The following is a 115,343-nucleotide window of genomic DNA, read 5'->3' as shown; positions in this document are numbered from 1 at the left end:
AACGCGCGTCTGCGTGAACTGCTCGGCTCGCCGCTGCGTCAGGACGAGCAGAAGATGGTTACCCAGGTGATCTCCACCGTGAACGACCCCTACAGCGATCAGGTTGTGATCGACAAAGGGAGCGTGAACGGGGTGTATGAAGGTCAGCCCGTCATCAGTGATAAGGGCGTAGTAGGCCAGGTTGTTGCCGTCGCCAAACTGACCAGCCGCGTGCTGCTGATTTGTGACGCCACGCACGCACTGCCGATCCAGGTCCTGCGTAACGATATCCGCGTGATTGCGGCCGGTAACGGCTGCACGGACGATCTGCAGCTGGAACACCTGCCGGCTAACACGGACATCCGTGTCGGCGACGTGCTGGTGACGTCCGGTCTGGGTGGACGCTTCCCTGAGGGCTACCCGGTTGCGGTGGTCTCTTCGGTTAAGCTGGATACTCAGCGTGCGTACACCGTGATTCAGGCCCGTCCAACCGCCGGTTTACAGCGTCTGCGCTACCTGCTGCTGCTCTGGGGTGCCGATCGTAACGGTGCTAATCCGATGACGCCTGAAGAGGTGCATCGCGTGGCGAACGAGCGCCTGATGCAGATGATGCCGCAAGTTCTCCCGCCAGCGGACTCTATGGGGCCGCCTGCGCCAGTGCCCGCGCCGGCAACCGGTTTAACGCAGCCGCTGCCGGACGCGCCGCCACCGCCTAAACTCTCTTCGGGAGGGCAGTAGTGGCAAGTTATCGTAGCCAGGGACGCTGGGTCATCTGGCTCTCGTTCCTCATCGCACTGTTGCTGCAGATTATGCCCTGGCCGGATAACATTCTCGTTTTCCGGCCAAACTGGGTCTTGCTCATTTTGCTTTACTGGATCCTTGCCCTGCCGCACCGCGTAAATGTCGGCACGGGTTTTGTGATGGGTGCCATACTGGATCTCATTAGTGGCTCTACGCTGGGCGTGCGCGCCCTGTCCATGAGCATTATTGCGTACCTCGTCGCACTGAAATTCCAGCTCTTTCGTAACCTCGCGCTCTGGCAACAGGCCCTGGTCGTGATGCTGTTGTCGCTTGCTGCGGATATCGTTGTTTTCTGGGCAGAGTTTTTAGTGATCAACGTCTCTTTCCGACCGGAAGTGTTCTGGAGTAGTGTAGTAAATGGTGTGCTCTGGCCGTGGCTATTCCTGCTGATGCGTAAGGTTCGCCAGCAGTTTGCTGTGCAATAAAAGGTTTCTATGACGTCTCTGTATCTTGCTTCCGGCTCCCCGCGCCGTCAGGAACTCCTGACGCAGTTAGGGGTCTCTTTTGAACGCATCGTGACCGGCATTGAAGAAAAACGTGCTGAGGGCGAAAGTGCTCAGCAGTACGTGTCTCGCCTGGCACGCGAGAAAGCGCAGGCGGGCGTGGCCTGCGTGCCGCGCGATCTGCCCGTGCTGGGAGCAGATACCATCGTTATCCTTAACGGTGAAGTCCTTGAGAAACCGCATGACGCAGCCGATGCGGCGCGCATGCTGCGCAAAATGTCCGGACAAACGCATCAGGTGATGACAGCCGTCGCGCTGGCGGACAGCCAGCACGTGCTGGATTGCCTGGTGGTTACGGATGTCACGTTCAGAGTGCTAACCGACGACGAGATCGCCGCTTATATCGCCAGCGGTGAACCGATGGATAAAGCAGGTGCATACGGTATTCAGGGGCTGGGTGGCTGTTTTGTCAGGAAGATTAATGGCAGCTATCACGCCGTAGTCGGCTTACCGCTGGTGGAAACGTATGAGTTGCTGAGTAATTTTAACTCACTGCGTGAGGGAAGGGATAATTATGACGGCTGAATTGTTGGTAAACGTAACGCCATCGGAAACCCGTGTGGCCTATATTGACGGTGGCATTCTTCAGGAAATTCATATTGAGCGTGAAGCGCGGCGCGGAATAGTAGGCAATATCTACAAAGGTCGTGTCAGTCGTGTACTGCCGGGTATGCAGGCGGCTTTTGTAGATATTGGACTGGATAAGGCGGCATTTTTACATGCCTCCGACATCATGCCGCACACCGAGTGCGTCGCGGGCGAAGAGCAAAAGCAGTTTGCCGTGCGCGATATTTCTGAACTGGTGCGTCAGGGACAGGATCTGATGGTGCAGGTGGTGAAAGATCCCCTCGGTACCAAAGGTGCCCGTCTGACCACCGACATCACCTTACCTTCCCGCTATCTGGTCTTTATGCCTGGCGCGTCGCACGTGGGTGTTTCGCAGCGTATTGAGAGCGAAAGCGAGCGCGAGCGTCTGAAGAAAGTGGTCAGCGCCTACTGCGATGAACAGGGCGGGTTTATTATCCGCACTGCCGCAGAAGGGATCAGCGAAGAAGACCTGGCGTCGGATGCGGCTTACCTGAAGCGCGTCTGGACCAAAGTGATGGAGCGTAAAAAACGCAACCAGACCCGCTACCAGCTCTATGGTGAACTGGCGCTTGCGCAGCGCGTGCTGCGTGACTTTGCCGATGCGCAGCTCGACCGCATCCGCGTGGACTCTCGCCTGACGTATGAAGCGCTGCTGGAGTTTACCGCTGAATACATCCCGGAAATGCCGGGCCTGCTGGAGCATTACACCGGGCGTCAGCCGATCTTCGATCTCTATGACGTCGAGAACGAGATCCAGCGCGCCCTGGAGCGAAAGGTCGAACTGAAGTCCGGCGGGTACCTGATCATCGATCAGACCGAAGCGATGACCACCGTTGATATCAACACCGGTGCGTTTGTCGGCCATCGCAATCTGGATGACACCATCTTCAACACCAACATCGAAGCCACGCAGGCAATTGCGCGCCAGCTTCGTCTGCGCAACCTCGGCGGCATTATCATCATCGACTTTATCGATATGAGTAATGAAGACCATCGCCGTCGCGTGCTGCACTCGCTGGAGCAGGCGCTGAGTAAAGATCGCGTTAAGACCAGCATCAACGGTTTCTCACAGCTGGGGCTGGTAGAAATGACGCGCAAGCGTACCCGTGAAAGCGTTGAGCATGTGCTGTGTAATGAATGCCCAACCTGCCATGGACGCGGAACGGTAAAGACGGTTGAGACCGTCTGCTACGAAATTATGCGTGAAATCGTCCGTGTGCATCATGCCTACGACTCCGATCGTTTTCTGGTCTATGCTTCCCCTGCGGTGGCTGAAGCGCTGAAAGGCGAAGAGTCGCACGCGCTGGCGGAAGTGGAAATCTTTGTCGGCAAACAGGTAAAAGTACAAATTGAACCGCTCTATAACCAGGAGCAGTTTGACGTCGTAATGATGTAAAACGCAGTTCGCTGCGTGACGAAAGCTGACAAGGAGAGATGCGTGAGGCGATTGCCGGGGATTTTATTGCTTACAGGGGCAACGCTGGTCGTGATTGTCGCGTTGCTCGTGAGCGGGCTACGCCTCGTTTTACCGCATCTGGACAGCTGGCGTCCGCAGCTGCTGGCGAAAATCGAATCCACCACCGGCGTGCCGGTGGACGTAAGCCAGGTCAGCGCCAGCTGGCAGAATTTTGGTCCGACGCTCGATGTCCGGGACATCAACGCAAGCCTGAAAGACGGCGGCTATCTGAAAATCAAACGCGTAACCCTGGCGCTGGACGTCTGGCAAAGCCTGCTGCATCTGCGCTGGCAGTTTCGCGATCTCACCTTTTATCAACTCCAGTTTCTGACCAATACGCCGCTGACGGGCGGTGATAACAATCAGGGCCTCGAAGCCAACCGCTTCAGCGATCTCTTTCTCCGCCAGTTCGATCATTTCGATCTCCGTGACAGCGAAGTGAGCTTTATTACACTTTCCGGCCAGCGCGCCGAGCTGGCGATCCCGCAGCTAACCTGGCTCAACGGTAAGGATCGGCACCGCGCCGAGGGGCAGGTTAATCTTTCCAGCCTGAACGGCCAGCACGGCGTCATGCAGGTGCGTATGGACCTGCGGGACGATGATGGCCTGCTAAACAACGGTAAAGTCTGGCTGCAGGCCGACGATGTGGACGTGAAGCCCTGGCTCGGCGACTGGTTACAGCAAAATATGCAGCTGGAAACCGCCCGTTTCAGCCTTGAGGGCTGGATGACCCTGACGAAAGGGAAATTTGCCAGCGGCGATATCTGGCTGAAGCAGGGGGGCGCGAGCTGGAAGGGCGAAAAACAGCAGCATCAGCTTTCCGTCGATAACCTCACCGCGCACGTGACGCAGGAGAAAGAGGGCTGGCAGTTTGCCATCCCCGATACGCGTATCACGATGGACGGCAAGCCGTGGCCGCGCGGTGCGCTGACGCTGGCCTGGATGCCAGAGCAGGACGTGGGCGGCGCGGTCAGCAAACGCAGCGATGAGCTGCGCATCCGCGCCAGTAACCTGGATCTGGCGGCCATTGAAGGCTTGCGCTCGATGGCCGCAAAACTCTCTCCGGACCTGGGCGAGATCTGGCTGGCGACGCAGCCGAGCGGAAATATTGATTCTCTGGCGCTGGATATCCCGCTCCAGGCGACGGAAAAAACCCGTTTCCAGGCATCCTGGAAAGACCTTGCCTGGAAGCAGTGGAAGATGCTACCGGGTGCGGAGCATTTCAGCGGCAAGCTGGAAGGCAGCGTGGATAACGGCAGGCTGACGGCCAATATGCACAACGCCAAAATGCCTTACGAGACGGTCTTCCGCGCGCCGCTGGAGATTGAACAGGGCAGCGCTGTGCTTAACTGGCTACGTAACGACAAAGGTTTCCAGCTTGATGGCCGCCATATCGATGTGAAAGCCAAAGCGGTTCACGCGCGCGGCGATTTCCGCTATCTGCAGCCTGCAGGTGATGAGCCGTGGCTGGGCATTCTGGCCGGGATCAGCACCGATGACGGCTCTCAGGCCTGGCGATACTTCCCGGAAAACCTGATGGGTAAGGCGCTGGTCGACTATCTGAGCGGCGCAATTCAGGGCGGTCAGGCGGACAATGCCACGCTGGTCTACGGCGGTAACCCGCATCTTTTCCCGTACAAACATAATGAAGGCCAGTTTCAGGTGCTGGTGCCGCTGCATAACGCGACCTTCGCGTTCCAGCCGGGCTGGCCCGCGCTGAAAAACCTGGATATCGAGCTTAACTTCCTCAACGACGGACTATGGATGAAGTCCGACAGCGTGGCGCTGGGCGGCGTGACGGCCAGCAACCTGACGGCCAACATCCCGGACTACTCAAAAGAGAAGCTGCTGATTGATGCCGACATCAACGGCCCGGGGAAAGCGGTGGGACCGTACTTTGAGGAGACGCCACTGAAAGAGTCGCTGGCGGCGACCCTTCAGCAGCTCCAGCTCGATGGCGATGTGAATGCTCGCTTACATCTTGATATCCCTCTGGACGGTGAGATGACCACCGCCAAAGGTGACGTCCGGCTGAAGAACAACAGCCTGTACATTAAACCGCTTGATAGCACCCTCAAAAACCTCAGCGGACAGTTCAGCTTTGTGAACGGTAATTTGAAAAGCGAGCCGCTTACCGCCAGCTGGTTTAATCAGCCCGTGAATATCGATTTCTCGACAGCCGAGGGGCAAAAGGCTTATCAGGTGGCCGTCAATCTGGACGGCAACTGGCAGCCGTCGCGTATGGAGGTCCTGCCGAAGCCGATTGAGGCGTCAGTGGCGGGCGCGGTCGCCTGGCAGGGCAAAGTGGCAATCGATCTGCCTTATCATGCGGGGGCACAGTATAAGGTCGACATTACGGGTGACCTGAAGAATATTCGAAGCCAGCTGCCTGCGCCGCTGGATAAACAGGCCGGACAGTCGCTGCCGGTGAAGCTTAACGTGGATGGCAATCTGGACAGCTTCGCGCTGACCGGAAGCGCGGGCGGAACAAACCACTTCAACAGCCGCTGGCTGCTTAACCGCAAGCTCACCCTCGACAAAGCCATCTGGACGACGGACAGCAAAACCACGCCGCCGTTGCCTGAGCATGCGGGTGTTGAGCTTAACCTCCCGCCGATGGACGGCGCGGAGTGGCTGGCGCTGTTCCAGAAAGGCGTTGGGCAAAACGTTGATGAGGCCGCCCAGTTCCCGCAGACCATTACCGTACGCACGCCGTCGCTGATGCTGGGCGGACAGCAATGGAACAACCTGAGCATTGTCTCTCAGCCAACCGCTAACGGCTCAAAAGTGGAGGCACAGGGCCGGGAGATCAACGGCACGCTGACCATGCGCAACAACGCGCCGTGGCAGGCAGCGATTCGCTATCTCTATTACAACCCGGCCGCCGCGGGTAAAGATAAACCGGCGAATGCCTCGCCGCTGAGTAATACTTCCCGCGTCGATTTTAGCGGCTGGCCCGATGTGCAGCTGCGCTGCGCGGAGTGCTGGCTGTGGGGGCAAAAGTACGGCCGTATCGACGGTGATTTTGCCATCCAGGGGAATACGCTCAAGCTCTCCGGTGGATTGATCGACACTGGCTTTGGCCGCATGACGGCGGGCGGGGAATGGGTGAATAACCCGGGCGAGCAGCGAACGTCCCTGAAGGGTGACATTAAAGGCAACAAGCTGGATGCGGCAGCCAACTTCTTTGGCATCAGCACGCCGCTGCGCGGTTCGTCATTTAACATCAATTACGATCTTCACTGGCGTGATGCCCCCTGGAAGCCGGACGAAGCGTCACTGAACGGCATTCTGAAAACACACTTTGGCAAAGGCGAAATCGCCGACGTGAGCACGGGGCGCGCCGGACAGATCCTGCGCCTGCTGAGTTTTGATGCGCTGCTGCGCAAGCTGCGCTTTGATTTTAGCGACACCTTCAGCGAAGGCTTCTACTACGATTCCATCAGAAGTACGGCGTGGATCAAGGACGGCGTTCTGCACACGGACGACACGCTGGTGGATGGCCTTGAAGCGGATATCGCCATGAAGGGCTCGGTCAACCTCGTGCGTCGCGAGCTGGATATGGAAGCCGTGGTGGCGCCGGAAATTTCCGCGAGCGTTGGCGTGGCGGCGGCCTTTGTGGTGAACCCGATTGTCGGTGCGGCGGTGTTTGCCGCCAGTAAAGTGCTGGGGCCGCTGTGGAGCAAGGTCTCCATTTTGCGCTACCGCATTACCGGTCCGGTCGATAAACCGCAGATTAACGAGGTGCTGCGCCAGCCGCGCAAAGATGCACAGCAATGATTTGACGTGGGCAGGTAATTGCCTCACTCTCAATAAATACGATCTTTATACCGCCACGGGCGGCAACGAACGAGTAGCAATACGATGAGTCTGAACCTGGTAAGTGAACATTTGCTCGCAGCGAACGGCCTGAGCCATCAGGACCTGTTCTCCATTCTTGGTCAACTGACCGAACGCCGTCTCGACTACGGCGACCTTTATTTCCAGTCGAGCTATCACGAATCCTGGGTTTTAGAAGACAGCATCATCAAAGATGGCTCTTACAACATCGACCAGGGCGTCGGCGTGCGTGCCGTGAGCGGCGAAAAAACCGGTTTTGCCTATGCCGACCAGATAAGCCTGGCCGCGCTTGAGCAGAGCGCGCAGGCCGCGCGTACCATTGTGCGCGATGCCGGCGATGGTCGCGTGAAAACTCTGGGTGAAGTGCAGCACTCTGCGCTCTATACCAGCATCGATCCGCTGCAGAGCATGAGCCGTGAAGAGAAGCTGGACATTCTGCGCCGCGTGGACAAAGTGGCGCGTGCCGCCGACAAACGCGTGCAGGAAGTCTCCGCCAGCCTGAGTGGTGTGTATGAACTGATTCTGGTGGCGGCAACGGACGGTACGCTGGCGGCCGATGTGCGTCCGCTGGTGCGTCTTTCAATCAGCGTGCAGGTCGATGACGACGGCAAACGCGAGCGCGGCTCAAGCGGCGGCGGCGGCCGTTTCGGCTATGACTGGTTCCTGGGCGACGTTGACGGCGAAGCGCGCGCTGACGCGTGGGCAAAAGAAGCCGTGCGCATGGCGCTGGTGAACTTGAATGCCGTCGCGGCGCCAGCCGGAACACTCCCGGTGGTGCTGGGCGCAGGCTGGCCGGGCGTGCTGCTGCACGAGGCGGTGGGCCACGGTCTGGAAGGCGATTTTAACCGTCGCGGAACGTCCGTGTTCAGCGGCCAGATCGGGCAGCTCGTCTCCTCTGAGCTTTGCACCGTGGTGGATGATGGTACCATGCGCGATCGTCGCGGCTCGGTGGCTATCGACGATGAAGGTACGCCAGGCCAGTACAACGTGCTGATCGAAAACGGCGTGCTGAAAGGCTATATGCAGGACAAACTCAACGCGCGCCTGATGGGCGTAGCGCCAACGGGTAACGGCCGTCGTGAATCCTACGCGCACCTGCCGATGCCGCGCATGACCAACACCTACATGTTACCGGGCAAATCCACACCGCAGGAGATTATCGAATCCGTGGACTACGGTATCTTTGCGCCAAACTTTGGCGGCGGCCAGGTGGACATCACTTCCGGTAAGTTTGTTTTCTCCACGTCAGAAGCGTATCTGATCGAGAAAGGAAAAGTGACCAAAGCGGTCAAAGGTGCGACGCTGATTGGCTCCGGTATTGAAGCCATGCAGCAGATCTCCATGGTCGGCAACGATCTGAAGCTGGATAACGGCGTGGGCGTCTGCGGTAAAGAGGGCCAGAGCCTGCCGGTTGGCGTGGGCCAGCCAACGCTGAAAGTGGACAACCTGACGGTGGGCGGCACGGCGTAATTTTCTCCCCCCTCACCCCGGCCCTCTCCCCAAAGGGGCGAGGGAGAAAAGACCGCACGGAGCAGTCCCCTCTCCCCGTTGGGGAGAGGGTTAGGGTGAGGGGAAAGACCTATTCTTTCCTTCTTCCCCGCATCCCCTGAAACAGCTCCGCCACGTCCACAAAATACTCGGTCAGATAGTTAATACACACCTGTACCTTGAGCGGGAGTTTGTCTTTTTCGGTATACAGGGCGTACACCGGACGCGGATCGGACTGGTAGCGCGGGAAGAGGATCTCCAGCACGCCACTGTTGATCTCGTTGATCACCCACATTAACGGCACGTAGGCGATCCCGGCACCGGCCACCAGCCAGCGCGAAATGGTCATCGGATCATTAGTAACAAACCGTCCTTCCGGCAGCAGTTTGGTAGAGATCCCTTCCGGTGCAATCAGCTCAAATTCATTATCGGGCCGCACGCTGTACTCCAGCCACGAGTGGTTGGTGAGATCGGCGGGTTTCTCCGGAACGCCGTACTGCGCCAGATAGCTTTTCGAGGCGCAGACGACCATCGGCATGCTGCCCAGCCTGCGCGAGAACAGGCTGGAATCCTGCAGAGCGCCGACGCGGATCACCACGTCCAGCCCGTCGGCAATCAGGTCCGGCGCGGGAATGCCCGTCACCAGATTTACCGTTAATCCTGGATACTCCTTCAGCATGTCTGCCGTCATGGCAGCAAGAACATTTTGTGCCATAGTTGAAGAACACCCGATGCGCAGCGTGCCGATGGGGGTGTTGTTGAAGGCATAGAGCTGCTCATGAACATCCTGCACTTCATGCATCATGCGTCGGCAACCCTGATAGTAAATTTTACCCGCTTCCGTCAGCCCAATGCTGCGGGTACTGCGGTTGAGCAGCTTAACCTGAAGCTCATCTTCCAGTTTGGACACCGTCTGGCTGATGGATGAGACGCTCATCTGAAGCTGGCGTGCTGCGGCGGTAAACGAGCCCAGTTCAACCACTTTGGCAAAGACCGACATGCGTTTTAAACGTTCCATTGTTCACTCTGGCTTAAAAGTGATTTAGATCACATATTATAGATAACAGCATAACAGTTACGTTAATATATTATTAATTACATAACGGCTGCGCCATTCTCGCCCGGCGTTTCTTGCTCTCCTGCGGTGGCGTGCGCTAAAAAATTCTGAAGCCTGCACTCTCTCTTATCAAGGTTAACATGAGTCTGTTTCCCGTTATCGTGGTGTTCGGTCTGTCGTTCCCACCGATATTTTTCGAGCTTCTTTTATCACTGGCGATCTTCTGGCTGGTGCGCAAGGTGCTGGTCCCTACCGGGATCTACGATTTTGTCTGGCACCCTGCATTGTTCAATACCGCGCTGTATTGCTGCCTGTTTTACCTGATATCGCGCATGTTTGTCTGAGGTTGATGTGAAAACGCTAACAAGAAAAATCTCCCGCACTGCCATCACAATGGCGCTGGTTATCCTCGCCTTCATCGCTATTTTCCGTGCCTGGGTCTACTACACCGAATCACCGTGGACGCGTGATGCACGCTTCAGCGCCGACGTGGTGGCAATAGCCCCTGACGTGGCCGGTCTTATCACGGCTGTCAACGTTCACGATAACCAGCTCGTGAAAAAAGATCAGGTCCTGTTCACCATCGACCAGCCTCGCTACCAGAAAGCGCTGGAGGAAGCGGAAGCCGACGTGGCCTATTACCAGGCGCTGGCCGCTGAGAAACGCCGCGAGGCGGGTCGTCGTAACCAGCTGGGCGTACAGGCCATGTCCCGCGAAGAGATAGACCAGTCCAACAACGTGCTGCAAACCGTGCTGCACCAACTGGCGAAAGCGCAGGCAACGCGCGATCTGGCGAAGCTCGACCTGGAGCGTACCGTGATCCGCGCGCCAGCCGATGGCTGGGTGACCAACCTCAACGTTTATGCCGGGGAGTTCATTACCCGCGGCTCAACCGCCGTGGCGCTGGTTAAGCAGAACTCCTTCTACGTGCTCGCCTATATGGAAGAGACCAAGCTGGAGGGGGTTCGTCCTGGTTACCGGGCTGAAGTCACGCCGCTTGGCAGCAACCGCGTCTTTAAGGGCACCGTCGACAGCGTTGCCGCAGGGGTAACCAACTCCAGCAGCTCTAACGATGCCAAAGGGATGGCGACGGTGGACTCCAACCTGGAGTGGGTGCGTCTGGCACAGCGCGTGCCGGTACGTATTCATCTGGATGAACAGCAGGGCAACTTGTGGCCAGCGGGCACTACCGCGACGGTGGTGATCACCGGCGAAAAAGATCGGGATGCCAGCCAGGATTCGCTCTTCCGTAAAATTGCCCACCGCCTGCGCGAGTTTGGTTAATCGCCATGGGTATCTTTTCCATCGCCAGCCAGCACATTCGCTTCGCCGTGAAGCTGGCGTGCGCCATTGTGCTGGCGCTGTTTGTCGGCTTCCATTTCCAGCTTGAAACCCCTCGCTGGGCGGTGCTCACCGCCGCGATTGTTGCGGCGGGCCCTGCCTTCGCCGCGGGCGGGGAGCCCTACTCTGGTGCGATCCGCTATCGCGGGATGCTGCGTATCATCGGAACCTTTATCGGCTGTTTCGCGGCGCTGACCATTATTATTCTGATGATCCGCACGCCGCTGCTGATGCTCATGGTGTGCTGTATCTGGGCGGGTTTCTGCACCTGGATTTCGTCTCTGGTAAAAGTGGAGAACTCCTACGCCTGGGGGCTGGCGGGCTATACGGCGCTAATTATTGTTATCACGATCCAGTCCGAACCCTTGCTCGCGCCGCAGTTTGCCGTGGAGCGCTGCAGCGAGATTGTGATTGGTATTGTCTGCGCGATCGTGGCTGACCTGCTTTTCTCCCCGCGCTCGATCAAGCAAGAGGTGGATCGCGAGCTGGACGCGCTGATCGTTGCCCAGTACCAGCTGATGCAGCTGTGCATTAAACACGGCGACAGCGAAGAGGTGGATAAAGCGTGGAGCGGGCTGGTACGCCGTACGCAGGCCCTGGAAGGGATGCGCAGCAACCTCAATATGGAGTCGTCGCGCTGGGCCCGGGCGAATCGTCGCCTTAAAGCCCTTAACACCGTCTCTCTGACGCTGATTACCCAGGCGTGCGAAACCTATCTCATCCAGAACACTCGACCGGAAGCGGTTACCGATACGTTCCGCGAACTGTTTGCCGAGCCGGTAGACACCGTACAGGACGTGCATAAGCAGCTTAAGCGCATGCGCCGTGTGATTGCCTGGACCGGGGAGCGTGACACGCCGGTGACCATCTACACCTGGGTCGGCGCCGCGACGCGCTATCTGCTGCTGAAACGCGGTGTAATCAGTAACACTAAAATCAGCGCGGCGGAAGAAGAGGTGCTCCAGGGCGAAGTGGTGATCAAGGCGGAATCTGCCGAGCGGCACCACGCGATGGTCAACTTCTGGCGTACCACGCTTGCCTGTATGCTCGGTACGCTTTTCTGGCTGTGGACGGGCTGGACGTCCGGCAGCGGCGCGATGGTGATGATTGCTGTCGTGACCGCGCTGGCGATGCGTCTGCCTAACCCGCGCATGGTCGCCATTGATTTCCTCTACGGCACCATTGCCGCTCTGCCGATAGGCGCGCTCTATTTCCTGGTCATCATTCCGTCGACGCAGCAGAGCATGCTGCTGCTCTGTATCAGCCTGGCGGTAATGGCGTTCTTTATCGGCATTGAGGTACAAAAGCGGCGACTGGGATCGCTGGGGGCGCTGGCGAGTACGATTAATATCATCGTGCTGGATAACCCGATGACCTTCCATTTCAGCCAGTTCCTCGACAGCGCTTTAGGTCAGCTTGTTGGGTGTTTCCTGGCGATGATGGTGATTCTGCTGGTACGGGATAACTCGCAGGCCCGGACGGGGCGCGTGCTGTTGAACCAGTTCGTGTCGGCTGCCGTGTCGTCGATGACCACCAATACCGCGCGCCGTAAAGAGAACCACCTGCCCGCGCTCTATCAGCAGCTTTTTTTACTGCTGAACAAGTTTCCGGGGGATATCGCGAAGTTCCGCCTGGCATTAACCATGATCATTGCGCACCAACGTCTGCGTAACGCGCCGGTGCCGATCAACGACGATCTCTCGGCCTTCCACCGTCAGCTGCGTCGTACCGCCGACCATGTGCTTTCCGCCAGCAGCGATGATAAACGCCGCCGTTACTTTACCCAACTGCTTGAAGAACTCGATATTTATCAGGAAAAGCTCAAACACTGGCAGGCGCCGCCACAGGTGACAGAGCCGGTAGGGCGGCTGGTGTTTATGCTGCATCGCTACCAGAATGCCCTAACTGATAACTGACCGACGTAAAAAACCGACGCCAAAAGCGTCGGTTTTTTTGTGGCTATACTTATTCCAGCACGTACTTACATTCAGGAAGGGAGGACACATGACGACCCAGGCGCTTCAGGACAACACCCTTTTTCAGACCGGCTATCTGGTTAACGGCCTCTGGAAAACGCTGGACACAACGTTTGATGTGCTGAACCCCGCGACCGGTGAGGTCATCGCTAAAGTTGCGAAAGCGGGTAAAGCGCAAACCGAAGAAGCGATTGCAGCGGCCACCAAAGCCTTCCCGGCATGGCGTGCCAAAACCGCGAAAGAGCGTTCGGCCATTCTTTACCGCTGGTACGAACTGATTATTGAGAATAAAAGTTGGCTCGGGCGGTTAATGACCACCGAGCAGGGTAAGCCCCTGAAAGAGGCGGAAGGGGAAGTGGAGTACGCCGCCAGCTTTATCCAGTGGTTTGCCGAAGAGGCCAAACGCGCGAACGGTGAAATTATTCCGCCGATCAAGCCCGGCTCGCGCATTCTTGCGACCCGTGAGCCCATCGGCGTCGTCGCGGCCATCACGCCCTGGAACTTCCCGATGGCGATGCTCACCCGCAAGTTAGGCCCGGCGCTGGCGGCCGGATGTACCGGCGTCATCAAACCGGCAAATAACACGCCGCTCAGCGCCTTTGCGCTGCTGACTCTGGCAAAACAGGCGGGCGTGCCGGATGGCGTGCTCAACGCGGTGGCCGGAAACACCCATGAGATCAGCGATGCGATCATGGCCAGCCACGACGTGCGTAAAATCTCCTTTACCGGTTCAACCTCCGTCGGCAAAACGCTGGTGCGTAACGCCGCGGAAACCATGAAAAAAGTCTCCATGGAGCTGGGGGGAAATGCCCCGTACATCGTTTTCGAGGATGCAGACATTGACGCAGCGGTTAAGGGCGCTATCGCCAACAAGTTCCGCAATGCGGGGCAGGTTTGCGTCAGCGTGAACCGCTTCTACATTCAGGAAACCGTCTACGACAAGTTTGTGAATAAGCTCGCTGATGCGGTTAATACCCTTAAGGTGGGGAATGGTCTTGAAGAGGGCGTGGTCGTTGGGCCGCTGATCGAACCTGCGGCGGTCAACAAGGTGCGCGAGCACGTTGAAGATGCTGTCGCACGGGGGGCGACCGTGCTGGCGGGTGGTAAACCCCATCCTCTGGGCGGCAATTTCTGGATGCCAACCGTGTTGGGCGACTGCCACGAAGGCATGAAGCTGGCAGAGGAAGAGACGTTTGGCCCGGTTGCGGCCTGTTTCCGCTTCACCTCGGAAGACGAAGTCATCCAGCGCGCCAACAACACGCCCTACGGGCTGGCGGCTTACTTCTACACCCAGAACCTCTCCCGGGTTTTCCGCGTTTCGCAGGCAATCGAGAGCGGGATGATTGGCATTAACGAGTGCGCCGTTTCTACCGAGCTGGGGCCTTTTGGCGGCGTGAAAGAATCCGGTCTTGGACGTGAGGGATCCGTGCTGGGGCTGGAAGAGTATCTGGAAGTTAAAACCCTGCATATCGGGGGATTATAATAGACAGGGCGGCATCTGCCGCCCGCCTGGACTGGGTGGCTGGCAATGAAAACTTATACGTTTGATTTTGACGAAATCGACAGTCAGGAAGACTTTTATCGGGAATTTATCCGGGCGTTTGATCTTGAACGGGAAAGCGTGACGAATCTGGATACGCTTTGGGATGTGGTCACCGGCAGTATGTTGCCGCTACCGCTGGAGATTGAGTTTATTCATCTTCCTGAAAAGCTGCGCAGACGTTTTGGCGCGCTGATATTGCTGTTCGATGAAGCAGAAGAAGAGCTTGAAGGGCAGTTGCGCTTTAACGCGCGGCATTGAATGAAAAAAAGCCCCTGACCACGAGGCCAGGGGCAAGTCGTATGATGAGATACGACGAGGGTTTATTTATACAGTTCAGCCGTGGCATGCCAGTGGTCACCCTGATTCAGTTCGGTGACGCGATAGCTGCTGGCGCCTGCTTTTTCAGCTTTGGCGGCAAGCTCCTGACGAATGTCCATCGGGGAGCCGGTGACTGACGTCACGGAGACGCTGCCCATTGGCTGCAGATTTTGTGCCTGATCGGCATTCACTTGCTGTACGGCTGCGCTTGCGCCGAAAGAGAGAACGGATGCCAGACCCAGGGTTGCGATGATCAATTTGGTTTTCATAGTCTTTACTCCTGAACAGGTTTTTTGCTCAACGGCGAGAAGGGTTGTACCGCTATTTTTATGCCTGGTGCCGTTGAGTGGAGAGTTACGTCTTCAGTGATTACTAAAACTTATTTGTACAGCTCGGCGGTGGCGTGCCAGTGGTCACCGGAACGCGCTTCGATGATGCGATAGGATGAGGCACCTTTTTCTTCCGCTTTTTTGTTCAGCATTTCATGCATGTCCATTGGAGACGTGCCAACAGCGCCGACAGAAACCGTACCGATTGCCTCACGGGACTGCGCCTGGTCAGCATTAATAGCGTCAGCCGCGAAAGCACCGAAGGACAGGACAGACAGGACGCTCAGCGCCGCTACAGTTGTTTTGATTTTCATGATTCTTACCTCGTCGAATTTTTTAGTGGGGTCTTGTTTCGTGACCCTCATCACAAAATCAAGTATACACTAATAACGCCAAAAATTAATACCAGACTAATGGTTTCCCTTGTTATTACGTGTTAAACACCCGTTTTTTTATAACCAAATTGCATATTATTGGGTGTTTTATGAGCAGTCTGTGCTGATATTTATAAGTAAATCATAGGGATATTGCATTTTGATTTTTTGTGCGATTTACGGGATTGTTATTCACTGGGTGAATGTTAATGAGTGGTAAAAAGCACTAATCGTCAAAGCAGGGGCAGTGAAATAAAGGGGAAAATGATATGAGAGCAGAATGATCCCCGCAGCGGCGCTACGGGGAGAGAGCATTACAGTTCCTGTTCGAACAGAACCAGAATCGCTTCGTGGAGATCCTTTACGGAGAAACCGCTAGCCGGAGTGGTAAAGATGGTGTCATCACCGGCAATGGTACCGAGGATACCCTCTGTTTTACCTAACGAGTCCAGCATGCGAGCAATCAGCTGCGCGGCGCCCGGGCTTGTGTGGATGACCACAACGGCGTCGTTATAGTCGATATCCAGAACCAAATTCTTGAGCGGGCTGGAGGTGGTCGGCACGCCAAGTTCTGCCGGCAGGCAATAGACCATCTCCATTTTGGCGTTGCGGGTACGCACTGCGCCAAACTTGGTTAACATGCGGGAGACTTTCGACTGGTTGATGTTATCGAAGCCTTGTTCCTGCAGCGCCTGAACAATTTCTCCCTGAGAACTGAATTTCTCTTCTTTAAGTAGCGCCTTAAACGCCTTTACTAATTCTTCTTGCTTAGACGAGCTTCGCATAAGTCACCCGGAATATGACGAAAGAAACAACATTATTATGCATGTGGATGAATTTTTATGCAAATTATCTGCTCAGCGGCAGGCTGAAATAATGTTATGAAAGGGAGAGATTTTATCAGATTTCGTTATCAGAAAACATGCCTGGGTCACGCCGCGCAAATAAGCTTAAAAGTAAATTAAATGTTATCAAAATGATGTTGTTTTGGTGGCGGGGCAGGGTGTATTGTAACCACCTCTTAATTCGTTGCCATCTGGCGTCAGATAGCTTTCTGGTGAGAGATAAAGTCGTGCGACCTCAAATTCTTTAGCTTCGAAAATTGTAATTAAAGACTTGCTGATTTAAGGTCGCGGCAACGGATTTACAGATACTTAAGTTAACCATAATAAGGAGTTTAGGATGAAAGTCGCAGTCCTCGGCGCTGCTGGTGGTATCGGCCAGGCGCTTGCCCTACTACTGAAAACCCAACTGCCTTCAGGCTCAGAACTCTCCCTGTACGATATTGCTCCGGTAACCCCAGGCGTGGCGGTTGACCTGAGCCACATCCCGACCGCTGTAAAAATCAAAGGCTTCTCCGGTGAAGATGCGCGTCCTGCGCTGCAGGGTGCTGATGTGGTCCTGATTTCTGCAGGCGTGGCGCGTAAGCCAGGCATGGATCGTTCAGACCTGTTCAACGTCAACGCGGGCATCGTGAAAAACCTGGTGCAGCAGATCGCTGAAGTGTGCCCGAAAGCGTGCATCGGTATCATCACTAACCCGGTGAACACCACCGTTGCTATCGCAGCCGAAGTGCTGAAGAAAGCGGGTGTTTACGACAAAAACAAACTGTTCGGCGTGACCACGCTGGATATCATCCGTTCCAACACCTTCGTTGCTGAGCTGAAAGGTAAACAGCCAACAGAAGTGGAAGTGCCGGTTATCGGCGGCCACTCTGGCGTGACCATTCTGCCTCTGCTGTCGCAGATCCCAGGCGTAAGCTTCACCGAGCAGGAAGTGGCTGACCTGACCAAACGTATCCAGAACGCGGGCACCGAAGTGGTGGAAGCGAAGGCGGGTGGCGGTTCTGCAACCCTGTCTATGGGCCAGGCGGCTGCCCGTTTCGGTCTGTCACTGGTTCGCGCCCTGCAGGGTGAGAAAGGCGTTGTTGAATGCGCTTACGTTGAAGGCGACGGCGAACATGCCCGCTTCTTCTCTCAGCCGCTGCTGCTGGGCAAAAACGGTATTGAAGAGCGTAAGTCTATCGGTACGCTGAGCGCGTTTGAGCAAAACGCGATGGAAGGCATGCTGGACACGCTGAAGAAAGATATCACCCTGGGTGAAGAGTTCGTTAACAAGTAAAACGCACGCCACCCGATAAAAAAACGGAGCTTATCGCTCCGTTTTTTTTATGCTTATCAGTTAGTGGCCGGGTATTCCTGAACCGTCACGTGCAGCGTCAGTTTCTTATCGTTACGCATGACTTCCACAGGGATGATAGAGCCAGGGCGAATTTCGGCCACCTGGTCCATCGTCTCCAGCGCAGAGACTGCCGGCGTGCCGTTGACCGAGACGATGACATCGTTAACCTGAATCCCCGCATTAGCCGCCGGGCCACCCGGTGCGACCTCGTTGACGACGATGCCCTGAATCTGATCGATACCGCCGCCCTGAGTATGCATCGGCGCAATTTCGCGCCCGCCGATACCGATATAGCCGCGTATCACGCGCCCGTCGCGGATCAGCTTATCCATAATCTTGGTCGCCAGCTGGAACGGAATAGCAAAGCCGATCCCTTCTGGCGTCTCGCCGTCGTTGCTTTTATCGAATGAGAGGGTGTTGATGCCCATCAGTTCGCCCAACGAGTTGACCAGAGCGCCGCCGGAATTACCGTGGTTGATTGACGCATCCGTCTGCAGGAAGTTCTGCCGTCCTGACGGGTTGAGGCCAATGCGGCCGGTTGCGCTGATGATCCCCTGGGTAATCGTCTGTCCGAGGTTATAAGGGTTACCGATAGCCAGAACGACGTCGCCAATGTGAGGCGTGCGTTTGCGGTTGATCGGAATGACCGGCAGGCCGCCCGTGGCGTTAATCTTCAGCACGGCCAGGTCGGTGAGGCTGTCTGAACCCACAAGCAACGCCTCAAACACGCGACCATCCTGCAGGGCGACGATGATCTGATCGGCATCGTTGATCACGTGTTTGTTCGTAATAATGTAGCCGCGCTCGTCCATAATCACCCCGGAGCCAAGGGTGCGGATCTCCAGCTGGTTATGTGCTGAGCTATTAAGGCCGCGGTTATAAACGTTAACCACGGCAGGGGCGGCACGGCGAACGGCCTGGTTATAGGTCGCCGGCGTTTCATCCGTGCTGTCAAACTGGGGAGCCGACAGCTTATTGAACTGACGCAAAGACGGCATCGCCAGCAGCAGCAGGCCAGCGACAATCAAACCGATGACAGTGGAACGTAAGAGCTTTAAAAGCATGATGCGCGTGTCGTGAAAAAAGGAACGGTTTGCAGCATAACATGAGTTATCCGGACATCACACGCAGCGGTGATGTCCGGAATCGCAAATGCTTAGCGCAACAGAATGTAGATAGACTCATTGCCACGCATGACCTGCAGGGCAATGACCGCCGGTTTACTCTCCAGCACCTTGCGCAGTTCGGCAATGGACTGCACGCGATTACGGTTCACGCCAATGATGACGTCTTCCTGGTGCAATCCGGCCTGCGCGGCAGGGCTGCTCTTCTCGACGGTGTCGAGGCGAATGCCTTTCGTACCGTCTTTCAGCTGCCCGTCGCTCAGCGTTGCCCCCTGCAGCGCCGGGGCGATAAGCTCCGCGCTGGCAGATGACGAGGTGCTCTTATCCAGCGTCACTTCGACGTTCAGCGGCTTACCGTCACGGATCAGGCCCAGCTTCACCTTGGCCCCCGGTTCGGTGGTGGCGATACGCGAACGCAGTTCAGCAAAGCTGCTCAGCGGCTTGTCGTTAAGGCTGACGATCACATCGCCCGATTTGATGCCTGCTTTTGCCGAGCCGGAGTTTGGCAGCACTTCACTGACAAACGCACCGCGTTGCACGTTAATATTGAACGCTTTCGCGATATCCGCGCTCATCTCCATACCTTTGATGCCCAGCAGCCCACGTTTGACTTCACCGAACTGAATAAGCTGCTGCGACAGCGTTTTAGCCATATTGCTCGGGATCGCAAAGCCAATCCCAATGCTGCCGCCGCCCGGGGCCAGAATCGCCGTGTTAATGCCAATCAACTCGCCGTTAAGGTTAAGCAGTGCTCCACCGGAGTTTCCACGGTTGATTGAGGCATCGGTCTGGATGAAGTTTTCCAGACCTTCCAGATTCAGGCCGCTACGTCCCAGCGCCGAGATAATGCCGGAGGTGGCGGTTTGCCCTAAACCAAAGGGGTTGCCGACGGCGACGGCAAAATCACCAACGCGCAGTTTGTCGGAATCCGCAATGGCAATCTGGGTCAGGTTGCTTGGGTTCTGCACCTGCAACAGCGCGATGTCGCTCTGGTCATCGCCGCCAATCAGTTTGGCGTCAAATTCACGACCATCGTTCAGCTGGACGCTGATTTTATCGGCCTGGCTGATGACATGATTGTTGGTCAGAATATAGCCTTTGGCCGCATCAATGATGACGCCAGAGCCCAGGCCTTCAAAAGGCTGAGCCTGCTGATTGGGGGACTCATCGCCAAAATATTTTTTCAGTTCATCCGGTACGCGCTGGCTTTGAACCGCCGTGCCTTCTACCTGAACGCTCACGACCGCGGGCAACACTTTTTCCAGCATCGGCGCGAGGCTGGGAATAGCTGCCTGTCCCGGCACCTGCGAAGGCAGCGCCGCACCGACAGGGAAGGACGCCGAGAGAGATAACCCGACACTTAACGCTAAAGCGCTCAACAGCTGGTTTTTTTTCTTCATTGATGCTGACTCTCGTATCCTGGAATGAAAGAAGAACGGCCCAAAATCATGATGATGTTATTGAATTTTATACCGCTGAACAATGAGGTGTTTGACTAAATAATAGCTGGGGACGGGAAGAAAGGACGGGCGCAAGAGATGCGCCCGTAAAATATATTTATGTTGTGCGGTTAATCGCGTTTTGCGCCACCGCGCAGCAGGCCGGACGCGCCGTCAGAGTAGTCGCGTGGCATCTGAACGGGCGCCTGATCGTTACCGGCTTCTGAGTCGGCCAGACGGTTGCGGAACGGATTAGTCTCCGCGGTCATTTCCGGCAGCAGGCTGCTGGAGCTTTTCGCCATATGCTGATACAGCTGGCGGTAGTCGGTCGCCATGTTGTCCAGCAGCTCGGCGCTACGGGCAAAGTGGCTGACCAGCTCTTCGCGATACTCTTCCAGCTCTGCTTTGTTCTTTTCCAGTTCGTACTGCAGTGACTGCTGCTGACGCAATTTGCGGTTACCGAAACGCATGGCCACAGCACCGATCACGATGCCGACGACTAAACCGATTAGCGCATATTCCCAGGTCATGAACTTCTCCCGTTGTCTTGTTGTTCCGTAGGGTGTTGGCTCGGCTCCTGCCTGTGCCTGATAATGCCACTATAACCGCTATTTCCGCAGAAGTGGAATCCTGACGTATCATCGCGTAGTGTAGAACGGCCTTTTTTTCATCAGTCACGCCTGCTGGTGAGCGTTAATTGAAGGAATAACAATAAGATTATGCAAAACCTGTCACCTGCATCGCGATATCAACTGGCCCTGAATAAGGGTACTCATCAGCCTGATGACGTTCAACGTGAGGCGGTAAACCGTCTGGAGATGATTTATCAGGCGCTCACGGCAAAACCTGCTGAAGTAGAACAGAGTGGTGGGCTCAAGGCCGCGTTTGGGCGGTTGCTCGGTAAAAAAACGCCGCAGGATCAGACTCCGGTGCGCGGTTTATACATGTGGGGCGGCGTCGGGCGCGGAAAAACCTGGCTGATGGATCTCTTTTATCTCAGCCTGCCGGGTGAGCGTAAACAGCGTCTGCACTTCCATCGCTTTATGCTGCGGGTGCATGAAGAGCTGACTGCGCTGCAGGGCAAAAGCGATCCGCTGGAGATTGTGGCCGACAGGTTCAAGGCTGAAACGGACGTGCTCTGCTTCGATGAGTTTTTCGTTTCTGACATCACCGATGCCATGCTGTTGGGCGGCCTGATGAAGGCGCTGTTTGCCCGCGGGATCACGCTCGTCGCCACGTCGAATATCCCGCCAGATGAACTTTACCGCAACGGCCTGCAGCGGGCGCGCTTCCTGCCCGCCATTGACGCCATCAAACAGCATTGTGACATTATGAATGTTGATGCTGGGGTAGATTACCGGTTACGTACGCTGACTCAGGCGCACCTGTGGCTCTCACCGTTAAATGCAGAGACCACCCGCGAGATGGATAAGCTCTGGCTGGCGCTGGCGGGTGCAACACGCGAAAACGCCCCGACGCTGGAGATTAACCATCGTCCGTTGCCAACCCTTGGCGTAGAAAACCAAACGATGGCGGTCTCCTTTGCGACGCTCTGCGTGGATGCCCGCAGCCAGCACGACTACATCGCGCTTTCGCGCCTGTTCCATACCGTGATGGTGCTGGATGTGCCGGTGATGACGCGGCTGATGGAGAGCGAAGCGCGGCGCTTCATTGCGCTGGTGGACGAGTTTTACGAGCGCCACGTCAAGCTGGTGGTCAGCGCCGAGGTACCTTTATATGAGATCTACCTGGGAGAGCGGCTGAAGTTTGAGTTCCAGCGCTGCCTGTCGCGCCTGCAGGAGATGCAGAGCGAGGAATACCTGAAGCTGGAGCATATGCCATAAATGCCACCCTCTCCCGTGGGAGAGGGGCTGGGGGTGAGGGCATCAGGCCTTAACAAACGCCACCCTCTCCCTGTGGGAGAGGGGCTGGGGGTGAGGGCACCAGACCGCACAATATCTAACCCCGAAAAACCCATTCCAAATCACATTTAAGGGTCGATCTTTGACCTCAACTTCTCTATAATCTTGCGACCCCACGTTACGAGAAGGTTTTTTTCCCGAAACTTTCTATGTGTCGGCATGTGCTATTCGAAGGGGTAGGTTTGCCGGACTTTGTCGTGTGAACCTCAACTGACTAAACGTTTGGGTGTTCACCAACGTGTAACTTATTATTTGGGTAAGCTTTTAATGAAAACTTTTACAGCTAAACCAGAAACCGTACAGCGCGACTGGTATGTTGTTGACGCGACCGGTAAAACTCTGGGCCGTCTGGCTACTGAACTGGCTCGTCGCCTGCGCGGTAAGCATAAAGCGGAATACACTCCGCACGTTGATACCGGTGATTACATCATCGTTCTGAACGCTGACAAAGTTGCTGTTACCGGCAACAAGCGTACTGACAAAATGTACTACCACCACACCGGCCACATCGGTGGTATCAAAGAAGCGACCTTTGAAGAGATGATTGCCCGCCGTCCTGAGCGTGTGATTGAAATCGCGGTTAAAGGCATGCTGCCAAAAGGCCCGCTGGGTCGTGCTATGTTCCGTAAACTGAAAGTTTACGCAGGCAACGAGCACAACCACGCGGCACAGCAACCGCAAGTTCTTGACATCTAATCGGGATTATAGGCAATGGCTGAAAATCAATACTACGGCACTGGTCGCCGCAAAAGTTCCGCAGCTCGCGTTTTCATCAAACCGGGCAGTGGTAAAATCGTAATCAACCAGCGTTCTCTGGAACAATACTTCGGTCGCGAAACTGCCCGCATGGTAGTTCGCCAGCCGCTGGAACTGGTTGATATGGTAGAAAAACTGGATCTGTACATCACCGTTAAAGGTGGTGGTATCTCCGGTCAGGCAGGTGCGATCCGTCACGGTATCACCCGCGCTCTGATGGAGTACGACGAATCCCTGCGTTCTGAACTGCGTAAAGCTGGCTTCGTTACTCGTGACGCTCGTCAGGTTGAACGTAAGAAAGTGGGTCTGCGTAAAGCACGTCGTCGTCCACAGTTCTCCAAACGTTAATCCATTCTGCTTACGCAGAACGATTGGCGAAAAACCCGCTTCGGCGGGTTTTTTTATGGATAATGCGCAGGTTATCCACAGTAACATTTCATATATCTTCTCTTTTTCCACATTTCCAGAATCCCCTCACCACAAAGCCATCAAAATCTGGTAAACTATCATCCAATTTTCTGCCCAAATATCGGTGAATACTCGATTTTTGTTCGATTCTTGAACAATGTGTTTTCTCTGGGATGGGCGATACAACATCTGGCTGGCCCCTGTTGGGCTGGTAGCAGTAAAAATTCTGAATATACCTGGAGGTTTTCATGGCTGTCGCTGCCAACAAACGTTCGGTAATGACGCTGTTTTCTGGTCCTACTGACATTTATAGCCATCAGGTTCGTATCGTACTGGCCGAGAAAGGTGTCAGTTTTGAGATCGAGCATGTGGAAAAGGATAACCCGCCTCAGGATCTGATCGATCTCAACCCGAGCCAAAGCGTACCGACGCTGGTGGATCGCGAGCTGACCCTGTGGGAATCCCGTATCATTATGGAATATCTGGATGAGCGTTTCCCGCATCCGCCGCTGATGCCTGTTTACCCTGTTGCGCGTGGTGAAAGCCGCCTGTACATGCAGCGTATCGAAAAAGACTGGTACTCGCTGATGAACGTCATCACCAGCGGTTCCGCTTCTGAAGCCGACGCTGCGCGTAAGCAACTGCGTGAAGAGCTGCTGGCAATTGCCCCTGTGTTTGGTCAGAAACCTTTCTTCCTGAGCGATGAGTTCAGCCTGGTAGATTGCTACCTGGCCCCGCTGCTGTGGCGTCTGCCAACCCTGGGCGTTGAGTTCAGCGGCCCTGGCGCAAAAGAGCTGAAAGGCTATATGACTCGCGTATTTGAGCGCGACTCTTTCCTGGCATCTTTAACTGAACCGGAACGTGAAATGCGTCTCGGCCGAGGCTAATGACTGTGGAAATGTCACAACTTACCCCACGCCGTCCGTATCTGCTGCGCGCCTTCTATGAATGGCTGCTGGATAACCAGCTCACGCCGCACCTGGTTGTGGATGTGACGTTGCCGGGCGTGCTGGTTCCGATGGAATACGCACGTGACGGACAGATCGTACTGAACATTGCCCCGCGTGCAGTTGGTAACCTGGAGCTGGCAAACGACGAAGTGCGCTTCAACGCGCGGTTCGGCGGCGTGCCGCGTCAGGTTTCCGTACCGCTGGCTGCGGTGCTGGCGATCTACGCGCGTGAAAACGGTGCGGGAACCATGTTCGAGCCGGAAGCGGCATACGATGAAGAGGTTGCCAGCCTGAATGATGACGAAGGCATCACCGCCAGCGAAAGCGAAACGGTAATGTCCGTGATTGATGGCGACAAGCCCGATCGTGAGGACGACAACGATCCTGATGACGATCCGCCACCGCGCGGTGGTCGTCCGGCACTACGTGTCGTCAAATAAAAAAACAGGCCCAATCGGGCCTGTTTTTTTTACACTTCCAGGAAGTTCATAATCCCTTCAGCGGCTTTGCGGCCTTCGGCAATCGCCGTGACCACCAGGTCAGAACCGCGAACGATATCGCCACCGGCGAAGATTTTCGGGTTGCTGGTCTGGAACGCATTATCACTACCTTCTGGCGCGATTACGCGGCCCTGCGAATCCAGCTCCACGCTGTGCTTCGCCAGCCACTCCATGCTGTGCGGACGGAAACCAAACGCCATCACCACGGCATCGGCCGGGATCACATGCTCAGAGCCTGCCACGATCTCCGCGCGACGACGGCCTTTCGCATCCGGCGCGCCCATCTCCGTGCGAGCCATCTTCACGCCGCTCACTTTTCCGTTGGCATTCACCTCAATACCCAGAGGCTGGATGTTGAACTGGAACTCCACGCCCTCTTCACGCGCGTTTTTCACTTCGCGTTTCGAGCCCGGCATGTTCTCTTCGTCACGACGGTAGGCGCAGATGACGTGTGCCGCATTCTGACGAATGGAGGTACGCACGCAGTCCATCGCGGTATCACCGCCGCCCAGCACCACCACGCGTTTGCCTTCCATGCTGATGAATGGTTCATCAGCCGTTTCACCGTAGCCCATGATCTGCCTGGTGTTGGCAATCAGGAACGGCAGCGCGTCGTATACGCCCGGCGCGTCTTCGTTCTCCAGACCGCCGCGCATGGACTGATAGGTGCCCACACCCAGGAACACGGCGTCGTAATCCTTCAGCAGGTCGTCGAGCTGCACGTCGCGGCCCACTTCTGTGTTCAGTTTGAACTCAATGCCCATGCCGGTGAAGATTTCACGGCGGCGGGTCATGACCTCTTTTTCCAGCTTAAAGGCCGGGATACCGAAGGTCAGCAGACCGCCAATTTCCGGATGACGGTCAAAGACCACCGCCTTCACGCCGTTGCGGGTCAGGACGTCCGCACAGGCCAGGCCCGCCGGGCCCGCTCCGATGATGGCCACGCGCTTGTCGGTTTGACGCACGCCGGTCATATCCGGACGCCAGCCCATTTCGAACGCTTTATCGTTGATATAGCGCTCGATGTTGCCGATGGTCACCGCGCCAAACTCATCGTTCAACGTACAGGAGCCTTCACACAGACGGTCCTGAGGACACACGCGACCGCATACTTCCGGCAGGGTGTTGGTCTGGTGAGACAGCTCGGCGGCTTCAAAAATACGCCCTTCGTTGGCCAGCTTCAGCCAGTTCGGGATGTAGTTGTGCACCGGACATTTCCATTCGCAGTAAGGGTTACCGCAGGACAGGCAGCGGTCTGCCTGTGCTTTGGCCTGGCCTTCTGAAAACGGCTCATAGATTTCAACAAATTCAATTTTGCGGATCTTCAGCGGTTTCTTTGGCGGATCAACACGCTGCAGGTCGATAAACTGGTATACGTTCTGGCTCATCTGAATTCCTTACTGCGCCTGCACGCGCAGCTCTGCTGCGCTACGACTACGGTGACCCAACAGGGCTTTAACATCGCTGGACTTCGGCTTAACCAGCGCGAATTTCGCAGAGAACGCCGGCCAGTTCGCCAGGATCTCTTCGCCGCGCGAAGAACCGGTATGCTGCACGTGTTCGGTAATCAAGCCGCGCAGGTGTTCTTCATGGATAGCCAGCGTATCAACATCCAGCACTTCCACCAGCTCCGGGTTCACGCGCTTGCGGAACTCACCGTCTTCATCCAGTACGTAGGCAAAACCGCCCGTCATGCCAGCGCCGAAGTTCACGCCGGTTTTACCCAGAACGCAAACAATCCCGCCCGTCATGTATTCACAACCGTTATCGCCAATGCCTTCCACCACGGTGATGGCACCGGAGTTACGCACCGCAAAACGCTCGCCCGCACGACCTGCTGCGAACAGACGGCCGCCGGTCGCGCCGTACAGGCAGGTGTTACCGATGATGCTCGCTTCGTGGCTGCGGAAGGCTGAGCCGACCGGAGGACGCACCGCCAGCAGACCGCCTGCCATGCCTTTACCGACGTAGTCGTTGGCATCGCCGGTAAGGATAAGCTCAACGCCGCCTGCGTTCCAGACCCCGAAGCTCTGACCCGCGGTACCGCTGAAGTGCGCGGTAATTGGGTCGGCAGCCAGCCCCTGGTCACCGTGCGTCTGCGCGATATAACCGGAGAGGGATGCGCCCACGGAGCGGTCGGTGTTGCGGATATCAAACCAGAACGTTTTGCTCTGCTTGTCGTCCACGTACGGCTTCGCCTGCTGCAGCAGCTGCGCGTTCAGCACGCCGTTATCGAACGGCGGGTTGTTCTCGGTGCAGTAGACCGCTTTGCCTGGGTGCGGTTGCGCGGTTTCCAGCAGCTTGCTCAGCTCCAGCTTCTGCTGCTTCGCCGTGAAGCCTTCCAGCTCTTTCAGCAGGTCGGTGCGGCCAATCAGGTCCACCAGACGCTTCACGCCCAGTTGCGCCATCAGCTCGCGTGTTTCACGGGCGATGAAGTCAAAGTAGTTGGTCACTTTGAACGGCAGGCCGTGATAGTGGTTCTTACGCAGCTTCTCGTCCTGGGTTGCAACGCCCGTTGCACAGTTGTTCAGGTGGCAAATACGCAGGTATTTACAGCCGAGCGCAACCATCGGGCCGGTACCAAAGCCAAAGCTTTCCGCACCCAGAATCGCCGCCTTGATGATGTCGAGGCCGGTTTTCAGACCACCGTCCACCTGCAGGCGGATCTTGTGACGCAGGCCGTTCGCCACCAGCGCCTGCTGGGTTTCCACCAGGCCAAGCTCCCACGGGCAGCCCGCATATTTCACGGAAGAGAGCGGGCTTGCGCCGGTGCCGCCGTCGTAGCCGGCAATGGTAATGAGATCCGCATAGGCTTTCGCCACGCCGGTGGCGATGGTGCCGACGCCCGGTTCGGAAACCAGCTTCACGGAGATCATCGCCTTCGGGTTGACCTGCTTCAGGTCGAAAATCAGCTGCGCCAGGTCCTCGATAGAGTAGATATCGTGGTGCGGCGGCGGGGAGATCAGCGTCACGCCCGGCACGGAATAGCGCAGTTTGGCGATGTACGGGGTGACTTTATCACCCGGCAGCTGACCGCCTTCGCCCGGTTTAGCACCCTGAGCGACTTTAATCTGAATCACGTCGGCGTTGACAAGGTACGCAGGCGTTACGCCAAAGCGACCGGATGCCACCTGCTTGATACGAGACACTTTGTTGGTGCCGTAACGCGCCGGGTCTTCACCGCCTTCGCCGGAGTTGGAGTTGCCGCCGATGCTGTTCATGGCTTCCGCCAGCGCTTCGTGGGCTTCCGGGCTCAGCGCGCCGATGGACATCGCCGCGGTATCAAAGCGTTTAAACAGTTCGGATGCAGGTTCAACCTCGTCAATGCTGACCGCTTCATCGCCCGGATTGAGGGCAATAAGGTCGCGCAGCGTCGCCGCCGGACGATTGTTCACCAGCTCGGCGTACTGCTGATAATCGCTGTACTCGCCGCTCTGAACTGCCTGCTGCAGCGTGCGCACCACGTCAGGGTTATAGGCGTGGTACTCGCCGCCGTGAACGTATTTCAGCAGACCGCCCTGATCCAGCGGCTTACGTGCCAGCCAGGCGCGTTTGGACAGGTTCACCAGATCCTGCTGGAAGTCAGCAAAACCGGCGCCGCCGATGCGGCTGACCACGCCCTGGAAGCAGAGGTTGGCGACCTCATCATGCAGGCCGACCGCTTCAAACAGCTTCGAACAGCGGTAGGAGGCAATGGTCGAGATGCCCATTTTGGACATGATCTTGTACAGACCTTTGTTGATGCCGTTACGGTAGTTCAGCATCACCGTGCGGTAATCTTTGTCGATCGCGCGGGTATCCACCAGGCGGGCCAGCGTTTCGTAGGCCAGGTACGGGTAGATCGCCGTCGCGCCGAAGCCTAACAGCACGGCAAAGTGGTGCGGGTCGCGCGCGCTTGCGGTTTCAACAATGATGTTAGCGTCGCAGCGCAGGCTCTTATCCACCAGGCGCGTCTGGATAGCACCCACCGCCATTGGCGCAGGCACCGGCAGACGGTTTTTGGCGATATTGCGGTCAGACAGCACCAGCAGCACGGTGCCGTTACGCACCATCTGCTCGGCTTTGTCGCACAGCGCGTTCACCGTCTCTTCGAGGCTCGCTTCGGTCACGTCGAACGTAATGTCGAGCGTGTCGGCGCGGTAGTGCTCCTCGGTCATAGTGGTGAGCTGTTTGAAATCGGAGTACAGCAGGATCGGCGATTTAAAGGTCAGACGGTGCGCCTGGCCTTCGGCTTCGCAGAAGACGTTCATCTCACGACCGATGCTGGTCGCCAGCGACATTACGTGGGCTTCACGCAGCGGGTCGATCGGCGGGTTGGTGACCTGCGCGAACTGCTGACGGAAGTAATCGTAAATGATGCGTGGCTGGCTGGAGAGCACGGCAAACGGGGTATCGTCGCCCATGGAGCCGACCGCTTCCTGGCCGTTTTCACCCAGTACGCGAATAACAGAGTCCAGCTCTTCCGCGCTGTAGTTAAACTGTTTCTGGAAGCTGGCAAGCGTATCGTCGTCCAGCTCGCGGCTGCCCACCTCTTCGTCCGGCAGATCTTCAAATGGCACCAGACGACGCACGTTTTTCGCCATCCACTCTTTGTAGGGGTGGCGGCTCTTCAGATCGTTGTCGGTTTCGGCGGAGTGCAGAATGCGGCCGCCGCGGGTGTCGATCACCATCAGCTCGCCCGGGCCTACGCGGCCTTTCTCAACCACTTCGTCAGGCTGGTAATCCCAGATACCGACTTCAGAGGCGCAGGTGATGAGCTTGTCTTTGGTGATGACGTAGCGCGCCGGACGCAGACCGTTACGGTCCAGGTTACAGGCAGCGAAGCGGCCGTCGGACATGACGATGCCCGCCGGGCCGTCCCACGGCTCCATGTGCATGGAGTTAAAGTCGAAGAACGCGCGCAGCTCAGGATCCATGTCCGGGTTGTTCTGCCAGGCCGGTGGCACCAGCAGACGCATGGCGCGCACGATATCCATCCCGCCCGCCAGCAGCAGTTCCAGCATGTTATCCATGGAGCTGGAGTCCGAGCCGGTTTCGTTCACGAACGGTGCGGCATCGTGCAGGTCAGGGATCAGAGGGGTCTGGAACTTATAGGTACGGGCGCGTGCCCACTGGCGGTTACCGGTGATGGTGTTGATCTCGCCGTTATGCGCCAGATAGCGGAACGGCTGCGCCAGCGGCCAGCGTGGCACGGTGTTGGTGGAGAAGCGCTGGTGGAACAGGCAAATGGCCGATTCCAGACGCAGGTCCGCCAGGTCCAGGTAGAAGCGCGGCAGGTCAGCCGGCATACACAGACCTTTATAGATGTTGACCAGGTTCGAGAGGCTACACACGTAGAACTCTTTATCGTCCTGGAGGCGTTTTTCGATGCGGCGGCGGGCAATAAACAGACGGCGTTCCATATCGCGCGGACGCCAGCCCGCAGGTGCGTTAACGAAAATCTGCTCAATGCGAGGCAGCGAGGAGAGGGCGATTTCACCGAGCACCCCTTCGTTGGTTGGCACATCGCGCCAGCCGACAATCGACAGGGTTTCACGCTGAAGTTCTTCTTCGACGATGCGGCGTGAAGCGGCAGCCTTTTCAGGATCCTGGTTCAGGAACAGCATACCGACAGCGTAGTTTTTGGCTAAACGCCAGCCGCGCTCTTCCGCCACGATGCGGAAGAAACGATCCGGTTTTTGCAGCAGCAGGCCGCAACCGTCGCCGGTTTTACCATCGGCAAGAATAGCGCCACGGTGCTGCATTCGGGCCAGTGCGTGAATAGCAGTACGCACTACCTTGTGGCTAGGTTCGCCTTCTATGTGGGCGATCAGGCCGAAACCACAGTTATCCTTCTCAAGGGATTTATCGTACAACATATCAGTGAACCTCCCCAGGCTCGTCGGGCTTCCCACTGAACTTTACCGTGGCGCACAGGCGCAGAAAGAGCATGGCGACGGGGTTTGCGTTTCATACGCGGACCTCGCATTCGCCCTCTTTTTCATCCTTATCGCGCAGGTAAACAAGTTTGAGGACTTGCTTCAGAGGGAATCTCAATTACTGCATAAATATGATGAGCAGGCCGCTCATCCAGAAAGCTTCCAGCGGATTTCCAACTTATCGGGAATTGGTACACAGGTCAAATGGCAATCTTATTTATACAAATATGTGCTAATGGGTGGTCATCTCTTTGTTTTTAAAGGCTATTTAACTATTTTTATAATCATCTAAAGGCCTGGGGAGCCGTGAAGGAGTGTGATCTGACTCACTATATGAAAGCGGTATTATTGATGCAGCGTGCTGAAATGCTGATTTATAGCAGAACAATAATCTGGTGACGTATTCAAATCCGCATAAAATCACTGTTTTTCAGTGTTGCCGCTATAAGTGAAAAAAACAGTCAGAACATAAGGAAAAGTAATCACAGATAGCGTGAATGAAATTGCAGTAATCATGAGTATTTATTCATACAGATAAAGGCCGTCCAGGGCGATTGATCCAGGTCATCGCCGACAGAGGCTAAAAATGGCAGGCTTGTCCCCTTTCTTCGGGACGGTCTATCAGATTATGCAGTTACAGAAATTAGTCAATATGTTTGGTGGGGATCTTTTGCAGCGATACGGCCAAAAGGTTCATAAGCTGACGCTGCACGGCGGCTTTAGCTGCCCGAATCGCGACGGCACCATCGGGCGCGGCGGCTGTACCTTCTGTAACGTTGCGTCCTTTGCTGACGAGGCCCAGCAGCATCACTCTATCGCGGAACAACTCGCGCACCAGGCCAGCCTGGTCAACCGTGCAAAGCAGTATCTGGCCTATTTCCAGGCCTACACCAGCACGTGGGCGGAGGTGCAGGTGCTGCGTTCCATGTATCAGCAGGCGGTCATGCAGGCCAATATTGTCGGGCTATGCGTTGGCACGCGCCCGGACTGCGTGCCGGACGCGGTGCTGGATCTGCTCAGCGAGTACAAAGAGCAGGGCTACGAGATCTGGCTGGAGCTGGGCCTGCAGACTGCACATGACAAAACCCTGCACCGCATTAATCGTGGACATGATTTCGCCTGCTACCAGCGCACCGCGCGGCTGGCCCGCGAGCGCGGGTTAAAAGTCTGCTCGCATCTGATTGTCGGCTTGCCTGGTGAAGGTCGACAGCACGGCCTGGAGACGCTGGAAAAGGTGGTTGAAACCGGCGTGGACGGCATCAAACTGCATCCCCTGCATATCGTTACGGGAAGCAATATGGCGAAAGCCTGGAAGGCCGGGCGGTTAAGCGGTATTGAGCTTGAGGAATATACGGTGACGGCGGGGGAGATGATTCGTCACACACCGCCGGAGATTGTTTACCACCGTATCTCCGCCAGCGCCCGCCGTCCAACGCTTCTGGCACCGCTCTGGTGCGAGAACCGCTGGACGGGGATGGTGGAAATCGACCGCTATCTGCAGGAGAATGGCGTGCAGGGGGCGGCTCTTGGCCGCCCCTGGGTCCCCCGTCTACCGGCGACGTCCCCCTAACAGACTTCCCAGCATGCCGCGCACTATCTGATTGGTAACCTGCCGCGCCGCGCTTTTCGCCATGGTCTGTACCACGCCGTCGCGCTTGCCGCCGCGCGGCCCGGTACTGCCGAACAGGATGTCTTTGAGCCCCCCGAGAATACCGTCATCCACGGCGACAGACTGCCCTTTAGCGGCAGGCGCATCCTGCGATTCGGTTGTCGCCTGCACCCCTTTTTGCAGCATCTCAAACGCGGACTCGCGATCCACCTCGTCTTCGTACTTCCCGTAAACCGGGGAGTGGTTAATCAGGCCGTTACGTTCATCGTCAGTAACGGGCCCCATGCGCGAGCAGGGCGCGATCACCATCGCGCGCTCCACGATGGAGGGGCTGCCCTTCGCATCAAGGAACGAGATCAGCGCTTCACCGGTGCCCAGCGCCTGAATCGCCGCTTCGGTATCAAAGGCCGGATTGGCACGCATGGTTTGCGCGGCGGCTTTCACCGCTTTCTGATCCTTCGGCGTAAAGGCGCGCAGGGCGTGCTGCACGCGGTTACCGAGCTGGCCAAGCACGTTATCCGGGATATCCGACGGGTTTTGCGACACAAACCAGACTCCAACCCCTTTGGAGCGGATCAGGCGAATGACCTGTTCAATTTTATCCAGCAGCACCTGCGGCGCGTCGTTAAACAGCAGATGCGCTTCGTCGAAGAAGAAGACCAGTTTTGGTTTTTCCAGATCGCCCGCTTCCGGTAGCTGCTCGTACAGTTCGGAGAGCATCCACAGCAGGCTGGCGGCGTAAAGCTTCGGCATCTGGTAGAGCTTCTCAGAGCTCAGAATGTTGATGATGCCTTTGCCATTGCTGTCGGTACGCATCCAGTCTTTGATATCCAGCATCGGCTCGCCGAAGAAGTGCTCGGCACCCTGTTGCTCCAGGGTCAGAAGCCCACGCTGAATGGCCCCGACAGAGGCGCTGCTGATATTGCCGTACTGGTTCTGGAAGGATTTGGCGTTATCACCGATATACTGGGTAATGGCTCGCAGATCCTTGAAGTCAAGCAGCAGCAGCCCCTGATCGTCGGCAATGCGGAAGATGATATTCAGCACCCCGGACTGCACGTCGTTGAGGTTGAGCAGGCGGGCCAGCAGCAGCGGGCCGAGATCGGAGACGGTGGCGCGCACCGGGTGGCCTTTCTCACCGAAGATATCCCAGACCACCACCGGGTTGCCGTGCGGTGCCCAGTTCGTGATGCCAATATTCTTCAGCCTCTCAAGCAGTTTTTCAGAAGCGGTACCCTCCTGAGCCACGCCGGTTAAATCGCCCTTCACGTCAGCCATAAAGACCGGCACGCCAATCTCTGAAAGCGACTCCGCCAGCTTCTGTAAGGTCACGGTTTTCCCCGTCCCGGTCGCACCGGTGATCAGGCCGTGGCGGTTCGCCATCGCGGGCAGTAGATACAGCTCTTTTTCCAGCGTCCGGGCAATTAACAATGGTGTACTCATGATGCGCTTCCTCTCTTAGTCCTGGGTGGAGTATAGGCAACCTGATAGCAATTTGGTTAAGTAAATTCCTGACTTTGCGGCGCATTATCCAGCGCGGACTATGCTTTTGCATACGGTTCACAAAATAGTGGGAAACTATGTCCAGATTCTTCTTTAACGATCGCAAACAGCTGGTCAACGATGCCATTGAAGGCATACTCCTTACTGCGCCACACGCGAATCTCGTCAAGCTCGATATCGATCCGGCTATCCGCGTAGTGGCACGCGGCGACTGGGATAAAAGCCGCGTGGCGGTGATCTCCGGCGGTGGCTCCGGGCACGAACCTGCACACGCCGGATTTGTCGGTAAAGGCATGTTGACGGCGGCAGTCTGTGGCGATCTGTTCGCCTCCCCGAGCGTGGATGCGGTACTGAATGCCATTGTGGCGGTGACGGGCGATCGCGGCTGTCTGCTGATCGTCAAAAACTACACCGGCGATCGCCTGAACTTTGGTCTGGCGGCAGAAAAGGCCAAACGCTACGGCCTGAAGGTCGAGATGGTGATTGTGGCGGACGATATCGCGCTGCCCGACAACAAGCAGCCGCGCGGCATTGCCGGTACGGCGCTGGTGCATAAGATTGCGGGCTATGCCGCGGAGCACGGAAAATCCCTGAGCGAGGTGCGGGATATTGCGCAGCAGGCCTGCGATAACCTCTGGAGCCTGGGCGTTGCGATGCAAACCTGTAACCTGCCGGGCAGCGACGATGAAGAGGGGCGCATCAAGCAGGGCCATGTCGAACTGGGGCTGGGGATCCACGGGGAGCCGGGGGCCTCGGTAGTTGATACGCAAAACAGCAAAGCGATTATCGACACGCTGGTTACCCCGCTCAAAGCGCAGGCGGGCGAGGGGCGTTTCGCGGTGCTGATTAACAACCTCGGCGGCGTCTCGGCGCTGGAAATGGCGTTGCTGACCAAAGAGTTGGCTCACTCGGCGCTGAAAGAGAACATTGCTTATCTTATTGGCCCGGCACCGCTGGTGAGCGCCCTGGACATGAAGGGCTTTTCTCTGACGCTGCTGAAGCTCAACGACCTGTTCGAGAAAGCGCTGCATGAAGAGGTGGAAACGCTGGGCTGGCAAAAACCCGTGGCGTTTGCCCCCCTGCGTACCGTTCCGCAAAGCGCTATTCACGATCGCGTGGAATATACCCCATCTGAAAACCCGCAGGTGAAGGAGTCTGTTTCACGGGTGACGAAGACGCTCATACAGCTGGAAAACCGCCTGAACGCGCTGGATGCCAAAGTGGGCGACGGCGATACCGGCTCCACCTTTGCGCAAGGGGCGCGGGATATTGCGCAGCGCCTGGAGGAGAACGCGCTTCCGCTTAATGATGTGCCTAAGCTTCTGCTGCTGGTGGGCGAGCGGCTGGCCACGGTGATGGGCGGATCGAGCGGGGTGCTGATGTCGATCTTCTTTACCGCGGCGGGGCAAAAGCTTCACGATGGTCAGTCGCTACCCGAGGCATTGCTCAGCGGGCTGGCGCAAATGAAGCAGTACGGTGGGGCAGATCTCGGCGATCGTACCCTGATCGACGCGCTGCAGCCGGCGCTGGAGGCATTGCAGAAAAAGGATCTTCAGTCAGCGGCGCAGGCGGCACAGAAGGGGGCAGAGGCAACGGCGAAAATGCAGAAAGCCGGTGCGGGGCGCTCATCGTATGTGAATAAAGAGAATCTGGACGGGGTAATGGACCCGGGGGCGGTCGCGGTAGCGGAAGTGTTTAACATATTGGCGCAGTAACTTAAGTAGGCCGGGTAAGGCGAAGCCGCCACCCGGCACATTCAGATCAGAAATCCGCTTTCAACACCACGCGGTAGCGGGCTTTGCCGTCACGCACGTGCTGGATCGCTTCGTTGATTTTCGACATGGGATACAGTTCGGTGGTGGGGGCCACTTTAGTGCGTCCGGCAAACTTCATCAGCTTGCGCAGCTCGTACGGTGTACCGGTCGCGGAGCCTGACACGCTGCGATCCCCGCCGATCAGGGTAAAGGCCGGAACCGGCAGCGGCTTCATCACAGCACCTACGGTGTGGAAGTTACCGCCGTAGGCCAGTGCTTCAAAGTACGGCTGCCAGTCGAGATCGACGTTCACGGTGTTGATGATCAGGTCAAACTGACCTGCCAGCGCGTTCAGCGCGTCCGGATCGCGGCTGTTTACCACTTTATCCGCGCCCATCGCCAGCACCTCTTTCTCTTTTGCCGGGTTCGAGCTGAACGCCGTGACTTCACAGCCCATCGCATGCAGCAGCTTGATGGCGATATGGCCCAGACCGCCGATTCCAATCACGCCCACGCGGCTGGTGGCGGTGATATGGTGCATCAGCAGGGGCTTAAAGACGGTGATGCCGCCACACAGCAGCGGACCGGCGGATTCGATATCAATGCTGTCCGGCAGCGGGATGACCCATTGCCAGTCGGCGCGCAGTTTGTCGGCGAAGCCGCCTTTATTCAGGATGGTGGGTACCGCGCCCTCAAGGCAGTTGATCTGGTTGCCGCTGATACAGGCATCGCAGTGACCACAGCTGCGTGCTGTCCAGCCAATGCCTACGCGCTGGCCCACTTTCAGCCCTTTGTCCTGCGCGGCGCTACCGAGCGCCACGACGCGGCCAATGACTTCGTGCCCGGCAACCAGCGGATAGCTGGAAAAGCCCCATTCGTTGTCGATCATCGAGAGATCCGAGTGGCAGACCCCGCAGTAATCAACCTGTACTTCGACGTCTTCTGCTTTTAGTTCGCCCGCATCGTACTCGTACAGCTCAAGTTCTGCACCCGCCTGCGGTGCGGCGTAGCTTTTTATCTTCGACATCGTGTTTCCCCCGTTGTGGTGTGAACTGAGAGTGTAGAGCATTCAGTTTACAGCCGCTTAACAGAAGAGGGCAGGAACGAAAATTACAGACTTTTCAGCATCCTGACTTCGCAGTCAACATGGCCGGTACAGCCCAGCGGCGCATCGATATGCTCAAAGCCGAGGTGTTCATACAGGCCGATGGCCTCTTTGAGGAAGGCGGTGGTTTCGAGGTAACAGCGTTTGAACCCATGAGCGCGGGCATGTTCCAGGGCGACCAGCGCCAGCTTTTTCGCCAGACCCTGTCCGCGAACCGACGGCAGGAAATACATTTTCTGCAGCTCGCAGATATCTGGCTCGCTGCAGCTCAGTGGCGCAACGCCACCGCCGCCCACAACCTGTCCGTCCTGCTCAATCACCCAGTAGGCGTGGCCCGGCTGGCTGTACAGCTTAAACAGTTCATCAAGATTCGGGTCTGCAACGGTATAACCTTTATCCGCTGTCAGCCCATACTCTGCAGAAACGGTGCGGATAACGGCGGCGATAGCCGGATTGTCCTGCTCAGTGATCCGACGCATCGTCGCCGCGACGGGGGTAATCACGCTCATAGCATTACTCATTACAAAAGTTGACACACAGTTGCTGTTAATAGCACCGCAGAAAAGGGAGTGCAAGCGAGGAGTTTTCAGGAAGGGTACCCCTTACGCCCTGAAGCGTAAGGGGTAAAGCATTACAGGGCTGCAATAACCGCCTGCTGCTCGATCAGCTTGGTCTTCGCATCGGCGAAGGCAACCAGACGCTCACGCTCTTTGGCGATGACCGCTTCCGGCGCGCGGGCGACAAAGCCTTCGTTCGCCAGCTTGCTTTCGATTTTGCCAATTTCCACGTCGACTTTCGCCACTTCTTTCGCCAGACGCGCCAGCTCGGCGTCTTTGTCGATCAGACCTGCCATCGGGATCAGCAGCTCGGCGCCGTCGATGATTTTGGTCACGGAAACCGGACCTTTGTCATCCGCAGGCAGCACGGTGATGCTTTCCAGACGCGCCATGGTTTTCAGGAAGGTGTTGTTCTCGGTGACGCGACGAACGGCAGCCTCGCTGCAGCCGCGCAGCAGCAGCTCAAGCGGTTTGCCCGGGGCAATGTTCATTTCAGCACGGATGTTACGTACCGCAACGATCGCCTGTTTCAGCCACTCGGTATCCGCAGACGCCGCTTCATCAACTTTAGCCACATCGAATGCCGGGAACGGCTGCAGCATGATGGTATCGGCGTTGATGCCCGCAATGACCTTCACGCGCTGCCAGATGGTTTCGGTGATGAATGGAATGACCGGATGCGCCAGGCGCAGCAGACCTTCCAGAACGGTAATCAGCGTGTTGCGCGTGCCGCGCAGCTCCGCTTCAGTGCCGCCGTTCATTACCGGCTTCGCCAGCTCCAGATACCAGTCGCAGAACTGGTTCCAGGTGAATTCGTACAGGATGCCCGCCGCGATATCGAAGCGGTAGCTGTCCAGCGCCTCGCGGAACGCTTTCACCGTCTGGTTGAATTCCGCCAGGATCCAACGGTCCGCCAGAGACAGGGTCATTTCGCCGCCGTTGAAGCCGCAGTCCTGATCTTCGGTGTTCATCAGCACGAAGCGGCTGGCGTTCCACAGCTTGTTACAGAAGTTACGGTAACCTTCCAGACGCTTCATGTCCCAGTTGATGTCGCGGCCGGTCGAGGCCAGCGCCGCCAGGGTGAAGCGCAGGGAGTCTGTACCGTGAGCCTCAATTCCGTTCGGGAACTGCTTCTCGGTGCGCTTGCGGATTTTCTCCGCCAGCTGCGGCTGCATCATATTGCCGGTGCGTTTTTCCAGCAGCTCTTCCAGAGAAATACCGTCAACCATATCCAGTGGGTCAATGACGTTACCCTTGGATTTGGACATCTTCTGGCCTTCGTCGTCGCGGATCAGACCGGTCATGTAGACGGTATGGAACGGAACCTGCGGCTTGCCGTCTTCGTCTTTGATGAAGTGCATGGTCATCATGATCATGCGGGCAATCCAGAAGAAGATAATGTCGAAGCCGGAGACCATTACGCTGGTTGGGTGGAACTGACGCAGCGCGTCGGTGTTCTCAGGCCAGCCAAGGGTGGAGAAGGTCCACAGTGCGGAGGAAAACCAGGTGTCCAGCACGTCTTCGTCCTGACGCAGGGCAACGTCCGCGCTCAGGTTGTTTTCCTGACGCACTTCGTCTTCGCTACGGCCAACATAAACGTTGCCTTCGTTGTCGTACCATGCCGGGATACGGTGACCCCACCACAGCTGACGGGAGATACACCAGTCCTGAATGTCGCGCATCCAGGAGAAGTACATGTTTTCGTACTGCTTCGGCACGAACTGGATGCTGCCGTTCTCAACCGCTTCAACAGCCGGTTTCGCCAGCACGTCGGCACGCACGTACCACTGGTCGGTCAGCATTGGCTCGATAACCACGCCGCCACGGTCGCCGTACGGCACGGTCAGATCGTGAGGTTTGATCTCTTCCAGCAGGCCCAGTGCGTCAACGGCAGCCACAATCGCTTTACGCGCGGCAAAGCGCTCCAGCTTCTGGAACTCAGCCGGGATCTCGCTGGAGTAGACGTCGGATTCGTTGCCTTTGGTGTCATATACTTCTGCGCTTTCGCGGATATCGCCGTCAAAGGTCAGAATGTTGATCATCGGCAGGGCGTGACGACGACCGACTTCATAGTCGTTAAAGTCGTGCGCAGGGGTGATTTTTACGCAGCCGGTGCCTTTTTCCATGTCGGCGTGTTCGTCGCCCACAATTGGAATACGGCGGTTTACCAGCGGCAGCACCACGAATTTGCCGATCAGGTCTTTATAACGCGGATCTTCCGGGTTAACGGCCACGCCGGTATCGCCCAGCAGGGTTTCCGGACGAGTGGTGGCAACCACCAGGTAATCTTTACCGTCGGCGGTTTTTGCGCCGTCGGCCAGCGGGTAGCGGATGTGCCACATGGAGCCTTTGGACTCGCGGTTTTCCACTTCCAGGTCAGAGATGGCGGTGCGCAGTTTCGGATCCCAGTTGACCAGGCGTTTGCCGCGGTAAATCAGGTCTTCTTTATACAGACGGACGAAAACTTCTTTCACGGCGTTGGACAGGCCTTCGTCCATGGTGAAGCGCTCGCGCTCCCAGTCCACGGAGTTGCCGAGACGGCGCATCTGACGGGTAATGGTGCCGCCTGATTCTGCCTTCCACTGCCAGATTTTGTCGATGAACGCATCGCGACCGTAGTCGTGACGGGTTTTACCTTCTTCAGCGGCAATTTTACGCTCAACCACCATCTGGGTCGCGATACCCGCGTGGTCAGTTCCCGCCTGCCACAGGGTATTTTTACCCTGCATGCGCTGGTAGCGGATCATGGTGTCCATGATGGTCTGCTGGAAAGCATGCCCCATATGCAAACTGCCGGTGACGTTCGGCGGCGGGATCATGATGCAGAAGGACTCTTTGCTTTCGTCGCCGTTAGGCTTGAAATAGCCCTGCTGTTCCCAGTGCTCGTAAAGCGGCTGTTCGATATCGCGTGGGTTATATGTCTTTTCCATTATTTCCAGGTTGCCGTATTCAGGTTAAAACCAGCCAGGCGGTACGCTTTATAGCGTTCGCGCGCCAGTTGTTTCAAGGATTCTTCGTAAGGGACAAAGTCTACCACTTCTGTGAAAGCAGTGGCAAAATCTGCAAAGTCTGTCCGCAGGCTAATGAGAATATCGCGCGCGCTGCTGTTGCGCTTTTGCGGCCAGGCTATTTCGACCGGGGCCCCGCCTCGCGGACCTTCGCCCGACAGGTTGTGCGGCACAAAGCTCTCCGGCGGGCGCGCCCACAGCGCTTCATCCAGGCGAATCGCCTGCTGTTCATCTTCACAGGCAATCAGAACGCGTTTACCTGCGCGCCAACGTTCTGCGGCAATTTCACACACCAGCTGTTCAACGGCGCTGAGGCCATCCTGATGGGTGTCGTTGTCCAGAAGGTAGAACGTTGCATTCTTCATATATGGGGCTTCTTGTGCTCACTTTAAATGCTTAAGCCGGGTGGCGGCTTCGCCTTACCCGGCCTACGGTTTACTGCCGTTTTGGCTTACTCGTCGCCGTTAAAACCCGCACGGTTCAGCAGGAACTGCGACAGCAGCGCCACCGGACGACCGGTTGCGCCTTTGGCTTTACCGGAGCGCCATGCGGTGCCGGCGATGTCCAGGTGCGCCCAGTTGTACTTGCGGGTGAAGCGCGCCAGGAAGCAGCCCGCGGTGATAGCCCCGCCAGGACGACCGCCAATGTTCGCCATATCCGCAAAGTTAGACTCCAGCTGTTCCTGATACTCGTCACCCAGCGGCAGGCGCCATGCGCGGTCGCCAGCCTGCTCAGACGCGCCGATAAGCTCGTGCGCCAGCGGGTTGTGGTTCGACATCAGGCCGGTGATGTGGTGGCCCAGGGCAATCACGCAGGCACCGGTCAGGGTTGCCACGTCAATCACCGCTTCAGGCTCGAAGCGCTCAACGTAGGTCAGTACGTCGCACAGCACCAGACGGCCTTCGGCGTCGGTGTTCAGCACCTCAACGGTCTGCCCGGACATGGTGGTCAGGACGTCACCCGGACGGTACGCGCGACCGCCAGGCATGTTTTCGCAGCCTGCCAGCACGCCAGTGACGTTAATCGGCAGCTGAAGTTCCGCGACCATGCGCATCACGCCGTAAACTGCCGCCGCGCCGCACATGTCGTACTTCATCTCGTCCATGCCTTCGGCAGGCTTGATGGAGATACCGCCGGAGTCGAAGGTCAGGCCTTTACCAACCAGAACGATAGGGCGCGCATCTTCGGACGGGTTACCTTTGTATTCGATGACCGACATCAGGGATTCGTTCTGCGAGCCGTTACCTACCGCCAGATACGAGTGCATGCCCAGCTCTTTCATCTGCTGTTCGCCGATAACGCGGGTGATGACGTTTTTGCTGTAGGAATCAGCCAGCTGGCGCGCCTGAGAGGCGAGGTAGGCGGCGTTACAGATATTTGGCGGCATGTTGCCGAGATCTTTTGCCGCTTTAATGCCGGCGGCAATCGCCAGGCCATGCTGGATGGCGCGCTCTCCGCTGGTCAGTTCGCGACGGGTTGGTACGTTAAAGACCATTTTGCGCAGCGGACGACGCGGCTCGCTTTTGTTGGTCTTAAGCTGATCGAAGCTGTACAGGCTCTCTTTTGCGGTTTCGACTGCCTGACGTACTTTCCAGTAGGTGTTACGGCCTTTGACGTGCAGCTCGGTCAGGAAGCAGACGGCTTCCATTGAACCGGTATCATTCAGCGTATTAATGGTTTTCTGAATGACCTGTTTATACTGGCGCTCATCCAGCTCGCGCTCTTTGCCGCAGCCAATCAGCAGAATACGCTCTGACAGGACGTTCGGAACATGGTGCAGTAACAGCGTCTGCCCAGGTTTGCCTTCCAGTTCGCCACGGCGCAGCAGGGCGCTGATATAGCCGTCACTGATTTTATCGAGTTGCTCGGCGATCGGGGAGAGTCGGCGCGGTTCAAAGACGCCCACAACGATGCAGGCACTCCGCTGTTTCTCCGGGCTACCGCTTTTTACACTGAACTCCATGCACTACGCTCCTGAATCTTAAAGACAACGGCGGCTGCTACAGATAGAATTGAAACCTTTCGTAACTCATGTCCGCTGTTGTGGTGACTTCGTGTTAATCTTACGTTACTACGGTTTCGACACGTCAGAAAAAGTCCTGAAGCGTGAATCCGCTGGATGTTTTAATCTTAGCGATGATTTCGACGACTCAAGAGAATAAATGACGTTTAAGCCATGAAACAAGCGAAATTCCTGCAAAGAGACGGGTTTTTACGGGCGTATTTAAAGTGATAATCATAAGATATCTGGTGCGGGAGACGCTCAAAAGCCAACTGGCGATCCTCTTCATCCTGCTGCTGATTTTTTTCTGTCAGAAGCTGGTTAAGATCCTCGGTGCGGCCGTTGACGGCGAAATTCCAACGAATCTGGTGCTTTCCCTGCTTGGTCTGGGGATCCCGGAAATGGCGCAGCTTATTCTGCCGCTGAGCCTATTCCTCGGCCTGCTCATGACGCTCGGTAAGCTGTATACCGAGAGTGAAATCACGGTGATGCATGCCTGCGGCCTGAGTAAAGCCGTACTGGTGAAAGCGGCGATGATACTGGCGCTGTTCACGGGCATTGTTGCGGCGGTGAATGTAATGTGGGCGGGTCCTATGTCTTCCCGTCATCAGGACGAAGTGCTGGCCGAGGCGAAAGCAAACCCCGGTATGGCGGCGCTCGCGCAGGGTCAGTTCCAGCAGGCAACTGACGGAAACTCCGTGCTGTTTATTGAGAGCGTTGACGGCAGTAAATTCAACGATGTATTCCTGGCGCAGCTGCGTCCCAAAGGTAACGCGCGTCCGTCAGTGGTGGTTGCCGACTCGGGCCAGCTCGCTCAGCGCAAAGACGGTTCTCAGATAGTCACGCTGAACAAAGGCACCCGTTTCGAAGGCACCGCGATGCTGCGCGACTTCCGTATTACGGATTTCCAGAACTATCAGGCTATTATCGGCCATCAGGCGGTAGCGCTCGATCCAACGGATACCGAGCAAATGGATATGCGTACGCTGTGGAACACCGATACCGACAGAGCGCGTGCTGAATTCCACTGGCGTATTACGCTCGTATTCACCGTGTTTATGATGGCATTGATTGTCGTTCCGCTGAGCGTGGTGAACCCGCGCCAGGGCCGAGTACTCTCTATGCTGCCAGCGATGCTGCTTTACCTGATCTATTTCCTGCTGCAAACCTCGATTCGCTCTAACGGCGCGAAGGGTAAGTTGGATCCGATGGTCTGGACGTGGTTCGTTAACAGCCTGTACATCTTACTGGCGCTGGGATTAAACCTGTGGGATACGGTGCCTGTGCGCCGCATACGTGCCCGATTCTCGCGTAAAGGAGCCATCTAATGCAGGCGTTTGGCGTTCTTGATCGCTATATCGGTAAAACCATTTTTACCACCATCATGATGACGTTGTTCATGCTGGTGTCGCTTTCCGGCATTATCAAATTTGTCGATCAGCTGAAAAAAGCCGGGCAGGGTAGCTATGACGCGATGGGGGCGGGGATGTACACCCTGCTCAGCGTGCCAAAAGATGTGCAGATCTTCTTCCCGATGGCGGCCCTGCTGGGCGCGCTGCTGGGGCTGGGAATGCTGGCGCAGCGCAGTGAGTTGGTCGTTATGCAGGCCTCGGGCTTTACCCGCATGCAGGTTGCGCTGTCGGTAATGAAAACCGCAATCCCGCTGGTGCTGTTGACCATGGCGATTGGCGAGTGGGTGGCACCGCAGGGTGAGCAGATGGCGCGTAACTATCGTGCTCAGGCAATGTACGGCGGTTCACTGCTCTCGACTCAGCAAGGTTTATGGGCGAAAGACGGTAAAAACTTCGTCTACATCGAACGGGTAAAGGGTAATGATGAACTGGGCGGGGTGAGCATCTATGCTTTCAATGACCAGCGCCGTCTGGAGTCTGTCCGACACGCCTCTTCGGCCAAGTTTGACGCTGAACATAAACAGTGGCGTTTGTCGCAGGTTGATGAATCTGACCTGACCGATCCAAAGCAGATCACCGGTTCGCAGACGGTATCCGGCACATGGAAGACTAACCTCACGCCGGATAAGCTCGGGGTTGTGGCGCTGGATCCTGACGCGCTCTCTATCAGCGGCTTGCACAACTATGTGAAGTACCTGAAGTCGAGCGGGCAGGATGCCGGGCGCTATCAGCTCAACATGTGGAGCAAAATCTTCCAGCCGATGTCCGTGGCGGTGATGATGCTGATGGCGCTGTCGTTTATCTTTGGCCCGCTGCGTAGCGTGCCGATGGGCGTGCGCGTCGTGACCGGTATCAGCTTCGGCTTTGTGTTCTACGTTCTTGATCAGATCTTCGGTCCGCTGACGCTGGTTTATGGCATCCCACCGATTATTGGTGCGCTGCTGCCGAGCGCCAGTTTCCTCCTGATCAGCCTCTGGCTGCTGCTGAAACGCTCCTGATTGACCTCTCCTCGCCTCCGCTGAACCGGAGGCGAGGCTAATCTCCTGTTTCACCCCGCACTTTTTCTCACAACCCTCAACGTCCCGCCTCGAATTTGAGTATTATTGAGCGATAAAGTCGTGAAGGGATCCTCTATGAAGCAAATTCGAATGCTTGCCCAGTACTACGTCGACCTGATGATGAAGCTTGGGCTGGTGCGTTTCTCCATGCTGCTGGCGCTGGCGCTGGTCGTTCTGGCCATTGTCGTGCAAATGGCCGTCACCATGGTTCTGCATGGCCAGGTCGAGAGTATCGACGTCATCCGCTCTATCTTCTTTGGCTTGCTCATTACCCCCTGGGCGGTCTATTTCCTTTCCGTGGTGGTCGAACAGCTGGAGGAGTCCCGTCAGCGCTTATCAAAACTGGTCGATAAGCTTGAGGAGATGCGCGAGCGTGACCTGAAGCTCAACGTTCAGCTTAAAGACAACATCGCGCAGCTGAATCAGGAAATTTCAGATCGTGAGAAGGCGGAGGCCGAACGTCAGGCCACGCTGGAACAGCTGAAAATCGAAATGAAAGAGCGCGAGGTGACGCAGATCCAGCTTGAGCAGCAATCCTCCTTCCTGCGTTCGTTCCTGGACGCGTCGCCGGACCTGGTGTTCTACCGTAACGAAGATAAAGAGTTTTCCGGCTGTAACCGGGCGATGGAGCTCCTGACCGGGAAAAGCGAGAAGCAGCTGATTCACCTGAAGCCGCAGGACGTTTACTCCGAAGAGGCGGCCGCCAAGGTCATGGAGACGGACGAAAAAGTGTTCCGCCATAACGTCTCACTGACCTACGAACAGTGGCTGGATTACCCGGACGGGCGCAAAGCCTGTTTTGAGATCCGCAAGGTACCGTACTATGACCGCGTCGGGAAGCGCCACGGCCTGATGGGCTTCGGCCGTGATATTACCGAGCGTAAGCGCTATCAGGACGCGCTGGAGCGCGCCAGCCGAGACAAGACCACCTTTATCTCCACCATCAGCCACGAGCTGCGTACGCCGCTCAACGGCATTGTGGGGCTGAGCCGCATTCTGCTCGACACCGACCTGACCGCAGAGCAGGAAAAATACCTCAAGACTATCCATGTCTCGGCGGTCACGCTGGGTAATATCTTCAACGATATTATTGATATGGATAAAATGGAGCGCCGTAAGGTTCAGCTTGATAACCAGCCGGTTGATTTCACCAGCTTCCTTGCTGATCTGGAAAACTTGTCTGGTCTGCAGGCGCAGCAGAAGGGGCTGAATTTTGTCATGGAGCCCACCCTGCCGCTGCCGCATAAGGTCGTTACCGACGGCACGCGGCTGCGTCAGATCCTGTGGAACCTCATCAGCAACGCGGTGAAATTTACTCAGAAGGGACAGGTGGCGGTGCGTATCCGCTATGACGAAGGTGACATGCTGCACTTCGAGGTGGAGGACTCCGGGATTGGCATTCCGCAGGAGGAGCAGGACAAAATTTTCGCGATGTACTACCAGGTGAAGGACAGCAACGGCGGAAAACCAGCCACCGGCACCGGGATTGGCCTGGCGGTGTCTAAACGGCTGGCGAAGAGCATGGGCGGTGACATCACCGTTGCCAGCCAGGCAGGCAAAGGGTCAACCTTCACGCTGACGGTGCATGCGCCGGCGGTGGCGGAAGAGGTAGAGGATACCTTTGAAAACGACGATATGCCGCTACCTGCGCTGCACGTCCTGCTGGTGGAGGATATTGAGCTTAACGTGATTGTAGCGCGCTCGGTGCTGGAAAAACTGGGCAACAGCGTGGATGTCGCGATGACCGGTAAGGCCGCGCTGGAGATGTTTACACCGGGCGAATATGACCTCGTTCTGCTGGATATCCAGTTGCCGGATATGACCGGGCTGGATATCTCGCGTGAGCTGACGCGTCAGTACGCGGCTGACGAACTGCCGCCGCTGGTGGCGCTGACGGCGAACGTACTGAAAGATAAAAAAGAGTATCTCGACGCCGGTATGGACGATGTACTCAGCAAGCCTCTGGCGGTGCCTGCTCTGACCGCCATGATCAAGAAGTTCTGGGATACCCACGATGAAGAGGAGAGCACCATGACGCCTGTTGATAGCGCTAAAGCCCAAACGATACTCGATACCGCGATGCTGGAGCAGTACATCGATCTGGTGGGCCCGAAACTAATTACCGACGGTCTGGCGGTGTTTGAAAAAATGATGCCGGGCTATCTGAGCGTGCTGGAGTCAAACCTGACTGCGCGTGACCAGAAGGGCATTGTCGAAGAAGGGCATAAAATCAAAGGCGCGGCCGGCTCGGTCGGATTACGCCACCTGCAGCAGCTGGGCCAACAGATTCAGTCGCCTGATTTACCTGCATGGGAAGATAACGTGGGTGATTGGGTTGAAGAGATGAAACAAGAGTGGCAGAACGACGTTGCGGTGCTTAAAGCCTGGGTGGACGCCAGAAAAAAATGACCCCGGCTAGACCGGGGTGCGCGAATACTGCGCCAACACCAGGGAAATCGTGGCTGCGCCTGTTTTTTAAAGTTATTTTCGAATGGGCGCCGCCGGAAAAATTTAGGCCGCACGCAGATAAGATAGCAAATCTTAAATGGTTTGTTACATGAATCAGTGAAATGTGTGAAGCATAGCGTTTTAATCAAAATTATTAATGCGCTTCAGCGAGTTGCAAAGAAGGATCGTCAAGATGAAAAAAATTGGTGTCGTCCTCAGCGGATGCGGTGTTTTTGATGGTTCAGAAATACATGAAGCCGTAATCACGCTGCTGGCCCTGGCTAAACAGGGAGCCGAGGTTATTTGTTTCGCGCCAGATAAAAATCAGGCAGATGTGATTAACCATCTGACCGGTGAGCCGATGGCTGAAACGCGCAACGTGCTGATTGAAGCCGCGCGTATTGCCCGGGGAGAGATTCATCCGCTGGCGCAGGCAGAGGCCGCTGAGCTGGATGCACTCATTGTTCCGGGCGGCTTCGGCGCCGCGAAAAACCTCAGCACCTTTGCCGCCGAAGGCGCCGCGTGCAGGGTGGACCCTGATTTAAAAGCGCTGACGCTGGCGATGCATGAGGCGGGCAAGCCGCTGGGCTTTATCTGTATCGCACCGGCCATGCTGCCAAACATTTTCGATTTCCCGCTACGGCTGACGATCGGAACAGATATTGATACCGCAGAGATCGTCGAGGAAATGGGAGGCGAACACGTTCCGTGCCCGGTCGATGACATTGTGGTGGATGAAGACAACAAGGTTGTCACCACGCCCGCGTATATGCTGGCGCAGAATATTGCGGAAGCCGCCGTGGGCATTGAAAAGCTGGTAGCCCGGGTGCTGGTGCTGACAGAATGAGGCGTCAGTTTTCCGCAGGCGCATGGGTGAAACGCCTTCTTTTACGCACCTTTCTCGTGCTGGCGGTGTTCTGGGGAGGCGGGCTGGCCGTGTTCAGCATTTTGCCGGTACCGTTTTCAGCGGTCATGGTTGAACGCCAGCTTAGCGCGTGGTTCTCCGGTGATTTCGGCTATGTTGCCCATTCTGACTGGGTGAGCACGGAGGACATCTCTCCGTTCATGGGGCTGGCGGTTATCGCGGCGGAAGATCAGAAATTCCCGGAGCACTGGGGGTTCGATGTGGCCGCGATTGAAAAGGCGCTGGCTCACAATGAACGTCATGAAAACCGCGTGCGCGGTGCATCAACGCTGTCGCAGCAGACGGCAAAAAACCTGTTCCTGTGGGATGGCCGAAGCTGGGTGCGAAAAGGGCTGGAAGCGGGGCTCACCCTGGGAATGGAAACGGTCTGGAGCAAAAAGCGCATTCTGACCGTTTATCTAAATATCGCCGAGTTTGGCGAGGGGGTATTTGGTGTCGAAGCTGCATCACAACGCTATTTTAATAAACCAGCCAGCAGGCTGAGCGTGTCGGAGGCGGCGCTGCTCGCGGCTGTTCTGCCTAATCCTATCCGCTTTAAGGCCAGCGCCCCGTCAGGGTACGTGCGAAGCCGTCAGGCATGGATCATGCGCCAGATGAATCAGCTGGGCGGAGAGGGGTTTATGCAGCGTAATAATCTTATGTAGGGCGGGTAAGCGCAACGCCACCCGCCGAGGGGGGAACGTTAGTCTTCGTCGAACCCGGCGTTAAACAGCGCAATTACCGCCGCCAGGGCTTCCTCTTCCTGAGGCCCGGTGGCTTCTACCTCAATCTGACGCCCTTTGGCGGAGTCCAGCATCAGCAGCGCAATCACGCTGTTGGCTTCCGCTTCGGTGCCTTCGTCATTACGCAGCAGCACTTCTGCATCGAAACCCTGCATCAGCTCAAACAGCTTCATCGCCGGGCGCGCATGCATGCCCAGCTTATTGGTGATCTCAACGGTTTGTTTTACGGTCATGTTTTACGTTTTTCCAGCGTGCGATGACGGGACTGAACGTTCTTACCGCGCGAGCGGAAATAGTCGGCCAGCTGTTCGGCGATGTAGACCGAACGATGTTTACCGCCGGTACAGCCAATCGCCACTGTCAGGTAGCTACGATTGTTTGTCTCCAGCATAGGTAACCATAGCTCAAGGTAGCTTCGCGTCTGGTAGATAAAATTGTGAACTTCTGTGTGCCGGTCGAGGAACGCCGCGACGGGTTTATCCAGGCCGGTCATTGGACGCAGTTTGGGATCCCAGTGCGGGTTCGGCAGGAAGCGCACGTCGAAAACATAGTCCGCATCAATCGGAATACCGTGCTTAAAGCCGAAGGATTCGAACACCATCGTCAGTTCGCGCTCGCGTTTGCCCAGCAGGCGGGTACGCAGCATTTCCGCCAGCTCGTGAACGGACATCTCTGAGGTGTCGACTATCAGATCGGCACGAGAGCGCAGCGGCTCCAGCAGATCGCTCTCTTCATCGATTGCGCTCTCCAGCGAGAGATTCTTGCTGGATAGCGGGTGCAAACGACGGGTATCACTGTAGCGGCGGATCAGGGTATTGCGGTCGGCATCAAGGAACAGCAGTTGAGGCGAGAACGCGTCAGGCAGGTTACTCATTGCCTGTTCGAAGATCTCCGGGGATTCGGGCATGTTACGCACGTCGATACTGACGGCGGCGGAGGTTTGTCTCTCCGCTAGCGTGCGTGCCAGATCGGGCAATAACACGACCGGCAGGTTATCGACGCAGTAAAAACCCATGTCTTCCAGCGCACGCAGGGCAACGGATTTTCCCGACCCTGAACGACCGCTGACAATCATCAGCACCATGTTCCGTTTCTCCTCAGGACAACAGATGTGAAGGCCATCACCTGGTTATGCGTCATCCTGATTGCCTTCTGCTTCAGTGATAATTTGATAAAGCTCTTCATCACTTTGGGCCGAGCGCAGTCGACGGCAGATGGTTTTATCCGCCAGACGTTTAGCAACCAGCGAAAGCGTATGCAGATGGGTCTTGGTCTGGTCGGCAGGCACCAGCAGCGCGAAGAGGAGATCGACGGGCTGGTTATCAATGGCGTCAAAAGCGATTGGCGTTTCCAGCTGCACAAACACACCGACGGCACGCAGGGTATCCTCTTCCAGCTTGCCGTGCGGGATCGCGATGCCGTTGCCGATACCGGTACTGCCCATCTTTTCACGGGTCAGAATCGCTTCGAACACCACCTGCGGCGGCAGGCCCAGCTGTTTTGCAGCCAATTCACTGATGATCTCCAGCGCACGTTTTTTGCTCTGGCAGTGAACGGCACTGCGGGTACATTCCTGGTTAAGGACATTGCTCAGTTGAAGAGCGGAATCGTTGTTTATCATAATTTCACCTAAGCGCTAACTGTACAAATGGCCTGTTGTGTTTCACAACAGGCCGTCCTGCACCCGTTAACTGCCCGGACAATTAGTGTTGTTTCAGTTTATCTTTATGTTTATTGAGCTGTCGCGCAAGCTTGTCAATCAAGCCGTCGATAGCCGCGTACATGTCCTGCCCTTCCGCACTGGCATGGAGCTCACCCCCGTTTACATGCAGGGTCGCATCCGAGATATGAGTCACTTTCTCCACTTTTAACACAACGTAGACCTGGTTGATCCTTTCGAAATACTGTTCAAGTTTCGCGAACTTAGCGTTCACGAAGTCACGTAAGGCCTCAGTAATCTCGACGTTGTGTCCTGTGATATTGAGCTGCATAGTGTCTTCCTTATCGGTTGTGTCAGACCAGCTGTTTACGCTGGTTAGACGGCGGAATGGATAAAGACTCTCGATACTTCGCAACAGTACGACGTGCCACCATAATACCCTGATCGGACAGCATGGTGGTCAACTTACTGTCACTTAGTGGCTTCGCGGGGTTCTCCGCGGCGATCAACTTCTTCACCAGTGCGCGAATCGCCGTTGACGACGCTTCGCCGCCGCCCTCGGTGTTCACATGGCTGGAGAAGAAATACTTAAGCTCAAAAATACCGCGCGGACTGTGCAGATACTTCTGCGTGGTGACGCGGGAAATGGTGGATTCATGCATCTCGACGGCCTGGGCGATATCCGCCAGTACCATCGGTTTCATATACTCTTCGCCCTGCTCAAAGAATGCCTGCTGCTGTTCGACGATGCAGCGGCTCACGCGCAGCAGGGTATCATTCCGGCTCTCCAGGCTCTTGATCAACCATCGCGCTTCCTGAAGATTGCTGCGAATATATTGATTGTCGGAGTCGTTGCGCGCGCTGGTGCACATAGAGGCGTACTGCTGGTTGATTTGCAGGCGAGGGATGCTGTCAGAGTTCAGTTCAACGACCCAGCGGTCATTGTGTTTTCTGACCAGCACGTCCGGGATAACGTACTCGGGTTCGCTGGTCTGGATCGACTGACCGGGACGCGGATCGAGAGACTGGATCAGATTTACCGCCTCTTTCAGCACCTCTTCCTTCAGGCGCGTCACGCGCATCAGGGTGCGGAAATCGTGGTTAGCCAGAAGATCCAGATGATCGCTGATGATTAAGCGCGCTTCGTCGAGCCACGGCGTCTCTTTGCTGAACTGAGAAAGCTGGATCAGCAGGCAGTCGCGCAGGTCTTTCGCGGCCACCCCGACCGGATCGAAGCGCTGAATGCGTTTCAGTACCGCTTCAATCTCCTCAATCTCAATCTCTTCATCGCCCATGCTTTCCAGAATGTCGTCCAGCGTGACGGTCAAATAACCGGTGTCATCAACGGCGTCGACAATCGACGTGGCAATGGCACGGTCGGTATCGGAGAAGGGGGTAAGCTCTACCTGCCACATGAGGTAATCCTGCAGCGACTGGGTGGTTTCGCCCTGGTAGACCGGTAGCTCGTCGTCCTGGTAGTCTGCACGCGTGCCGGAAGGGGTCCCGGCGGTATAGATTTCATCCCAGCTGGCATCCAGCGGAAGCTCGTCCGGCATCTCTTTTTGTTCGAGGGCATCCGCGGTGTCGAGCGCTTCTGTATCCTGTGACTGCTGGGTATCTACCTCGTCATGAAGATCGGCTTGCTCCAGCAGGGGATTGCTGTCCAGCGCCTGCTGGAGCTCCTGCTGAAGTTCTAACGTGGACAGCTGCAACAGGCGAATTGCCTGCTGTAGCTGCGGCGTCATCGCCAGCTGTTGGCTGAGCCTTAATTGCAAACCTTGCTTCATGTTCAGAGCATTTTTCTCCGGTTCGGCGTTACGTTACCTCTACCCTATCAGAGTCTGAAGTCTTCCCCAAGATAGACACGCTTAACATGATCGTCTTCGAGGATCTGCTGCGGCGTACCGTGGGCGATCAGATTGCCCTGGCTCACGATATACGCGCGTTCACATACCGCCAGCGTTTCACGAACGTTGTGGTCGGTGATCAGCACGCCAAGCCCGCTGTCACGCAGATGCTCGATAATGCGTTTAATGTCGATAACGGAGATTGGGTCAACGCCCGCAAACGGTTCATCCAGAAGGATAAACTTCGGATTGGCGGCCAGCGCGCGCGCAATCTCAACACGACGGCGTTCCCCCCCGGACAATGCCTGGCCCAGGCTGTCGCGCAGGTGCTCGATGTGAAACTCTTCCATCAGCTCGTTGGCGCGATCCTGACGCTGTTCGTTGGTCAGGTCGTCGCGAATTTGCAGGACCGCCATCAGGTTATCAAAGACGCTCAGACGACGGAAAATAGAGGCTTCCTGCGGCAGATAGCCGATGCCACGGCGCGCGCGCGCGTGCAGCGGCAGCAGGCTGATGTCTTCATCGTCAATAATAATGTTGCCGGCATCGCGCGGCACAATACCAACCACCATGTAGAAGGTGGTGGTTTTACCCGCACCGTTCGGGCCAAGCAGGCCCACAATTTCGCCGGAGTTGACGGTCAGACTGACATCTTCTACGACACGGCGGCCTTTGTAAGCCTTCGCGAGATTTTTTGCAGTTAATGTTGCCATAGCGAATTAGTTACTCTTCTTCTGTGCCGGGGCCTGGCCCTTGCCTTTGTCCTGCAGCTGCGACGGAACCAGCACGGTGGTTACGCGTTTGCCTTTCTCGCTGGAGGCCTGCATTTTTTGCTCTTTCACCAGATAGGTAATCTGGTCACCGGTAATATTGCTGTCCAGCTGTTCCAGATAGGCGTTTCCGGTCAGGATGACCAGATCCTTCGCCAGCTCATAGTGCATATGCGAGGCGTGGCCCTTCACCGGCTTGCCGTTGTCCTGCATCTGGTAGAAGGTGGCCGGGTTGCCGTAGCCATCAATAATCTCTTTGCCCTGCTCGCCGCCCGGACGGGTAACGACCACCTTATCGGCATTAATTTTGATGGTGCCCTGCGTCATGACGACGTTACCCGTGAAGGTAACGACGTTACCCTGCATATCGAGAGACTGGGTGTCGGACTCGATATGGATCGGCTGGTCGGTATCGCCCGTTACAGCAAGCGCGGGGAGACTGGCCGCCAGCATCGCGCTGGCGATAATTACTTTAAGGCTGAGTTTGTTTGTTTTGAATTTCATAGGAGGTTCTAACCTTTTCAATCAGCTCGGCGTTCTTGCTGCGTAAGTTCCCGCGCATTCTTAAACCGCTGGAATTAAATGTTGTGCCATACAGTGTGACCAGATCCTGCGACGTCACGTCCTGGGTTACCAGGTTGATCTGGGCATTATCCGTCGTAATTTTTCTCAGTTGCGAGTCAGCGGTCAGGGCGTTGACTTCAACGTGGCCATACAGATAAAGCATACGATCATTTGTCAGTTTGGCCCGATCTGACTTAATTGACCACGTCGGCACTTTGTCTTTATCGAATGTGGTCATGACAGGTTGGGTAAACCACGAAACGCCGTCATCGGAAAAGTATTCAACATGCTGGGCAATCAGGCGATAGTTCAGCGCACCTTCCGGGCTATAGACCACGGTGTCGCTGTGATCGCTTTTATAGGTTGGATCGTTATTGTTGACCACTTCTGTTTGCGTGTCGTCGCGATCGGCAAGGTTCACGCCAATCAATACCAGTGCGACAAGCGAAAGCAGAATGATAACCCAACGTCTGGTTTTACTCATATCGATTGCCCTTTGGCTTCATCAAGCTTGCCCTGCGCCAGCAGAAGCAGATCGCAGACTTCACGGACGGCACCCCGGCCACCGTTGATGCAGGTAACGTAGTCAGCGCGCGGGATCAGTAACGGGTGAGCATCAGCAACCGCGATGCTGAGACCGACTTTAGCCATCACCGGCCAGTCAATCAGATCGTCCCCGACGTAGGCCACGTTCTCCGGTGCGATAGCCAGTTTACCCAGTAAATCGTTGAACGCTGCCATCTTATCGGATTGACCCTGGTAAAGATGGGTAATCCCTAAGGTTTCACAGCGGTCTTCTACCAGTTTAGCTTTTCGTCCGGTGATGATAGCAACCTCGATACCCGAAGTGAGCGCACAGCGGATACCGTAGCCGTCGCGAACGTTAAACGCTTTCAGCTCTTCACCATTATTGCCCATGTAAATCAGGCCATCGGAAAGTACGCCATCCACATCCAGAATGAGCAGACGAATGTTTTCCGCCTTTGTCATCATCTGGGTACTGACCGGACCATAACAGGTTGCAAGGGATGCACCCGCATTACTCATTGTCTTATCCTTTATTACACTACGCCAGCGCGCAGCAGATCATGCATATGTACCACACCCAGCAACTGGTCGCCATCGGCAACCATAACGGAGGTGATATGGCGGGACTGCATCAGGTTCAGCACATCCACGGCCAGCGTTCCCGGACGCACGCGGATGCCACCGGGCGTCATCACGTCGGCAATGCCAAGCGTGCGGACATCTACACCCATGTCGAACACGCGACGCAGGTCGCCATCGGTGAAGATCCCCTGAATTTTCATCAGATCGTCGCACACGACCGTCATACCCAGATTCTTGCGGGTGATTTCCAACAGCGCATCACGCAGGGAGGCTTCTTTACTGACGTGAGGGATCTCATCCCCGGTGTGCATAATATCGTTTACCCGCAGCAGCAGCTTGCGCCCCAGCGCGCCGCCCGGGTGGGAAAGCGCGAAATCTTCCGGCGTAAAACCGCGGGCTTCGAGCAGCGCGACGGCAAGGGCATCGCCCATGACCAGCGCGGCAGTTGTGCTGGACGTCGGCGCCAGACCCAGCGGACAGGCCTCTTTCGGTACTTTAACGCACAGGTGAATATCGGCCGCACGCGCCATGCTACTTTCCGGACGGCTGGTCATGCAAATCAGGGGCACCTGCAGTCGCTTCAGTACGGGGATCAGCGCCAGAATTTCATTGGACTCCCCGGAGTTGGACAGCGCAATAACGACATCCTGCGGCGTGACCATCCCCAGATCGCCGTGCGCGGCTTCCCCAGGGTGTACAAAGAAAGACGAGGTTCCGGTGCTGGCAAATGTTGCTGCCATTTTGCGTCCAATGTGGCCGGACTTACCCATCCCCATCACCACGACTTTGCCGGCACAGTAGAACATCTTCTCACATGCCAGACTAAAATCCTGATTAATGTACTGATCTAACTGCGCCAGACCTTCACGTTCAATCTCCAGAACCTCTTTGCCTGCTTTCTGAAAGTCAAAACCCGGCTGCAATTCTATTTGCGACATAATGCGTTTCCGTTTACCCAGAGAGAAGAGGCGAGAGCCAGTACAGCATCGCCATCCATACGATAAATCCACCCGTCAGCAGCGCGCCTGCGCCTTTGCCGATCTGTCGTTGCCGCCGCCAGCAAAGCAGGGCAAATATCACGCTGACCAATAACATCACGCCGTAGTCGCGCGAGAACGCCAGGGGATTAAAGGGCCCTGGCGTAATCAGGGCCGGCAGGCCCATCACAATGGCGATATTGAAAATGTTGGAACCGATGATATTACCAATGGCGATGTCATCTTCCCCTTTACGCGCCCCCGCAATGGCGGTGGCCAGCTCAGGCAGGCTGGTGCCGATAGCAATAACCGTCAGGCCGATCGTCAGCTCACTCATGGCGAAATAGTTCGCCAGCACCGTCGCGTTATCCACGACCATGCGCGTTGCCATTGGCATGATGATCAGCGCGACGCCAAGCCAGAGCAGGGCGACCGGCAGCGTGCCTTCGCGCGGAAGTTCGGCAACCTGCTCACGCGTCAGGCTGTCCTGACCCTGCTTTTCCGCCTGGCGGGCAATTTTAACACTATACAGCAGCCAGATGACGGCCAGCGCCAGCAGGAAAATGCCGTCGCTGTAGCTCAGTACACCGTCATAAAATACGCACCCTGCCAGCAGGCTTACGACTAACATTAGCGGCAATTCACGGCGCAGAACATCAGAATGCACGCGAAATGGATGGAGAAGTGCCGCAAGGCCTAAAATCAGTAATATATTGACAATGTTAGAGCCAATCGCGGTGCCAATTGCCAGGTCTAACTGACCATGCAGCGACGCCGAGACGGAGACGATGATTTCAGGAAGTGATGTGCCAACGCTGACCACGGTCATCCCGATGACAACAGGCGGTACGCCCGTCAGGCGACACAGGATAGATGCAGCAAAGACTAAACGGTCAGCACTGTAGACCACTAACAGTAAACCAATAATTAACAGTGCTGTTGCTAAAAGCATCAAAAGTCCTTTCTTCAGGTATACTTGTCGGTCCATCGCGCGGGAATGGCTGGACTGCATACGGTCTGAGGCGTAACGAATTCCTAATTTTGACTTTATGCGCCGGAAAAGTAAAACAAATGCCAGCTTTCGCTAACCTCAACGGCTAATATTCTGTAAAAATGCTGGGTTAAGGGCTGATTCAGGCTGTACGCCTTAACGTGAGCAGGGTAAGAAAGGAACTATAAATGAGCCAAACGATGGCGAATTTAGTCGATGTCCGCGGTGTGAGTTTTTCTCGTGGCAATCGTCTGATATTCGATGATATTTCGTTGACCGTACCGCGTGGCAAAATCACCGCCATCATGGGGCCGTCCGGGATCGGTAAAACGACCCTCCTGCGCCTTATAGGTGGTCAGATCCCACCGGATAGCGGTGAAATCCTCTTCGATGGCGAAAACGTCCCGGAGATGTCGCGCTCGCGCCTGTATACTGTCCGCAAACGTATGAGTATGCTCTTTCAGTCGGGGGCGTTGTTCACCGACATGAACGTCTTTGATAACGTGGCCTATCCGCTGCGCGAGCATACCAGCCTGCCGCCTGAACTGCTGAAAAGCACGGTGATGATGAAGCTTGAAGCTGTGGGGTTGCGTGGGGCCGCGAAGCTGATGCCTTCGGAACTGTCCGGCGGGATGGCGCGCCGCGCCGCGCTGGCGCGAGCCATTGCATTAGAGCCCGATTTAATCATGTTCGACGAACCGTTTGTCGGACAGGATCCCATCACGATGGGCGTGCTGGTAAAGCTCATCTCTGAACTGAACAGCGCGCTCGGCGTCACCTGTATCGTGGTGTCTCACGATGTACCGGAAGTATTGAGCATTGCCGATTACGCCTATATCGTGGCGGACAAAAAGATCGTCGCACACGGTAGCGCTCAGGCGCTGCAGGAAAATTGCGATCCGCGCGTGCGGCAGTTCCTCGACGGTATTGCCGATGGGCCTGTGCCGTTCCGCTACCCGGCGGGCGACTATCGTGACGATTTACTGGGAATAGGGAGTTAAGCCACTCATGCTGTTAAATGCGTTGGCCGCTCTCGGACACCGTGGCATAAAAACCATCAGGACGTTCGGGCGTGCCGGATTGATGTTATTCAACGCGCTGGTCGGCAAGCCGGAGTTTAGCAAGCACGCCCCTCTGCTGGTGCGTCAGCTTTATAATGTCGGCGTGCTGTCGATGCTCATCATTATTGTTTCCGGTCTGTTTATTGGCATGGTGCTGGGGCTGCAGGGCTACCTCGTCCTGACAACCTACAGTGCGGAAACCAGCCTCGGGATGCTGGTGGCGCTCTCGCTTCTGCGCGAGCTGGGGCCGGTTGTGGCTGCGCTGCTGTTCGCCGGGCGCGCAGGGTCAGCATTAACGGCTGAGATTGGCCTGATGCGTGCCACCGAGCAGCTCTCCAGCATGGAGATGATGGCGGTCGATCCGCTGCGTCGCGTGATCTCGCCGCGTTTCTGGGCGGGGGTGATCTCGCTGCCGCTACTGACTATTCTGTTTGTCGCCGTAGGTATCTGGGGCGGCTCGCTGGTTGGGGTCCACTGGAAAGGCATTGATGCCGGTTTCTTCTGGTCCGCAATGCAGGACGCCATCGATCTGCGCATGGATCTGGTTAACTGTCTGATTAAAAGCGTGGTATTTGCCATTACGGTCACCTGGATTGCATTGTTCAATGGTTACGATGCCATCCCGACGTCGGCGGGCATTAGCCGTGCAACTACACGTACAGTCGTACATTCGTCGCTGGCCGTACTGGGTCTGGATTTTGTGCTCACCGCACTGATGTTTGGGAATTGAGTTCATGCAAACGAGAAAAAATGAAATTTGGGTCGGCGTGTTCCTGCTGCTGGCGCTGCTGGCGGCACTCTTTATCTGCCTGCGAGCGGCAGATATCACCTCAGTACGCACTGAGCCGACGTATCGTATCTATGCCACCTTCGACAACATCGGTGGGCTGAAGGCACGTTCGCCGGTCCGCATTGGCGGTGTGGTGATAGGCCGCGTATCTGACATTACGCTTGATGAAAAAACGTATCTGCCGCGCGTCGCGATGGATATCGAAGAACGTTACAACCATATTCCGGACACCAGCTCCCTTTCTATCCGTACTTCCGGCCTGCTGGGCGAACAATATCTGGCACTTAACGTGGGCTTTGAAGACCCCGAGCTGGGAACGACTATCCTTAAAGACGGTAGCGTTATCCAGGATACGAAGTCCGCGATGGTGCTGGAGGATATGATTGGTCAGTTCCTTTACAACAGTAAAGGGGATGATAAAAAGTCTGACGATGCCCCTGCGCAGAGTGAAGACCATACCAACGTTGCGCCGACCCCTGGTGCTGCGAATTAATTCAGGAGAAGTCATTCATGTTTAAACGACTGTTAATGGTTGCCATGCTGGTCATTGCCCCTCTCACTGCGGCACATGCTGCGGATCAGAGCAACCCGTACAAACTGATGGACGAAGCTGCGAAGAAAACCTTCGACCGTCTCAAAAACGAACAGCCAAAAATTCGCGCGAATCCTGATTATCTGCGTGACGTGGTTGACCAGGAACTGCTGCCGTATGTGCAGATCAAATATGCGGGAGCGCTGGTGCTGGGGCGTTATTACAAAGATGCGACGCCTGCGCAGCGTGAAGCCTACTTTGCTGCATTCCGTGAATACCTGAAACAGGCCTACGGCCAGGCGCTGGCGATGTACCACGGTCAGACCTATCAGATTGCGCCAGAGCAGCCGCTGGGCGATGCCACCATCATTCCTATCCGCGTGACGATCAACGATCCTAACGGCCGTCCGCCGGTGCGTCTGGATTTCCAGTGGCGTAAAAATAGCCAGACCGGCCACTGGCAGGCGTATGACATGATCGCCGAAGGGGTGAGCATGATCACCACTAAACAGAACGAGTGGAGCGACCTGCTGCGCACCAAGGGCATTGATGGCCTGACCGCACAGCTGCAGTCTATTTCTCGTCAGAAAATTACTCTGGACGAGAAGAAGTAATGTCGCAGCAACTCCGCTGGTCACGTGAAGGTGAGACGTTAAAGCTGTCCGGTGAGCTGGACCAGGATCTGCTGAACCCGCTGTGGGACAAACGTCATGAAGCGATGCAGGGCGTGACGCTTATCGACTTAACCGACGTCACGCGGGTGGATACGGCAGGCGTTGCGCTGCTTGCCCATCTGGTTGCCGTGGGGAAAAAGCAGGGAACAAGCGTCATGCTTCATGGCGCGAGCGATAATGTCGTTACCCTTGCGCAACTCTACAATCTGCCTCAGGACGTACTGCCTCGTTAATATTTTCAGTGCGTTACTTCCGAAAGCCCTGACAGTTTCATCGTCGGGGCTTTTTGCTTGTTTAAGACGACGCCACTTTGCTCTAAGATGTTGGGCTTGTTTTCACTATCAGATGATTAAGAGCCCATGGAAAATCATGAAATCCAGACAGTGCTGATGAATGCACTCTCCCTTCAGGAAGCCCACGTCACTGGCGATGGCAGTCACTTCCAGGTTATTGCTGTGGGTGAGATGTTCGACGGTATGAGCCGTGTGAAGAAGCAGCAGGCTGTGTACGCGCCGCTGATGGAATATATTGCGGATAACCGCATCCACGCCCTGTCGATTAAAGCGTTCACCCCGCAAGAGTGGGCACGCGATCGCAAACTAAACGGTTTTTGAGCTGAGGGCTACAGGCCCGCAGCACGGTTGAATTTATAAGAGAGCACACAATGGATAAATTTCGTGTACAGGGGCCAACGCGTCTCCAGGGCGAAGTCACAATTTCTGGCGCGAAAAACGCCGCACTGCCAATCCTCTTTGCCGCGCTGCTCGCGGAAGAGCCGGTAGAAATTCAGAACGTACCGAAGCTGAAAGATATCGACACCACTATGAAGTTGCTCACCCAACTGGGCACTAAAGTTGAGCGCAACGGTTCCGTCTGGATTGACGCCAGCAACGTGAACAACTTCTCTGCGCCTTACGATCTGGTGAAAACCATGCGTGCTTCTATCTGGGCGCTTGGCCCGCTGGTGGCGCGTTTCGGTCAGGGTCAGGTTTCTCTGCCGGGCGGCTGCGCTATCGGCGCGCGTCCGGTTGACCTGCATATCTTTGGCCTGGAGAAACTGGGTGCAGAGATCAAGCTGGAAGAAGGTTACGTTAAGGCCTCCGTCAATGGCCGTCTGAAAGGCGCGCACATTGTCATGGACAAAGTTAGCGTTGGCGCTACTGTCACCATTATGTCTGCAGCGACGCTGGCGGAAGGTACCACCATCATCGAAAACGCCGCGCGTGAACCGGAGATCGTGGATACCGCCAACTTCCTCGTGGCGCTGGGCGCGAAGATCTCCGGCCAGGGTACTGACCGCATCACCATCGAAGGCGTTGAGCGTCTGGGCGGTGGTGTGTATCGCGTACTGCCGGACCGTATTGAAACCGGCACCTTCCTGGTCGCTGCGGCGATCTCTGGCGGTAAGATTGTATGTCGCAACGCGCAGCCAGATACCCTGGATGCGGTGCTGGCGAAACTGCGTGAAGCGGGTGCCGATGTTGAAACCGGTGAAGACTGGATCAGCCTCGATATGCACGGCAAGCGTCCGAAAGCGGTAACCGTGCGTACGGCACCGCATCCGGCATTCCCGACCGATATGCAGGCACAGTTCACCCTGCTGAACCTGGTGGCGGAAGGTACCGGTGTGATCACCGAGACGATTTTCGAGAACCGCTTCATGCACGTACCGGAACTGATCCGTATGGGCGCACATGCTGAGATCGAAAGTAACACCGTGATTTGCCACGGTGTTGAGAAACTGTCCGGTGCTCAGGTAATGGCAACGGATCTGCGTGCGTCTGCAAGCCTGGTGCTGGCGGGCTGTATCGCGGAAGGCACGACGGTGGTGGATCGTATCTACCACATCGATCGTGGTTACGAGCGTATTGAAGACAAACTGCGCGCGCTGGGTGCCAATATCGAGCGTGTGAAGGGCTAGTAATCGTTCCGGCAGCCCCCTGCCAGAAATGACCGGGGGGTTGCTATTCCTGTCACAAAAACCGTTATTCCTGCGGTTCTGTTTTTACTTTTCTCTGGCGCATCATGCGCGTTCTGTCGATAAATTCATGAGTAACTGGATCGTGATAGCGTGAAGGCCAGATCACCCACGGGTGCGTTTCCAGCGCCGTCGCGATAATTAATTCTCCCTTTGGCCAGGGGCGGGTCAGGGCGTTGGCCAGGGTGGAAGAACTCAGACCATGGCGGCGGGACTCTGCTGCAAGTGACGTACCTCTTTTGCGCAGTGCCGCAATGATATCTGCCGTATGCCAGTCGATAAATTTCGTATCCATAACGCTGTCCTTAAGTTCGGATTCACCTACGCCGTTTCTTCTGAAACGACTGGCTTACTATACCCATTTCACATTCGTGTTCTAAAAAGTTCGCGTTACTTGAAGGGATATTCAGAATAAGGCATGGCTTTATTCATGCGGGCTCTAACCCGATGAATTTACGTGAATACGGAATTTACTGGTGCGTTTTTGAACCTCCCCGCGATGGGGGCGGGGAGGTGGGTCAAGATTAACGGTCGCGCTGAACAGCGATGTGGGCAAGACCAATCAGCGCATCGCGCCATGGGCTGTCTGGAATAACCTGGAGAGCTTCGATGGCTTTGTCAGCCTCTTCTTCAGCACGCTGACGGGTCCATTCCAGTGATCCGCAGATGGCCATGGTTTCCAGTACAGGTTCCAGAAGATGGCGACCATTTCCCTGTTCGATCGCCTCACGGATCATTTTCGCCTGGTCGGCTGTTCCGTTGCGCATCGCGTGAAGGAGCGGCAGGGTCGGTTTGCCTTCGTTCAGGTCATCGCCAACGTTTTTGCCGAGCGTTTCGCCGTCCGCGCTGTAGTCCAGCAAATCATCAATCAGCTGGAAGGCAGTGCCCAGATAGCGTCCATAGTCCTGCAATCCTTTTTCCTGCGCCTCGGAACAGCCAGCCAGAATGCCCGAGCACTGGGCGGCAGCTTCAAACAGGCGCGCTGTTTTGCTGTAGATAACGCGCATGTAGTTTTCTTCGGTGATATCCGGGTCATTGACGTTCATCAGCTGCAGCACTTCGCCTTCAGCGATGACGTTGACGGCTTCTGACATCACCTCCAGCACTTTCAGAGAGCCGAGGCTGGTCATCATCTGGAAGGCGCGGGTATAGATAAAGTCCCCGACCAGAACGCTGGCGGCGTTCCCGAAGGCTGCGTTTGCCGTGGCTTTGCCACGACGCATATCGGATTCATCCACAACATCATCATGCAGAAGCGTCGCGGTGTGAATAAATTCAATCAGCGCGGCGATCGTCACGTGGGCATTTCCCTGATAGCCAACGGCTCTGGCAGCCAGAATGGCAATCATCGGGCGAATGCGTTTACCGCCGCCGCTGACAATGTAATAGCCCAACTGATTGATCAGCTGAACGTCAGAGTTGAGTTGCTCCAGGATTGCTGCATTTACACCCGCCATATCTTGCGCGGTTAACTCGTTGATTTTTTCTAAATTCATCGCAAAAGCCGGGCTTTTTATCCTGTTGTTCCCATCTTCAATGGGGTAACGAAGGGTTTCGGTTTATCAATAGTAGTGCTGATTGTACTGAAAAAACGGCTCAGATAAACGTTACCGTACGTGTTGTGTTTTTTTTCTTCATGTATTGACGGTAGCACTTGTCAAAGGCTCGCGTTTTGCGTAATATTCGCGCCCTATTGTGAATATTTATAGCGCACTCTGATTCATACGAGGACGTGCGCGGAAGCGGAGTTTATATGTACGCGGTTTTCCAAAGTGGTGGTAAACAACACCGAGTAAGCGAAGGTCAGACCGTTCGCCTGGAAAAGCTGGACATCGCAACTGGCGAATCTGTTGAGTTCGCAGAAGTTCTGATGATCGCAAACGGTGAAGAAGTCAAAATCGGCGTTCCTTTCGTTGATGGCGGCGTTATCAAAGCTGAAGTTGTTGCACACGGTCGTGGCGAGAAAGTTAAAATCGTTAAGTTTCGTCGTCGTAAACACTACCGTAAGCAGCAGGGCCACCGTCAGTGGTTCACTGATGTGAAAATTACTGGCATCAGCGCCTAAGACCTGAGGAGAGATTTAAATGGCACATAAAAAGGCTGGCGGCTCCACACGTAACGGTCGCGATTCAGAAGCTAAACGCCTTGGCGTTAAGCGTTTCGGTGGCGAATCCGTTCTGGCGGGTAGCATCATCGTTCGTCAACGTGGTACCAAATTCCACGCTGGCAACAACGTAGGTTGCGGTCGTGACCACACTCTGTTTGCTAAAGCAGACGGTAAAGTGAAATTTGAAGTTAAAGGCCCGAACAACCGTAAATACATCAGCATCGTTGCTGAGTAAGGTTTTCTCGGTCCGGTAACGGATTAAAGCCCCGCAACGTGTTGCGGGGCTTTTTACATTGGAAACCCGGAAAATTTTCTGTAGGGAAAACGGGCATGAAGCAGCAGGCCGGCATTGGTATTCTTTTGGCGCTCACGACCGCAATGTGCTGGGGTGCGCTGCCAATTGCAATGAAGCAGGTACTGGAAGTGATGGAGCCGCCTACGGTGGTCTTTTATCGCTTTCTGATGGCAAGCATCGGTCTCGGGACCATCCTTGCAATTAAAGGTAAGCTTCCACCGTTGCGACTCTTCCGTAAACCTCGCTGGCTGGTGTTACTGGCCATTGCGACGGGCGGTCTGTTCGGTAACTTCATCCTGTTCAGCTCTTCCCTGCAGTATTTAAGCCCTACGGCGTCTCAGGTGATTGGCCAGCTTTCACCCGTGGGTATGATGGTTGCCAGCGTGTTCATCCTCAAAGAGAAGATGCGCGGGACGCAGATTATCGGGGCAACCATGCTGCTGTGTGGTCTGGTGATGTTTTTCAACACCAGCCTGATCGAGATTTTTACACGGCTTACGGACTACACCTGGGGCGTGATCTTCGGCGTGGGAGCAGCAACGGTCTGGGTGAGCTATGGCGTCGCGCAAAAGGTGTTATTGCGTCGCCTTGCTTCACAGCAGATCCTTTTTTTGCTGTACACTTTGTGTACAGTGGCATTATTGCCGTTAGCGAAGCCGGGCGTCATTGCCCAACTGAGCGACTGGCAACTGGCGTGCCTCATTTTTTGTGGGCTTAACACGCTGGTCGGTTATGGCGCGCTGGCGGAAGCGATGGCGCGCTGGCAGGCAGCACAGGTGAGCGCGTTGATCACGCTTACCCCGCTGTTTACGCTGTTATTTTCAGATTTTTTATCAATGGCCTGGCCCGATGTCTTCGTCAGACCGATGCTCAACCTGTTGGGCTATCTCGGTGCGTTTGTCGTGGTTGCGGGCGCGATGTATTCCGCCATTGGTCATCGTCTTTGGGGACGTTGGCGCAAAAATGAAGCGGTCGTAGTAGTCCCCCGCTCAGGCGAATGAGTTACGGAGAGTAAAATGAAGTTTGTTGATGAAGCGACGATTCTGGTCGTGGCAGGTGATGGCGGTAACGGTTGTGTAAGCTTCCGCCGTGAAAAATATATTCCTCGTGGCGGCCCTGACGGCGGTGACGGTGGCGATGGTGGTGACGTGTGGCTGGAGGCGGATGAAAACCTCAACACGCTGATCGACTACCGCTTCGAAAAATCCTTCCGCGCTGAACGCGGCCAGAACGGCCAGAGCCGTGACTGTACCGGTAAACGCGGTAAAGACGTTACCATTAAGGTTCCGGTCGGTACGCGCGTTATCGATCAGGGCACCGGTGAAACCATGGGTGATATGACCAAGCATGGTCAGCGCCTGATGGTCGCAAAAGGCGGCTGGCACGGTCTGGGCAACAGCCGTTTCAAATCTTCCGTTAACCGTACCCCGCGCCAGAAAACGATGGGTACTCCGGGCGATAAGCGCGATCTGCAGCTGGAGCTGATGCTTCTGGCAGACGTGGGCATGCTGGGTATGCCAAACGCCGGTAAATCGACGTTTATTCGTGCTGTCTCTGCGGCGAAACCAAAAGTGGCGGACTATCCGTTTACCACGCTGGTGCCAAGCCTCGGCGTTGTCCGTATGGATAACGAAAAGAGCTTCGTCGTGGCTGATATCCCTGGCCTGATCGAAGGCGCTGCAGAAGGGGCGGGCCTGGGTATTCGTTTCCTGAAGCACCTTGAGCGCTGCCGCGTCCTGCTGCACCTCATTGATATCGATCCAATCGACGGTTCCGATCCGGTTGAGAACGCCCGCATTATCATCGGCGAGCTGGAAAAATACAGCGAAAAACTGGCGAGTAAACCACGCTGGCTGGTCTTCAACAAGATCGACCTGATGGACAAAGCGGAAGCCGAAGCGAAAGCCAAAGCGATTGCTGAAGCGATGGGCTGGGAAGATAAATACTACCTTATCTCCGCGGCAAGCCAGGTTGGCGTGAAAGATCTCTGCTGGGATGTGATGACCTTCATCATCGAGAACCCGGTCGTTCAGGCTGAAGAAGCGAAACAGCCAGAAAAAGTCGAATTCATGTGGGATGACTACCACCGCCAGCAGCTCGAAGAGCTGGAAGCGGAAGAGGAAGACGACTGGGACGATGACTGGGATGAAGATGACGAAGAAGGTGTCGAGTTCATCTACAAGCATTAATATCTGTCCGAAGCCCCCATCCAGGGGCTTTTTTCATTCCAGCGTTGAGGGCAGCCAGCAGCTTGCTATCAGGCCGCCTTCAGCGCCATTCTCCAGCATCAGCTTACCGTGATGAAGCTGCAGGATGCGCTGTACGATACTCAGGCCCAGGCCGCTGCCGCCGTAACGCTGATCGAGGCGACGGAACGGCTCCGTGATCGACTGTCGGTGCGCTTCGTCGATACCTGGCCCCTGATCGATAACGCTGAGCTGCGTACCGCCTTCGACCTCGGTAAGCGTTACGGTAATCGTGGTGCCTGTCGGGCTGTAACGCCCGGCATTCTCCAGCAGGTTGCGCAGCATCAGCCGCAGCAGTACCGCGTCTCCCTGTACCGTGAGCGCACTTTTGTCCGGCCATATCACCGTATGCGCTTTGGCTTCATGCTCAAGACCAAGAGGCGTGATGATCGTGTCCGTCCAGTTGATGGTTTCATAGTGACCGCTCGCCATCGCCTGGCCGGCACGGGCCAGCATCAGCAGTTGCTCAACGGTGTGCATCAGCTGGTCGATACGGCTGATTAACGCCGTGGCCTGCGGGGAGCCTGACTGCGCCATCAGCTCCAGATGAAGTCTGATTCCGGCAAGGGGCGTTCGCAGTTCGTGGGCGGCGTCCGCCGTGAAGAGACGCTCCTGCTGGATGGTACTGTCCAGCCTGGCGAGCAGCTGATTGAGCGAGGTGGTCACGGCGCCGATTTCTTCCATGTCGGAATACATAGGAAGCGGGGTTAAGTTATCCGCCGAACGGTTAGCCAGGCTCACGCGCAGTTTGTGCAGCGGCCGGGTTATCCAGGTGACCGCCCAGAACGAGAAAAACAGCGTAAAGCCAACCATCACCAGAGAAGGAACCAGCAGCGAGGCAATCGCTTCGCGGATCTCTTTCTCGACGTGGTTGTTACGTGATTTTGCCGACAGCGTTTCGTTCACCAGGAAACCAATCTGCTCCCGGCTTTCGTGCCATAACCAAATGACGCTTATCAGCTGGAAAAATAACAGAATGACCGCCAGCAACACCATTAATCGCCGACGCATGCTGTTCATTTCTGGCTCTCCAGACGGTAGCCAACGCCGCGGACGGTTTTAATCCGGTCTTTGCCGAGCTTACGACGCAGGTTATGGATGTGGACTTCGAGGGTATTTGACCCCGGATCGTCCTGCCAGGAGTAGATATCCTGCTGAAGGGTTTCTCTGTGTACCGTTTGTCCGCTTCGCATGATCAAACGCGTGAGCAAGGCGAACTCTTTTGGTGTGACTTCAACGGGCTGGGACTGGCGCAGGACCTGCTGGGTTTGCAGATTCAGGGTAATGTCCCCGTCGGTTAGTAAGTTATCACTATGGCCCTGATAACGGCGTATTAACGCTCGCACCCGAGCCTGAAGTTCTGCGAGCGCAAAGGGCTTCACCAGGTAATCATCGGCACCAGCATCAAGGCCGGTAATACGATCTTCAATGGCGTCGCGTGCGGTCAGGATCAACACCGGATTGGCGATGCCGCGGCGACGCCACTGGGTAAGCAGCGTCGCGCCGTCTTTGTCCGGCAAACCTAAATCAAGGATCACCAGGCTGTATTCGCCGCTCTGGATCAGGGCATCCGCCTCTGCCGCGGTGCCAGCACAGTCCAGGGCATAGCCTTGATTGGCCAGCCCCAGCGCCAGTCCTTCCTGTAATAACAGATCGTCTTCAACTATAAGGAGTTTCATCTCTGTTTGTTCGGTCCAGTATCCTTGCGATGTCATGATTATGGCAGAAAGCGGTGCACAGGCGCACGCACGATTTTGCATCATTAATCTTAATTAAATCCTAATTAAATTTAATTGAATAGTGGGGGCATAGGCCGCCAGATATAATGTTAGTCTTTTTCTGACACAGTTGTTGTCATTGACGTGCTGCGATAAACGAGTAAAAGAATGGAATCTCTTTATTTATTAATGCTTTCGATCGTTTGTATTATTGTTGCAACTTATATTTATCGGTATAAAGCTCAACAAAATGCTTACATTTCAGTACTCATTTTTGTATCGACTGTTGGCGCCGTTTTTCTCGATGGTTTTTGGACTGTTTGCCAGTATTTTACCGGTGATGGGGTCAATGAATCTGTTCTTTACACGTTAACGACAACGATGGAGGGCGGAGAAATAAATGATTACATTTGGCCATCCATATTAGCAGTATTACTCTGTGTTGCGGTTGTTGTTGTTATTCATAAGGTATTATTCAGTGGCGGTGCAGGTAATAAAGAAAACTGGATTTATGCGGTGTTATCCACCTTTTGTAGTGTTCTGGCATTGCTTGTTTCACCTGCTTTTTCGCAACTTAGCGGCACGATGATGTTATCAGAAGCAGTGGATGGTTCAGATTTTAATGAATATTATATTAATGAGCCCAGTAAAATTGAACAGCCTAAGTTCAATTTGGTTTACATCTATGCTGAAAGTCTGGAACGTACTTATTTCGATGAAAAAGTCTTTCCGGGTTTGTTACCAGATTTAAAGAAATTAAAAGAGAAAAGCGTCGATTTTTCTAATACTTTCCAGATGCCAGCCACTGATTTTACCATCGCGGGTATAGTTGCTTCGCAATGCGGGTTACCATTATTCAAACCCACAGCGTTTAATGGTGAAAATACGGTTGGAACATTCTACCCGGAGAGCCATTGCCTGGGAGATATACTGAGTGCATCAGGCTACGACACCTATTTTTATCAAGGTGCAAATCTTCATTTTGCTGACAAAGATGCTTTTTTTAAAATGCATGGCATAAAGCATACATGGGGGTTAACGGAATCTGGCTTGCAGGATAATTTTGAACTACAGAATAACTGGGGTCTCTATGATAACGTGGTGCTGGACAAAGCCTGGGAAAAATTTAACGAGCTTTCCGCTTCCGGACAGCGTTTCGCCCTGTTTACACTAACGGTCGATACACATCCACCGAGGGGGTATATCTCCCCCGGATGTCGTCAGAAAAATTACACCATTGATGGCCGTTCTGTTGAAGCATTAAGCGCCGTGCTTTGCAGCCAGGAAGACATCTCGCGATTTGTACAAAAGATTCAGTCATCCCCCTGGGCCAAAAATACGCTGATTGTTCTCTCATCGGATCATTTGGCCATGCCCAGTACAGCGGTTTCTGTTGATTACCTCAACAAAATGGAGCGTCGGGATCTGTTTTTCATCCTCGGGCCGCAGGTGAAGCCTGGCCTGGAATCGCAGCCAAGAAGTACTCTTGATAATGGGGCAACTGTGCTGGACCTGCTAGGTGGCGAAAAGAAAATAGGCCTGGGGCGGAGTTCGGTCAGCGAAAAATCGCTCTCGGAAAGTGTGCCTGATTTCAAAAATAAACTGTATGCATGGGCTGACAGCATACGTGGACTTTGGGGAATGCCAGACCACATCGACGATTTTACGATCAATACACAGAAAAAAGAAATTACGTTTAGCGGTCATACCTTTAGCTTGCCAATCCTGATCGACATTAAATCTGATCAAGTGCTGCCCGTTATTGATGATGGCAGTAGAAATATCTCGTTGAGGCAATCACTGGCATTTTTACCCGAAGGCGAGCGGTTTGTCTGGATCGATAAATGTTTTCGTCCTGCAACTATTTGGCGGAACGAGTTCGTGCTTTCTGAAGCCTGGTGCGTTACACAGGGTAAGGCCGGAGGAAAGATTACGGTCGATAAAGTAGGCAGTGATGTATATCAAGGCAAGGTAAGCATTGATGATAGCCCAACAGATACTGCACGCTATCAACGTGAGCAGGGGCAAATGAAAATGAGTCCCGATGACATTCGTTATGTCGGGAATACATTCAAATTTGCCTTAGACGGAAGACCTATGTTTATCGAAAATATGATGGGCATCGGTCGCCAGGAATCCTGGGGGCGTTGGTCAGATGCGTTGACCTCTCCTTCAGTCATGCTGCTCTATAAGTCACCGTTCCCACGCGAATTTAATGTTGAGATTGAAGCGAAAGCCTATGGCAAAAATATCAATGCCCCCGTTGCCATAACAATTGGCGAACAGACGCAGTATGTGCGTTTTGGTGAGAAGGCGACCAGGATTACCCTTCATTACACAGGGGATCTCTATTCCCGTTTGCTGACAATTACCCCACCTGAGCCCACGCTTAGCCGAGAGGGAAGCATATTAGGGCAAAGCTTTACTTCCCCGGTGCGAAAGATAGGTATTGGACTGATTGAAGTGAAGATTACGCCAGTGATTCAGACCACCGACAGGAAGTAACGGTGAGGGATGGCCTGCAATCCACTGCAGGCCAACACGAACATCAATTGTTCTGGTAAATATCTTTATAAAGCCTGCTCTCGAAGCGAACCAGTGGAATACGACGGTTGCGCTGGTCGGTCGGTTCGACGGCATAGCCGGAAAGATACTGCACGAATGCCATGCGCTGTCCGCTGGCGGTCGTGATGAAGCCTGCAAGGTTATACACCCCCTGCAGCGAACCTGTTTTAGCGGATACTTTGCCATCCACACCCGCAGCGTGAAGCCCGGCGCGATACTGCAGCGAACCGTCGTGTCCGGCCAGCGGCAGCATTGAGATAAAGTTTAGCTCAGTGTCATGCTGTGCAATGTACTGAAGCACCTGCATCATGGTGGCCGGGGCAATCAAGTTATGGCGCGATAATCCGGAACCATCGACGGCGATAGTGTTACCCAGATCGATCCCTGCCTGCTGGCGCAGGATCTGACGAACAGCGTCTGAGCCCGCGCGCCAGGTTCCCGGCACGCCGAAGCGCGCGTGACCAATCATGCGGAATACGGTGTCGGCAATCATGTTGTCAGACTTTTTCAGCATAATCCGCAATAAATCATGCAGCGGCGGTGACTGTTTGCTGGCAATGACCGTGCCCGGCTGGTTGACCTGCGTCTGGCGTAGCAGCGTGCCGGAGTAGGTTATTCCTGCCTGCTTCAGTTCATCCTTGAGAATCGCACCCGCATAGCCTGCGCCATCCTGAATCGCGAAGGCCAGCGGCAGCGGATCGGCGCGCTGCGTCAGGCAGCCGGTGAGGGTGTAGCGGTTAAGATCGCCAGGCACCACGTCCAGTTCGCAGTACTGGGCATCCGGGGAGCCTTTAGCCAGCGTACGCACCTGGCTAAACATGGTCACCGGATAGTAAGATGCCACGCGAATAAACGCTAAATCATCCGGTTTTGGCGCGCTGTAAAGGGAAATCGAGAAGCAGTTGCGGTCAACAATCGCGGCCGCAGGCGGGGCGCTAAAGCACTGCGTCATGTCGTTCCACGGCCAGCCTGGGGCTTTATCGTGGCTGGCAAAAATGGAGGTATCGATCAGCACGTTGCCATCGATTTTTGTCACGCCGGATTTTTTTAACACCGCCACCATGTTGCGGATATCCTGGCGTTTAAAGGTGGGATCGCCACCGAAACGGGCGATAAGATCGCCTTTCAGTTCGCCTCCCTCGACGTTACCTTTGGTTTCAAGCGTGGTGGTAAAACGGAAGTCAGGCCCGAGCTGAAGCAGGGCTGCGAGGGCTGTGATCACCTTCTGGGTACTGGCAGGCAGCGCCATCTGTTGACTGTGATAGTCAATCTCGGGAGCCTGTGCGCCAACCTTCTGCACCATCAGGGCAAGGTTCGCGCCTGCGGGGAGCTGATTAATGTACTCATCAACATTCGCGGCCTGGGCGGTGAACGTTATACTGGTAGTCAATCCGATGATAAAACTGGAAAATCGCATAATCTCGCGCTAACAACCCGAAAACAAACCGTCATACTACGGTGCATAGCACTGCAAAGTAAACGATGACCCATAGTGAACTTCGCGGTAAAATGCGTATCAAATTGAAAAATTGCTGCTGACCTGGGGCGTCGCTCCCGGGTCGGTTTTCTTTTTGCTTCTTGCCCGCTTAGGGGGGCAGGAGCAGGGAACACTGCTCCCAACAGGAATGTTTAAGAGGTATAACAAATGCAAGCTATTCCGATGACCTTACGTGGTGCCGAAAAACTGCGCGAAGAGCTGGATTTCCTGAAATCCGTGCGTCGTCCTGAAATCATCGCCGCTATCGCGGAAGCCCGTGAGCATGGCGACCTGAAAGAGAATGCTGAATACCATGCGGCGCGCGAGCAGCAGGGTTTCTGTGAAGGGCGCATTAAGGATATCGAGGCGAAACTGTCTAACGCGCAGGTTATCGATATCACCAAAATGCCTAACAATGGCCGCGTGATCTTTGGTTCTACCGTCAGCGTTCTGAACCTGGACAACGACGAAGAGCAGACCTATCGCATCGTGGGCGATGATGAAGCCGACTTCAAACAGAACCTGATTTCGGTGAACTCACCGATTGCTCGTGGCCTGATTGGCAAAGAGCAGGACGATGTTGTCACCATCCGCACCCCTGGCGGCGAAGTGGAATACGAAATTATTAAGGTTGAATACCTGTAATTCGCTTCTCTACTAAGATGTTGATACATTGTAAAGAAAAGAAAAAGGCCGCGTAGCGGCCTTTTATCAACTCAAGGAGCATGGCATTTTGCTCGCCTGCTGAAAGAAATCCCTCGTTTCACACAGAAAATGTGATTGATTCAGGATATCCTTAGCGTGGCAGCGAGATTTTACGCTCTTTAGATGGGCGATAGAGCACCAGCGTTTTACCGATGACCTGTACATTACAGGCGCCGGTTTCGCGCACGATGGCTTCCACGATCAGGTTTTTAGTGTCTCTGTCTTCAGAGGCGATTTTCACCTTGATCAGCTCGTGGTGTTCCAGCGCTTGTTCAATCTCGGCAAGCACCCCTTCGGTCAAACCATTGTTGCCAAGCATCACTACAGGCTTGAGCGGATGTGCCAGACCTTTAAGGTGCTGTTTTTGTTTAGTACTCAGATTCATCGTATATTTTTGCTTACGTTGGGATTGAAAACGGTTCATTCTACCGCCATCTCCCTTATATCGCCAAATAGCTGCGTAGAAATTTACGTCACAGGCAAGCAACGATGAACCAGGACGGAAATGTTAAATGACAGGTAAAAAGCGTTCTGCCAGTTCCAGCCGCTGGCTTCAGGAACACTTTAGCGATAAATATGTTCAACAGGCACAGAAAAAGGGGTTACGTTCCCGTGCCTGGTTTAAACTTGATGAAATACAGCAAAGTGACAAACTTTTTAAGCCGGGGATGACGGTTGTTGACCTCGGTGCGGCACCGGGCGGATGGTCCCAGTATGCGGTAACGCAGATCGGCGGAACGGGCCGCATCATCGCGTGTGATCTTTTACCAATGGATCCCATCGTCGGTGTCGACTTCCTTCAGGGCGACTTTCGTGATGAATTAGTGCTGAAAGCGTTACTTGATCGTGTTGGTGACAGTAAGGTCCAGGTTGTCATGTCGGATATGGCACCAAATATGTGCGGAACACCGGCGGTGGATATCCCCCGCGCCATGTATCTGGTGGAGCTAGCGTTAGAAATGTGTCGTGATGTACTAGCGCCTGGTGGTAGTTTTGTTGTGAAGGTGTTTCAGGGCGAAGGTTTCGAGGAGTATCTTAAGGAAATTCGCTCCCTGTTTGCGAAGGTTAAAGTTCGTAAGCCGGACTCTTCCCGGGCCCGTTCCCGAGAAGTGTATATTGTAGCGACCGGGCGAAAATGATAACCGGTAGATTTCAGGCGAAAGTTTGAATGAAACTGGATATAGAGTATCCTGACGCTGTTTTTAACACAGTTGTAATATGAGGTTAATCCCTTGAGTGACATGGCGAAAAACCTAATACTCTGGCTGGTCATTGCCGTTGTGCTGATGTCAGTATTCCAGAGCTTTGGGCCCAGCGAGTCGAATGGCCGCAAGGTGGATTATTCTACCTTCCTGCAAGAGGTCAATCAGGACCAGGTTCGCGAAGCGCGTATCAACGGACGTGAGATCAACGTTACCAAGAAAGATAGTAACCGTTACACGACTTACATCCCGGTGAACGATCCTAAGCTGCTTGATAACCTTCTGACCAAAAACGTCAAAGTGGTAGGCGAGCCGCCAGAAGAACCAAGCCTGCTGGCTTCTATCTTCATTTCCTGGTTCCCGATGCTGCTTCTTATCGGCGTCTGGATCTTCTTTATGCGCCAGATGCAGGGCGGCGGTGGCAAAGGTGCCATGTCGTTCGGTAAGAGCAAGGCGCGTATGCTGACGGAAGACCAGATTAAGACCACGTTTGCTGACGTCGCCGGTTGTGACGAAGCGAAAGAAGAGGTGGGTGAGCTGGTTGAATACCTGCGTGAGCCGAGCCGTTTCCAGAAACTGGGCGGTAAGATCCCGAAAGGCGTTCTGATGGTCGGCCCTCCGGGTACCGGTAAAACCCTGCTGGCGAAAGCCATCGCGGGTGAAGCGAAGGTGCCGTTCTTTACTATTTCAGGTTCTGACTTCGTGGAAATGTTCGTGGGTGTCGGTGCATCTCGTGTGCGTGACATGTTCGAGCAGGCCAAGAAGGCAGCACCGTGCATCATCTTCATCGATGAAATCGACGCCGTAGGCCGCCAGCGTGGCGCAGGCCTGGGCGGTGGTCACGATGAGCGTGAGCAGACCCTGAACCAGATGCTGGTTGAGATGGACGGCTTCGAAGGTAACGAAGGTATCATCGTTATCGCGGCAACTAACCGTCCGGACGTACTTGACCCCGCGCTGCTGCGTCCAGGCCGTTTCGACCGTCAGGTTGTGGTCGGTCTGCCGGATGTTCGCGGTCGTGAACAGATTCTGAAAGTCCACATGCGTCGCGTACCGCTGGCGCCAGATATCGACGCGGCAATCATTGCGCGTGGTACCCCTGGCTTCTCCGGTGCGGACCTGGCTAACCTGGTCAACGAAGCTGCACTGTTTGCCGCACGCGGTAACAAGCGCGTGGTCTCCATGGTGGAGTTCGAGAAAGCGAAAGACAAAATCATGATGGGTGCGGAACGTCGCTCCATGGTGATGACGGAAGCGCAGAAAGAGTCCACCGCGTACCACGAAGCGGGCCATGCGATTATCGGTCGCCTGGTGCCGGAACACGATCCGGTGCACAAAGTGACGATTATTCCACGCGGCCGTGCGCTGGGTGTGACCTTCTTCCTGCCTGAAGGCGACGCGATCAGCGCCAGCCGTCAGAAGCTGGAAAGCCAGATTTCGACCCTGTACGGCGGTCGTCTGGCAGAAGAGATCATCTACGGGCCAGAACACGTGTCTACCGGTGCGTCGAACGATATTAAAGTGGCGACAAACCTGGCGCGTAACATGGTGACTCAGTGGGGCTTCTCCGACAAACTCGGTCCGCTGCTTTATGCAGAGGAAGAGGGCGAAGTATTCCTGGGCCGCTCTGTGGCGAAAGCGAAACATATGTCCGATGAGACGGCACGTATCATCGACCAGGAAGTGAAAGCGCTGATTGAACGTAACTACGGTCGCGCGCGTCAGATCCTGAACGACAATATGGACATCCTGCATTCGATGAAAGATGCGCTCATGAAATATGAGACCATTGATGCACCGCAGATTGACGACCTGATGGCTCGCCGCGAAGTGCGTCCGCCAGCAGGCTGGGAAGACCCAGGTGCTTCCAACAATTCTGACAATAATGGCACCCCGCGTGCGCCGCGTCCGGTCGATGAACCGCGTACGCCAAACCCGGGCAACACCATGTCAGAACAGTTGGGCGACAAGTAAGTCACTGCTGTTGAAGCGTTTGTCTGTACATCAAACCCTGGAGCTTGCTCCGGGGTTTTTCTTTTCCGTTAAACCATACTAAAACCAGGGATTTAACCATGAAACTCTTCGCCCAGGACTCGCATCTCGATCTTTCACATCCGCATGTGATGGGGATCCTGAATGTTACCCCTGACTCCTTCTCTGACGGCGGCACGCACAACACGCTTATCGACGCGGTTAAGCACGCAAATTTAATGATCAACGCGGGTGCCACCATCATTGACGTTGGCGGTGAATCGACGCGTCCCGGCGCGGCAGATGTTTCGGTGGAAGAAGAGCTGGCGCGCGTGGTGCCGGTGGTTGAGGCCATCGCGCAACGTTTCGAGGTGTGGATCTCCGTCGATACGTCCAAACCAGAAGTGATCCGTGAAGTGGCGAGAGTGGGTGCTCACATTATTAATGATATCCGCTCGCTGACCGAACCGGGAGCGATCGAGGCCGCTGCAGAAACCGGCCTGCCGGTATGCCTGATGCACATGCAGGGGCAACCGAAAACCATGCAGGAAGCACCGAAGTATGATGATGTCTTTGCCGAGGTGAATCGCTTCTTTATTGAGCATATTGAACGCTGTGAGCGTGCAGGCATCCCAAAAGAGAAATTGCTGCTCGACCCAGGGTTCGGTTTCGGTAAAAATCTCTCACACAATTATGCGTTGCTTGCGCGCTTATCGGAATTTCATCATTTTGACCTGCCGCTGCTGGTAGGGATGTCGAGGAAATCGATGATTGGGCAATTGCTGAATGTAGGACCGGGGGAGCGCCTGAGTGGCAGCCTGGCCTGCGCGGTAATTGCGGCGATGCAAGGCGCGCACATTATCCGTGTCCATGACGTCAAAGAAACAGTAGAAGCCATGCGTGTGGTGGAAGCCACACTGGCAGCGAAGGAAAACAAACGCTATGAGTAATCGTAAATATTTTGGTACCGATGGTATCCGTGGGCGCGTAGGCGATGCTCCAATCACCCCTGATTTTGTTCTGAAGCTCGGCTGGGCTGCTGGCAAGGTACTGGCGCGTCATGGTTCACGTAAGATCATTATTGGTAAAGATACCCGTATTTCGGGCTATATGCTGGAATCTGCGCTGGAAGCAGGTCTGGCGGCTGCCGGGCTTTCAGCTTCCTTTACAGGCCCAATGCCAACACCTGCTGTTGCCTACCTTACGCGCACCTTCCGTGCAGAAGCGGGGATTGTGATCTCGGCGTCTCATAACCCGTTTTACGACAACGGTATCAAGTTCTTCTCCATTGACGGCACCAAGCTGCCGGACGAAGTGGAAGAGGCCATTGAAGCTGAAATGGAAAAAGAGATCACCTGTGTTGATTCCGCTGAGCTGGGTAAAGCGAACCGTATCGTCGATGCGGCGGGCCGTTATATCGAATTCTGTAAAGGCACCTTCCCGAATGAGCTGAGCCTGGCGCACCTCAAAATTGTGGTGGACTGTGCAAACGGCGCAACTTATCACATCGCTCCGAATGTGTTCCGCGAGCTGGGTGCAAAAGTCATCGCCATCGGCTGCGAGCCGAATGGTCTGAACATTAACGAAGAAGTCGGGGCGACGGACGTGCGTGCCCTGCAGGCGCGCGTGCTGGCGGAAAAAGCCGATCTGGGCATTGCCCTGGACGGCGACGGTGACCGCGTGATCATGGTTGACCACGAAGGTAATAAAGTCGACGGTGATCAGATCCTCTACATCATTGCCCGTGAAGGCCTGCGCCAGGGCCAGCTGCGCGGTGGCGCGGTTGGGACGCTGATGAGCAACATGGGTCTGGAGCTGGCGCTGAAACAGCTCGGTATTCCATTTGTTCGTGCGAAAGTGGGCGACCGCTACGTGCTGGAAAAACTGCAGGAGAAAGGCTGGCGTATTGGTGCCGAGAACTCTGGTCACGTGATCCTGCTCGACAAAACCACTACTGGCGACGGTATCGTAGCCGCGCTGCAGGTGGTTGCCGCGATGGCGCGCAACCATATGAGCCTGCACGACCTGTGCAGCGGGATGAAAATGTTCCCGCAGATTCTGGTGAACGTGCGTTTCACTGCCGGTAAAGGCGACCCGCTGGAAAATGACAATGTGAAAGCGGTAATGGCTGACGTTGAAGCGGCTCTGGGCAGCCGTGGGCGCGTGCTGCTGCGTAAGTCAGGTACCGAGCCGCTGATCCGCGTGATGGTGGAAGGTGAAGACGAAGCGCAGGTCACTGAATTTGCGCACCGTATCGCGGATGCCGTGAAAATTGCATAATTAAACCACTCTTTTTATATTTAAGGGCGATGAATATCGCCCTTTTTATTTATATTGTGAATGGGAATATTTATGCGAAGTTGGTTCAATTCTTAATATATTAACATTGAAAGCTTTGTGAAAAAGTGTAACTATTAATAATAAGATGCATATTCAATAATATGTGTTTCAAAACCATGCCCATTTTCTATTTTTCCATTATATCAATTTTAATTTCTCTTAAAGCGGAATTAAGAAGATTTCGTTTGACTATTATGTATAAATAAATTTTATCTGCATTATATTTCTGGGTCTAAATATATTCCTATAGTGGCTATATGGGGCTATAAAAACGTGATGTGCATTCCTATAATGCGCTGCGTTCTCAGGAACGGTCTTGGGAATTAAAACAATTTTAAGGGAAATAGAATGAACACCATGGTTTGGAATCTGAAAGGAAAATTGAATCGCAAGGCTGCGAAATTACAGGAGATGCGTAAACAGCGCGGTGTAACCCTGCTGGAAATCATCATTGTGCTGGGTATCATCGGTGTTATCGCTGCGGGCGTTGTCATTCTGGCACAGCGTGCATTCACCGCACAGGATCTGTCTGATATTCAGAACAACGCAAACAGCATTCGTACTTCTATGACTGAAGCCTTTAAAGATGAAGGCAGCTATCCAGATGATAAAGGTGGTATTGTTGGTCTGACCAAATCTACCATTTCTAAATCTGACCTGGATACGCCAATTGTTACTCTGGTTAAACTGGGTAAAATTTCTCCTGACGAATCCTTCAACGGCATTTCCAACGATGCATTCCAGATCACCAGTGCAAAACTGGATGATACCAGCTCTCAGAACAAAGCATTTGTGCTGGTTGTTAACGGCCTGGAAACGGAAGAATGTCGTAACCTGATCTCTGAAATGGGTAACCAGTGGGATTACGTTGAAGCGCTGAATACCGGTGCAAATGCTGGTGCTACCGTTGCGAGCGTTGACGGTCGTAACCTGAGCGTTGCTAAATCTGGCGCAATCCTGAAAACCCTGGTCTCTGGCGAAATCTCTGCTGCCGACATCACTGCATCCGGAATCTGTGATGGCGAAGGTGCAGCTAACGGCGTGATCTTCGGTAGCAAATAATTAAGTACTTAATACTTATTATTTAGTGAGCCCCCCTGCTGTTGGGGGGCTTTGTTGATTGCTTAAACAGGACTTGAACGATGCGCTTCAGAAAGGATTCAGGCTTCAGTTTGCTGGAAATCATTATCGTGCTGGCTATTGCTGGCGGCGTTATGGTGATGTACACGCATTATGCGCGGAAAAAAGCCGAGAACATCGCTCAGCAGAATGTCGCCGACGCCCTTGCTGAGGAAATGAAGGGGGTACTGGAATTTATTGATGATGACACCATTGCGTTGGTTGGCGAGAAAAACGAAACTGACAGCCCACTCTATAGCGATGAAAAGAGTGAGTATGATGCTTATCATACGCGCATTACGAATGAAATTGATGCCACCGACACGGGCAGCAAGGATAATTATTATCTGTGGGGTGATGACAATAATAAAACCAAACAGCAGCGCTATCTGTTCTTAAGCAGCAACTGTAAATCATCGCTGAAATCAACTTTTGCGTTTGAAAAAGAGTATCTGCCCTGTTTTATGCGCAATGTGGCAACCAACTCTACTGCGGTAATTGATCGCGTGGGTTTTGCGGGGGGGGATAAAGATTCCGATCGTCAATTCGATATCAATCGCATTGATACGATCGTTCGGTTCAAAAAAGAAGAAGTAAACACCGATTATCATTTTGCCGATTTCGCGCCCCATTTTACCGAGGCGTTTTCAAAAGCTGGTTTTACGGTATCGCATGCGATGGTTGTGCACCGCACCAACAGTTCATCGAACTGGCAGCTGGTTCTGAATAAGAAAGATAAAAAAACGCCGATTGAGCTGAGCAGCATGGCCAGCAACCTTGACGCACTGGATCAGTACAAGAAAGACGAGTTTGGCGTGCGTTTTACTATTGATACTAACGATAATTCGGGCAATAGCAGCAACGCCGGCGGCAAGGTCTGTTGGGCCCGCGGCGATAGCGGCGTGAAGCTGTGCTACGACGATAATGCGGGAACAGGCGCACATGGCGAGGACACCGTTCTGGACCTTACCATGACGGATCCGGACAACACCAGAAATAATGATATGGCAGGCACCCTGAAAGCGAACCTTGTCATGGAAAATACGAGTACAAAAGTTGCGATATTCAAAAGAGCTGGCAGTGGTTGGTTAGTCTTTGATGAAAATAATAATCCGGTCCCTTTAACAATCAATGAAATGTACGGTGGAACTCACATAGCTGAATATGCTCTAGACGATCAAAGAGTTGATTCAGCTAACCCTTACGTAGACACCCAGGCACCTCTTAGTAGTCGCACTTACTTTTCTGAGCATTACGATGCCTATGAATTAGTTACGCCACCTTCTGTCGAATACGGTGCCCCTATGGGTTATGGCACGAACTTAGACCACACGTTTGATGGCGAAGAATTACCTGATAGTGAAAAGCAACCATCATATGTGGAATACAATGATTTTGCTTATGAAGGTCGGGTCCCAACCAATGAAGGGGGGTACCGCTACGCTGTCCAAACGTGTCCAAAAGTGGAGCAGGAACTTACCCTTATCGACGGTGATGGGCAACCGGTTCTGGATGATGAAGGTAACATCAGGAAATTTAAATATACGCGACAACTTTATCCTCGGTTAGCGGCATCTATTTCTTCCATTGCTGCTCAACCCCAGCCTGATGACAGCCATCCTTCAGGACCTTGGGGCTTTTCCGTACCAGAACAAAACCGAGCAATGTTGCAAGATAAATACCCTGTAGGAATGTTTGGAGGAATTGCTGTCCAGGTTGAATTTGCAGAGCAAGATACTACACCTAACGGGCCCAAGACAGCGCCGAATAGAACAGCTGGCAAGCACTATATCTATCAAAATACAAAATATGTGTGGATAGTGAGTGCAACAATGGGCATGTATAGCGCCACTACGGGGGAAGGTATGAATATTCTCAATCCAAATACTGTTTCTTATACCATTACAAAATGGTGTAGCACGATTCCACAAAGTGGTACACCAGAAGATTTAATCGACACACAGCATTATGAATAACTTTTGATATAATGGAATATAAATAATATGAATATTATTAACAGCAATAAATGGATTGTAGCAGGCATATTACTGTGCTGCGTGAGTAATACCTATGCATCAATGAACACCTCTTACGAAGTGACACTGGCTGCGAATACTACGACGTCTGCGGGCGCTGCGACACCACGCAACCCTTTTGCTGAAGAAAATGGTGTATCGTCAGCTTATGTCCCGATGGCGCCCGTAGCGACAGCGGTACCCGCAACGTCTGGGGCACGTTCTTTGGTGCTGCCGGAAAACATATTGTTAAGCCAGGCATTAAAACAGTGGTCTGAAGGCAACCATTACAAACTGTTCTGGAACAGTAAAAAAGATTATCTGATTTACAATACTATTACCCTGAGTGGGAAAAGTGATGACGACATTTTACAGTCGTTAGGTGAACTCTTTTTCTCTGAAAATTACGGTTTAGTCGTTAAGAAATACGAAAAAAACCACGTTATCGTTATTGATGAAATGTAAGTGGATGGAACCCATGAAACTGAAAACAGGTATCTTATTGCTGGCTTTCCTTGCGCAAGGATGCGTAAGCGATTTAGAAAAAAAATACGACATCCCCAAAAAGATTACAGAAAATACTTCCGATTCAACCACCATTGATGACGCGAAGACCAAGCCCTATATTAAGTATGACTCTGCCTATTTAGGCAAGAAAGTACAGTACAGCGTTGAACAGCAGAAGGTAATGGGCAAACATGTGAAAATTACCTCCTATGAGCCTACCACGCTGTCGGCTCTGATGGAGGTGGTTTCCGCACAAACCGGGATTAGCTTCCGTATTAACGCCTCTGCGATGGGTGAGAAAAAAGCAAGCACCGATGACTCGTGGGACACGCCACGCTCCGTGCAGTTCGACGGCAACTTCGAAGACTTCATGAAGTATATCGATTCGCTTTATGACGTCAGCACCGCGCTGGACGCCAGCAACATTCTTAAAATTAACGTCTTCGATACCTATGTTATGCGTCTTGACTTTTATGGCGAAAATAACAAAACGGAAACGAACCTGGATCTGTCAGGTAACGAAGCGACGTCTGGTGGCGGCCTGACCGGAAAATCCGAGACGAAGTTTGAGTCCTCTTTCTGGGATGACGTGGAAGATATGGCGAAAAACTACGTCACGTCCGGTAACTACACCCTGTTTAAGGATTCTTCAATTCTGATGGTGAATTCACGTCCATCTGAACATGAGGCATTGAGCAAAGCGCTGGATAAATATAAAGCGGATAACAGCCGTCAGTTTATTGTCACGTATCGCATTTATTTACTTGATAAAACAAAAGAGAAGAATCTGGGCGGCGGTTTAAATCTTAATTTTGCAGATGCACATAACACCATCAATATCAGCAGCAGTATCCTGAATAACCTGGGCGGCGGTATCACCGCGGGCTGGAAGAACAGCCATGTTGATATCAGTACGGGCCTGGATGCGTTATATAAATTAACGGGTAGTGAATCGTTGCAAAGTGGTTCATTCATCACGCGCAACAATATGGCGATTCCGGTCAACATGACGCAGTCTCAATACTATGTATCCGGAAGAACGCGTACAACGGATGATACCGGTGAAGTAAACGTTGAAATTAATACTGATGAAATTGTCACCGGTACCAGCTTTATCATCACCCCGCGCGTGTTGTCCGATGGTCGTATCGAAGTGGTCAGCGGTTTCACCAAGCGCTTCCTCAACTCTATTGACGAGTATGAAGACGTACAGCTGCCAAACGTCAGCACTACCGAGTCGTTTAACTCTTCCATTATCAAGCCGGGAGACTTACTGGTTGTAGGCAAATTTGAAGCGAAGGCATCGAAAGATGGACTCCAGTATGAAGTGTTGGGGGCCAATGACACTCACTCAGACGGCGTCGCAACGGTCCTGATGGTAATCGGGGTTGACTATTATCGTCAGCCAATTACTTCACGTGGTGAATAAGTGGCTTCGCGATGAATGATATTTTATTCAAGAATAACATATTAACCGGGCTCTACTGGGAGCCTCAAAGCCTGGAGCACTTGCAACCGGCGGAGCAGGCCTCATTCCGCGGGATGATGAAAGCCTATCGGCGTCTGGTTTATAAAGATTCTGCTGGAGAGTTGGCCATTGGTTACAGCACCAGGATCTCCACGCTCTACGAGCCGTTTGCACTTTATGTAAAAGAGCTCTATGGAGATGGGATTTATTTCTCTCATGAATCTAATCAGGCGACATATTTTCTGATTATTAATGACGGTCGGATCGTCAGCGGAACGGACTGCTTTATCAACAAAGCGCTTTTTGATGAGTTAATGAAGCACACCGATGAGTACAGTCATCTGGAAGTCACGCCTCTGGAAGAGACTCAGATTACTGCCGTTGTCGAGCGCTGCTGTGCTCGACAGGCGCGTCTGAAGCGACGCCGTCGTATCATCATCGGTTCTATTTTTTCTGGCGGTGTTGCGCTTTTGGCTGTTTTGGCATTGTTGCTTCATTTTTTTGTGACGGGATAACGTATGCTGGAAGGAATGTATTTCTGGAAAGATAAAAACGGCACGGTTTCAAAGCTAAAGCTGATTATAGGGATTTTGATTGTTCTTATTCTTATCGTCGGCGGCAGCGCGGGAGCCTGGTATTACTTCGTCATGCTTCCAGAAGCGAAGGCGAAAGAAGAGGCGATTGCACGCCAACAGCAGGCTGCCCAAAAACTGCGGGATGATATCGCAAAGGTTAAGAGTTTCTACACAAGTTCTCTGGCCGGCGGTGGTATTGATGAGACTGTATTATTGCTTGATGAAATGAAAAGAAGTGATAAGACACTTGAGATCATCCCGAAGGATAAATATGCGTTTTACTGTGATAACAAATCCTGCAAGTTTAGTTATACTTTTAATAAAGGGGCTTTATGGGTTTTGCCGGAAAAATCTTTCTGGGGTAAATGGTATAAACCTACAGTTATTGCAAAAGGGAAAGGGAACTCATCCGCAAAAAATAAGATGGATTTCCAGTACGATAAGATAGAGTCACGTCTGAATAAAAATAAGTACCAGGAAGCTTATGACCAAAAGAAACCACTTGAATTACACGCATGTAGCGATGTGGTTTCTTATATTATGACCTTCAACTCGATGGTTAAAGGTCAGGGTAAAAATGGTAAAAATATTGGCCAGATTGTGATTAAAAAAATGCCCGGATCCAGCCTTGGTGACCTTGAATCCACGCTTTCTGGGAAAGTGAAAAATTATGGGTTGCAGGTAGGTAAATGGGAGCTGGAAATAAAATCAGGTGAGAGTGCATTATCATCAGACGATATGACGAACATGCAGTTGTTACTTTATAAGCAAGCGTATCGCGATGCTTTTATTGTTAATAAATTAGAGACGAAAAACAAAGGAATGAAAGTTTCAGGAGGACTGGTATGCAAAAAGTAAAATCGATGGTAATGGCCAGTGCGTTAACGTTTTTGGTTGGGAGCGCAGAAGCCGCTCCGACAACTGACTTACCGCAGGTTCCGGCAAATAAAACGCAGCCCGTTCTCGTGAAAACTGGCGCAGAGGCAATGAAAAAAGAGCTTCACGATGCTAAGGCAAAACTCGTGTCAGCTCCGGCCAGAACTGCTCAGCAAAAGGCGGCTGAAAAGCCTGCGCTGGCTGCCCCAAACCTGGTATCAGCCCCACCGGCTGGTGAGAAAAAGAACAAAATTAAGCCTCAAACAACTGAAAAGCAGTCAGAAGAAGCTAAGCAGGAAGACGCGGCCAATACAGCGTCAGTCCAGGATCAGCTGGCGTCAATTGTTGAAGATGATTACGCCTTTGAACAGCAGCGCAGAAAACTGGCTAACGAGGTGGAGCTTGAAAAACTTCGCAGCCAGATTCGTAAACTCCGTGGCGAAGACAAGATGAAGGCTGCACCGCGGGTTGAAGCCCCGGCAGCGGTATCCAAGCCGCAGGCGCCAGTCGCTGCAGCGATTGTCATGCCGCGTGTGGTGCTGGAAGCCGATATCGGTGGCACAAATCGCGTTGCGGTGCAGAGCGGAGATACGCTTCGTTATGTTCGCCCGGGCGAAACGTTCGATGTGGGGGGCAGAAAGTTTAAGCTCGCTAAAGACAGGAAGTCAGTTGTAATGGCAGAGGAAGCAGTGCAGTGACATTGGATTTTACGCGTATATCAGCCGACGAATTGCTCGCTGGAAAATGGACTTACCAGGAATTCGAAGGGATCGGTTTCACGGCTACGGTCGAGGAGCACGATTACCTCGTGGTGAGTACGCTCAGTATCGGCAGCTTATTTGAATATCAGATACAGGTGTCGAGGCTGATTTCTCAGCACAAACGTCAGGTCATGGGCCTGGCGCTTGTCGCTGAAGAAGACTATTACCGTATCGTTGAGCACGTCTCATTGAAGCTGCTCAGCGATGCGAATAAAAACATCGATATTACCGATACACAGAAGCGGCTGGCAGCGATTCTTCAGCGCGTGGTTAGCATGGGCGCAAGTGATTTACACATTACGCGTAACGATGTGCTGGCACTCTTTGAGGCTCGCGTAAACGGCGTTTTAATGCCGTTCATGCAGCTTAAGTCCCAACTCTGCGATGAGCTGGTGTTCGTGCTTTACAACGTAGAAGCGACGACACGTGATACCACGTGGAACCGTGCTATCCCGCAAAACGCCAACATTCTTTACAACTTGTCCGGTAAGCCATATCGCTTCCGCTATGCTCACTTCCCGATATTTGGTGAAACGGCGGATTGTTACCATGCGGTTCTGCGTATTATTCCCTCAGGTTTGCAGAAGGGGAATATCGGCTCGCTGGTCAAAATCGGCATTTCTGAAGAGGAAGTGGCGGATCTAAAAAAAATCCTCAGCAACCCATACGGTGCTTACGTTATTGCGGGTACGACGGGTTCAGGTAAATCTACCACTCTGAAAAACCTGATGGAGTGGCTGCAAATCAACCGCTATGAAGATCGCGGTTGTTTTCTGACGGTAGAGGACCCGGTTGAGTATCAGATTTACGGCGCGAAGCAGAGCTCCGTGGTGGATGTTTCTGGCGGTGGTTTCCATGCCGCTATTAAGTCGGCCCTGCGCCGCGATCCCGATGTCCTGATGGTAGGGGAAATTCGAGACAACATTTCCGCTAACGCGCTGGCAGGGGCAGTAGAGAGTGGTCACTACTGCTTCACCACCGTGCACGCCGGTAATATTGTTTCGCTGCTGCAGCGTATGTCGGCTCTGGGGATCGGCAGTGACAAACTCTCAACTCCGGGGTTCGTCGCGGGGCTGCAGTGTCAGAAGCTGGTGCCGGTGCTGTGTGAAAACTGTAAGACCGTTATGGGTACAAAAACCATTTCCGGTCGTGAGTTTACTCTTTACACCGCTGGTGAAGGCGGCTGTGAGCAATGTCGTCAGAGCGGTATCAAAGGACGACAGCTGGCGATGGAATACTTCCTGCCAACCTATGACGAGCTGGCTGCTATCTCCAGGCAAGAATGGCTCAACGTTTATACGCTGTGGCGTAAAAAACGTGCTACAGCGCCTGGTTTGACAGAAGGTTTCGAAATCCGCGAAAAAGTGATGTCACATGTGCTGAAAGGGCGCATTGATGCCGCATGGTTTGCCATGGAGTTTGGCGAAATGACTGAAGAAGATCTGGAGATGATCGTTGAAAAAATTCGGTAAAAAACAGCGTTTATACCTTTACCAGTTTTGCGCCGATATGATTAGCGCAGGGTTGCCGCTATTCGATTCATTGCAAAAGCTGCAAACAGAAGGGCGTACGCTTCTGGGGAAAGGATTCAGTAATAAGCTGGGTGAGGTTATCCTGCAAATGAAGCAGGAGGTTTCAGTGTCTGCTGTATTCTCTGATGTCGTACCCAACTCAGAGCTCAGCGTGATTACGGCAGCAGAAAAAAGCGGAAGCCTCGCCGATGGTTTTTTGACGCTGGTAGCGGTCATTAAATATAATGACGAACTGCGAAAAAAAATTGTTGGTGCCCTGATTTTCCCGCTCATAATGATAAGCCTGTCACTGATCGTTATTGCGGGATATTCGCAAAAGGTCTTCCCGGCTTTCGCCTCGGTAGTCCCTGTGGAGAAATGGCCTGGCGTAACCCAGAATTTATATAATTTTGGTACCGCTCTGTATCAAGGGCTATGGGTGAAGATTCTGGTGGGGTTTATCATTTTCGTCTTTGTTGCCAAATTCGCCATGGCTAATTTGAGCGGTAACGTGCGTAATAAAATATTTGATAAAGTTTTGCCATTTTCCACTTACAGACAGCTCGCGTCATCCGTGTTTCTGAATAACCTTGCATTAATGCTCAGTAACAACATCCCCCTTACTGACTCTTTACATATTGTACGGCTTAACGCCAACCGTTGGTTACGTTGGCATATTGATGTGATGAATGACAAAATGGCGCAAGGGATCCACTACAGTAAGGCGCTATCGACAGGGCTACTCGGTAAAGAGGAATTGCTGAACATCAGTCTGTATGCTGAACTGCCCTCGTTTAATGAGGTATTACGCTCGGTGTCCGATCGTTCCCGCGACCATATTCAGGAGTACATCAAAAAGCTGGCCGGTTTATTAAAAAACCTCGCGACAGTTATTCTGGGGGGATGTGTGGTGTGGGTATTCATCTCATTGTTCGCACTGATGGATACGCTCTCCAAAACTGCTGGTGGCTAATTAAACTTCAATGTCAAATGGTTTTACGGAGAAAAGTAACCATTTGGCATTGTTGATCGTATCGGCGAAAGTCGCGGAAAATACTTCTACGATATACGTCGAGTTCTCGTCGTAAACGTTGCATTTCTGTAATTAATAAGGAAGTTTAAATGCGCCTGGAAGCGTTTTTCGCCCCTTACTACCCATGGCTGGCGTTAGTTTTAGGGTTATTGATTGGCAGTTTTCTTAACGTGGTGATATATCGTCTGCCAATCATGCTTTTCCGGGAGACGGCTGACGACGAGACGTTGAAAACATTGCCCAATGTCAATCTTTGGTGGCCGCCATCGCACTGCCCTCTTTGTCAGACACCCATTAAGCCGTGGGATAATATTCCGGTTTTAAGCTGGGTGTTCTTGCGTGGTAAATGCCGCTGCTGTAAAAGCACAATTCCGTTTCAATATCCCTTGAGCGAAGCGTTGATAGGGATCGGCTATTTCTTACTGGTTTTCTGCTATTACCCTCAGCATAGCCTGATCCAAATTGTGTTTGTGGCATTATTTTTAAGCCTGCTTTACACCCTGGCGATGATCGATCTGAAGACCTTTCTCCTGCCAGATAGCCTCGTATATTTTTTGCTCTGGGCTGGGTTGATCGCATCTGTCAGAAACATTATTCCTGTCTCCCCTCGTGATAGCGTTATTGGCGCTGCGTTTATTTGGGCGTTTAGCTGGATAATGGCAAAAGGATTTACGTGGGTAACCGGCCGGGAAGGATTTGGAAATGGTGACGTTAAACTCTTTGCGGCCTGCGCCGCGTGGATTGGCAGCGATAATGTTGGCCAATTAATGCTGGGGTCGGCGTCGCTGGGTGCCGTGTTCTTTTTAGTGCGCTGGATTTCAAACACACGCTCACAAAATAAAAAGAACACGGGGGGATATATTCCCTTCGGCCCCGCAATTGCAATTACCGCTGTCATCATTATGCACATGGAGGTGCTAACATAATGTCTTATCTGCTGTTATCCGGTGTGCTGTTAACCTTGCACCCCGCTTCGACGATTGGACCGGAGTGCTATTACACGACGTATCAAGGCTTGTCGCAGTTACTTAACGCAAAAACGCATTCGCCCGCTTTTCGGGTGAATGAATCGTCCGTGCGAACAACCTGTGATGACGATCCTGAGCGTATTCATTATCTCACCGTATCAGATACCGTCGCCTGGCTGGCACCGTATCTGCCGCCGGCACAGCATATATTTCATCGTCATCCGAAAGCCGATGGCCCTGAATACTGTTTTTCACAGCGCTATATTCGCTCTTTGCTGGGACGGTGGAATCACGCAACCGAACTAAATTATTTTGGGGAAATCAGTTGTAAAAAAAGTATTGCTCCCCCACCCGAGGAGCCACAAGACGAGCCTATCGTTGTGCCATTTGATCCTGCTTCACTGATCGTGAAAACGGATGAACCTGGCTCGCTTGAGGTCGCGCCAGATGATTCCTCTGACGAGGATATTCTTCCTGTGGATGGGGGAGCGGCAGTAAGTAGCGTGTTTTCGGTAATGAATTCCACGATCCCAACCAGTAGCGCACCTGCGCCGGTCTGGAAACCGTTATTAAGTCAAAAGGCAAGAGGGCAACAGTTCGTCTTCCCCTTACGCTCTGAGCCAGTGGTAACCTCGCCTTTTGGTATGCGTTATCACCCAATCGTGCATACGTTTATGCGTCATGAGGGTGTCGATCTTCGTGCAGCTTTGAATAGTGAAGTCATGTCTATTGCAGACGGCATGATTGTGGAAACAGGATATGGGCCTGTCACCGGTCTGTATATGACGATCCGTCATCCCGACGGCTGGAGCAGCCGATATTTGCACCTTAATAAGCTGCTGATGATAAAAAATCAGTATGTTCAGAAAGGGGATGTGATTGCGTTGTCGGGTAACACGGGGCGCACCGATGGGCCCCACCTGCATCTTGAGATCATTCATGATGATAAATTGCTTGACCCGATGACGCTGCTTTTTGAACCGGCTGGTGAAAGACGTGAACGGACCATCGAGCAGACGAGTGCTGCACCGGAGCCAGTACCGGCACCCGAACCTGTCGATATGACCCCGAAAATTGCGGTGATCGCGGGGGAAGGGGATTCTGTGCAAATTGGGGTACGAACCGGGCGAAAAATGACCATGTATTCGCCCCAGGAGATCATTGAAACAGATGACGGTGACTGGCGAATCGTGAAAAAATTTGGAAAGTACAGGCTGAAAAAGATCGATCAAGCTAATTCCAAAGCAAAATAATAAGGTTTCCCGGTTTAGAGCGTTGTTTTATGGTCGTTTAAAAATCACTTTGATGGTTTTTTCCTCACTTGATAAAATGGAACGAAAATGCCCTTGCGAAGGCCATTCGCTTTGGTTAGTATTCACACCCGCTTCAGTGGGAAACAAAAATCCTGCTAATTGGTCGAAGCATTGGTATGCGGCAAATCCGCAAGGAACAGGTTGATTATGTACGAAGCTCTTTTAGTTGTTTTCCTTATTGTAGCCATCGCTCTCGTAGCGCTGATTATGCTGCAGCAAGGTAAAGGCGCTGATATGGGAGCCTCCTTCGGAGCAGGCGCTTCCGGTACGCTGTTTGGTTCAAGTGGTTCTGCGAACTTCATGACCCGCACAACGGCGATTCTGGCTACGCTGTTCTTCATCATCAGTCTGGTGCTGGGCAATATCAACAGCAACAAGACCAGTAAAGGAAGTGAGTGGGAAAATCTGAGCGCGCCAGCGAAAACTGAGCAGACTCAGCCAGCTGCACCGGCTAAGCCAACCAGCGATATCCCGCAGTAAGTATTCCGTACCGAGGTGGTGGAATTGGTAGACACGCTACCTTGAGGTGGTAGTGCCCTAACGGGCTTGTGGGTTCGAGTCCCATCCTCGGTACCAATATTCCAGAAAAAAGACGTCGAAAGACGTCTTTTTTTTCGTCTGTAGCGTTTGCCGTTCGTAGGCCCGGTAAGCGCAGCGCCACCGGGCAAAATGGCGGGTGGCGCTGCGCTTACCCGCCCTACAAAAGCCAAACAAAAAGGCGCCCATTGGGCGCCTTTTGCATGTTACATCAGCGATTACTTCTTATCGCTATGTTTAAGGTTCTCAACCTGCGGCAGACCGTTACCGGAATTCGCGGAGAGCAGACCATTCTCAACGTAGTTGAACAGCTTCTCCCGGGTATCGGTGATGTCCAGGTTACGCATGGTCAACTGACCAATACGGTCGTCCGGAGAAAACACAGACTCACCTTTCTCCATGGTCAGACGCTCTGCTTTATAGGTCAGGTTGTCCGACACGGTGTTCAGGATGGAGTAGTCGTTACCGCGACGCAGTTCCAGCGTCACTTCACCGGTGATCGCGCTTGCCACCCAACGCTGCAGCGCATCACGCAGCATCAGCGCCTGTGGATCGAACCAGCGACCCTGATACAGCAGTTTGCCCAGCTGACGGCCATGAGAGTGATACTGCTCAATGGTGTCTTCGTTGTGAATGCCGGTCAGCAGACGCTCGTACGCGATGTGCAGCAGTGCCATCCCCGGAGCCTCATAGATGCCGCGGCTTTTCGCTTCGATGATACGGTTTTCAATCTGATCGCTCATGCCCAGACCGTGACGACCGCCGATGCGGTTTGCTTCCAGCATCAGTTCCACATCGTCAGAGAAGGTCTTGCCGTTCAGCGCAACCGGATGGCCGCGTTCGAAACGTACGGTCACTTCTTCTGCCGGGATCTTCACGTTCTCGTCCCAGAACTTCACGCCCATGATCGGGTTAACGATCTTCACGCTGGAATTCAGGAACTCCAGGTCTTTCGCTTCGTGCGTCGCACCCAGCATGTTGGAGTCGGTGGAGTAGGCTTTCTCGACGGACATCTTATAGTCAAAACCGCAGGCAATCATAAACTCGGACATCTCATGGCGGCCGCCCAGTTCGTCGATGAAGTCGGTGTCCAGCCACGGCTTGTAGATCTGCAGTTCTGCGTTGGTCAGCAGGCCATAACGATAGAAACGTTCTATATCGTTACCTTTATAGGTGCTGCCGTCACCCCAAATGTTCACGCCATCTTCTTTCATGGCGGCAACCAGCATGGTGCCAGTGACGGCACGGCCCAGCGGGGTGGTGTTAAAATAGGTCAGGCCGCCGGTAGTGTTATGGAACGCACCGCACTGAATAGCCGCGATACCTTCTGCAACCAGTTGCTTACGGCAGTCAATCAGTCGTGCGTTTTCTGCACCATACTCTTTAGCGCGACGAGGAATAGCATCATAGTCGTCCTCATCCGGCTGACCCAGGTTCGCAGTATATGCATACGGAACCGCTCCCTTCTGGCGCATCCACAGCAGTGCAGCGCTGGTATCCAGGCCGCCTGAGAAAGCGATGCCAATACGTTGTCCTACCGGAAGATGCTTGAGAATCGTCGTCATAGAATAAAACCCTGCTTGATTGACTGATTAGAGACCGCTTTCGTTCTCTTGTGCATTTTTATGCAAAATAAGTGAGTATTCATTTAATCATCTTTTATCGAATACCGGAAGAGACTCGTGCGTTTTTTGTAAAAATTTTGGTCTGTTCTGTCTGGCGGAAGTCGCCTTGACAGGTGGGGTCAACTATCAATATACTAAACGCCGATTTTACGTCCCGTCTTCGGTACCAAATCCCAGCATTATTTGCAAATTCTGTCCAAAACGCGTAGAATTTGCCACGTTTCAGGCGCGGGGTGGAGCAGCCTGGTAGCTCGTCGGGCTCATAACCCGAAGGTCGTCGGTTCAAATCCGGCCCCCGCAACCACTTTCCCATAAAGTTCTTTTTCAAATATACTGTGAAGACTTAGAGCCTTCGTAGCTGGATTTGAAAAAATTCTTTCGGAGAGTGCTCCAGGCCACAGTTGTGGCTATAGGGTTCAGTTATCTAAAGCCCCGATTTATCGGGGTTTTTTGTTATCTGACTACAGAATAACTGGGCTTTACGCCCTTTTTTTATGTCTTGGGGGTGGGCTTGTCCACATTAGAGCAAAAATTAACAGAGATGATTACTGCACCGGTCGAAGCACTGGGCTACGAACTGGTCGGCATCGAATTCGTTCGCGGCCGTACATCGACGCTGCGCATCTATATTGATAGTGAAGATGGCATCAATGTTGATGATTGTGCTGATGTCAGCCACCAGGTGAGTGCGGTTCTTGATGTTGAAGACCCAATTACCGTTGCGTACAACCTGGAAGTTTCCTCACCTGGCCTGGATCGCCCGATGTTCACGGCCGAGCACTATGTGCGCTTTACCGGTGAAGAAGTGGCTCTCGTTCTGCGTATGGCCGTACAGAACCGCCGTAAATGGCAGGGAATTATCAAAGCCGTTGATGGTGAAATGATCACGGTGACAGTCGAAGGCAAAGATGAAGTGTTCGCGCTGAGTAATATCCAGAAGGCGAACCTGGTTCCCCACTTTTAACAGTCTGGATTGAGGTGAAAAGCCCGCGATGAACAAAGAAATTTTGGCTGTTGTTGAAGCCGTCTCCAACGAGAAATCACTGCCGCGCGAGAAAATTTTCGAAGCGCTGGAAAGTGCACTGGCTACAGCAACCAAGAAAAAATACGAACAAGAGATCGATGTTCGCGTAGAAATCGATCGTAAAAGCGGTGACTTCGATACATTCCGTCGTTGGGTAATCGTTGAAGAAGTGACCCAGCCGACCAAAGAGATCACCCTGGAAGCCGCACGTTTTGAAGACGAAAGTCTGAACGTGGGTGACTACGTTGAAGATCAGATTGAATCTGTCACCTTCGACCGTATCACCACCCAGACCGCTAAGCAGGTTATCGTGCAGAAAGTGCGCGAAGCCGAGCGCGCGCTGGTTGTCGATCAGTTCCGCGATCAGGAAGGCGAAATCATCACTGGCGTGGTGAAGAAAGTGAACCGCGACAACATCTCTCTGGAAATTAAATCCGAAGGGATGCCAGGTAACGCTGAAGCCGTGATCCTGCGTGAAGATATGCTGCCGCGTGAAAACTTCCGCCCGGGCGACCGTATTCGTGGTGTTCTGTACGCCGTGCGCCCTGAAGCGCGTGGTGCGCAGCTGTTCGTGACCCGTTCTAAACCAGAAATGCTGGTTGAACTGTTCCGCATCGAAGTGCCGGAAATCGGCGAAGAAGTCATTGAGATCAAAGCAGCAGCTCGCGATCCGGGCTCCCGTGCGAAAATTGCGGTGAAAACCAACGACAAGCGTATCGATCCGGTCGGGGCTTGCGTCGGCATGCGCGGTGCGCGCGTTCAGGCGGTTTCTACTGAACTGGGCGGCGAGCGTATTGATATCGTTCTGTGGGACGACAACCCGGCGCAGTTTGTGATCAACGCAATGGCTCCGGCCGATGTGGCGTCTATCGTTGTTGACGAAGACAAACACACCATGGATATCGCTGTTGAAGCGGGCAACCTGGCGCAGGCGATTGGCCGTAACGGTCAGAACGTACGTCTGGCGTCACAGCTGAGCGGCTGGGAACTCAACGTCATGACCGTTGATGACCTGCAGGCTAAGCATCAGGCTGAAGCCCATGCAGCGATCGATACCTTCACCAAATACCTCGACATTGACGAAGACTTCGCCACTGTTCTGGTAGAAGAAGGTTTCTCTACGCTGGAAGAACTGGCCTATGTGCCAATGAAAGAGCTGCTGGAAATTGACGGTCTGGATGAACCAACCGTTGAAGCCCTGCGTGAACGCGCTAAAAACGCACTGACCACCCTGGCACTGGCTCAGGAAGAAAGCCTTGGCGATAAGAAGCCGGCTGATGACCTGCTGAATCTGGAAGGTCTTGATCGTGCGATTGCGTTCAAGCTGGCTGCCCGTGGTGTTTGTACGCTGGAAGATCTCGCTGAGCAAGGCGTTGATGACCTGGCCGATATCGAAGGTTTAACCGACGAGAAAGCCGGCGAACTCATCATGGCCGCACGTAATATTTGCTGGTTCGGCGACGAAGCGTAATAAACTGTAGCAGGAAGGAACAGCATGACTGATGTAACTGTAAAATCGCTGGCTGCTGAGATTCAGACCTCCGTGGACCGCCTGGTACAGCAATTTGCTGATGCAGGGATCCCGAAGTCCGCTGATGACTCGGTGACCGCGCAAGAAAAACAAACCTTGTTAACGCATCTGAACCGTGAACACGGTTCTACGCCTGACAAGTTAACGCTGCAGCGCAAAACGCGCAGCACGTTAAACATCCCTGGTACCGGTGGCAAAAGTAAATCGGTACAAATTGAAGTCCGCAAGACGCGCACCTTTGTAAAACGTGATCCGCAAGAGGCAGAGCGCCTTGCCGCGGAAGAGCAGGCACAGCGTGAAGCGGAAGAACAAGCTCAGCGTGAGGCGGAAGCAGCCGCCAAACGTGAAGCAGAATTAAAAGCTGAACGTGAGGCCGCAGAAAAAGCGAAACGCGACGCCAGTGATAAAGTGAAGCGTGACGCTGCGGAAAAAGACAAAGTGAGCAATCAACAGACAGACGAAATGACCAAAACCGCCCAGGCTGAAAAAGCCCGCCGTGAAAATGAAGCTGCCGAGCTGAAGCGTAAAGCGGAAGAAGAAGCCCGCCGTAAGCTGGAAGAAGAAGCTCGCCGCGTCGCTGAAGAAGCGCGCCGTATGGCAGAAGAAAACGAGAAGAATGGCGTGAATACCGCTGAACTGACTGAAGATACCAGCGACTATCACGTGACCACTTCTCAGCATGCGCGTCAGGCTGAAGATGATAACGACCGTGAAGTAGAAGGCGGTCGTGGCCGTGGTCGTAATGCAAAAGCCGCGCGTCCGGCGAAGAAAGGCAACAAACACGCTGAATCTAAAGCTGATCGCGAAGAAGCACGTGCAGCGGTTCGTGGTGGTAAAGGCGGTAAGCGTAAAGGTTCTTCTCTGCAGCAGGGCTTCCAGAAGCCAGCTCAGGCGGTTAACCGTGACGTTGTGATTGGTGAAACCATCACCGTTGGCGATCTGGCGAACAAGATGGCGGTTAAAGGCTCTCAGGTCATCAAAGCGATGATGAAGCTGGGCGCAATGGCGACCATCAACCAGGTTATCGACCAGGAAACCGCACAGCTGGTTGCCGAAGAGATGGGCCACAAAGTTATCCTGCGTCGTGAAAACGAGCTGGAAGAAGCAGTAATGAGCGACCGTGACACTGGCGCTGCGGCTGAACCGCGTGCACCGGTTGTGACCATCATGGGTCACGTTGACCACGGTAAAACCTCTCTGCTCGACTACATTCGTTCTACGAAGGTTGCCTCCGGCGAAGCGGGTGGTATTACCCAGCACATCGGTGCTTACCACGTAGAAACTGAAAACGGCATGATCACCTTCCTGGATACCCCAGGCCACGCAGCGTTCACCTCAATGCGTGCTCGTGGTGCTCAGGCAACGGATATCGTTGTACTGGTTGTTGCTGCAGACGATGGCGTCATGCCACAGACCATTGAAGCTATCCAGCACGCAAAAGCGGCGCAGGTGCCTTTGGTTGTTGCAGTCAACAAAATCGATAAGCCAGAAGCCGATCTGGACCGCGTGAAGAACGAACTGTCTCAGTACGGTGTTATGCCGGAAGAGTGGGGCGGCGAAGCGCAGTTCATCCCAGTATCTGCTAAAGCGGGTACCGGTATTGACGACCTGCTGAACGCTATCCTGCTGCAGGCTGAAGTTCTGGAGCTGAAAGCGATTCGCAATGGTATGGCGAGCGGCGCGGTAATCGAATCCTTCCTTGATAAAGGTCGTGGTCCGGTTGCTACCGTTCTGGTTCGTGAAGGTACCCTGAACAAGGGCGACATCGTTCTGTGTGGCTTCGAATACGGCCGCGTTCGTGCGATGCGTAACGAACTGGGCCAGGAAGTGCTGGAAGCGGGTCCGTCCATTCCAGTGGAAATCCTGGGTCTGTCCGGTGTTCCGGCTGCGGGTGACGAAGTGACCGTAGTGCGTGACGAGAAGAAAGCGCGTGAAGTTGCTCTGTATCGTCAGGGTAAATTCCGTGAAGTTAAGCTGGCTCGTCAGCAGAAATCTAAACTCGAGAACATGTTCGCGAACATGACCGAAGGCGAAGTGCACGAAGTGAACGTTGTACTGAAAGCCGACGTTCAGGGCTCTGTGGAAGCGATTTCCGACTCCTTGCTGAAACTGTCTACTGACGAAGTGAAAGTGAAGATCATCGGTTCTGGCGTAGGTGGTATCACCGAAACCGACGCGACCCTGGCTGCAGCATCTAACGCCATCCTGGTTGGCTTCAACGTGCGTGCTGATGCATCTGCTCGCCGCGTGATCGAAGCGGAAAGCCTGGATCTGCGCTACTACTCCGTCATCTATAACCTGATTGACGAAGTGAAAGCGGCGATGAGCGGTATGCTGTCTCCTGAGCTGAAACAGCAGATCATCGGTCTGGCTGAAGTGCGTGATGTATTCAAATCACCGAAATTCGGCGCGATCGCGGGCTGTATGGTTACCGAAGGTACCATCAAACGTCACAACCCAATCCGCGTACTGCGTGACAACGTGGTTATCTACGAAGGCGAGCTGGAATCCCTGCGCCGCTTCAAAGATGACGTTAACGAAGTCCGTAACGGCATGGAATGTGGTATCGGCGTGAAGAACTACAACGACGTTCGCGTTGGCGATATGATCGAAGTGTTCGAAATCATCGAGATCCAACGCAGCATCGACTAATCCCGTCGGGATCAGTCCATATGTAGGCCGGGATTGCCTCGTGCCACCCGGCAATAATTTTAAAAGGGGCTTTTAGCCCCTTTTTTGTCTGGAGAATTTATTATGGCGAAAGAATTTGGTCGCCCACAGCGCGTGGCGCAGGAAATGCAAAAAGAGATCGCACTCATCCTGCAACGCGAAATTAAAGACCCGCGTATCGGTATGATGACCACCGTCTCTGGCGTGGAAATGTCTCGTGACCTGGCCTATGCCAAAGTGTTCGTGACCTTCCTGAACGATCAGGACGAAGCGGCGGTGAAAAACGGCATTAAAGCACTGCAGGAAGCCTCCGGGTTTATCCGCTCTCTGCTCGGCAAAGCGATGCGCCTGCGTATCGTGCCAGAGCTGACCTTCTTCTACGACAACTCGCTGGTTGAAGGTATGCGCATGTCCAACCTGGTGACCAGCGTGGTGAAACATGACGACGAACGTCGTGTTAACCCGACGGACGACAGCAAGGAGGACTGATGAGTCGTCCTCGTCGTCGCGGTCGTGACGTGCATGGCGTGCTGCTGCTGGATAAACCGCAGGGTGCCTCCAGCAACGACGTGCTGCAAAAAGTGAAGCGTATTTTTAATGCCAACCGTGCGGGCCACACCGGCGCGCTCGATCCGCTGGCGACCGGTATGCTGCCGGTCTGCCTGGGGGAGGCGACAAAGTTTTCCCAGTACCTGCTCGACTCGGATAAGCGTTATCGCGTTATCGCGAAGCTAGGCCAGCGTACGGATACCTCCGACGCGGATGGTCAGGTGGTGGAAGAGCGCCCGGTGACCTTCAGCGCTGAACAGCTTGATGCGGCGCTGGAGAGCTTCCGCGGTGACACGATGCAGGTGCCGTCGATGTATTCGGCTCTGAAATACCAGGGTAAGAAACTCTACGAATATGCACGCCAGGGCATCGAGGTTCCGCGTGAAGCCCGTCCGATTACCGTGTATGAGCTGCTGTTCATTCGCCACGAAGGCGATGAGCTTGAGCTGGAAGTGCACTGTTCGAAAGGGACCTATATTCGCACCATCATCGACGACCTGGGTGAAAAGCTGGGCTGCGGCGCGCATGTGATCTACCTGCGTCGTCTGGCGGTCAGCAAGTATCCGGTGGAACGCATGGTGACGCTTGAGCAGCTGCGCGCGCTGGTTGAACAGGCGGAAGCGCAGGGGATCGCGCCGGCAGATTTGTTAGATCCTTTGCTGATGCCAATGGACAGTCCGGCTGCGGACTTCCCGGTAGTTAATCTTCCTTTAACATCGTCCGTTTACTTTAAGAACGGCAATCCGGTTCGCACGGCGGATGCACCGCTGGAAGGGCTTGTGCGCGTGACGGAAGGTGAGGAAGGAAAATTCATCGGTATGGGCGAAATGGACGGTGAAGGGCGCGTTGCGCCGCGTCGTCTGGTCGTCGAATATCCGGTCGACGCGTGACGGCGATAACGGCTCACCTTGCGATAAGCAGGGGAGACGAGTAGAATATCGCCGCTTAACGTCCGGTAAATTGTTTAACAATCTGCAGGGCGTACATGGGGTCGCTGAATTAGAGATCGGCACCCTTACATTCTTTATACTTTGGAGTTTGAAAATGTCTCTAAGCGTTGAAGCTAAAGCTAAAATCGTTTCTGAGTTTGGTCGTGGTACTAACGACAGCGGTTCTACCGAAGTTCAGGTTGCACTGCTGACTGCACAGATTAACCACCTGCAGGGTCACTTTGCAGAGCACAAAAAAGATCACCACAGCCGTCGTGGTCTGCTGCGCATGGTTTCTCAGCGTCGTAAACTGCTCGACTACCTGAAGCGTAAAGATGTTGCACGCTACACCGCGCTGATCGAGCGTCTGGGTCTGCGTCGCTAAGTCTTGCGAGTTTCAGAAAAGGGGGCCTGATGGCCCCTTTTTTCAACCAGACGGCAGCAATTCAATGGAAACTATTGTATTGTTGCTATAAATGATCTTCATTGCAGAGGTTCGCGCGGCTAATGAGAGGCTTCACCCATGGGGGTGTCGGTTGTCATTAGTCGCGAGGATGCGAAGAAGGTCGGGTTAAATCGACAGCACGCCGGTGGTGTGCTGTCATACATTTAAGAAAGGACAGAATTTTGCTGAATCCGATCGTTCGTAAATTCCAGTATGGCCAACATACCGTCACGCTGGAAACCGGCATGATGGCACGTCAGGCGACTGCTGCCGTTATGGTAAGCATGGATGACACCGCGGTATTCGTTACCGTTGTTGGCCAGAAAAAAGCTAAACCAGGTCAGGACTTTTTCCCGCTGACCGTTAACTACCAGGAGCGTACCTACGCTGCCGGTAAAATCCCGGGTGGCTTCTTCCGTCGTGAAGGCCGTCCAAGCGAAGGTGAAACCCTGATCGCGCGTCTGATTGACCGCCCGGTTCGTCCGCTGTTCCCGGAAGGCTTCGTTAACGAAGTGCAGGTTATCGCAACCGTTGTTTCCGTTAACCCACAGGTTAACCCGGACATCGTTGCTATGATCGGTGCCTCCGCTGCCCTGTCACTGTCTGGTATTCCATTCAATGGTCCAATCGGTGCCGCGCGCGTCGGTTACATCAACGACCAGTACGTGCTGAACCCAACTCAGGAAGAGCTGAAAGAGAGTAAGCTGGACCTGGTGGTTGCCGGTACCGAAGCGGCTGTGCTGATGGTGGAATCCGAAGCTGAACTGCTGAGCGAAGACCAGATGCTGGGCGCTGTGGTGTTCGGTCACGAGCAGCAGCAGATTGTTATCCAGAACATCAACGACCTGGTGAAAGAAGCCGGTAAACCACGTTGGGACTGGCAGCCAGAAGCGGCAAACGACGCGCTGAACGCACGTGTTGCGGCACTGGCAGAATCTCGTCTGAGTGACGCTTACCGCATCACCGACAAACAGGAGCGTTATGCTCAGGTTGACGCGATCAAAGACGAAACCATCGCCACCCTGATCGCTGAAGACGAAACGCTGGACGCTAACGAGCTGAGCGAAATTCTGCACGCTATCGAGAAAAACGTTGTTCGTAGCCGCGTACTGGCAGGCGAGCCGCGTATCGATGGCCGTGAAAAAGACATGATCCGTGGTCTGGACGTGCGTACTGGCGTACTGCCACGTACTCACGGTTCCGCGCTGTTCACCCGTGGTGAAACGCAGGCGCTGGTAACCGCGACCCTGGGTACCGCACGTGACGCGCAGATCATCGACGAACTGATGGGCGAGCGCACTGACAGCTTCCTGTTCCACTACAACTTCCCTCCGTACTCCGTAGGCGAAACCGGTATGGTTGGCTCGCCGAAGCGTCGTGAAATTGGTCACGGTCGTCTGGCGAAGCGCGGCGTACTGGCAGTAATGCCAGAAGCTGACAAATTCCCATACACCGTTCGTGTGGTTTCTGAAATCACCGAATCCAACGGTTCTTCTTCCATGGCTTCCGTATGTGGTGCTTCTCTGGCGCTGATGGATGCAGGCGTGCCAATCAAAGCCGCCGTTGCGGGTATCGCAATGGGCCTGGTGAAAGAAGGCGACAACTTCGTTGTTCTGTCTGACATTCTGGGTGACGAAGACCACCTGGGCGATATGGACTTCAAAGTGGCGGGTTCCCGCGACGGTATCTCTGCGCTGCAGATGGATATCAAAATTGAAGGTATCACCAAAGAGATCATGCAGGTTGCTCTGAACCAGGCTAAAGGTGCGCGTCTGCACATCCTGGGCGTGATGGAACAGGCTATCAACGCGCCACGCGGTGATATCTCTGAATTCGCTCCGCGTATTCACACCATCAAGATCAATCCAGACAAGATCAAAGATGTTATCGGTAAGGGCGGTTCCGTAATCCGTGCGCTGACCGAAGAGACGGGCACCACCATCGAAATCGAAGACGACGGTACTGTGAAGATCGCAGCAACCGACGGCGAGAAAGCGAAATTCGCGATCCGTCGCATCGAAGAAATCACTGCAGAAATCGAAGTGGGCCGCGTCTACGCAGGTAAAGTGACCCGTATCGTTGACTTTGGCGCGTTCGTTGCCATCGGTGGCGGTAAAGAAGGTCTGGTTCACATCTCTCAGATCGCTGACAAGCGCGTTGAGAAAGTGACCGATTACCTGCAGATGGGCCAGGAAGTACCGGTTAAAGTTCTGGAAGTTGACCGCCAGGGCCGTATCCGTCTGAGCATTAAAGAAGCAACCGAGCAGTCTCAGCCTGCTGCGGCGCCGGAAGCTCCGGCTGCTGAACAGCAAGGCGAGTAAGTTGCCATTTGCCCTCCGCTTCGCGGAGGGCCTGTTATCAGGCAGGACGCCTTGTTAAGCCGCCGGGGGACAGGACGTTCATCCAATAGTTGTCTTCGGGAGTGGGAAATGAAGCCTTTTTTGCGCTGGTGTTTCGTTGCGACAGCTTTAACGCTGGCAGGATGCAGCAACTCTGCCTGGCGTAAGAGCGAAGTCCTCGCAGTGCCATTGCAACCGACTTTGCAACAGGAAGTGATTCTGGCACGCATGGAACAAATACTTGCCAGTCGGGCTTTAACCGATGACGAACGCGCACAGCTTTTATATGAGCGCGGAGTGTTGTATGATAGTCTCGGTCTGAGGGCATTAGCGCGAAATGATTTTTCACAAGCGCTGGCTATCCGACCTGATATGCCTGAAGTATTCAATTACTTAGGCATTTATTTAACGCAGGCAGGCAATTTTGATGCTGCCTATGAAGCGTTTGATTCTGTACTTGAGCTTGATCCAACTTACAACTACGCGCACTTGAATCGCGGTATCGCATTATATTACGGCGGTCGTGATAAGTTAGCGCAAGATGATCTGCTGGCGTTTTATCAAGACGATCCTAATGATCCTTTCCGTAGCCTGTGGCTTTACATCGTTGAGCGGAAGCTCGATGAGAAGCAGGCAAAAGAAGCCCTGAAACAGCGCTTCGATAAATCGGATAAGGAACAGTGGGGATGGAACATTGTCGAGTTCTACCTGGGCAACATTAGCGAAGCAACGCTGATGGAACGCCTCAAGGCGGACGCAACGGATAACACCTCGCTCGCTGAGCATCTCAGTGAAACCAACTTCTATTTAGGTAAGTACTACCTAAGTCTGGGGGATATGGACAGCGCTACGGCACTGTTCAAATTAGCGGTTGCTAACAACGTACATAACTTCGTTGAGCACCGTTATGCATTGTTGGAATTATCGCTCTTGGGCCAGGAGCAAGACGACCTGGCAGAATCGGACCAGCAATAGCTGACGACATAAACATCAGCCCGTAATCTTTTGATTGCCATCACCTTCACTGGTGAGGGCGTTGTTGTTCGTCAATACACCTACTTTGAGCCGGTTCACACTTTTCAATGAAAATTGCTAATCATTTTCACGATGAGCTAAGTAGACTGGCCGCCATTGACATTGAGGCACTCGTACTACATGGCTGAATTCGAAACCACTTTTGCAGATCTGGGCCTGAAGGCTCCTATCCTTGAAGCCCTTAACGATCTGGGTTACGAAAAACCATCTCCGATCCAGGCAGAATGTATTCCGCATCTGCTCTCTGGTCGTGACGTGCTGGGCATGGCCCAGACTGGTAGCGGTAAAACCGCAGCGTTCTCGCTGCCGCTGCTGAACAACATCGATCCGGACCTGCGTGCACCGCAGATCCTCGTCCTGGCTCCAACCCGTGAACTGGCTGTTCAGGTTGCTGAAGCAATGACGGAATTCTCTAAACATATGCGCGGCGTAAACGTGGTAGCCCTGTACGGCGGCCAGCGTTATGACGTGCAGTTACGCGCCCTGCGCCAGGGCCCACAGATTGTTGTCGGTACGCCGGGCCGTCTGCTGGATCACCTGAAGCGCGGTACTCTGGACCTCTCTAAACTGAGCGGCCTGGTACTGGATGAAGCAGATGAAATGCTGCGTATGGGCTTCATCGAAGACGTAGAAACCATCATGGCGCAGATCCCGGAAGGTCACCAGACCGCTCTGTTCTCTGCAACCATGCCAGAAGCGATCCGTCGCATTACCCGCCGCTTCATGAAAGAGCCGCAGGAAGTGCGTATTCAGTCCAGCGTGACCACTCGCCCGGACATCAGCCAGAGCTACTGGTCTGTGTACGGCATGCGCAAAAACGAAGCGCTGGTGCGTTTCCTGGAAGCGGAAGATTTTGATGCGGCGATTATCTTCGTGCGTACCAAAAATGCGACCCTGGAAGTGGCTGAAGCCCTGGAGCGTAGCGGCTATAACAGCGCAGCGCTGAACGGCGACATGAACCAGGCCCTGCGTGAGCAGACGCTGGAGCGTCTGAAAGACGGTCGTCTGGATATCCTGATTGCAACCGACGTGGCAGCACGTGGTCTGGACGTTGAACGTATCAGCCTGGTTGTAAACTACGACATTCCGATGGATTCCGAGTCTTACGTTCACCGTATCGGTCGTACCGGTCGTGCGGGTCGTGCTGGCCGTGCGCTGCTGTTCGTTGAGAACCGCGAGCGTCGTCTGCTGCGCAACATTGAACGCACCATGAAGCTGACCATTCCGGAAGCAGACCTGCCAAACGCAGACCTGCTGGGCAAACGCCGTCTGGAAAAATTCGCCGCAAAAGTCCAGCAGCAGCTGGAAAGCAGCGATCTGGATCAGTACCGTGCGCTGCTGTCGCAGATTCAGCCTACCGCTGAAGGCGAAGAGCTGGACATGGAAACCCTGGCAGCAGCACTGCTGAAAATGGCTCAGGGCGAACGTAGCCTGATCGTGCCACCAGATGCACCGATGCGTCCTAAGCGCGAGTTCCGTGACCGTGACGATCGTTTCGAACGTCGTGGCGACCGCAACGATCGCGGTCCACGCGGCGATCGTCCAGAGCGTGGCGGTGAAGACCGTCCACGTCGTGAACGTCGTGACGCGGGCGATATGGAACTGTACCGCATTGAAGTGGGCCGTGATGATGGCGTTGAAGTTCGTCACATCGTTGGCGCGATTGCTAACGAAGGCGACATCAGCAGCCGTTACATTGGTAACATCAAGCTGTTCGCATCCCACTCTACCATCGAGCTGCCAAAAGGCATGCCGGGCGAAGTACTGCAGCACTTTACTCGCACCCGCATCCTGAACAAGCCGATGAACATGCAGCTGTTGGGCGATGCACAGCCACGTCCTGACCGCGGCGGTGAACGTCGTGGCGGTGGTCGCGGTTTCGGCGGCGAGCGTCGTGAAGGCGGCCGCAGCGAAGGTCGCGGTGGCGAAGGTCGTCGTTTCTCCGGCGAACGCCGCGAAAACCGTGGCCCGCGCCGTGAAGAAGGCACCAGCCGTCGTCGTTTCGGTGACGCGTAAGTCTTACGCACCGACGTAAAGTAAAATATACAGCCCCGATACACGCTATCGGGGCTTTTTTTATTCCCTTTGTACTCTTGTACTGGTACAGTGCGTCACACTAAAATGCAGAACCGCATGATTAACTGGAGACAAGGCTGTATGGCGACACTAACCACCACCCAAACGTCACCTTCGCTGCTTGGCGGCGTGGTGATCATCGGCGGAACCATTATCGGTGCCGGGATGTTCTCCCTGCCCGTGGTCATGTCCGGTGCGTGGTTCTTCTGGTCGCTGGCGGCGCTGGTCTTTACCTGGTTCTGCATGCTTCATTCCGGGCTGATGATCCTTGAAGCAAACCTGAATTACCGCATTGGCTCCAGCTTCGACACCATCACCAAAGACCTGCTGGGCAAAGGCTGGAACCTGGTGAACGGCCTTTCCATCGCGTTTGTGCTCTACATTCTGACCTACGCGTATATTTCGGCGAGCGGCTCGATTCTGCATCATACCTTTGCTGAAATGTCGCTGAACGTTCCGGCGCGTCTGGCCGGGCTGTGCTTTGCCCTGGGCGTGGCGTTTATCGTCTGGATGAGTACCAAAGCGGTGAGCCGCATGACGGCCATCGTGCTGGGCGCTAAGGTCATCACCTTCTTCCTGACCTTCGGCAGCCTGCTGGGGCACGTCACGCCCGCCACGCTGTTTAACGTCGCGGAAGTGAACACCTCCTACACGCCGTACCTGCTGATGACGCTGCCGTTCTGTCTGGCATCGTTTGGCTACCACGGTAACGTGCCGAGCCTGATGAAGTACTACGGCAAGGATCCGCGCACCATCGTGAAATGCCTGGTCTACGGCACGCTGCTGGCGCTGGGGCTGTATGTGATTTGGCTGCTGGGGACGATGGGTAACATCCCGCGTCCGGAATTTATCGGCATTGCGCAGAAGGGCGGTAACATCGACGTGCTGGTGCAGGCCCTGAGCGGCGTGCTGAACAGCCGGAGCCTGGATCTGCTGCTGGTGGTCTTCTCCAACTTTGCGGTGGCGAGTTCTTTCCTGGGCGTTACGCTGGGCCTGTTTGACTACCTGGCGGATCTGTTCGGCTTTGATGATTCCGCGCTTGGGCGCTTCAAGACCGCGCTGCTGACCTTCCTGCCGCCGATTGTGGGCGGTTTGCTGTGGCCGAACGGCTTCCTGTACGCCATCGGCTATGCAGGACTGGCGGCAACCATCTGGGCTGCGATTGTGCCGGCGCTGCTGGCGCGTAAATCACGTCAACGCTTCGGCAGTCCAAAATTCCGCGTCTGGGGTGGAAAGCCGATGATTGCCCTGATCCTGGTGTTTGGGGTAGGTAACGCGGTGGTCCACGTGCTGTCGAGCTTTAATCTGTTGCCGGTGTATCAGTAAATCGTGCGGCCTGATCCCCTCACCCCGACCCTCTCCCGAAGGGAGAGGGAGAAAACCGTAGGCCGGATAAGGCGAAGCCGCCATTCGGCAAAAAACTACCCTACCAACTCCTCTTTCACCTGCATCGCCAAATCAAACGAGTGCAAGCGCGCCTGGTGATCGAAAATCTGGCCGTTAACCATAATTTCATCCGCCTGCGTTTCACGCAGCACCGCTTCCAGCCCGTGACGCACTTTTGCCTTATCGCCCACCAGCGACATGCTCAGCGCCTGCTGCACGCCGTACTGCTCGGAGGCGGACCACAGCTGATGCATATTCTCCACCGGCGGCGGAAGCTGGCCCGTCTCACCGCGACGCAGCTTCACAAACGCCTGTTGCATTGAGGTAAACAGGAATTCCGCGTCGCGGTTGCTGTCGGCTGCAATGATGTTGATGCACACCATCGCGTAAGGTTTCTCAAGACGCTCGGACGGTTTGAAGTTCGTGCGGTAGAGATGCAGTGCCTGATGCAGCATATCCGGCGCGAAGTGGGAGGCGAACGCAAACGGCAGCCCCAGCTGTGCGGCGAGCTGTGCACTGTAGAGGCTTGAGCCTAACAGCCACACCGGGATCTTCTCGCCGTAGCCCGGTACCGGGCGCACGTGTGGGTTCGGATCGCGTGCGTCGAACCAGTCCACCAGCTCGGCCACGTCGCGCGGGAAGTTGTCGATATCGCCGCTCATATGGCGGCGCAGGGCGCGCATGGTCGGCTGATCGCTGCCTGGCGCACGGCCAAGACCCAAATCAATACGCCCCGGATAGAGGGTATTCAGGGTGCCAAACTGCTCGGCAATCACCAGCGGGGCGTGGTTCGGCAGCATTACGCCACCGGAGCCCAGGTGCAGGGTGGTGGTATTTGCTGCCAGATAGCCAATCAGTACAGAGGTAGCGGCGCTGGCGATGCCCACCATATTGTGGTGCTCGGCCAGCCAGTAGCGGTGATAGCCACGCTTTTCGGCGAGCTGAGCCAGATCGAGAGAGTGCGAAAAGGCTTCTCGCGCGGAGGAGCCTTGTGGGATCGGCGCCAGATCCAGCACCGAAAACGGAATGGTTTTGTCAGTCATAACAGCTCACTTTGTCGACGGTCAATCTTTAATACTGCATTAAAAAATGATAACCGTTGTTAACAAAGTGAGCCTTTTTTAGGCCTGAAGTTCCAGCCCGGCCAGACGTTTCCAGTAACCGTTGCAGTCGCTGTTTGCCGTCAGCGGCAGCGGCGACGCGCCGTTTTCGTTGGCGCGGAAGGCGTCCAGCATCGCGAACACGCTGGTATCCAGCGGCGACAGGCGCACCATGTCCACCAACCCGTCCATCGACGCCAGTTCGTTGCCGAGGTTATAGACATAGCCGCTCATGGTCTGAATGCCGTTCAGAACAAATACCTGCTGATTTTCCTGCGACAGCATGCTGCGCCCGTTCGGGTATTTGATACAGCAGGTTTCACATTCGTCTTTCGGGCGGTCTTCCGAGCGCGCGGTAAAGCAGCGAGCGGAGTAGGCCAGCGGCAGATGGCCGTAGCTCAGCACTTCCACTTCAAACTGATTGCGAATGCCCAGCTCGTCGCACTGGTTCAGCAGGTTTGCCAGCCAGTCGCGGGAGAGCTCCACCGGCATACACCAGCGTATCATTCCCTGTTTGAGCAGCAGACGCAGGGTGACGGCGTTATAGCAGTTCAGCGCATGGCCCGCGACAAACGGCAGCCTGCGTTCGGCGCACATGTTCACCACGCCCAGATCGCTCGCTTCCAGCAGAAACTCGCCGTTTTCGACGTAGCGCTTCAGCTCTCCCAGTTCGGACGAGGCCTGCACCAGCGCGAGCGTTGAAAGCACCACCTGTTTGCCGCTCCCGGCCAGGCTTTTCGCCATATCCAGCCAGTCGCCCACTTTGGTGGCGCGGCGTTTGCTGCACACCGCCTCACCGAGGTAAATCACATCGGCGCTGCTGGTGGCAGCCTGTTGGTAAAAATCTTCCAGCGTCTCTTTTGGCCAGTAGTAGAGCACCGGCCCTAATGAATATTTCATGGTTATCTCACTGCCATTTACGGTGATACGCGCCAAGCGTGGTTTGCGTGCCTTCGGACATCGATCCGAGCGTCTCCATCCACGCCGCTTGCGGGGCATAGTTCTGCGGGTCCGCCATGCAGCGGTCGATGGCCTGACGCCACACTTTCGCCACCTGGCTCACGTAGGCCGGGCTGCGCTGGCGACCTTCAATTTTCACCGAGGCAATATTGGCGGCCAGCAGCTCCGGCAGCAGCTCCAGCGTGTTAAGGCTGGTGGGCTCTTCCAGCGCGTGGTAGCGCTCGCCGTCGACCAGGTAGCGGCCTTTGCAAAGCGTCGGGTAGCCCGCGTTTTCACCGTCCTGATAGCGGTCGATCAGCACTTCATTCAGACGAGACTCCAGTCCCTGAGGAGTCTGCTGCCAGCGAACGAAGCGGGCAGGGGAGCAGGCCCCGACGGTATTCGGCGATTCACCGGTTAAGTAAGAAGAAAGATAGCAACGGCCTTCTGCCATGATGCACAGGCTACCAAAGGCAAATACTTCCAGCGGTACTGGCGTGACGCGAGCGAGTTGCTTAACCTGATGAATAGAGAGCACGCGCGGCAGCACCACGCGGGCTACGTCAAAGTTTTGATGGTAAAAACGCACCGCCTCTTCGTTTGTGGCAGATGCCTGAACAGAGACGTGGCGCTCAATATGCGGATAGCGTTCTGCCGCATACTCAAGCATGGCGAGGTCGGCCAGGATTAACGCATCGGCACCCAGCTGTGCTGCCATATCCACCGCGCGCTGCCAGCGGGCGTAACCGTCAGGATGGGCAAACGTATTGATGGCAATATGCAGCTTGCGGCGGTGCTGATGAACGAAGTTAACGGCTTCCTGAAGCTTTTTCTCCGTAAAGTTGAGGCCAGCAAAATGGCGGGCGTTGGTGTCATCTTTCAGCCCGATATAGACCGCATCGGCCCCATTTTCGATGGCCGCCTTAAGCGCCGGAAGGTTTCCGGCAGGGCAGAGCAGCTCCATAAATTATCCTGATGTAGTCGATAGCAAAATTGTTAACGAGCTGGGATTTTAATTAACCCATACGCGACAATTTTTGATTTAAGGCAGCTAATGGCGTATTGATGGCACCAATAATGAGGTACGTCGGACGACGGTTTGTTGATTTACGCCGCTATGTTGCGCTTCGGATATGGCAAAATAGCGGGACTATAGCTATCAGGGAGTAAAGCTCGTGCTGGATAAACTGCGTTCACGTCTCGTACAATTCGGTCCATCAATGCTGAGCGTGCCGGTCAGGCTGGCGCCGTTCGCGCTTAAACGGCAGGTACTGGAGCAGGTCCTGAGCTGGCAGTTCCGTCAGGCGCTGCAGGACGGTGAACTGGAGTTTCTGGAAGGCCGCTGGTTAAGCATTGAGGTTCGTGACATCGGGCTGCGCTGGTTTACTTCGGTTGAGAACGACCAGCTGATCGTTCGTGAGTCCGCCGAGGCGGATGTGAGCTTTAGCGCCAACGCCAGCGACCTGCTGATGATTGCCGCGCGCAAGCAGGATCCGGATACGCTCTTCTTCCAGCGCCGTCTGGTGATTGAGGGCGACACGGAGCTTGGCCTGTACGTTAAGAATTTAATGGATGCCATTGAGCTGGAGCAGATGCCGAAAGCGCTGCGCGTGATGTTGATGCAAATGGCAGATTTCGTTGAGGCGGGGCTGAAATCCCCGCCGGACAGTAAACACACTTCAGTAGGTGAGCCATGCTGATTCGAGTCGAAATTGGGATTGATGCACCGGGTATCGATGCGTTATTACGCCGCGCTTTTGAGAGCGATGCGGAAGCCCAACTGGTCCACGATCTCCGTGAAGACGGCCTGATCACGCTGGGGCTGGTTGCCACCGATGACGAAGGTCAGGTTGTCGGCTATGTGGCCTTCAGCCCGGTGATCGTTCAGGGTGAAGATCTTCAGTGGGTGGGCATGGCACCGCTGGCGGTAGATGAAAACTACCGCGGGCAGGGCCTGGCGCGCCAGCTGGTCTATGAAGGGCTGGACTCGCTTAATGAGTTTGGCTATGCCGCCGTGGTCACGCTGGGCGATCCGGCATTCTATGGCCGTTTAGGCTTCGAGCAGGCCGCGCATTACGATCTGCGCTGCCGCTGGCCGGGTACCGAATCCGCCTTCCAGGTGCATCGCCTGGCGGATGATGCCCTGAACGGCGTAAATGGTCTGGTGGACTACCACGATCATTTCAATCGCTTTTAATCAGGCTCTCGCGTAGCGCCTCAAAGGAGCCGTCTCCGGTTACGAGGCGCTCTTTCTGGCGCTTCGTCAGCTGCTTGATGCGGTATTCCAGCCTGAGCGCCAGCGAACGGTCGCCGACTGCCGCTGAGAAGGCGAGCTGTAATTCCCCTTTCCCCCGCAGCGCCTTTGCCCCTTTTCCCGTTTGATGTTGTAAAAAACGCCGCGCCACATCGGTAGTGATCCCGGTGTAGAGGGCGTTATCAGCGGTTCGGACAAGATAGAGAAACCAGCACACGGTAAACAGATTCAGTATGTTAAGGTGAACGCACCATAGCATGAGAGAGAACGAAAATGGAAACACTGGCCGCCATTAACCGCTGGCTGGCGAAGCAGCATGTTGTCACCTGGTGCGTCTACAACGAGGGTGAGATGTGGTGCGCCAACGCCTTTTACTACTACGATCCGGAGCGCGTCGCATTTTACGTCATGAGCGAAGACAAAACGCGTCATGCGCAGATGACCGGTCAGCAGGCAAAAGTCGCGGGCACGGTAAATGGCCAGCCGAAAACGGTCGCGCTGATCCGTGGGGTACAGTTTAAAGGGGAAATCCGTCGCCTGGACGGAGAAGAGAGCGACGCGCGTCGTAAGCACTACACGCGCCGCTTCCCGGTTGCCGCTGCGCTAAAAGCCCCGGTGTGGGAAATCCGCCTCGATGAGCTGAAATTTACCGACAACACCCTGGGCTTTGGCAAGAAGCTGCACTGGTTACGCGCCGAGCAGGCGTAGCGCTTCGCGGTTAAACGCCGGAAGATCGTCCGGTGTCCGGCTGGTGATCAGCTGGTCGTTGTCATTGACCACCTCCTGATCGTAAAACTCGGCCCCTGCATTTTTCAGATCGATAACGATCGGTTTCACGGCGGTAAGCTTACGCCCGCGAACAACCTCCGCGCTGATGAGCAGCTGCGGGCCGTGACAGATGGCAAAGACCGGTTTGCCGGTAGAGACAAAGTCCCGGGTAAAAGTCACGAAGCGCTCGTCCCCGCGCAGGGAATCCGGTGAATGGCCGCCTGGCAGCAGCAGGGCATCGAAATCTGAGGGGCTAACGTTATCGATGGTTTCATCGATGGTCACGGTCGCTTCACCCTTATGGCCTTTCACCGTTTTGCCCGCCTCTTTCTCAATGGTAATAACCTCGTGTCCCGCCTTGCGGAACGCCTCTGCAGGAGAGGTGAATTCTGAATCTTCAAACTCGTCGGTAATCAAGACTGCGATTTTCTTGCCCATGCTTCCTCCGTTGTTTTGGCTTCAGACTGATTTTTCTCCGCTTGTGGTAAATACTTACCTGTAACAGACTTCTAAGTGTGGTCGACCACGCTGAGTTCGCAAACGGACAATTCTGTAAAGGGGATAAGATGAGTCAGGTACTGATTACAGGCGCAACCGGGCTGGTGGGCGGGCATCTGCTGCGGCTGCTGATCCAGGACCGCCATATTAACTACATCGCCGCACCGACGCGTCGCCCGCTGTTGGACATCTCCGGCGTCTTTAACCCGCATGACCCCCAGCTCACCGACGCGCTGGCGCAGGTGCAGGACCCGATAGATATCGCCTTTTGCTGCCTGGGCACGACGCGGCGTGAGGCGGGCAGTAAAGAAGCCTTTGTTCATGCGGATTACACGCTGGTGGTGGACACAGCCCTTACGGCGAAAAAGCTGGGGGCAAAACATTTCCTGGTGGTCAGTTCGCACGGCGCCAGCACCGGCTCGCCGTTTTTTTACAATCAGGTGAAGGGCAAAATGGAAGAGGCGCTGATTGCCCAGAAGTGGGAGCGTCTGACAATCGTGCGGCCTTCGATGCTGATGGGGCACCGCGACGAACGGCGTTTTAACGAATCCTTTTTCGCCCCGCTGTTTCGCATCCTGCCGGGTAACTGGAAGTCCATTGAGGCGCGGGACGTCGCGCAGGCGATGCTGAAAGAGGCGCTGGCACCGTCGCAGGAGGGCGTCAATATCATCCCTTCGGCAAAACTGCGTGAAATCGCGCAGGGCGAGGCGTAAACTTCTCCGGCTTATTAAATAACACTCTCCGGGGAATGGTATGACTGGTCAGTCTTCATCTCAGGCGGCAACACCTGTCCAATGGTGGAAGCCCGCACTCTTCTTTCTCGTGGTCATCATTGGCCTCTGGTATGTGAAATGGCAGCCGTACTACGGCAAAGCCTTCACCGCCGCCGAAACGCACAGCATCGGTAAATCTATTCTCGTTCAGGGTGATGCCAGCCCGCTGAAGGCGGCGTGGGATTACGCCATGGTCTACTTCCTCGCGGTGTGGAAAGCTGCCGTCTTAGGGGTGATCCTGGGATCGCTGATTCAGGTGCTTATTCCGCGTAACTGGCTGGTGAAAACTCTCGGTCAACCGCGCTTTCAGGGCACGCTGCTGGGCACGATTTTCTCCCTGCCGGGCATGATGTGCTCCTGCTGTGCCGCACCAGTTGCGGCGGGTATGCGCCGCCAGCGTGTATCCATGGGCGGTGCGCTGGCGTTCTGGATGGGGAACCCGCTTCTCAATCCGGCGACGCTGGTGTTTATGGGCTTTGTGCTCGGCTGGCATTTTGCCGCTATCCGTCTGGTTGCCGGGCTGCTGACGGTGCTGGTGGTGGCGACGCTGGTGCAAAAGCTGGTGAAGGATACTGCCGTCGAACCCGCAGCCGTTGGTCTGGGCGTCAGCGAACCGCAGGGCGGTTTCTTCACTCGCTGGGGTAAGGCGCTGTGGCAGCTTTTCTGGAGCACCATTCCGGTCTATATCCTGGCGGTCCTGGTTCTGGGTGCGGCGCGCGTCTGGCTCTTCCCGCATGCGGATGGCGCGATCGACAACACGCTGATGTGGGTGATTGCGATGGCCGTTGCAGGCTGCCTGTTTGTGATCCCCACAGCGGCGGAGATCCCGATTGTCCAGACCATGATGCTGGCCGGAATGGGCACCGCACCGGCGCTGGCGCTGCTTATCACCTTGCCGGCAATCAGCCTGCCGTCGCTCATCATGCTGCGTAAGTCTTTCCCGGCGAAAGCGCTGTGGCTGACGGCGGGGCTGGTGGCGTTGAGCGGGGTGATAGTGGGAAGTATTGCGTTGATGTAAAAAAAAAGCCCGGTGGCGCTCGCGCTCACCGGGCCTTCAGTCAGGTGTGGATTACTTAATGTAGGTAAACGCGGTGGTGACGTGCTTCACGCCGCTCACCCGGCTGGCGATATCCGCCGCCGCTTTCCCTTCACGGTCGGTCACCAGACCCAGCAGGAACACTTCACCATTTTCGGTCGTTACCTTCACATTTGAGGATTTCACCTGGTCTGAGCCCAGCAGCTGGGAGCGGACTTTGGTGGTGATCCATGTGTCAGACGACGCGGTCCCCAGGCTGATTGGCTGACCCTGGCGGATTTCATTGAAGACTTCCGTGGTGCCCTCAACGCCCATTGCGATCTGCTTCGCGCGGCTGGAGAGCTCGGTATTCGGTGCCTGGCCGGTCAGCAGGACTTTGCCCTGATAAGCCGTCACGTTGATACGCGCTTCTTTCTTGATTTGTTCGTCTTTCGACAGCGCGCTGTTGACCCGCAGCTCCAGCGTACCGTCATCCACCTGTGTGCCCACAGAGCGCGGATCGGTCGCCGCTTTGGTGCCCACTGCAGCGGTACCCACAACAGCCGCAGCAATACATCCCTGAAGCAGTAATGCAGACATAAGGACTGCGAGGGTCGATAAAGCCTTCATAAAAACTCCTTAATCATCCTGGTGAGGGAAAAGCGTGTTATCGATCAAATCGCATAAGCAGTTCACCGTGAGCATATGCATCTCCTGAATACGTGCGCTCCGGTGAGACGGAATGCGGATTTCCACATCCTGCGGCCCGAGCAGACCCGCCAGCTCACCGCCGTCGTAGCCGGTTAAGGCGACGATGGTCATGTCGCGGGTAACGGCGGCTTCAACGGCTTTGACGATGTCCCGGCTGTTGCCGCGCGTGGAGATGGCCAGCAGCACATCGCCGGCGTGCCCCAGGGCGCGCACCTGCTTCGCGTAAATTTCGTCATGCAGACGATCGTTAGCAATCGCTGTTAAGACCACATTATCGGTATTAAGTGCAATGGCAGGTAAACTCGGGCGTTCTGTTTCAAAGCGATTGATCATGCTGGCAGCAAAATGCTGTGCGTTGGCGGCTGAGGTTCCGTTGCCACAACAGAGGATTTTGTTGCCGTTAAGCAGGGATTGCACCAGCGTCATTGCAGCGCGAGAGATCGCGTCCGGAAGGGCTTCCGCCGCGGCAATCTGAGTCTGGATGCTTTCTGTGAAGCACACTTTAATTCTTTCGAGCAC

The 115,343-nt window shown here is 54.5% G+C and carries 109 protein-coding genes and 2 tRNA genes (1 of these 111 running past the window's edge); 71 read left to right on the top strand and 40 right to left on the bottom strand.

Annotated features, from left to right (window positions below; translation table 11 throughout):
- The 6 genes from mreC to tldD form a co-directional block, all read left to right on the top strand.
- Positions 1–717 carry the 3' portion of a rod shape-determining protein MreC gene (gene mreC / locus V1603_RS00555; protein ID WP_032650442.1) on the top strand. 300 nt of this gene lie to the left of the window's left edge, so the window shows 717 of its 1,017 coding nt (coding positions 301–1,017); its start codon lies off the left edge, out of view; the stop codon is at positions 715–717.
- On the top strand, positions 717–1,205 hold the full coding sequence (gene mreD, locus V1603_RS00550) for a rod shape-determining protein MreD (protein ID WP_008502849.1): 489 nt from the start codon (positions 717–719) through the stop codon (positions 1,203–1,205). Before mreC ends, mreD begins: the two co-directional genes overlap by 1 nt.
- A gap of 9 nt (positions 1,206–1,214) precedes the next feature.
- The gene (locus tag V1603_RS00545; protein ID WP_116343538.1) at positions 1,215–1,808 is read left to right on the top strand and encodes a nucleoside triphosphate pyrophosphatase; all 594 of its coding nucleotides are present in this window, start codon (positions 1,215–1,217) and stop codon (positions 1,806–1,808) included.
- The gene (gene rng, locus V1603_RS00540; RefSeq protein ID WP_008502847.1) at positions 1,798–3,267 is read left to right on the top strand and encodes a ribonuclease G; all 1,470 of its coding nucleotides are present in this window, start codon (positions 1,798–1,800) and stop codon (positions 3,265–3,267) included. The genes V1603_RS00545 and rng overlap by 11 nt, the downstream gene beginning before the upstream one ends.
- Positions 3,268–3,309: 42 nt before the next feature.
- Positions 3,310–7,107, top strand: a complete 3,798-nt coding sequence (yhdP, locus tag V1603_RS00535) for an AsmA2 domain-containing protein YhdP (protein ID WP_395313380.1) — start codon at positions 3,310–3,312, stop codon at positions 7,105–7,107.
- Positions 7,108–7,191: 84 nt separating this feature from the next.
- A complete protein-coding gene (gene tldD / locus V1603_RS00530; RefSeq protein ID WP_395313379.1) occupies positions 7,192–8,637 on the top strand; it encodes a metalloprotease TldD in 1,446 nt (481 codons plus the stop codon).
- A gap of 109 nt (positions 8,638–8,746) precedes the next feature.
- Here tldD and aaeR read toward each other — a convergent pair whose 3' ends face one another.
- Positions 8,747–9,673 carry an HTH-type transcriptional activator AaeR gene (gene aaeR, locus V1603_RS00525; RefSeq protein WP_116343535.1) on the bottom strand — a complete coding sequence of 309 codons (927 nt, stop codon included), beginning with the start codon at positions 9,671–9,673 and terminating at the stop codon, positions 8,747–8,749.
- A 179-nt stretch (positions 9,674–9,852) separates the two neighbouring features.
- Here aaeR and aaeX point away from each other — a divergent pair, with 179 nt between their 5' ends.
- The 5 genes from aaeX (at position 9,853) to V1603_RS00500 (ending at position 14,830) form a co-directional block, all read left to right on the top strand.
- Entirely contained in the window at positions 9,853–10,056 is a 204-nt protein-coding gene (gene aaeX / locus V1603_RS00520; protein WP_003860416.1) for a p-hydroxybenzoic acid efflux pump operon protein AaeX, read from the top strand.
- A gap of 7 nt (positions 10,057–10,063) precedes the next feature.
- Positions 10,064–10,996, top strand: coding sequence for a p-hydroxybenzoic acid efflux pump subunit AaeA (aaeA, locus tag V1603_RS00515; RefSeq protein WP_028014599.1), 933 nt, complete (start codon positions 10,064–10,066; stop codon positions 10,994–10,996).
- Between the two features lie 5 nt (positions 10,997–11,001).
- Positions 11,002–12,969 (top strand): p-hydroxybenzoic acid efflux pump subunit AaeB, encoded by a 1,968-nt coding sequence (aaeB, locus tag V1603_RS00510; RefSeq protein ID WP_116343534.1) that lies wholly within the window; start codon positions 11,002–11,004, stop codon positions 12,967–12,969.
- Between the two features lie 88 nt (positions 12,970–13,057).
- On the top strand, positions 13,058–14,512 hold the full coding sequence (locus V1603_RS00505) for an NAD-dependent succinate-semialdehyde dehydrogenase (RefSeq protein WP_116343533.1): 1,455 nt from the start codon (positions 13,058–13,060) through the stop codon (positions 14,510–14,512).
- 45 nt (positions 14,513–14,557) lie between these two features.
- The gene (locus V1603_RS00500; protein WP_116343532.1) at positions 14,558–14,830 is read left to right on the top strand and encodes a barstar family protein; all 273 of its coding nucleotides are present in this window, start codon (positions 14,558–14,560) and stop codon (positions 14,828–14,830) included.
- A 62-nt stretch (positions 14,831–14,892) separates the two neighbouring features.
- Here the strand turns inward: V1603_RS00500 and yhcN (V1603_RS00495) are convergent, their stop codons facing one another.
- The 3 genes from yhcN (V1603_RS00495) to argR all read right to left on the bottom strand — a co-directional run bounded on the left by yhcN (V1603_RS00495) (position 14,893) and on the right by argR (position 16,378).
- Positions 14,893–15,159 carry a peroxide/acid stress response protein YhcN gene (yhcN, locus tag V1603_RS00495; protein ID WP_061096934.1) on the bottom strand — a complete coding sequence of 89 codons (267 nt, stop codon included), beginning with the start codon at positions 15,157–15,159 and terminating at the stop codon, positions 14,893–14,895.
- A gap of 110 nt (positions 15,160–15,269) precedes the next feature.
- The gene (gene yhcN / locus V1603_RS00490; RefSeq protein ID WP_014885423.1) at positions 15,270–15,533 is read right to left on the bottom strand and encodes a peroxide/acid stress response protein YhcN; all 264 of its coding nucleotides are present in this window, start codon (positions 15,531–15,533) and stop codon (positions 15,270–15,272) included.
- A gap of 374 nt (positions 15,534–15,907) precedes the next feature.
- Entirely contained in the window at positions 15,908–16,378 is a 471-nt protein-coding gene (gene argR / locus V1603_RS00485; protein WP_008502836.1) for a transcriptional regulator ArgR, read from the bottom strand.
- Positions 16,379–16,775: 397 nt separating this feature from the next.
- Between argR and mdh the strand changes: the two genes are divergently transcribed.
- A complete protein-coding gene (gene mdh, locus V1603_RS00480; RefSeq protein ID WP_014885422.1) occupies positions 16,776–17,714 on the top strand; it encodes a malate dehydrogenase in 939 nt (312 codons plus the stop codon).
- Between the two features lie 56 nt (positions 17,715–17,770).
- Here the strand turns inward: mdh and degS are convergent, their stop codons facing one another.
- From degS to zapG, 3 genes are all read right to left on the bottom strand, one after another.
- Positions 17,771–18,838, bottom strand: coding sequence for an outer membrane-stress sensor serine endopeptidase DegS (gene degS, locus V1603_RS00475; RefSeq protein ID WP_116343531.1), 1,068 nt, complete (start codon positions 18,836–18,838; stop codon positions 17,771–17,773).
- Between the two features lie 92 nt (positions 18,839–18,930).
- Positions 18,931–20,298 (bottom strand): serine endoprotease DegQ, encoded by a 1,368-nt coding sequence (degQ, locus tag V1603_RS00470; RefSeq protein WP_116343530.1) that lies wholly within the window; start codon positions 20,296–20,298, stop codon positions 18,931–18,933.
- 170 nt (positions 20,299–20,468) lie between these two features.
- On the bottom strand, positions 20,469–20,867 hold the full coding sequence (zapG, locus tag V1603_RS00465; RefSeq protein ID WP_010436126.1) for a Z-ring associated protein ZapG: 399 nt from the start codon (positions 20,865–20,867) through the stop codon (positions 20,469–20,471).
- A gap of 189 nt (positions 20,868–21,056) precedes the next feature.
- On the opposite strand from zapG, the gene zapE reads away from it, so the two are divergent.
- From zapE to sspB, 5 genes are all read left to right on the top strand, one after another.
- Positions 21,057–22,181, top strand: a complete 1,125-nt coding sequence (zapE, locus tag V1603_RS00460) for a cell division protein ZapE (protein ID WP_395313378.1) — start codon at positions 21,057–21,059, stop codon at positions 22,179–22,181.
- A 345-nt stretch (positions 22,182–22,526) separates the two neighbouring features.
- Positions 22,527–22,955, top strand: coding sequence for a 50S ribosomal protein L13 (rplM, locus tag V1603_RS00455; protein WP_003860434.1), 429 nt, complete (start codon positions 22,527–22,529; stop codon positions 22,953–22,955).
- A 15-nt stretch (positions 22,956–22,970) separates the two neighbouring features.
- On the top strand, positions 22,971–23,363 hold the full coding sequence (rpsI, locus tag V1603_RS00450; RefSeq protein WP_003860436.1) for a 30S ribosomal protein S9: 393 nt from the start codon (positions 22,971–22,973) through the stop codon (positions 23,361–23,363).
- Positions 23,364–23,671: 308 nt separating this feature from the next.
- Complete coding sequence (sspA, locus tag V1603_RS00445) at positions 23,672–24,310, top strand: stringent starvation protein SspA (RefSeq protein WP_014885418.1); 639 nt, start codon at positions 23,672–23,674, stop codon at positions 24,308–24,310.
- 5 nt (positions 24,311–24,315) lie between these two features.
- Positions 24,316–24,813, top strand: a complete 498-nt coding sequence (gene sspB, locus V1603_RS00440; RefSeq protein WP_061099617.1) for a ClpXP protease specificity-enhancing factor — start codon at positions 24,316–24,318, stop codon at positions 24,811–24,813.
- A 29-nt stretch (positions 24,814–24,842) separates the two neighbouring features.
- On the opposite strand, the gene V1603_RS00435 is transcribed toward sspB, so the two are convergent.
- Together V1603_RS00435 and gltB are read right to left on the bottom strand one after the other, a co-directional pair.
- A complete protein-coding gene (locus V1603_RS00435) occupies positions 24,843–26,261 on the bottom strand; it encodes a glutamate synthase small subunit (protein ID WP_116343528.1) in 1,419 nt (472 codons plus the stop codon).
- Between the two features lie 9 nt (positions 26,262–26,270).
- On the bottom strand, positions 26,271–30,731 hold the full coding sequence (gene gltB / locus V1603_RS00430) for a glutamate synthase large subunit (RefSeq protein WP_163329761.1): 4,461 nt from the start codon (positions 30,729–30,731) through the stop codon (positions 26,271–26,273).
- A 688-nt stretch (positions 30,732–31,419) separates the two neighbouring features.
- On the opposite strand from gltB, the gene V1603_RS00425 reads away from it, so the two are divergent.
- On the top strand, positions 31,420–32,361 hold the full coding sequence (locus V1603_RS00425; protein ID WP_316379973.1) for a TIGR01212 family radical SAM protein: 942 nt from the start codon (positions 31,420–31,422) through the stop codon (positions 32,359–32,361).
- Here V1603_RS00425 and V1603_RS00420 read toward each other — a convergent pair.
- Complete coding sequence (locus tag V1603_RS00420) at positions 32,341–33,843, bottom strand: helicase HerA-like C-terminal domain-containing protein (RefSeq protein WP_395313377.1); 1,503 nt, start codon at positions 33,841–33,843, stop codon at positions 32,341–32,343. The two genes, V1603_RS00425 and V1603_RS00420, sit on opposite strands and share 21 nt — an antisense overlap.
- Positions 33,844–33,980: 137 nt before the next feature.
- On the opposite strand from V1603_RS00420, the gene V1603_RS00415 reads away from it, so the two are divergent.
- Positions 33,981–35,618, top strand: a complete 1,638-nt coding sequence (locus tag V1603_RS00415; RefSeq protein WP_395313376.1) for a dihydroxyacetone kinase subunit DhaK — start codon at positions 33,981–33,983, stop codon at positions 35,616–35,618.
- 46 nt (positions 35,619–35,664) lie between these two features.
- Here V1603_RS00415 and V1603_RS00410 read toward each other — a convergent pair whose 3' ends face one another.
- From V1603_RS00410 to pepA, 5 genes are all read right to left on the bottom strand, one after another.
- Positions 35,665–36,684 carry an NAD(P)-dependent alcohol dehydrogenase gene (locus V1603_RS00410; protein WP_192983854.1) on the bottom strand — a complete coding sequence of 340 codons (1,020 nt, stop codon included), beginning with the start codon at positions 36,682–36,684 and terminating at the stop codon, positions 35,665–35,667.
- A gap of 83 nt (positions 36,685–36,767) precedes the next feature.
- On the bottom strand, positions 36,768–37,271 hold the full coding sequence (locus V1603_RS00405) for a GNAT family N-acetyltransferase (protein ID WP_116343523.1): 504 nt from the start codon (positions 37,269–37,271) through the stop codon (positions 36,768–36,770).
- Positions 37,272–37,393: 122 nt separating this feature from the next.
- Positions 37,394–40,249, bottom strand: coding sequence for a valine--tRNA ligase (locus V1603_RS00400; protein ID WP_395313375.1), 2,856 nt, complete (start codon positions 40,247–40,249; stop codon positions 37,394–37,396).
- Positions 40,249–40,692 carry a DNA polymerase III subunit chi gene (gene holC, locus V1603_RS00395; protein ID WP_003861884.1) on the bottom strand — a complete coding sequence of 148 codons (444 nt, stop codon included), beginning with the start codon at positions 40,690–40,692 and terminating at the stop codon, positions 40,249–40,251. Before holC ends, V1603_RS00400 begins: the two co-directional genes overlap by 1 nt.
- A gap of 86 nt (positions 40,693–40,778) precedes the next feature.
- Positions 40,779–42,290 (bottom strand): leucyl aminopeptidase, encoded by a 1,512-nt coding sequence (gene pepA, locus V1603_RS00390; RefSeq protein WP_116343520.1) that lies wholly within the window; start codon positions 42,288–42,290, stop codon positions 40,779–40,781.
- 266 nt (positions 42,291–42,556) lie between these two features.
- On the opposite strand from pepA, the gene lptF reads away from it, so the two are divergent.
- The 5 genes from lptF (at position 42,557) to mtgA (ending at position 48,816) form a co-directional block, all read left to right on the top strand.
- The gene (gene lptF, locus V1603_RS00385) at positions 42,557–43,657 is read left to right on the top strand and encodes an LPS export ABC transporter permease LptF (protein ID WP_024906345.1); all 1,101 of its coding nucleotides are present in this window, start codon (positions 42,557–42,559) and stop codon (positions 43,655–43,657) included.
- Complete coding sequence (lptG, locus tag V1603_RS00380) at positions 43,657–44,739, top strand: LPS export ABC transporter permease LptG (protein WP_116343519.1); 1,083 nt, start codon at positions 43,657–43,659, stop codon at positions 44,737–44,739. The genes lptF and lptG overlap by 1 nt, the downstream gene beginning before the upstream one ends.
- 135 nt (positions 44,740–44,874) lie before the next feature.
- Positions 44,875–47,208: an aerobic respiration two-component sensor histidine kinase ArcB gene (gene arcB, locus V1603_RS00375; protein WP_163329757.1), complete on the top strand. Its 2,334-nt coding sequence runs from the start codon at positions 44,875–44,877 to the stop codon at positions 47,206–47,208.
- 232 nt (positions 47,209–47,440) lie between these two features.
- Positions 47,441–48,094: an isoprenoid biosynthesis glyoxalase ElbB gene (gene elbB / locus V1603_RS00370; RefSeq protein ID WP_116343517.1), complete on the top strand. Its 654-nt coding sequence runs from the start codon at positions 47,441–47,443 to the stop codon at positions 48,092–48,094.
- Positions 48,091–48,816 (top strand): monofunctional biosynthetic peptidoglycan transglycosylase, encoded by a 726-nt coding sequence (mtgA, locus tag V1603_RS00365; RefSeq protein WP_116343516.1) that lies wholly within the window; start codon positions 48,091–48,093, stop codon positions 48,814–48,816. Before elbB ends, mtgA begins: the two co-directional genes overlap by 4 nt.
- Before the next feature lie 38 nt (positions 48,817–48,854).
- On the opposite strand, the gene npr is transcribed toward mtgA, so the two are convergent.
- The 11 genes from npr to V1603_RS00310 all read right to left on the bottom strand — a co-directional run bounded on the left by npr (position 48,855) and on the right by V1603_RS00310 (position 56,774).
- Positions 48,855–49,127, bottom strand: a complete 273-nt coding sequence (gene npr / locus V1603_RS00360) for a PTS phosphocarrier protein NPr (protein ID WP_003861872.1) — start codon at positions 49,125–49,127, stop codon at positions 48,855–48,857.
- Positions 49,124–49,978 carry an RNase adapter RapZ gene (gene rapZ / locus V1603_RS00355; protein WP_014885397.1) on the bottom strand — a complete coding sequence of 285 codons (855 nt, stop codon included), beginning with the start codon at positions 49,976–49,978 and terminating at the stop codon, positions 49,124–49,126. Before rapZ ends, npr begins: the two co-directional genes overlap by 4 nt.
- Positions 49,979–50,023: 45 nt before the next feature.
- Positions 50,024–50,515 (bottom strand): PTS IIA-like nitrogen regulatory protein PtsN, encoded by a 492-nt coding sequence (ptsN, locus tag V1603_RS00350; RefSeq protein WP_116343515.1) that lies wholly within the window; start codon positions 50,513–50,515, stop codon positions 50,024–50,026.
- Positions 50,516–50,597: 82 nt separating this feature from the next.
- On the bottom strand, positions 50,598–50,885 hold the full coding sequence (gene hpf / locus V1603_RS00345) for a ribosome hibernation promoting factor (RefSeq protein ID WP_014171818.1): 288 nt from the start codon (positions 50,883–50,885) through the stop codon (positions 50,598–50,600).
- A 22-nt stretch (positions 50,886–50,907) separates the two neighbouring features.
- Positions 50,908–52,341: an RNA polymerase factor sigma-54 gene (rpoN, locus tag V1603_RS00340; RefSeq protein ID WP_028014571.1), complete on the bottom strand. Its 1,434-nt coding sequence runs from the start codon at positions 52,339–52,341 to the stop codon at positions 50,908–50,910.
- A 47-nt stretch (positions 52,342–52,388) separates the two neighbouring features.
- Entirely contained in the window at positions 52,389–53,114 is a 726-nt protein-coding gene (gene lptB / locus V1603_RS00335) for an LPS export ABC transporter ATP-binding protein (RefSeq protein ID WP_028014570.1), read from the bottom strand.
- Between the two features lie 6 nt (positions 53,115–53,120).
- Entirely contained in the window at positions 53,121–53,675 is a 555-nt protein-coding gene (gene lptA, locus V1603_RS00330) for a lipopolysaccharide ABC transporter substrate-binding protein LptA (protein WP_028014569.1), read from the bottom strand.
- On the bottom strand, positions 53,644–54,219 hold the full coding sequence (lptC, locus tag V1603_RS00325; RefSeq protein ID WP_028014568.1) for an LPS export ABC transporter periplasmic protein LptC: 576 nt from the start codon (positions 54,217–54,219) through the stop codon (positions 53,644–53,646). The genes lptA and lptC overlap by 32 nt, the downstream gene beginning before the upstream one ends.
- Positions 54,216–54,782, bottom strand: a complete 567-nt coding sequence (kdsC, locus tag V1603_RS00320; protein WP_395313374.1) for a 3-deoxy-manno-octulosonate-8-phosphatase KdsC — start codon at positions 54,780–54,782, stop codon at positions 54,216–54,218. Before kdsC ends, lptC begins: the two co-directional genes overlap by 4 nt.
- A gap of 14 nt (positions 54,783–54,796) precedes the next feature.
- Positions 54,797–55,783, bottom strand: coding sequence for an arabinose-5-phosphate isomerase KdsD (gene kdsD / locus V1603_RS00315; RefSeq protein ID WP_163329752.1), 987 nt, complete (start codon positions 55,781–55,783; stop codon positions 54,797–54,799).
- 13 nt (positions 55,784–55,796) lie between these two features.
- Positions 55,797–56,774, bottom strand: coding sequence for a calcium/sodium antiporter (locus tag V1603_RS00310; protein WP_028014566.1), 978 nt, complete (start codon positions 56,772–56,774; stop codon positions 55,797–55,799).
- Positions 56,775–57,001: 227 nt separating this feature from the next.
- Between V1603_RS00310 and mlaF the strand changes: the two genes are divergently transcribed.
- From mlaF to murA, 7 genes are all read left to right on the top strand, one after another.
- Entirely contained in the window at positions 57,002–57,814 is an 813-nt protein-coding gene (mlaF, locus tag V1603_RS00305; RefSeq protein WP_116343511.1) for a phospholipid ABC transporter ATP-binding protein MlaF, read from the top strand.
- Positions 57,815–57,821: 7 nt separating this feature from the next.
- Entirely contained in the window at positions 57,822–58,604 is a 783-nt protein-coding gene (gene mlaE / locus V1603_RS00300; RefSeq protein ID WP_028014564.1) for a lipid asymmetry maintenance ABC transporter permease subunit MlaE, read from the top strand.
- A gap of 4 nt (positions 58,605–58,608) precedes the next feature.
- Complete coding sequence (gene mlaD / locus V1603_RS00295) at positions 58,609–59,157, top strand: outer membrane lipid asymmetry maintenance protein MlaD (RefSeq protein ID WP_041911946.1); 549 nt, start codon at positions 58,609–58,611, stop codon at positions 59,155–59,157.
- 17 nt (positions 59,158–59,174) lie between these two features.
- Positions 59,175–59,810, top strand: coding sequence for a phospholipid-binding protein MlaC (gene mlaC / locus V1603_RS00290; protein ID WP_061096951.1), 636 nt, complete (start codon positions 59,175–59,177; stop codon positions 59,808–59,810).
- A complete protein-coding gene (mlaB, locus tag V1603_RS00285) occupies positions 59,810–60,103 on the top strand; it encodes a lipid asymmetry maintenance protein MlaB (RefSeq protein ID WP_116343510.1) in 294 nt (97 codons plus the stop codon). The genes mlaC and mlaB overlap by 1 nt, the downstream gene beginning before the upstream one ends.
- A gap of 126 nt (positions 60,104–60,229) precedes the next feature.
- The gene (gene ibaG, locus V1603_RS00280) at positions 60,230–60,484 is read left to right on the top strand and encodes a BolA family iron metabolism protein IbaG (protein ID WP_008501458.1); all 255 of its coding nucleotides are present in this window, start codon (positions 60,230–60,232) and stop codon (positions 60,482–60,484) included.
- 50 nt (positions 60,485–60,534) lie between these two features.
- Positions 60,535–61,791, top strand: a complete 1,257-nt coding sequence (murA, locus tag V1603_RS00275) for a UDP-N-acetylglucosamine 1-carboxyvinyltransferase (RefSeq protein ID WP_395313373.1) — start codon at positions 60,535–60,537, stop codon at positions 61,789–61,791.
- 64 nt (positions 61,792–61,855) lie between these two features.
- Here the strand turns inward: murA and sfsB are convergent, their stop codons facing one another.
- A complete protein-coding gene (gene sfsB, locus V1603_RS00270; protein ID WP_061096952.1) occupies positions 61,856–62,143 on the bottom strand; it encodes a DNA-binding transcriptional regulator SfsB in 288 nt (95 codons plus the stop codon).
- 229 nt (positions 62,144–62,372) lie between these two features.
- Positions 62,373–63,344, bottom strand: a complete 972-nt coding sequence (gene ispB, locus V1603_RS00265) for an octaprenyl diphosphate synthase (protein ID WP_028014558.1) — start codon at positions 63,342–63,344, stop codon at positions 62,373–62,375.
- 257 nt (positions 63,345–63,601) lie between these two features.
- Here ispB and rplU point away from each other — a divergent pair, with 257 nt between their 5' ends.
- From rplU to cgtA, 4 genes are all read left to right on the top strand, one after another.
- Positions 63,602–63,913 (top strand): 50S ribosomal protein L21, encoded by a 312-nt coding sequence (gene rplU / locus V1603_RS00260; protein ID WP_003025032.1) that lies wholly within the window; start codon positions 63,602–63,604, stop codon positions 63,911–63,913.
- A gap of 19 nt (positions 63,914–63,932) precedes the next feature.
- Entirely contained in the window at positions 63,933–64,190 is a 258-nt protein-coding gene (gene rpmA, locus V1603_RS00255) for a 50S ribosomal protein L27 (protein WP_004385076.1), read from the top strand.
- Positions 64,191–64,285: 95 nt separating this feature from the next.
- The gene (locus tag V1603_RS00250; protein ID WP_395313372.1) at positions 64,286–65,251 is read left to right on the top strand and encodes a DMT family transporter; all 966 of its coding nucleotides are present in this window, start codon (positions 64,286–64,288) and stop codon (positions 65,249–65,251) included.
- 15 nt (positions 65,252–65,266) lie between these two features.
- Positions 65,267–66,439: an Obg family GTPase CgtA gene (gene cgtA / locus V1603_RS00245; protein ID WP_014885381.1), complete on the top strand. Its 1,173-nt coding sequence runs from the start codon at positions 65,267–65,269 to the stop codon at positions 66,437–66,439.
- Positions 66,440–66,472: 33 nt separating this feature from the next.
- Here the strand turns inward: cgtA and pmrB are convergent, their stop codons facing one another.
- Positions 66,473–67,516 carry a two-component system sensor histidine kinase PmrB gene (pmrB, locus tag V1603_RS00240; RefSeq protein WP_395313371.1) on the bottom strand — a complete coding sequence of 348 codons (1,044 nt, stop codon included), beginning with the start codon at positions 67,514–67,516 and terminating at the stop codon, positions 66,473–66,475.
- Positions 67,513–68,175, bottom strand: a complete 663-nt coding sequence (gene pmrA, locus V1603_RS00235; protein ID WP_395313370.1) for a two-component system response regulator PmrA — start codon at positions 68,173–68,175, stop codon at positions 67,513–67,515. The genes pmrB and pmrA overlap by 4 nt, the downstream gene beginning before the upstream one ends.
- 207 nt (positions 68,176–68,382) lie before the next feature.
- Here pmrA and opgB point away from each other — a divergent pair, with 207 nt between their 5' ends.
- The gene (gene opgB, locus V1603_RS00230; protein ID WP_395313369.1) at positions 68,383–70,719 is read left to right on the top strand and encodes a phosphatidylglycerol--membrane-oligosaccharide glycerophosphotransferase; all 2,337 of its coding nucleotides are present in this window, start codon (positions 68,383–68,385) and stop codon (positions 70,717–70,719) included.
- Between the two features lie 43 nt (positions 70,720–70,762).
- On the opposite strand, the gene dacB is transcribed toward opgB, so the two are convergent.
- Positions 70,763–72,196: a serine-type D-Ala-D-Ala carboxypeptidase gene (gene dacB, locus V1603_RS00225; RefSeq protein WP_192983864.1), complete on the bottom strand. Its 1,434-nt coding sequence runs from the start codon at positions 72,194–72,196 to the stop codon at positions 70,763–70,765.
- Positions 72,197–72,424: 228 nt separating this feature from the next.
- Between dacB and greA the strand changes: the two genes are divergently transcribed.
- Positions 72,425–72,901, top strand: a complete 477-nt coding sequence (greA, locus tag V1603_RS00220; RefSeq protein ID WP_006812122.1) for a transcription elongation factor GreA — start codon at positions 72,425–72,427, stop codon at positions 72,899–72,901.
- Positions 72,902–73,052: 151 nt separating this feature from the next.
- On the opposite strand, the gene yhbY is transcribed toward greA, so the two are convergent.
- Positions 73,053–73,346 carry a ribosome assembly RNA-binding protein YhbY gene (yhbY, locus tag V1603_RS00215; RefSeq protein ID WP_003861814.1) on the bottom strand — a complete coding sequence of 98 codons (294 nt, stop codon included), beginning with the start codon at positions 73,344–73,346 and terminating at the stop codon, positions 73,053–73,055.
- A 127-nt stretch (positions 73,347–73,473) separates the two neighbouring features.
- Between yhbY and rlmE the strand changes: the two genes are divergently transcribed.
- From rlmE to V1603_RS00130, 17 genes are all read left to right on the top strand, one after another.
- Complete coding sequence (gene rlmE / locus V1603_RS00210) at positions 73,474–74,100, top strand: 23S rRNA (uridine(2552)-2'-O)-methyltransferase RlmE (protein ID WP_003861812.1); 627 nt, start codon at positions 73,474–73,476, stop codon at positions 74,098–74,100.
- 102 nt (positions 74,101–74,202) lie between these two features.
- Positions 74,203–76,137 (top strand): ATP-dependent zinc metalloprotease FtsH, encoded by a 1,935-nt coding sequence (ftsH, locus tag V1603_RS00205; RefSeq protein ID WP_013098921.1) that lies wholly within the window; start codon positions 74,203–74,205, stop codon positions 76,135–76,137.
- Between the two features lie 98 nt (positions 76,138–76,235).
- Positions 76,236–77,084: a dihydropteroate synthase gene (gene folP / locus V1603_RS00200; protein ID WP_163329748.1), complete on the top strand. Its 849-nt coding sequence runs from the start codon at positions 76,236–76,238 to the stop codon at positions 77,082–77,084.
- Positions 77,077–78,414, top strand: a complete 1,338-nt coding sequence (gene glmM / locus V1603_RS00195; RefSeq protein WP_316379851.1) for a phosphoglucosamine mutase — start codon at positions 77,077–77,079, stop codon at positions 78,412–78,414. Before folP ends, glmM begins: the two co-directional genes overlap by 8 nt.
- A gap of 408 nt (positions 78,415–78,822) precedes the next feature.
- Entirely contained in the window at positions 78,823–79,536 is a 714-nt protein-coding gene (locus V1603_RS00190) for a type IV pilus major pilin (protein ID WP_395313368.1), read from the top strand.
- A gap of 80 nt (positions 79,537–79,616) precedes the next feature.
- The gene (locus tag V1603_RS00185) at positions 79,617–81,569 is read left to right on the top strand and encodes a type II secretion system protein (RefSeq protein WP_395313367.1); all 1,953 of its coding nucleotides are present in this window, start codon (positions 79,617–79,619) and stop codon (positions 81,567–81,569) included.
- A 27-nt stretch (positions 81,570–81,596) separates the two neighbouring features.
- On the top strand, positions 81,597–82,073 hold the full coding sequence (locus tag V1603_RS00180) for a TcpQ domain-containing protein (protein ID WP_395313366.1): 477 nt from the start codon (positions 81,597–81,599) through the stop codon (positions 82,071–82,073).
- Between the two features lie 13 nt (positions 82,074–82,086).
- Positions 82,087–83,544, top strand: a complete 1,458-nt coding sequence (locus V1603_RS00175) for a type II and III secretion system protein (protein ID WP_395313365.1) — start codon at positions 82,087–82,089, stop codon at positions 83,542–83,544.
- 11 nt (positions 83,545–83,555) lie between these two features.
- Entirely contained in the window at positions 83,556–84,098 is a 543-nt protein-coding gene (locus V1603_RS00170) for a pilus assembly protein (protein ID WP_233002716.1), read from the top strand.
- 3 nt (positions 84,099–84,101) lie between these two features.
- On the top strand, positions 84,102–85,016 hold the full coding sequence (locus V1603_RS00165; RefSeq protein WP_233002717.1) for a hypothetical protein: 915 nt from the start codon (positions 84,102–84,104) through the stop codon (positions 85,014–85,016).
- Complete coding sequence (locus tag V1603_RS00160) at positions 85,004–85,732, top strand: hypothetical protein (protein ID WP_233002718.1); 729 nt, start codon at positions 85,004–85,006, stop codon at positions 85,730–85,732. The genes V1603_RS00165 and V1603_RS00160 overlap by 13 nt, the downstream gene beginning before the upstream one ends.
- Positions 85,733–85,926: 194 nt before the next feature.
- Positions 85,927–87,267 carry an ATPase, T2SS/T4P/T4SS family gene (locus V1603_RS00155; protein ID WP_395314012.1) on the top strand — a complete coding sequence of 447 codons (1,341 nt, stop codon included), beginning with the start codon at positions 85,927–85,929 and terminating at the stop codon, positions 87,265–87,267.
- Positions 87,251–88,279: a type II secretion system F family protein gene (locus V1603_RS00150; RefSeq protein ID WP_395313364.1), complete on the top strand. Its 1,029-nt coding sequence runs from the start codon at positions 87,251–87,253 to the stop codon at positions 88,277–88,279. Before V1603_RS00155 ends, V1603_RS00150 begins: the two co-directional genes overlap by 17 nt.
- A 149-nt stretch (positions 88,280–88,428) precedes the next feature.
- On the top strand, positions 88,429–89,265 hold the full coding sequence (locus V1603_RS00145; RefSeq protein WP_233002720.1) for an A24 family peptidase: 837 nt from the start codon (positions 88,429–88,431) through the stop codon (positions 89,263–89,265).
- Entirely contained in the window at positions 89,265–90,560 is a 1,296-nt protein-coding gene (locus V1603_RS00140) for a M23 family metallopeptidase (RefSeq protein WP_395313363.1), read from the top strand. Before V1603_RS00145 ends, V1603_RS00140 begins: the two co-directional genes overlap by 1 nt.
- 207 nt (positions 90,561–90,767) lie before the next feature.
- Positions 90,768–91,100 (top strand): preprotein translocase subunit SecG, encoded by a 333-nt coding sequence (gene secG / locus V1603_RS00135; protein ID WP_021242256.1) that lies wholly within the window; start codon positions 90,768–90,770, stop codon positions 91,098–91,100.
- Positions 91,101–91,109: 9 nt separating this feature from the next.
- Positions 91,110–91,196: transfer RNA gene (locus V1603_RS00130), tRNA-Leu, on the top strand.
- 179 nt (positions 91,197–91,375) lie between these two features.
- Here the strand turns inward: V1603_RS00130 and argG are convergent.
- Positions 91,376–92,722, bottom strand: coding sequence for an argininosuccinate synthase (gene argG, locus V1603_RS00125; RefSeq protein ID WP_395313362.1), 1,347 nt, complete (start codon positions 92,720–92,722; stop codon positions 91,376–91,378).
- 287 nt (positions 92,723–93,009) lie between these two features.
- On the opposite strand from argG, the gene V1603_RS00120 reads away from it, so the two are divergent.
- The 12 genes from V1603_RS00120 (at position 93,010) to mtr (ending at position 106,706) form a co-directional block, all read left to right on the top strand.
- Positions 93,010–93,086: transfer RNA gene (locus V1603_RS00120), tRNA-Met, on the top strand.
- A 207-nt stretch (positions 93,087–93,293) separates the two neighbouring features.
- Positions 93,294–93,746 (top strand): ribosome maturation factor RimP, encoded by a 453-nt coding sequence (rimP, locus tag V1603_RS00115; protein ID WP_014833432.1) that lies wholly within the window; start codon positions 93,294–93,296, stop codon positions 93,744–93,746.
- A 28-nt stretch (positions 93,747–93,774) separates the two neighbouring features.
- A complete protein-coding gene (nusA, locus tag V1603_RS00110) occupies positions 93,775–95,277 on the top strand; it encodes a transcription termination factor NusA (RefSeq protein WP_014885374.1) in 1,503 nt (500 codons plus the stop codon).
- A gap of 24 nt (positions 95,278–95,301) precedes the next feature.
- Complete coding sequence (gene infB, locus V1603_RS00105; RefSeq protein WP_116342265.1) at positions 95,302–97,989, top strand: translation initiation factor IF-2; 2,688 nt, start codon at positions 95,302–95,304, stop codon at positions 97,987–97,989.
- Positions 97,990–98,091: 102 nt separating this feature from the next.
- Positions 98,092–98,496: a 30S ribosome-binding factor RbfA gene (gene rbfA / locus V1603_RS00100; protein ID WP_041907887.1), complete on the top strand. Its 405-nt coding sequence runs from the start codon at positions 98,092–98,094 to the stop codon at positions 98,494–98,496.
- Positions 98,496–99,446, top strand: coding sequence for a tRNA pseudouridine(55) synthase TruB (truB, locus tag V1603_RS00095; protein WP_116342263.1), 951 nt, complete (start codon positions 98,496–98,498; stop codon positions 99,444–99,446). The genes rbfA and truB overlap by 1 nt, the downstream gene beginning before the upstream one ends.
- A 154-nt stretch (positions 99,447–99,600) precedes the next feature.
- The gene (gene rpsO / locus V1603_RS00090) at positions 99,601–99,870 is read left to right on the top strand and encodes a 30S ribosomal protein S15 (RefSeq protein ID WP_003861789.1); all 270 of its coding nucleotides are present in this window, start codon (positions 99,601–99,603) and stop codon (positions 99,868–99,870) included.
- A 242-nt stretch (positions 99,871–100,112) separates the two neighbouring features.
- Positions 100,113–102,251 carry a polyribonucleotide nucleotidyltransferase gene (gene pnp, locus V1603_RS00085; RefSeq protein ID WP_116342261.1) on the top strand — a complete coding sequence of 713 codons (2,139 nt, stop codon included), beginning with the start codon at positions 100,113–100,115 and terminating at the stop codon, positions 102,249–102,251.
- A gap of 108 nt (positions 102,252–102,359) precedes the next feature.
- Positions 102,360–103,244 carry a lipoprotein NlpI gene (gene nlpI, locus V1603_RS00080; RefSeq protein ID WP_061096959.1) on the top strand — a complete coding sequence of 295 codons (885 nt, stop codon included), beginning with the start codon at positions 102,360–102,362 and terminating at the stop codon, positions 103,242–103,244.
- 107 nt (positions 103,245–103,351) lie between these two features.
- Positions 103,352–103,432, top strand: coding sequence for a protein YrbN (gene yrbN / locus V1603_RS00075; RefSeq protein WP_100122156.1), 81 nt, complete (start codon positions 103,352–103,354; stop codon positions 103,430–103,432).
- Positions 103,425–105,320 (top strand): DEAD/DEAH family ATP-dependent RNA helicase, encoded by a 1,896-nt coding sequence (locus V1603_RS00070; protein ID WP_116342259.1) that lies wholly within the window; start codon positions 103,425–103,427, stop codon positions 105,318–105,320. Before yrbN ends, V1603_RS00070 begins: the two co-directional genes overlap by 8 nt.
- A gap of 141 nt (positions 105,321–105,461) precedes the next feature.
- Positions 105,462–106,706 carry a tryptophan permease gene (mtr, locus tag V1603_RS00065; RefSeq protein ID WP_116342257.1) on the top strand — a complete coding sequence of 415 codons (1,245 nt, stop codon included), beginning with the start codon at positions 105,462–105,464 and terminating at the stop codon, positions 106,704–106,706.
- Between the two features lie 95 nt (positions 106,707–106,801).
- Here mtr and V1603_RS00060 read toward each other — a convergent pair whose 3' ends face one another.
- From V1603_RS00060 to V1603_RS00050, 3 genes are all read right to left on the bottom strand, one after another.
- Complete coding sequence (locus V1603_RS00060) at positions 106,802–107,809, bottom strand: LLM class flavin-dependent oxidoreductase (RefSeq protein ID WP_023307059.1); 1,008 nt, start codon at positions 107,807–107,809, stop codon at positions 106,802–106,804.
- A 78-nt stretch (positions 107,810–107,887) separates the two neighbouring features.
- On the bottom strand, positions 107,888–108,766 hold the full coding sequence (locus V1603_RS00055; protein WP_163329746.1) for a U32 family peptidase: 879 nt from the start codon (positions 108,764–108,766) through the stop codon (positions 107,888–107,890).
- Positions 108,767–108,773: 7 nt separating this feature from the next.
- Positions 108,774–109,769, bottom strand: coding sequence for a peptidase U32 family protein (locus V1603_RS00050; RefSeq protein ID WP_042715087.1), 996 nt, complete (start codon positions 109,767–109,769; stop codon positions 108,774–108,776).
- 211 nt (positions 109,770–109,980) lie between these two features.
- Here V1603_RS00050 and V1603_RS00045 point away from each other — a divergent pair, with 211 nt between their 5' ends.
- Positions 109,981–110,505, top strand: coding sequence for an SCP2 domain-containing protein (locus tag V1603_RS00045; protein WP_028014541.1), 525 nt, complete (start codon positions 109,981–109,983; stop codon positions 110,503–110,505).
- Positions 110,499–111,002 (top strand): GNAT family N-acetyltransferase, encoded by a 504-nt coding sequence (locus tag V1603_RS00040; RefSeq protein WP_028014540.1) that lies wholly within the window; start codon positions 110,499–110,501, stop codon positions 111,000–111,002. The genes V1603_RS00045 and V1603_RS00040 overlap by 7 nt, the downstream gene beginning before the upstream one ends.
- Here V1603_RS00040 and V1603_RS00035 read toward each other — a convergent pair.
- Positions 110,989–111,318 carry a GIY-YIG nuclease family protein gene (locus V1603_RS00035; protein ID WP_045260079.1) on the bottom strand — a complete coding sequence of 110 codons (330 nt, stop codon included), beginning with the start codon at positions 111,316–111,318 and terminating at the stop codon, positions 110,989–110,991. The two genes, V1603_RS00040 and V1603_RS00035, sit on opposite strands and share 14 nt — an antisense overlap.
- A gap of 14 nt (positions 111,319–111,332) precedes the next feature.
- Here V1603_RS00035 and V1603_RS00030 point away from each other — a divergent pair, with 14 nt between their 5' ends.
- Entirely contained in the window at positions 111,333–111,767 is a 435-nt protein-coding gene (locus tag V1603_RS00030) for a YhbP family protein (protein ID WP_116342251.1), read from the top strand.
- Here V1603_RS00030 and V1603_RS00025 read toward each other — a convergent pair.
- Positions 111,747–112,265 (bottom strand): type 1 glutamine amidotransferase domain-containing protein, encoded by a 519-nt coding sequence (locus V1603_RS00025; protein WP_116342248.1) that lies wholly within the window; start codon positions 112,263–112,265, stop codon positions 111,747–111,749. The genes V1603_RS00030 and V1603_RS00025 overlap by 21 nt on opposite strands.
- Positions 112,266–112,393: 128 nt before the next feature.
- On the opposite strand from V1603_RS00025, the gene V1603_RS00020 reads away from it, so the two are divergent.
- Both V1603_RS00020 and V1603_RS00015 read left to right on the top strand, forming a co-directional pair.
- Positions 112,394–113,038 (top strand): NAD(P)H-binding protein, encoded by a 645-nt coding sequence (locus V1603_RS00020; RefSeq protein WP_166712437.1) that lies wholly within the window; start codon positions 112,394–112,396, stop codon positions 113,036–113,038.
- 40 nt (positions 113,039–113,078) lie between these two features.
- A complete protein-coding gene (locus tag V1603_RS00015) occupies positions 113,079–114,116 on the top strand; it encodes a permease (RefSeq protein ID WP_395313361.1) in 1,038 nt (345 codons plus the stop codon).
- 51 nt (positions 114,117–114,167) lie between these two features.
- On the opposite strand, the gene dolP is transcribed toward V1603_RS00015, so the two are convergent.
- On the bottom strand, positions 114,168–114,743 hold the full coding sequence (gene dolP / locus V1603_RS00010; protein WP_028014534.1) for a division/outer membrane stress-associated lipid-binding lipoprotein: 576 nt from the start codon (positions 114,741–114,743) through the stop codon (positions 114,168–114,170).
- A 9-nt stretch (positions 114,744–114,752) separates the two neighbouring features.
- Positions 114,753–115,343: a DnaA initiator-associating protein DiaA gene (gene diaA / locus V1603_RS00005; RefSeq protein WP_003861754.1), complete on the bottom strand. Its 591-nt coding sequence runs from the start codon at positions 115,341–115,343 to the stop codon at positions 114,753–114,755.

The sequence above is a fragment of the Enterobacter sp. ECC-219 genome (assembly GCF_043966805.1).
Classification (GTDB): Bacteria; Pseudomonadota; Gammaproteobacteria; order Enterobacterales; family Enterobacteriaceae; genus Enterobacter; species Enterobacter cloacae_N.
This window is presented reverse-complemented; position numbering and strand designations above follow the sequence as displayed.

Coding starts and splice junctions, on each gene's coding strand:
- ptsN (WP_116343515.1), bottom strand. CDS start 50,515: ATGATAAACAACGATTCCGCTCTTCAACTGAGCAATGTCCTTAACCAG.
- rpmA (WP_004385076.1), top strand. CDS start 63,933: ATGGCACATAAAAAGGCTGGCGGCTCCACACGTAACGGTCGCGATTCA.
- opgB (WP_395313369.1), top strand. CDS start 68,383: ATGGAATCTCTTTATTTATTAATGCTTTCGATCGTTTGTATTATTGTT.
- V1603_RS00025 (WP_116342248.1), bottom strand. CDS start 112,265: ATGGGCAAGAAAATCGCAGTCTTGATTACCGACGAGTTTGAAGATTCA.
- degS (WP_116343531.1), bottom strand. CDS start 18,838: ATGCTTTTAAAGCTCTTACGTTCCACTGTCATCGGTTTGATTGTCGCT.
- V1603_RS00190 (WP_395313368.1), top strand. CDS start 78,823: ATGAACACCATGGTTTGGAATCTGAAAGGAAAATTGAATCGCAAGGCT.
- rapZ (WP_014885397.1), bottom strand. CDS start 49,978: ATGGTGCTGATGATTGTCAGCGGTCGTTCAGGGTCGGGAAAATCCGTT.
- V1603_RS00405 (WP_116343523.1), bottom strand. CDS start 37,271: ATGAGCGTGATTACCCCCGTCGCGGCGACGATGCGTCGGATCACTGAG.
- V1603_RS00145 (WP_233002720.1), top strand. CDS start 88,429: ATGCGCCTGGAAGCGTTTTTCGCCCCTTACTACCCATGGCTGGCGTTA.
- rlmE (WP_003861812.1), top strand. CDS start 73,474: ATGACAGGTAAAAAGCGTTCTGCCAGTTCCAGCCGCTGGCTTCAGGAA.
- glmM (WP_316379851.1), top strand. CDS start 77,077: ATGAGTAATCGTAAATATTTTGGTACCGATGGTATCCGTGGGCGCGTA.
- V1603_RS00055 (WP_163329746.1), bottom strand. CDS start 108,766: ATGAAATATTCATTAGGGCCGGTGCTCTACTACTGGCCAAAAGAGACG.
- V1603_RS00160 (WP_233002718.1), top strand. CDS start 85,004: ATGCAAAAAGTAAAATCGATGGTAATGGCCAGTGCGTTAACGTTTTTG.
- rpsI (WP_003860436.1), top strand. CDS start 22,971: ATGGCTGAAAATCAATACTACGGCACTGGTCGCCGCAAAAGTTCCGCA.
- V1603_RS00310 (WP_028014566.1), bottom strand. CDS start 56,774: ATGCTTTTAGCAACAGCACTGTTAATTATTGGTTTACTGTTAGTGGTC.
- aaeR (WP_116343535.1), bottom strand. CDS start 9,673: ATGGAACGTTTAAAACGCATGTCGGTCTTTGCCAAAGTGGTTGAACTG.
- yrbN (WP_100122156.1), top strand. CDS start 103,352: ATGAAAATTGCTAATCATTTTCACGATGAGCTAAGTAGACTGGCCGCC.
- arcB (WP_163329757.1), top strand. CDS start 44,875: ATGAAGCAAATTCGAATGCTTGCCCAGTACTACGTCGACCTGATGATG.
- aaeX (WP_003860416.1), top strand. CDS start 9,853: ATGAGTCTGTTTCCCGTTATCGTGGTGTTCGGTCTGTCGTTCCCACCG.
- V1603_RS00175 (WP_395313365.1), top strand. CDS start 82,087: ATGAAACTGAAAACAGGTATCTTATTGCTGGCTTTCCTTGCGCAAGGA.
- lptG (WP_116343519.1), top strand. CDS start 43,657: ATGCAGGCGTTTGGCGTTCTTGATCGCTATATCGGTAAAACCATTTTT.
- kdsC (WP_395313374.1), bottom strand. CDS start 54,782: ATGAGTAATGCGGGTGCATCCCTTGCAACCTGTTATGGTCCGGTCAGT.
- infB (WP_116342265.1), top strand. CDS start 95,302: ATGACTGATGTAACTGTAAAATCGCTGGCTGCTGAGATTCAGACCTCC.
- aaeB (WP_116343534.1), top strand. CDS start 11,002: ATGGGTATCTTTTCCATCGCCAGCCAGCACATTCGCTTCGCCGTGAAG.
- V1603_RS00015 (WP_395313361.1), top strand. CDS start 113,079: ATGACTGGTCAGTCTTCATCTCAGGCGGCAACACCTGTCCAATGGTGG.
- ftsH (WP_013098921.1), top strand. CDS start 74,203: ATGGCGAAAAACCTAATACTCTGGCTGGTCATTGCCGTTGTGCTGATG.
- mtgA (WP_116343516.1), top strand. CDS start 48,091: ATGAGGCGTCAGTTTTCCGCAGGCGCATGGGTGAAACGCCTTCTTTTA.
- zapE (WP_395313378.1), top strand. CDS start 21,057: ATGCAAAACCTGTCACCTGCATCGCGATATCAACTGGCCCTGAATAAG.
- V1603_RS00505 (WP_116343533.1), top strand. CDS start 13,058: ATGACGACCCAGGCGCTTCAGGACAACACCCTTTTTCAGACCGGCTAT.
- nusA (WP_014885374.1), top strand. CDS start 93,775: ATGAACAAAGAAATTTTGGCTGTTGTTGAAGCCGTCTCCAACGAGAAA.
- rpoN (WP_028014571.1), bottom strand. CDS start 52,341: ATGAAGCAAGGTTTGCAATTAAGGCTCAGCCAACAGCTGGCGATGACG.
- sfsB (WP_061096952.1), bottom strand. CDS start 62,143: ATGGATACGAAATTTATCGACTGGCATACGGCAGATATCATTGCGGCA.
- npr (WP_003861872.1), bottom strand. CDS start 49,127: ATGACCGTAAAACAAACCGTTGAGATCACCAATAAGCTGGGCATGCAT.
- lptA (WP_028014569.1), bottom strand. CDS start 53,675: ATGAAATTCAAAACAAACAAACTCAGCCTTAAAGTAATTATCGCCAGC.
- rplU (WP_003025032.1), top strand. CDS start 63,602: ATGTACGCGGTTTTCCAAAGTGGTGGTAAACAACACCGAGTAAGCGAA.
- murA (WP_395313373.1), top strand. CDS start 60,535: ATGGATAAATTTCGTGTACAGGGGCCAACGCGTCTCCAGGGCGAAGTC.
- V1603_RS00070 (WP_116342259.1), top strand. CDS start 103,425: ATGGCTGAATTCGAAACCACTTTTGCAGATCTGGGCCTGAAGGCTCCT.
- V1603_RS00185 (WP_395313367.1), top strand. CDS start 79,617: ATGCGCTTCAGAAAGGATTCAGGCTTCAGTTTGCTGGAAATCATTATC.
- rplM (WP_003860434.1), top strand. CDS start 22,527: ATGAAAACTTTTACAGCTAAACCAGAAACCGTACAGCGCGACTGGTAT.
- pmrB (WP_395313371.1), bottom strand. CDS start 67,516: ATGAACAGCATGCGTCGGCGATTAATGGTGTTGCTGGCGGTCATTCTG.
- ibaG (WP_008501458.1), top strand. CDS start 60,230: ATGGAAAATCATGAAATCCAGACAGTGCTGATGAATGCACTCTCCCTT.
- yhcN (WP_061096934.1), bottom strand. CDS start 15,159: ATGAAAACCAAATTGATCATCGCAACCCTGGGTCTGGCATCCGTTCTC.
- pepA (WP_116343520.1), bottom strand. CDS start 42,290: ATGGAGTTCAGTGTAAAAAGCGGTAGCCCGGAGAAACAGCGGAGTGCC.
- greA (WP_006812122.1), top strand. CDS start 72,425: ATGCAAGCTATTCCGATGACCTTACGTGGTGCCGAAAAACTGCGCGAA.
- yhbY (WP_003861814.1), bottom strand. CDS start 73,346: ATGAATCTGAGTACTAAACAAAAACAGCACCTTAAAGGTCTGGCACAT.
- truB (WP_116342263.1), top strand. CDS start 98,496: ATGAGTCGTCCTCGTCGTCGCGGTCGTGACGTGCATGGCGTGCTGCTG.
- V1603_RS00410 (WP_192983854.1), bottom strand. CDS start 36,684: ATGTCGAAGATAAAAAGCTACGCCGCACCGCAGGCGGGTGCAGAACTT.
- mlaC (WP_061096951.1), top strand. CDS start 59,175: ATGTTTAAACGACTGTTAATGGTTGCCATGCTGGTCATTGCCCCTCTC.
- V1603_RS00415 (WP_395313376.1), top strand. CDS start 33,981: ATGTCCAGATTCTTCTTTAACGATCGCAAACAGCTGGTCAACGATGCC.
- mlaE (WP_028014564.1), top strand. CDS start 57,822: ATGCTGTTAAATGCGTTGGCCGCTCTCGGACACCGTGGCATAAAAACC.
- rpsO (WP_003861789.1), top strand. CDS start 99,601: ATGTCTCTAAGCGTTGAAGCTAAAGCTAAAATCGTTTCTGAGTTTGGT.
- V1603_RS00500 (WP_116343532.1), top strand. CDS start 14,558: ATGAAAACTTATACGTTTGATTTTGACGAAATCGACAGTCAGGAAGAC.
- V1603_RS00050 (WP_042715087.1), bottom strand. CDS start 109,769: ATGGAGCTGCTCTGCCCTGCCGGAAACCTTCCGGCGCTTAAGGCGGCC.
- V1603_RS00140 (WP_395313363.1), top strand. CDS start 89,265: ATGTCTTATCTGCTGTTATCCGGTGTGCTGTTAACCTTGCACCCCGCT.
- hpf (WP_014171818.1), bottom strand. CDS start 50,885: ATGCAGCTCAATATCACAGGACACAACGTCGAGATTACTGAGGCCTTA.
- V1603_RS00155 (WP_395314012.1), top strand. CDS start 85,927: ATGGGCCTGGCGCTTGTCGCTGAAGAAGACTATTACCGTATCGTTGAG.
- sspA (WP_014885418.1), top strand. CDS start 23,672: ATGGCTGTCGCTGCCAACAAACGTTCGGTAATGACGCTGTTTTCTGGT.
- ispB (WP_028014558.1), bottom strand. CDS start 63,344: ATGAATTTAGAAAAAATCAACGAGTTAACCGCGCAAGATATGGCGGGT.
- mdh (WP_014885422.1), top strand. CDS start 16,776: ATGAAAGTCGCAGTCCTCGGCGCTGCTGGTGGTATCGGCCAGGCGCTT.
- yhcN (WP_014885423.1), bottom strand. CDS start 15,533: ATGAAAATCAAAACAACTGTAGCGGCGCTGAGCGTCCTGTCTGTCCTG.
- mlaB (WP_116343510.1), top strand. CDS start 59,810: ATGTCGCAGCAACTCCGCTGGTCACGTGAAGGTGAGACGTTAAAGCTG.
- lptC (WP_028014568.1), bottom strand. CDS start 54,219: ATGAGTAAAACCAGACGTTGGGTTATCATTCTGCTTTCGCTTGTCGCA.
- V1603_RS00420 (WP_395313377.1), bottom strand. CDS start 33,843: ATGAGTACACCATTGTTAATTGCCCGGACGCTGGAAAAAGAGCTGTAT.
- dacB (WP_192983864.1), bottom strand. CDS start 72,196: ATGCGATTTTCCAGTTTTATCATCGGATTGACTACCAGTATAACGTTC.
- kdsD (WP_163329752.1), bottom strand. CDS start 55,783: ATGTCGCAAATAGAATTGCAGCCGGGTTTTGACTTTCAGAAAGCAGGC.
- argG (WP_395313362.1), bottom strand. CDS start 92,722: ATGACGACGATTCTCAAGCATCTTCCGGTAGGACAACGTATTGGCATC.
- pmrA (WP_395313370.1), bottom strand. CDS start 68,175: ATGAAACTCCTTATAGTTGAAGACGATCTGTTATTACAGGAAGGACTG.
- V1603_RS00545 (WP_116343538.1), top strand. CDS start 1,215: ATGACGTCTCTGTATCTTGCTTCCGGCTCCCCGCGCCGTCAGGAACTC.
- degQ (WP_116343530.1), bottom strand. CDS start 20,298: ATGAAGAAAAAAAACCAGCTGTTGAGCGCTTTAGCGTTAAGTGTCGGG.
- lptB (WP_028014570.1), bottom strand. CDS start 53,114: ATGGCAACATTAACTGCAAAAAATCTCGCGAAGGCTTACAAAGGCCGC.
- mtr (WP_116342257.1), top strand. CDS start 105,462: ATGGCGACACTAACCACCACCCAAACGTCACCTTCGCTGCTTGGCGGC.
- holC (WP_003861884.1), bottom strand. CDS start 40,692: ATGAAGAATGCAACGTTCTACCTTCTGGACAACGACACCCATCAGGAT.
- argR (WP_008502836.1), bottom strand. CDS start 16,378: ATGCGAAGCTCGTCTAAGCAAGAAGAATTAGTAAAGGCGTTTAAGGCG.
- gltB (WP_163329761.1), bottom strand. CDS start 30,731: ATGTTGTACGATAAATCCCTTGAGAAGGATAACTGTGGTTTCGGCCTG.
- V1603_RS00400 (WP_395313375.1), bottom strand. CDS start 40,249: ATGGAAAAGACATATAACCCACGCGATATCGAACAGCCGCTTTACGAG.
- rng (WP_008502847.1), top strand. CDS start 1,798: ATGACGGCTGAATTGTTGGTAAACGTAACGCCATCGGAAACCCGTGTG.
- V1603_RS00020 (WP_166712437.1), top strand. CDS start 112,394: ATGAGTCAGGTACTGATTACAGGCGCAACCGGGCTGGTGGGCGGGCAT.
- V1603_RS00060 (WP_023307059.1), bottom strand. CDS start 107,809: ATGACTGACAAAACCATTCCGTTTTCGGTGCTGGATCTGGCGCCGATC.
- dolP (WP_028014534.1), bottom strand. CDS start 114,743: ATGAAGGCTTTATCGACCCTCGCAGTCCTTATGTCTGCATTACTGCTT.
- V1603_RS00035 (WP_045260079.1), bottom strand. CDS start 111,318: ATGCTATGGTGCGTTCACCTTAACATACTGAATCTGTTTACCGTGTGC.
- nlpI (WP_061096959.1), top strand. CDS start 102,360: ATGAAGCCTTTTTTGCGCTGGTGTTTCGTTGCGACAGCTTTAACGCTG.
- secG (WP_021242256.1), top strand. CDS start 90,768: ATGTACGAAGCTCTTTTAGTTGTTTTCCTTATTGTAGCCATCGCTCTC.
- elbB (WP_116343517.1), top strand. CDS start 47,441: ATGAAAAAAATTGGTGTCGTCCTCAGCGGATGCGGTGTTTTTGATGGT.
- zapG (WP_010436126.1), bottom strand. CDS start 20,867: ATGACCTGGGAATATGCGCTAATCGGTTTAGTCGTCGGCATCGTGATC.
- rbfA (WP_041907887.1), top strand. CDS start 98,092: ATGGCGAAAGAATTTGGTCGCCCACAGCGCGTGGCGCAGGAAATGCAA.
- V1603_RS00180 (WP_395313366.1), top strand. CDS start 81,597: ATGAATATTATTAACAGCAATAAATGGATTGTAGCAGGCATATTACTG.
- V1603_RS00165 (WP_233002717.1), top strand. CDS start 84,102: ATGCTGGAAGGAATGTATTTCTGGAAAGATAAAAACGGCACGGTTTCA.
- V1603_RS00030 (WP_116342251.1), top strand. CDS start 111,333: ATGGAAACACTGGCCGCCATTAACCGCTGGCTGGCGAAGCAGCATGTT.
- cgtA (WP_014885381.1), top strand. CDS start 65,267: ATGAAGTTTGTTGATGAAGCGACGATTCTGGTCGTGGCAGGTGATGGC.
- mlaD (WP_041911946.1), top strand. CDS start 58,609: ATGCAAACGAGAAAAAATGAAATTTGGGTCGGCGTGTTCCTGCTGCTG.
- mlaF (WP_116343511.1), top strand. CDS start 57,002: ATGAGCCAAACGATGGCGAATTTAGTCGATGTCCGCGGTGTGAGTTTT.
- tldD (WP_395313379.1), top strand. CDS start 7,192: ATGAGTCTGAACCTGGTAAGTGAACATTTGCTCGCAGCGAACGGCCTG.
- V1603_RS00250 (WP_395313372.1), top strand. CDS start 64,286: ATGAAGCAGCAGGCCGGCATTGGTATTCTTTTGGCGCTCACGACCGCA.
- V1603_RS00040 (WP_028014540.1), top strand. CDS start 110,499: ATGCTGATTCGAGTCGAAATTGGGATTGATGCACCGGGTATCGATGCG.
- V1603_RS00170 (WP_233002716.1), top strand. CDS start 83,556: ATGAATGATATTTTATTCAAGAATAACATATTAACCGGGCTCTACTGG.
- V1603_RS00425 (WP_316379973.1), top strand. CDS start 31,420: ATGCAGTTACAGAAATTAGTCAATATGTTTGGTGGGGATCTTTTGCAG.
- V1603_RS00435 (WP_116343528.1), bottom strand. CDS start 26,261: ATGAGCCAGAACGTATACCAGTTTATCGACCTGCAGCGTGTTGATCCG.
- folP (WP_163329748.1), top strand. CDS start 76,236: ATGAAACTCTTCGCCCAGGACTCGCATCTCGATCTTTCACATCCGCAT.